Genomic DNA, 114,300 nt, shown 5'->3' with positions numbered 1-114,300 from the left:
CCGAGTCCGCCCCCGAGCAGGCCGCGTCTCCGGCCGCGGCACCGGCGACGGGCACCGACACCGCGGCCCCGGCCGCCGACGTGACCGCCGCGTCCGACGCCGTGCCCGGCGCGGAGGCGGCCGCGAGCGCGGCCGTGACCAGCGAGAACGGCTCCGGGTCGGCCGGTGCGAGCACCGACACGACGACGGGCGGAGACGCGCCGTCCTCGTCGCGCCGCGGTCGCCGGGGCGCCCGCCGCGACGCGGGCCCGGGCGTCGAGGCCGCGGCCGCCGCCGACACCGCCGGCACCGACACGGCGACCGACACCACGAGCGACGCGGCGACCGACTCCGCCCCCGCCACCGACACCGCGCCGGCCACCGAGCGCCCCGACACGACGCCCGACGGCGACGGGGGCCGCCAGGGTCAGGGTGGTCAGGGCCAGGGCGGCCAGGGCGACGGCTCCGGCGGCCCCTCCCGCCGTCAGCGTGAGCGCGACCGCCAGCAGCGGCCCGACCAGAACGGTCAGGGCGGCCAGCAGGGCGGCGGCCGTGACGGCGGTGGCCAGGGTGGCCGTGACGGCGGTGGCCAGGGCGGCCGTGACAACGGCGGTCAGGGCGGCCGTGACAACGGCGGTCCGGGCGGCCAGGGCGGCGGCCAGCAGCAGACCAACCAGCGGGGCGGCGAGGACGACGACGACGAGGAGGGCGGTGGCCGCCGGCGCGGCCGGCGCTTCCGCGACCGTCGGCGCAACCGCAACGACCGGGGCGACCGCGGCGAGCGCCAGGGCGGCGGCGAGCCGGAGGTCCGCGAGGACGACGTCCTCATCCCGGTCGCCGGCATCCTCGACGTGCTGGACAACTACGCGTTCGTCCGCACCTCGGGCTACGCCTCCGGCCCGAACGACGTCTACGTGTCCATGTCGCTCGTCCGCAAGCACGGGCTGCGCCGCGGCGACGCCGTCACCGGCCAGGTGCGCCAGCAGCGCGAGGGCGAGCAGAACCGGCAGAAGTTCAACCCGCTGGTCCGCATCGACTCGATCAACGGGCTGGACCCCGAGCAGGCGCGCAAGCGCCCGGAGTTCACGAAGCTGACGCCGCTCTACCCCAACGAGCGGCTGCGCCTCGAGACCGACTCGCACCTGCTGACGACGCGCGTCATCGACCTGGTGATGCCGGTCGGTAAGGGCCAGCGCGCGCTGATCGTCTCGCCGCCGAAGGCCGGCAAGACGATGGTGCTGCAGGCGATCGCCAACGCGATCACCACGAACAACCCCGAGGTCCACCTCATGGTCGTGCTCGTCGACGAGCGGCCGGAGGAGGTCACCGACATGCAGCGCTCGGTGAAGGGCGAGGTCATCGCCTCGACCTTCGACCGGCCGCCGTCGGACCACACCTCGCTCTCGGAGCTGGCCATCGAGCGGGCGAAGCGCCTGGTCGAGATGGGTCACGACGTCGTGGTGCTGCTCGACTCGATCACCCGCCTCGGCCGCGCGTACAACCTCGCGGCTCCGGCGTCCGGGCGCATCCTGTCCGGCGGTGTCGACTCGACCGCCCTCTACCCGCCGAAGCGCTTCCTCGGCGCCGCGCGGAACATCGAGGACGGCGGCTCGCTGACGATCTTCGCGACGGCGCTGGTCGAGACCGGGTCGACGATGGACACGGTGATCTTCGAGGAGTTCAAGGGCACCGGCAACGCCGAGCTCAAGCTCGACCGCAAGCTCGCCGACAAGCGCATCTTCCCCGCGATCGACCCCGACCCGTCGGGCACCCGCAAGGAGGAGCTGCTGCTCTCGCCGGACGAGATGGCGGTGACCCACCGCCTCCGCCGGGTCCTGGCTGCACTGGACTCCCAGCAGGCCATCGAGCTGGTGCTCGACCGGCTGCGCAAGTCGCGCACGAACATCGAGTTCCTGATGCAGGTGGCCAAGACGACCCCCGGCAAGGACGACGACTAGCGCCTCCGTGCGAGAGCGCTGGGCCGACCGCGCGCCCGTCCGACGAACGAACGGCGCTTTCGCTGCTTCCGAAGCAGTGAGAGCGCCGTTCGTTCGCGGGGGCCGGGCGGCCAGGGCGGCAGGGAACAACGGCCGGCCCGACCTGGTTGAGGAGATCAGCGGGCGGTCCTGCGAGAATGGCCCGCAACAGCAGGTTCCGGTTCACCCCAGACGACACGGCCCGGTACGACACGAAGGCCGCGGGGACCCGGCGCCACGACGCGAGAGGACCCACCACCGTGAAGAGCGGCATCCACCCCGAGTACCACGAGACGCAGGTGCTCTGCGGCTGCGGCAACTCGTTCACCACCCGCAGCACCAAGCCGGGCGGCAACATCACCGTCGAGGTCTGCTCCGCGTGCCACCCGTTCTACACGGGCAAGCAGCGGATCATGGACACCGGCGGCCGCGTGGCCCGCTTCGAGGCCCGCTACGGCAAGCGCGCCGGCCGCAAGTAGCTCCTCCGACGCCCGTCGTCCCCGCGCCGTCACGGCCGGGGGCGGCGGGCGTCGTGCATGTCAGGGGTCAGGACCAGGAGAGGGGAGGGCAGAGGGTGTCGAGCGAAGCCATGACGTCCTCGCCCGGCGTCACCGCGCTGCTCGAGGAGCACGCGGGGCTCGAGGCGCGCCTCGCCGACCCCGACGTGCACGCCGACGCGGGCCTGGCCCGCTCGCTGGGCCGTCGCTACGCCGCGCTCTCGCCGGTCGTCGCCACCGTCGGTGAGCTGACCTCCGCCGAGGCCGACCTCGCCGACGCCCGCGAGCTCGCCGGCGAGGATCCCGCGTTCGCCGCCGAGGCCGACGAGCTGGCCGAGCGCGTCGAGACGCTGCGGGCGCGCCTGGCCGAGCAGCTCGTGCCGCGCGACCCCGCCGACGCGAACGACGTGGTCGTGGAGGTCAAGTCGGGGGAGGGCGGCGAGGAGTCGGCGCTCTTCGCGGGCGACCTGCTGCGCATGTACTCCCGCTACGCCGAGCGCCGCGGCTGGAAGGTCGAGGTGCTCTCCGCGACCGAGTCCGACCTCGGCGGCTACAAGGACGTGACCGTCACGGTGACCGCCCCCGGCAACGACCCGGAGGGCGTCTGGGCCTGGCTGAAGTACGAGGGCGGGGTGCACCGCGTGCAGCGCGTGCCCGTCACCGAGTCGCAGGGCCGCATCCACACCTCCGCGGCCGGGGTGCTCGTCTACCCCGAGGCCGAGGCGGCCTCGGCGATCGAGATCGACGAGAAGGACCTGCGCATCGACGTGTTCCGCTCGTCGGGCAAGGGCGGGCAGGGCGTCAACACCACCGACTCCGCGGTCCGGATCACGCACCTGCCCACCGGCGTCGTCGTGTCCTGCCAGAACGAGCGCTCGCAGCTGCAGAACAAGGCCCGCGCGCTCGAGGTCCTGCGCAGCCGCCTGCAGGCGATCGCCGACGAGGCCGAGCAGGCGCAGGCCTCGGCCGACCGCCGCAGCCAGGTGCGCACCGTGGACCGCTCGGAGCGGGTGCGGACCTACAACTTCCCCGAGAACCGGATCTCCGACCACCGGATCGGGTACAAGTCGCACGACCTCGACCGGGTGCTCGACGGCGACCTCGACGGCGTGCTCGACGCCCTGCGCGCGGCCGACCGTTCCGAGCGGATGGCACGCGCCGCGGACGAGGCGACGCACTCCTGAGCACGGTGCGTGCCCTCCTCGCGCGGGTCACGGCCCGGCTGGCCGAGGCCGGCGTCGACTCGCCGCGGGTGGACGCCGAGCTGCTCGTCGCCCACGCCCTCGGGGTCCCCCGCAGCCGGCTGCTCCTCGCCGACCCGCCGGCCGACGAGCGCGCCGTGGACGACCTGGTCGCGCGGCGCGCCGCGCGCGAGCCCCTGCAGCACGTCCTCGGCACCGCCGTCCTCGGCCCGGTCGAGGTGGCGGTCGGCCCGGGGGTGTTCGTGCCGCGCCCGGAGACCGAGGTGCTGCTGGCCTGGGTGCTCGATCACCCCGCCGGCGTCGTCGTCGACCTGTGCACGGGCTCCGGTGCCCTCGCCATGGCCGTCGCCCACGACCGCCCGGACGCCGTGGTGCACGCCGTCGAGGCCGATCCCGAGGCGCTGACCTGGGCGCGGCGCAACCTCGCCGGCTCGGGCGTCGTCCTCCACGAGGCTGACGTGACCGCGCCCGGCGTCCTCGCGGACCTCGCCGGCACGGTCGACCTCGTCGTGAGCAACCCGCCCTACGTCCCCGACGGGGTCGCCGTGTCCCCGGAGGTCGCGGCCGACCCGCACGACGCGGTGTTCGCCGGCCCCGACGGGCTCGCCGTGATCCGGCCCCTCGCGACGCTGGCCCACCGGCTGCTGCGGCCCGGGGGGGCGGTGGGCATCGAGCACGACGAGTCCCACCCGGCCGCGGTCCGCGAGGTGCTCACGGCCGCCGGGTTCGCCGAGGTCACGACGCTGGCCGACCTCGCGGGACGCGCCCGCGTGGCCACGGCGCGCCGGTTCTAGGCTGGCGCCCCGTGGCGATGGTCTACGACTGCGAGGACCCGGCGACGCGACCCACCGGGCTGGCCGCGGCGGCCGCGGCGGTGCGCGCGGGACGGCTGGTCGTCACCCCCACCGACACCCTGTACGGGATCGTCGCGGACGCGTTCGACGCGCAGGCGGTGGCCGACCTGCTCGCCGCGAAGCACCGCGGGCCGGACATGCCGCTGGGCGTGCTGGTCGGCAGCTGGTCGACGATCGACGGGCTGGTGGGCACCGTGCCGCCGGTGGCGCGCGACCTCGTCGAGGCCTTCTGGCCCGGCGGGCTCTCGATCGTCCTGCCGCACGCGCCCAGCCTGGCCTGGGACCTCGGCACCACGCGCGGCACGGTGATGCTGCGCATGCCCCTGCACCCGGTGGCTCTCGAGCTGCTGCGTGAGGTCGGGCCCCTGGCCCAGAGCAGCGCGAACGTGTCCGGACAGCCGCCCGCGACGACGGCCCAGGAGGCCCGCGACCAGCTCGGCGACAGCGTCGAGGTCTACCTCGACGGCGGGGTGTGCGCGTCCGGCGTGGGCTCCACGATCGTCGACCTCACCGGCGAGACCCCCCGCCTGCGCCGCGAGGGCGCCGTCAGCGCCGACGACGTCTCCCGCGTGGTCGGCGTCCCCGTCTCCATGTGAGCAGTTGGCGCCCCGATCGGGGCGCCAACTGCTCACATATCCACTGTGACCCTGCTACCACCGGGGCCGCGCGAGGCCGACATGCGCCGGTAACGTGAGGCGTCATGGCAGCCGACTCGCAGCACTTCTGGGGCCCGGACTACGACGCACTCGCGGCCGTCGATCCCGAGATCGCCCAGGTCGTCGACGACGAGCTCACCCGGCTGCGCGGCGGTCTCCAGCTCATCGCCAGCGAGAACCTCACCAGCCCCGCCGTGCTCGCCGCGCTGGGCTCGACGCTGTCGAACAAGTACGCCGAGGGCTACCCGGGCCGGCGCTACTACGGCGGCTGCGAGGTCGTCGACCGCGCCGAGGAGATCGGCATCGAGCGCGCCAAGGCCCTGTTCGGCGCGGAGCACGCCAACCTGCAGCCGCACTCGGGCGCCAACGCGAACCTCGCGGTCTACGCCGCGTTCTGCCAGCCCGGGGACAAGGTGCTGGCCATGAGCCTGCCCCACGGCGGGCACCTCACCCACGGCGCCAAGGTCAGCTTCTCGGGCAAGTGGTTCGAGCCGGTGCCCTACACCGTGCGCGAGGACGACGGGCTCATCGACTACGACCAGGTCCGCGACCTGGCGCTCGAGCACCGCCCGAAGATGATCGTCGCCGGTGCCACCGCCTACCCGCGCCTGATCGACTTCGCGAAGTTCCGGGCGATCGCCGACGAGGTCGGCGCGATCCTGTGGGTCGACGCCGCGCACTTCATCGGCCTGGTCGCCGGCCAGGCGATCCCCAGCCCGGTGCCCCACGCCGACGTCGTCACCTTCACCACGCACAAGGTCCTGCGCGGGCCCCGCGGCGGCATGCTCGTCTCGAAGGCCGAGCACGCCAAGGCGCTGGACAAGGCCGTGTTCCCGTTCCTGCAGGGCGGACCGCTGATGCACGCGGTGGCCGCGAAGGCGACCGCGCTGGCCGAGGCCGCGACGCCGGGCTACCAGCAGTACGCCCGCACCGTCATCGCCAACGCCCAGGCCATGACCTCGGCGCTGGAGTCGCACGGCATGCGCGCGATCTCCGGCGGCACCGACACCCACCTCGCGCTGCTCGACCTGCAGCCGCTCGGGGTCACGGGCAAGGAGGCCGAGGCGCGCAGCGGGCTGGCCGGGATCACGCTGAACAAGAACGCGATCCCCTACGACCCGCAGCCCCCGATGACGGCCTCGGGCATCCGGGTCGGGTCGCCCTCGGTCACCACGCAGGGCATGACCCCGACCGAGATGCCCGAGGTGGCGCGGCTGATCGCCGGTGCGGTCACCGCGGACGAGACCACCGAGGACGGCAAGCGCAAGCTCGCCGACGTGCGCGACGAGGTCGGCGCGCTCGTGTCGCGGTTCCCCGCGTACCCGCGGTAGAGCAGGTCGGGTCTACGCTCGGGGCCCGTGGGCCCGTCACCGGACTTCGCCCCGATGGGGCTCCCGATCCGGGAGTACCTGCTGGTCGGGCTCACGGCGGCGGTCGCGACCTACCTGCTCACGGGCCTGGTGCGGCGCCTCGCGCTGCGGTGGGGCGCCATCGCCGTCCCCCGCGGGCGTGACGTCCACACGATCCCGATCCCGCGTCTCGGCGGGGTCGGGATCTACCTGGGTGTGCTCGCCGGGGTGTTCGTCGCGAGCCAGCTGCCCGTGCTGCGCCGGGCCTTCGACTACTCGAACGAGACCGTCGCCGTGCTCGTGGCGGGCGGGCTCATCGTCGTCGTCGGGGCGCTGGACGACCGGTTCGGCCTCGACGCGCTGACGAAGCTGGCCGGCCAGGCCACGGCCGCCGGCGTGCTCGTGCTCATGGGTGTGCAGTGGACCGCGGTGTACCTGCCGTGGGGCGGCACCGGCGGCAGCACCGGCTCGGTGCTGCTGCTCGGCCAGGACCAGGGCGTGCTCATCACGGTGTTCCTCTGCGTCCTGCTCGTGAACGCGATGAACTTCGTCGACGGGCTCGACGGGCTCGCCGCGGGCATCGGCACGATCGCGGCCACCGCGACCGCCGCGTTCGCGCTCGGCCTGCTCGGACAGCAGAACGGCGACGTCAACGCCTACCCGCCCGCGCTGATCGCCGCGGTGCTCGCCGGGGCCTGCGCCGGCTTCCTGCCGCACAACTTCCAGCCCGCGCGCCTGTTCATGGGCGACTCGGGCTCGATGTTCATCGGCCTGACGCTCGCCGCGGCCACCACCACCGCCTCCGGGCGCACCAACTACTCGACCACCGGCGCCACCGGCGCGCTCGCGCTGGTGACGCCCCTGATCGTCGTCGCGGCGGTCGTCTTCGTGCCGCTGCTCGACCTGCTGATGGCCGTCGTCCGGCGCACCCGCGCGGGCACGAGCCCGTTCGCGCCGGACAAGATGCACCTGCACCACCGGCTGCTCGAGATCGGGCACTCGCAGCGACGCGCCGTGCTGTTGATCTATCTCTGGGCAGGCGTGCTGTCGTTCGGTGCCGTCGCGCTGGCCCTGGTCGACAACGCCTTCGTGGTCGTCTGGCTGGTCACGGTCGGAGTACTGGTCGCCGTCCTCGCGTCGGCGGTCCCACGCCTCCGAACGCGCTGAATCCGCAGGCAGGAGCCGTGTCGTGATCACGAACCGGCTCGCCGTGCGCCTCCTACACGCTGTGATAGGTTCCTCCTCGCCCGGAGAGAACAGGGCATTCCAGGTGGTCCCGGGCAGCACGAGGGGTCACCGTGTCGGGGTCACGTTCTTTCCGCGCCCCACGTCAACACGTTCGAAACTTCCCGTGTATGAGACAGCCAGCACCAGGGACCGACGCGAGGAGCGCCAGACCGATGTGGCCACGGCCCGGATGGGCGGACCGGTGACCAGAGATGGGCGGTTCCACACCGAGCGGGTGGGCCCTCGCGGGCATGGGCACGACGATCGCCGCGATCCTGCTCGTCCCCATGGCGCTCGGTTGGCTCCTGGACCGCGCCATCGGCACGTTGCCGATCTTCGTGATGGTGGGACTGGTGCTCGGCCTGGCCTCGGCGGCCCGGTACACGTACGTGGAAGTGCGCAGAACCTTCGGGAGCGGGCATGACTGACACCCCCGAGCAGACCCCCGAGCACGCCCCCGTGGTCACGGTCCCCGGCTCGACACGCACGGCGTACCGCAACTCGCTGATCGTCGCCGTCGCCCTCGGGGTCGTCGCGCTCGCGTGCGGCTACCTCTTCGGCTTCGCCGCGGCCGCCGCGTTCGGCTGCCTCGGCCTCGTCCTCGGCGCCGCCAACAACCTGCTCGTCCAGCGGGCCGTGCTGCACCAGGCGGCCTCGGACATGCCCAGCAAGGCCGCCCTCGTGCGCGGGGTCGGGGCGCGACTGGCCGTGATCACCGGCATCGCCGTCGTGCTGGCCCTGACCTTCTTCCCCGACGGCCTGGGGACCTTCCTCGGTCTCGCCGTCTTCCAGTGCATCAACACGATCGCCGGGTCCGTGCCCGCGCTCAAGGAGCTCCGTCAGTGACGACCCAACTCCTCGCCGCCGAGGGCTCGATCTCGCCGAGCGAGCACGCCGGGCAGTTCGAGCTGTTCGGGATGACGTTCAACGGCGACACGATGTGGAACTCCGTGCTCGCGGCGGCCATCGTGCTGGCGCTCGGGTTCTTCGTGCGCTCGCGGGTCACCTCCGAGGTGCCCAACAAGGTGCAGCTGGCCTACGAGGCGCTGACCAACTACATGATCGAGCAGGTCCAGGGCCGGATGGGGCGCCGCCCGGCCGAGTTCCTCATGCCGCTGTGCGTGGCGCTGTTCGCGTTCATCCTGATCTGCAACAGCTTCGTGCTGCTCGAGGTCGGCTCGCCGGCCCCGATCCGCCCGCCGACATCGGACGTGAACCTGGCCTACGCGATGGCGATCTTCGTCTTCGTGGCGGCGTGGGTCTTCGGTGTCCGCGAACTGGGCGCCGGGACGCTGAAGCGTTTCGTGCAGCCCTATCCGGTGCTCCTCCCGCTCAACATCATCGAGGAGATCGCGAAGCCGCTGTCGCTCTCGCTGCGACTCTTCGGCAACATCCTCTCCGGCTCGATCATGGTCGCGGTCATCGCGCTGATCCCCTGGTGGGGCCTGTGGCTGCCGAACGTCGCGTGGAAGCTGTTCGACCTGTTCATCGGCGTGATCCAGGCGCTGATCTTCTCGCTGCTGACCATCATGCAGTTCTTCAGCCCGGCCGTGAGCGAGGAAGGCCACTAGGCCCGCCTCGAACGGACCCAGCACGACCCTTCAGACCCCTCACGACCCCCGATCAAGGAGTGTCATGTCGGTTGTTTCCAGCGTCCTCGCGCAGGGCGGCGACCCCACCACGGGGCTGCGGTCCGGCGGCGCGTTCATCGGCGGTGGCATCGCCCTCGCCGGTGGCGCCATCGGTGCGGCCATCGGTGACGGTCTCGTCGGTGCGCAGACCATCGCCGGCGTCGCCCGGCAGCCGGAGGCCCAGAGCCGCCTGTTCAACATCTTCTTCCTGACCGTCGGTCTGGTCGAGGCCATGTACTTCATCAACCTGGCCTTCATGGCCCTGTTCGTCTTCGTCCTCGGCTCCGGGTGATCGACGTGTCCGGGACGACGGAGATGCTGGCCGGGGGCGGAGGGAACCAGAACTTCCTCCTGCCCAACGGCACGTTCATCTTCGAACTCCTCCTGTTCGTGCTGGTCTTCTTCCTGATCAGCCGCTTCATCGTTCCGCCGATCCGCCGCGCCCTCGAGGAGCGCGCCGAGCGGGTCCGCCGGACGCAGCGGGAGAAGGAGGAGGCCGAGGAGCAGTACGCCGCGGCGGAGCGTCGTCACGAGGAGACGCTCCACGAGGCGCGCGGCTCGGCGTCCCAGATCCGCGACGAGGCCCGCGCATCCGCGCGGGGCACCGCCGAGGAGCTGCGGGGACAGGCGGAGTCCGAGGTCGCGGAAGTGCGTCAGCGCGGTGAGCGCGAGCTCGCCGACCAGCGCACCCGCGTGCGGCAGGACCTGCAGGGCCAGCTTCCCCAGCTGGCCACGGGCCTGGCCGAGAAGATCCTGGGCAGGCCGCTGTCCGGCGACCACAGCCGGACGGTCGACGAGTACGTCACCTCGATCGACGCCGACTCGAACGGCCGGTCCGGCGCGTCGTCGTCCGGTGGGCGGGAGACGGCCGGCACGGCGGCGTCCGGGTCCGGCGCCGTCACCGGAGCGGAGGACGGCTAGTGCACACGACCAGTCGGGACGCCTTCGGGCGCGCGAGCGAGCAGCTCGACAGCGTGGTGCGGGAGTCCGACGCCGCGACGCTGCGGACCGTCGGTGACGAGCTGCTGTCGGTGGCCAACGCCCTCGCCGACCACCTCGACCTGCGACGTCACCTGGTGGACCCGGCCGTGTCCGAGGACGGGCGCGTGCAGGTCCTCCAGGGCGTCCTGCGGGACAAGGTGGGCGGGTCGACCCTCGACGTGCTCACCACCTTGGTGCGGTCGCGCGTGTCCACCTCGACCGACCTCGTGGAGGCGGTCGAGGAGCTCGGGCGCGACGCCCTGCTCTCGAGCGCGGAGAAGGCCGACACGCTGTCCGAGGTCGAGGACGAGCTGTTCCGGTTCGGACGGCTGCTCGACCGCGAGCAGCGGCTGCTGGAGCTCCTGACCAACACCACGGAGCCGGCGTCCGGTCGCGTCGGGCTGCTCGACCAGGTCCTGTCGGACCGCGTCGACCCCATCACCGCGCGGCTGCTGGCCCAGGCCGTGGCACGGCCCCAGGCGCGGCCCCTCGACCGCACGGCCGAGGTCCTCGCGGAGGCCGCCGCGGCCCGCCGCGACCGGTCCATCGCCCGCGTGGTCTCGCCGGTGGTGCTCGGCGAGCGGCAGGAGAGCCGTCTCGCCGAGTCGCTCTCCTCGCTCTACGGGCGCCGGATCTCGGTGCACGTCGACGTGGACCCCGAGATCCTCGGCGGTCTCGTCGTGCGCGTGGGTGGCGAGGTCATCGACGGCAGCGTCCTGGGTCGCCTGCGCAGCGCGGCGACCGCGCGACCGAACTGACCTTCGAAGCCCCTTTGAGCCATTTCAGCATTTCGACACAGGTAGGCAGGGAGCCATGGCGGAGCTGACGATCTCGTCCGACGAGATCCGTAATGCCATTGAGAACTACGTCTCGTCCTTCTCGGCGGAGTCGTCGCGCGAAGAGGTCGGCACCGTCGTCGACGCGGGTGACGGGATCGCGCACGTCGAAGGTCTCCCGTCGGCCATGACCAACGAGCTGCTGCAGTTCCCGAGCGGCTCGGTGGGCATCGCCCTCAACCTCGACGAGCGCGAGATCGGCGTCGTCGTCCTCGGCGACTTCGACAAGATCGAGGAAGGCCAGGAGGTCAAGCGCACCGGCGAGGTGCTCTCGGTCCCCGTCGGCGACAAGTTCCTCGGCCGCGTCGTCAACCCGCTGGGCGAGCCCATCGACGGCCTCGGCGACATCGAGTCCGAGGAACGCCGCGTACTCGAGCTGCAGGCGCCCTCGGTGGTCCAGCGCCAGTCGGTCAGCGAGCCGCTGCAGACCGGCATCAAGGCGATCGACTCGCAGACGCCGATCGGCCGCGGCCAGCGCCAGCTGATCATCGGTGACCGCAAGACCGGCAAGACCGCGGTCTGCACCGACACGATCATCAACCAGCGTGAGAACTGGGAGAGCGGCGACCCGGACAAGCAGGTCCGCTGCATCTACGTCGCGATCGGCCAGAAGGGCTCGACCATCGCGGCGGTCAAGCAGGGCCTCGAGGACGCCGGGGCGATGGAGTACACCACCATCGTCGCCGCGCCCGCCTCCGACCCGGCCGGCTACAAGTACATCGCGCCCTACGCCGGGTCCGCGATCGGCCAGCACTGGATGTACCAGGGCAAGCACGTCCTGATCGTCTTCGACGACCTGTCGAAGCAGGCCGAGGCCTACCGCGCGATCTCCCTGCTGCTGCGCCGCCCGCCGGGCCGCGAGGCCTACCCGGGCGACGTCTTCTACCTGCACTCGCGGCTGCTCGAGCGCTGCGCGAAGCTCTCCGACGAGCTCGGTGCGGGGTCGATGACCGGTCTGCCGATCATCGAGACGAAGGCCAACGACATCTCGGCCTACATCCCGACCAACGTCATCTCGATCACCGACGGGCAGTGCTTCCTCGAGTCGGACCTGTTCAACCAGGGCCAGCGCCCCGCCATCAACGTCGGTGTGTCGGTGTCCCGGGTCGGCGGCGACGCGCAGATCAAGGCCATGAAGTCGGTGGCCGGGTCGCTGCGCGTGGAGCTCGCGCAGTACCGCGAGCTCGAGTCGTTCGCGGCGTTCGCGTCCGACCTCGACGCGGCCAGCAAGGCCCAGCTCGACCGCGGCGCGCGCCTGATGGAGGTCCTCAAGCAGGGCCAGGGCGAGCCGTACCCGGTCGAGCTCGAGGTCGCGGCGATCTTCCTCGGCACCCGCGGCTACCTCGACTCGGTGCCCACCGAGGACGTCCGCCGCTTCGAGCAGGAGTTCCTGGACTACCTGCAGCGCAACGGCGACGAGGTGCTCTCGAACATCCGCGAGTCGGGCAAGCTCGACGACGACGGCGAGAAGCGTCTGGGCGGGCTCGTCGACGACTTCAAGAACAGCTTCGAGGCCGGCGACGGCTCCTCGGTGGTCGACGACTCGTCGTCCGGCTCCTCGTCCGGCTCGTCGCAGTCGTCGTCGCAGTCGCAGTCCGAGTCGTCGTCGGAGTCGTCGTCGGAGTCGTCGGAGTCCTCGTCCGAGTCGTCCGACTCCTCCTCCGAGAGCTGACGGGTCGCCGATGGCTGCACAGCTCCGCGTCCTGCGCCGGCGGATCCGTTCGTCGCGCAACATCGCCCAGATCACCAAGGCCCAGGAGACCGTCGCGACGTCGCGGATCTCCAAGGCGCAGGCCCGGGTGGAGAACTCCCGGCCCTACGCCGAGGAGTTCACCAACGTGCTCGCGCAGGCGGCCAAGGCCGCGGCCACCGACCACCCGCTGCTGGTGGCCCGCGAGGAGGTCTCGCGGGTCGCCGTGCTGGTGATCACCAGCGACCGCGGCCTCTGTGGCGGCTACAACGCCAACATCCTGCGGACGGCCCAGCGACGCATGGCCGAGATCCAGGAGGCGGGCCAGGAGCCCGTGCTCTACGTCATCGGCCGCAAGGGTCGCGACTACTTCGCCTTCCGCGGGACGGAGCCGGCCCAGAGCTGGACCGGTTTCTCCGAGCTCCCGTTCTACGAGAACGCCGTCGAGGTCGCCGACGCGCTGGCGGCCGCCTTCATGACCGGCGGCCAGGACACCGTGTCGCGTCCCGATGACGACGACGACGCGGGCCTGCGCGTGCCGGAGGGCGCCGAGGGCCTGGGCGGGGTGGACGAGGTCCACCTCATCTACACCCAGTTCACCAACATGCTCAGCCAGACCGTGACGTCGCGACAGATCGCGCCGCTCTCGCTGGAGGAGCTCGAGGAGGGCCGGGAGGAGTCGGACTCCGACTCCGGCTCGGAGTCCTCGGGGCAGGGCGGCGAGTACCTGTTCGAGCCGGAGGCCGAGCAGCTCTTCGACGTGCTGCTGCCCAAGTACCTCCGGACCCGGGTCTTCGCGGCGCTGCTCGACGCCGCGGCATCCGAGTCCGCGGCGCGTCGACGGGCGATGAAGGCCGCCACCGACAACGCCAACGAGCTCATCGACGATCTGACGCGCGAGGCGAACCAGGCCCGCCAGGCCCAGATCACGCAGGAAATCAGCGAGATCGTCGGCGGCGCCAACGCGCTCGCCGGAAGCGGGGAGTGACCCAATGACGCAGGCACCCGAGAAGACCACCGGCACGACCGGGCGCATCGCCCGCGTGCTCGGTCCCGTCATCGACGTCGAGTTCCCGCGTGACGCGGTGCCCGACCTGTTCAACGCCCTCACGTTCGACGTCGAGCTGGGCGGTGAGTCGAAGAAGATCACCCTGGAGGTGGCGCAGCACCTGGGCGACAACCAGGTGCGCACCATCGCCATGCAGCCGACCGACGGCGTGGTCCGGGGCACGGAGGTCACCGACACCGGGTCGGCGATCTCGGTGCCCGTCGGCCAGAAGGTCAAGGGGCACGTGTTCAACGCGCTCGGCGACTGCCTGGACGAGCCGGGTTACGGCGACGACCTCGAGCGCTGGAGCATCCACCGCGACCCGCCGCCCTTCGACCAGCTCGAGGGCCGCACCGAGGTGCTGCAGACCGGCCTCAAGGTCGTCGACCTGCTGACCCCCTACGTGCAGGGCGGCAAGATCGGTCTGTTCGGCGGCGCCGGCGTCGGCAAGACGGTGCTCATCCAGGAGATGATCCAGCGCATCGCCCGTAACTTCGGTGGCACCTCGGTGTTCGCCGGCGTGGGCGAGCGCACCCGTGAGGGCAACGACCTCTGGGTCGAGCTCGCGGACGCCGACGTCCTCAAGGACACGGCGCTCGTGTTCGGGCAGATGGACGAGCCGCCGGGCACCCGCATGCGGGTCGGCCTGTCGGGTCTGACGATGGCGGAGTACTTCCGTGACCAGGAGGGTCAGGACGTCCTCCTGTTCATCGACAACATCTTCCGCTTCACCCAGGCCGGCCAGGAGGTCTCGACCCTCCTCGGCCGCATGCCCTCGGCCGTGGGCTACCAGCCGACGCTCGCCGACGAGATGGGCGAGCTCCAGGAGCGGATCACGTCGACCAAGGGTCGCTCGATCACCTCGATGCAGGCGATCTACGTGCCCGCCGACGACTACACCGACCCGGCGCCGGCCACCACGTTCGCCCACCTGGACGCGACCACGGAGCTCTCGCGCGGGGTGTTCGCCAAGGGCATCTTCCCCGCGGTGGACCCGCTGACGTCGACCTCGACGATCCTCGCCCCCGAGTACGTCGGCGAGGACCACTACCGCGTGGCGCGCGAGGTCATCCGCATCCTGCAGAAGTACAACGACCTGCAGGACATCATCGCCATCCTCGGCATCGACGAGCTCTCCGAGGAGGACAAGCTCACCGTCGCCCGCGCGCGGCGCATCGAGCGCTTCCTCGGCCAGAACATGTACGCCGCCGAGCAGTTCACCGGGGAGCCGGGCTCCAACGTGGACGTCAAGGACACGGTCGAGGCGTTCGACAAGATCGCCAAGGGCGAGTACGACGACTACGCCGAGCAGGCCTTCCAGATGTGCGGTGACCTCGACGACGTCGAGGAGAACCAGAAGAAGTACTCCGAGTGAGAGACCGCGCGGCCGGGCCCGACGGCCCGGCCGCGTGGTGTGTCACCCCCAGCGACAGACAAGGATGACGACGCGTGGCCGAGATGCAGGTCGAGCTCGTGGCCGTGGAGCGCAAGGTCTGGTCGGGCACGGCGGAGTTCGTCTTCGCGCGGACGGCGGTCGGTGAGATCGGCATCCTGCCTCGCCACGAGCCGCTGATCGCCCAGCTCGTCGAGGCGGGCATGGTGCGGATCGACCCGACCGACGGCGAGTCGGTACGGGCCGCCGTCTTCGGGGGGTTCCTCTCGATGGACGGCGAGAAGCTCACGATCCTCGCCGAGGAGGCCGAGCTCGCCGACGAGATCGACGTCTCCGCCGCCCAGCAGGCCCGGGACTCCGCGAACGAGGAGGACGCCGAGGGCCGAGCGTCGAAGGCACGGGCCGAGGCCCGGCTCGCGGCGGCAGGCCAGGACTGAGAGCACCGAGGCTCCGTTGACCACCGGCATGATCGTCGAGATCGTTCTCGCGGTCGTGCTGCTGGTCATCCTCGTGGTCTCGCTGCTGGCGCTGCGTCGCATCCAACAGCTGCGGCGGGGCGGGGTCGACGTGGCCCTGCGCCCGTCGCCCCCGCTCGACACGGCCACCGGGCGCCCCTCCGACCGGGGGTGGCGCACCGGGGTCGGCCGCTACCGGGGCAACCAGTTCCGCCTGTTCCATGTCGGCGGTCTGCGGACCGCGCCCCGCGTGGTGCTCGACCGCACCGAGCTCGAGATCGTCGACCGCCGCCCGCCCCGCGACGGCGAGATGCACGCCGCCACCGCGACGGTGCTGTCCCTGCGCACCCGCGGCGGCACCTGGGAGATCGCGATGGCCCCCGACGTGCTCACCGGCTTCTCGTCCTGGCTCGAGTCGATCCCGCCGGGGCGCTCGACGGGCTACCGCCAGGCGAGCTGAGCCCTCACACGTCGAACCTCGGCCGCGCCGCGTCGACGGCGGCCGTCAGCGCAGCGCGGAACGCGCGGACGTCGGGCCCGGTGCCCACGCGGACGTAGCGCGTCGTGCGCCGGTCGCCGCCCAGCGGCGTGCTGGTGACCGGCAGCCGGTCGTCCGGCACGTCCACGGGCATCCCGGTCACCTTCGCCAGCAGCTCGGCGGGTGCGGCGGAGAACTCGACCTGGCGCAGCGGGTGCAGGGCCACCTCGTCGGCATCGGCGGCGTGGTCGACCACGACCAGCAGCGCGGGACTCAGCAGCAGCTCCACCTCGGAGCGCGCGGTCCGCGGCGTGCGGAACAGGCGCTTCGTCGTGGCCTCCTCGTCGACGCGCAGACCGTCGGTGACGTCGGGCAGCGGATCGCCCAGGTCGTGCTGCGCGGCCTGCTCGCGGACGCGCGCCGCCGCGGCCGGCGTCAGGTCGTCGGCGGCGATGGCGCGGGACGTGATCGTGCGGGCGGTGGGCACGGCGCCACGGTGGTGGAGCGCGCGCGAGGGGTCAACGTCCCGCGCCCGACCGGAGAGATCACCAGCGCGTCGTCCACCCGGGCCGGCCGGTCGCGGTCGATGAGGTGCCCGTGATCTCGGGTCGCCCCGGCGACGGACGTGCCCCGGCTCGTCCCTGCGGAGATCAGGGGCACCTCATCGACGTCCCGCTCCCCATCGGGGTGGACCAGGCGCTCCTGATCTCGTGTCGATCAGGTCCAGAAGCCGTCGCGCTCGTAGAGCCGGCGCAGCTCGACGATGTGGTCGCGCATGGACTCCTCGGCCTCGCCCGCCCGGCCCTCGGCGATGTGCTCGGCGATCTCGCGGTGGCAGGCGTCGACCTTGTCCCACTCGCCGGCCTCGACGCCGGCGCGCCGCAGGCGGGTGCGCAGGACGTCGTTCACCGGCTGGCCCATGAGCGTGAGCATGAGGTTGCCGGTGGCCATGAGCAGCGTGGTGTGGAAGTCGAGGTGGCCGACGAAGCCGCTGGGGTCGCGGTCGTCCCGGGGCGCGGCCGCCGCGGCGCGCACGGCCTCGACGGTCTCGGCGTCGGCGCGCTGCGCGGCCAGCCGGGCGGCGGCGGGCTCGAGAAGCAGCCGCGCCTCCAGCAGGTCGCTGACGTGCAGCTGCGGGGTCATGACGAGGACGCCGAGGGCGCTACCCACGTCCTCGACGACCCGCGCCGGGTCGGGCTCGCTGACGAACGTGCCGCCCTGGACGCCGCGGAGGGTCTCGACGAGGTGCTGGCTGGAGAGCACGCGCAGGGCCTCGCGGGCGGTGCTGCGGCTGACGCCGAAGGCGCGGCCGAGCTCGGCCTCGTTGGGCAGCCGGGTGCCGGCGGGCAGGGTGCCCGCGAGGATCTGGGTGCGGAGCTCGTCGGCGACCTGCCGATATGCCGGGCGCACGCGCTGGACCCGCAGGTGGGCGACGGGCGTCGAGGGCCCGGCCGTGCCGGAGGCGGGCGGCTGCGGGGGCACGGTCGCAGCGTAGACGGTCCGTCGGCGCTTGTGGAGCAATACGTCAGACGTTTAGCGTCGGCGCCATGGCCGTCGTGGCGGGGTGGCAGGGGCGCTTCTTCGAGGACTTCGTGGTCGGCGACGTCTACCAGCACCCGCTGGGCCGCACGATCACCGAGACCGACAACACCTGGTTCACGCTGCTGACGATGAACACCAACCAGGCGCACTTCAACGCGCAGGTCGGCGCGGACTCGGAGTTCGGCCGGATGATCGTCGCGTCGCCCCTGACGATCTCGATCGTGCTCGGGCAGTCGGTGTCGGACACGAGCCAGAACGCGTTCGCGAACCTCGGCATCGACGAGCTGCGCCTGACGACCCCGGTGTTCGCGGGCGACACCCTGTGGTCGGAGTCCCTGGTGCTGGAGACGCGTGCGTCGTCGAGCCGTCCGGAGGCAGGCATCGTCCGGGTGCGCAGCCGCGGGCTCAACCAGGACGGCGTCGAGGTGCTGACGCTCAAGCGCGCGTTCTACGTCCACCGGCGCGACGCCCCGCGGGCCGCATCGCACTTCCCGCAGGCGGCGACACCGCTGTCCCTGGAGAACGAGGCATGAGGCCGCTCGAGGACGTCCGCATCATCTCGCTCGAGCAGTACGGCGCGGGGCCGTTCGGGTCGATGCACCTCGCCGAGCTGGGCGCCGACGTCGTCAAGATCGAGGACCCGACGTCGGGGGGCGACGTCGGGCGCCACGTCCCGCCCTACGCGGGCGACGGGGACTCGCTGTTCTTCGAGTCGTTCAACAAGAACAAGTCCTCGGTGCTGCTCGACATCCGGACCGAGGCCGGGCGGGCGGTGTTCCACGACCTCGTCCGCTCGGCCGACGCGGTGTACTCGAACCTGCGTGGGGACGTCCCGGCGAAGCTCGGGATCCGGTACGAGGATCTGAAGGACGTCAACCCGCGGATCGTCTGCTGCTCGCTGACCGGCTTCGGCATGACCGGGCCGCGGTCGCGGGAGCCGGGCTACGACTACGTCCTGCAGGCGCTCGGCGGCTGGATGTCGCTGACCGGCGAGCCCGGCGGCGCGCCGCAGAAGGCGGGCCTGTCCCTGGTGGACTACAGCGGCGGCTTCGTCGCGGCGATCGCAGTGCTCGCGGGCATCCACGCGGCCCGGCGCGACGGGGTCGGCACCGACTGCGACCTGTCCCTCTACGACACCGCGGTCAGCCTGCTCACCTACCCGGCGACGTGGCACATGACCGCGGGCTACGAGCCGGTGCGCACGCGGCACTCGGCGCACCCGTCGTTGGTGCCGTTCCAGGCGTTCGAGGCCGCCGACGGCTGGCTCGTCGTGGGGTGCGCCAAGGAGAAGTTCTGGCAGCGGCTGACGGTGGTGCTCGAGCGTCCCGACCTGGCCGAGGACGCGCGCTTCGCGACCTTCGCCGACCGCGACCGCCACCGCGACGTGCTGCTGCCGGTGCTCGAGGATCTCTTCCGCGGCCGGGACGTCGCCACCTGGATCGCCGTGATGGGCGCCGCCGGCATCCCGTGCGCCCCGATCCACGAGGTCGACGAGGCCCTCACCGACGAGCACACCCTCGCCCGTGGCCTCGTCGCCGAGACCGAGCACCCGACGTGGGGCACCGCGCGGTCGTTGCGCTCACCGGTGCGGGTCGGGCCGCCGGGCGACGACACGACGCCGGCCCGCCGCGGACCCGCGATGGGCGAGCACACCGAGACCGTGCTGCGCGGGATCGGCTACGACGACGAGCGTCTGGCCGCCGCACGGGCGGCCGGCGCCTTCGGCCCGAGGGAGGGGACCGCCTGATGGACTTCCGCCTGTCCGACGAGCAGCGGCTGTTCCGCGAGACGCTGCGCTCGTTCGTCGACCGCGAGATCGTGCCCGTCGCCCGCGACTGGGAGCACGAGGGCCGCTACCCGACCGAGATCGTCGAGGGGATGCGGAAGCTGGGCCTGTTCGGGCTGGCCGTGCCCGAGTCCTACGGCGGGCTCGACGCGGACACCGTCTCGTTCGCGCTGACCTTCGAGGAGATCTCGCGGGGCTGGATGGGCATCGCGGGCATCCTCGGCAGCCACTCGGTGTCCTGCTGGATGATCGCCCGGCACGGCACCGAGGAGCAGAAGCAGCGCTACCTCCCGGAGCTGGCGACGGGGGAGCGGCGCACCGCGATCGCGCTCACCGAGCCCGGGGCCGGGACCGATCTGCAGGGCATCACCACGACGGCACGGCGCGACGGCGACGACTACGTCGTCCGCGGCACCAAGATGTGGATCACCAACGCCCGGCACGCCGACCCGCTGCCGGTGCTGGTCAAGACCGACCCGACCGCCTCGCCGGCCCACCGCGGCATGAGCATGCTGCTGGTGGAGGCCGGGTCGCCCGGCCTCGAGATCACCAAGGACATGGGCAAGCTGGGCTACAAGGGCACCGAGTCGTGCGAGGTGGTGCTCGACGACGTGCGGGTGCCGGCGACCCAGCTGCTCGGCGGGGTCGAGGGCCGCGGGCTGCAGCAGGCGCTGTCGTCCCTGGAGACCGGGCGCGTGAACATCGCCGCCCGCTCGGTGGGCATCGCCCAGCGCGCCTACGAGGAGTCCCTGGCCTACGCCCGCGACCGCAGCGCGTTCGGGCACCCGATCGGCGACTTCCAGGCGGTGCAGCTGCGGCTCTCGGCGATCGCCGTGCGCCTCCAGGCGGCCCGCCTCATGACCTACTGGGCGGCGTCGCGGATGGACGAGGGCGTGCGCATGGACACCGAGTCGGGGATGGCGAAGATCTTCGCGTCGGACGCGGCCCTGGAGTGCGCGACCGACGCGATGCGCATCCACGGCGGCTACGGCTACTCCACCGAGTTCGAGGTGGAACGGCTGTACCGCGACGCCCCGCTGATGTCGATCGGCGAGGGGACGAACGACATGCTCGGCACGGTCGTCGCGTCGTCGCTGCTGGCCGGGAAGACGGTCCTGTGAGCGTCCCGGAGCGCGCGGAGCTCGCCGCGCTCGCGGCCCGCCTCGGCTTCGCGGTCGACGACGAGATCGTCGACGTGATGCGGGCCGCGGTCGAGGCCGCCGAACCCGCGGCCGCCCGGCTGCGCGCGCGACCGCTGCCGGCCGACGGCGCGGCCGACCCGGCGCACGGGGACCGCTGGTCGCGGCCGTGAACGACGCCACCGACCTCCTCGCCGCCTACGCGGCCGGCGACACCGACCCGGTCGAGGAGATCGACGCGGCTCTCGGCAGGCTGGCGGCCGCCCACGAGGCGCTGAACTGCACGATCGCGGTGCTCGGCGAGCGGGCCCGGGCCGCCGCGCGGGACTCGGCGCGCCGCTGGGCCGAGGGCACCGCGCGGCCGCTGGAGGGCGTCCCGTTCGGGGTCAAGGACGTCATCGACGTCGCCGGGGTGCCGACGACCAACGGGTCGTGGAACCACGGCCGCGACGGTGATCCGCCCGCGGCCGCCTCGGCGACCGTCGTGCGCCGCCTCGAGGAGGCCGGGGCGATCGCGGTCAGCAAGGACGCCACCACCGAGTTCGCCGTCGGCGGGCCGCACCCGCCGCGTTTCGGGGCCGTGCGCAACCCGTGGGACCCGCGGCGCTGGGCCGGCGGGTCGTCGACGGGTTCGGCGGCGGCGGTCGCGGCGCGGGCGGTGCCGTGCGCGGTCGGGACGGACGTCGGCGGCTCGGTGCGCCTGCCCTCGGCGTGGTGCGGGCTCACCGGGCTCAAGCCGACGGCCGGCGCGATCCCGCGCACCGGGGTGTTCCCGCTGTCGTGGACCACCGAGACCGTCGGGCCGCTCGCCCGCAGCGCCCGGGACGTCGCGACGCTCTTCGGGGTCCTGCGGGGACCCGACGGCGCCGATCCGCGCAGCCTCGCCCTGCCCGAGCTCGATGTCCCGGCCCGCGACGACCTCACCGGCCTGCGCATCGCCGTCCCCGGCGGCGCGTTCACCGAGCTCTGCGACGCCGCGGTGGCCGCCGGGGTCGCGCACCTGGTCGACGAGCTGGTGGCCGCCGGCGCCGAGGTCGTGCCGGGCGAGGTGCCGTCGGCGGGCGACGCGCTGCCGATCGGCTACCAGGTGGTGTTCACCGAGGCCGCGACGCTGCACCGTGTCGACGCCGACCGCTGGGACACCTACGACCCCGTCGTCGTCCGGCGGATCAGCCAGGGCATCGTCACGCCCGCCGTCGACTACCTGCGCGCCCTGCAGTTCCGCACCGAGCTGCAGCGCGAGCTCGACGCGGTGTTCGCCGGCGCCGACCTGGTGGTGGTCCCGACCTGCCCGTCCACGGCGCCCCGCCTGCCGGACGGCACGGTGGTCGTCGACGGGCAGGACTACCCGCTCTACGCGGCGCAGTCGCGCTCGACGATGCTCGGCAACCTCACCGGCGCCCCCGGCCTCGCGGTGCCGACGGGCGTGGCCCCGGACGGCTGTCCGGTCTCCGCCCAGCTCGTCGCCCCGCCGCACCGGGAGGCGACGGCGCTGTGGGCGGCGCGCGTGTTCCAGCAGCGCACCGCCCACCACCTCGCGGTCGCCCCTTCCGCCGTCTAAACGTCTGACGTATGGTCCGGTGAGCCCGGTCACCCGGGCGTCCGCCTCCGGCGCGGCGGCTCCGCCGCGCTGCGTGCCGCAAGGGAGCCGCCCGCGTGTCGCTCGAGAGCCCCGCCCGGACCGCCCTGGCGGGCCGTGTCGCCGAGTTCGCGGCCGGCCTCGACGCCGCCGACGTGCCGGACGAGGTCCTCGAACGGGCTCGGTACCTCGTGCTCGACGCCGTCGGCCTGGCCTTCGCGTCCACCGCCTACCGGTTCCCCGGCATCGCCCGCGACGCGCTGGCGACCTTCGGCGGCGGCAGCCACCCGGTGCTCGGCATGCCCGACCGGCTCTCCCCGCGCGATGCGGCCGTGCTCAACGGCGTGCTGGTGCACGGAATGGACTTCGACGACACGCACATCCCGGCCGTCACGCACGTCTCGGCCGCCGCGCTCCCGGCGGCGATCTCCGCGGCCACGGTGGCCGGCGCGAGCACGCGGGACCTGCTCGCGGCGTACGTCCTGGGGGTCGAGGTGTCGGCCCGGGTCGGCCTCGGCGGGGCGGGCGGCTTCCACGACGTCGGCTACCACCCCACCGCCGTCGCTGGCGCGTTCGGCGCCGCGGTCGCGGCCGGCAGGCTCTCCGGGCTCGACGCCGCGGGGCTCGCGACGGCGCAGGGTGTCGTCGGCTCGATGGCCGCGGGCCTGCTGGAGTTCCTCGAGGACGGGGCGTGGACCAAGCGCCTGCACCCGGGCTGGGCGGCGATGTCCGGGCTCACGGCCGCGGCGTTCGCGAAGGCCGGCTGGACCGGGCCCGGCGCGGTGTACGAGGGCCGCTTCGGCCTCTACGCCACCCACCTCACCGGGCGGGAGACCCGTCCCGAGGCGGTCGCGGAGGGCCTCGGCACCCAGTGGGAGCTGATGCGCACGGCGGTCAAGCCCTACCCGATCTGCCACTTCAACCACGCGTTCGCCGACGCCGCCCTGCTCCTGCGCGCCGAGCACGGCATCGCGGCCGCCGACGTGCGCGCGATCCGCTGCGCGATCCACCCCGTGCCCGGCAAGGTCGTCTGCCAGCCGCCGGAGAACAAGTGGGCGCCGCGCGACGAGTACGACGCCAAGTTCAGCCTGCCGTTCACCGTCGCGGCGTCGCTGCAGCGCGGGCGGTTCACGCTCGCCGAGCTCTCCGACGACGCGCTGGGCGACCCGGGGATCCTCGCGCTGGCCCGGCGCGTCGAGGTCGTCGACGACCACGAGGGCCTGTTCCCCGACGCCTACTCCGGTCGTGTCGAGATCGAGCTCGCCGACGGCCGGGTGGTCGCCCACCGCGAGCAGGTCAACCGGGGCCACGACCGGCGCCCGCTGACCAACGCGGAGATCGACGAGAAGTTCGCCGGCACCATCGGGCGCGTCGCCGACACCGCGAGGGCCGACCGCGTGCGCGACGCCGTGCTCGCCCTCGGCGACGAGCGTCCCGCCGCCGAGTTCGCCGAGGCCTGCCGTGGGGTCTGAGCAGGGGATCCGCGCCGGGGTCTTCCTCACCCACCAGCAGCCGCCGGACCGCGATCCGCTGGTGGCGCTGGAGGAGCAGCTCTCCCTCGTGCGCACCGCCCGCGACGGCGGCATGGACTCCGTGTTCGCCGGCCAGCACCACCTCGCCGACGCGCTGGCGCACATCCAGCCGCTCCCGTGGCTCGCGCGGGTGGCCGCCGAGGCCGGGGAGATGACGGTCGGCACGGGCGTGCACCTGCTGGCCCTGCACCACCCCGTCGACACGGCGGAGGCGTACGCGGGCCTCGACGTGGTCTGCGGCGGCCGTTCGGTGTTCGGGATCGGGCTCGGCTACCGGCAGGTGGAGTACGACGCGTTCGGGGTCCCGCCGGAGGAGAAGGTGCGGCGGTTCACCGAGAACCTGCGCATCGTCGAGGCCTTGTGGCGCGGCGAGGCCGTCACGGCCGACCTGCCGTGGACCCGGCTCGACGGCGTGCGCGCCACCTTCCGCCCCGTGGCGCGCCCCGACGGGGAGACCCGGCCCCCGATCTGGATGGCCGCCAACGCGGACGCCGCCGTCCGCCGTGCGGCGCGGCTCGCCGACACCTGGATGATCAACCCGCACGCCACCCGGGCCACCGTCGCCCGGCAGCTCGAGATCTTCCGTGCCGAGCGGGCGGCGGCCGGGCGCGGACCGGTCACCGAGCTGCCGCTGATCCGCGAGGTGTTCTGCGCCCCCACCCGGGAGCAGGCCCTCGAGCTGGCCATGCCGCACCTGGCCCGGAAGTACGAGGTCTACGCGGACTGGGGCCAGGACCGTGTCATGCCCGGAACCGAGTCGTTCCGGGTCGGTTACGACGACCTCTCCCGCGACCGGTTCGTGGTGGGGTCTCCGGAGGACTGCACCGCCGCACTCCTCCCGTGGCGCGACGAGCTCGGTGTCGACCACTTCGTGTTCCGCACCGACTGGGCCGGCATGCCGGTCGAGGCGGCGCGGACCTCCCTCGACCTCCTCGCCCGTGAGGTGGTCCCGGCGCTGCGTGCGCTCCCCGTCCCCGTTCCCTGACCCTCCAAGGATTGGCGGCCCCCCGTGGACTTCGGCGTCTTCATCCCGATCGGCAACAACGGCTGGCTCATCTCCGAGAACTCCCCCCAGTACATGCCGACGTGGGATCTCAACCGCAACGTCGTGCAGGAGGCGGAGCGCCAGGGCTTCGCGTTCGCGCTCTCGATGATCAAGTTGCGCGGGTTCGGCGGGAAGACCGAGTTCTGGGACCACAATCTCGAGTCGTTCACGCTGATGGCCGGCCTCGCCGCCGTCACCGACAGGATCAAGCTCTACGCCTCGACCGCGGTGCTCACGCTCCCGCCCGCGCTCGTCGCGCGGATGGCGACCACGATCGACCAGATCGCCCCGGGCCGCTTCGGCGTCAACATCGTCTCCGGCTGGGCGAAGAACGAGTACGACCAGATGGGCCTCTGGCCCGGTGACGAGTACTTCGGCTACCGCTACGACTACTCGACGGAGTACGTGAAGGTCCTGCGCGACCTGTGGGAGACGGGACGCTGCGACCTCGACGGGCAGTACTTCCACATGGACGACTGCGTCCTCTCGCCGCGGCCGACGGGCAAGGTCGACATCGTCTGCGCGGGCCAGTCGGAGCGCGGGATGCGCTTCTGCGCCGAGTACGGCGACTACAACTTCATCCTCTCGCCCGGCGTGAACGACCCCGAGGTCTACCGCCAGCCCACCGAGCGGCTCGCGTCGTTCGCCAAGGAGACCGGCCGTGACGTGAAGTCCCTGCCGCTGTTCATGGCGATCATGGCGGAGACCGACGAGGAGGCCCAGGCGAAGTGGCGCTCCTACAACGAGGGTGCCGACGCCGCCGCGCTCGGCTACATGTCCGACGAGGGCAGCCAGGACCAGACCGCGGACGGGTCCGGCACCGCGCGGACGATCAACCTGCCCGAGGGCGCGGTCAACTTCAACATGGCCACGCTCGTCGGCTCCTACGAGACGGTCGCGCGGCAGGTCGACGAGGTCGCCAAGATGCCCGGCGTGCAGGGGATGATGTTCACCTTCGACGACTTCGAGCAGGGCGTGCACGACTTCGGGACGCGCGTGAAGCCCCTGCTCGGCTGATGCCCCGGTGACGGACCCCGGGCCCCTCGCGGGGTCCGTCACCGGCGCTCGGTTCACCGGATTGCCGTAGTGACGTGAACCGTGCTGCAGTATGTGACTGGAGTCACCGAAGCTCTACGCTCTTGGTGTGAAGGTCTTGCTCCTGGAGAACATCCATCCGGTCGCGGTGGAAGCGTTTCGTGCCGAAGGCATCGAGGTCGACGCGCGGTCGGGGTCGTTGTCGGGCGCGGAGCTGGCCGAGGCCCTGCCCGGGGTGTCGTTGTTGGGGATCCGGTCGAACACGACGGTCACCGCGGAGGTCCTCGACGCGGGCAAGGATCTGCTGGCGGTGGGGTGTTTCTGCATCGGCACCAACCAGGTCGATCTGCCCGCTGCCGCGGAGCGGGGGGTGGCGGTGTTCAACGCCCCGTTCTCCAACACCCGCAGTGTGGTGGAGCTGGTGCTCGGGGAGATCATCGCGTTGGTGCGGCGGTTGCCGGAGAAGACCGCGCGGATGCACGAGGGGGTGTGGGACAAGTCGGCGCGCGGTAGCCACGAGTTCCGGGGCCGGACGTTGGGGATCGTGGGTTACGGCAACATCGGCACCCAGTTGTCGAACATCGCCGAGGCGGTGGGGCTGCGGGTGATCTTCTATGACACCCAGGACCGGTTGGCGCACGGCAATGCCCGCAAGGTGGGGTCGTTGGAGGCGTTGCTGGCCGAGGCCGATGTGGTGAGCCTGCATGTGGACGGCCGTCCGGGGAACGCGGGGTTGTTCGGGGCGGAGCAGTTCGCTGCGATGAAGCCGCGGTCGATCTTCATCAACGCGTCGCGGGGGATGGTGATCGATGACGAGGCGTTGCGGGAGAACATCCTGTCCGGGCATCTGGCGGGGGCGGCGATCGATGTGTTCCCGATCGAGCCCAAGGCGCAGGGCGACACCTTCTCCTCGCCCCTGCGCGGGTTGGACAACGTGATCCTGACTCCGCACGTGGGCGGGTCGACCCAGGAGGCCCAGGAGGAGATCGGCGGCTTCGTCTCCACCAAGTTGCTGGCGTTCCTGGCGACGGGGCGGACCGCGTTGTCGGTGAACCTCCCGGAGGTGTCGTTGCCGGTCGCGCCGAGCGTGTTCCGCACGGGCTACCTGCACGAGAACACCCCGGGCGTGCTGGCGGGGATCAACCAGATCCTGCTCGACAGCGGGGTGAACGTGGTCAGCCAGGCGCTGTCGACCCGCGGCGAGCGTGGCTATGTGCTCACCGACACCGAGGCCGCCGTCCCCGAGCAGGCGCTGGCCGAGCTGCGCCGCTCCCCGCACACCGTGTGGCTACGAACCTGGACCCCCGAGACGCCGTGAGGCCTTGACGCCGGCCGCGGGGCCGGCGTCAGGGCTGGTCGGTCAGGGCTGGTCGGTCAGGGCTGGTCGGTCACGGCCGGGCGTCACTCGCCCTCGTCCGCGGAGCCGGTCTGGTCCGTGTCGCCCTGCTGGGCGGGCGCCTCCTCTTCGGAGGACTCGTCCGACTGGCCGACCTCGGGCGCGTCCCCAGGGGCGTCCTCGACGGCGGAGTCGGGCCCGTCGACCTCCTCGCTCGTGGAGGTCGCGTCGGACGCGTCGTCGGCCCGGCCCGCACCGGCGGCGAACGCGCCGCCGACGATGATCGCGAGTACCACCAGGGCGACGAGGCCCGCCCGCCACGGACGGGACGCCGCGGGGCGACCGGCCGACGAGCGCGGAGCGGGGGCGGCGACGTCGGTGAGCGTGCTGACCCCGGTCTCGAGGGGACCGCGCCCGACGTAGCGCTGCCAGAGCAGGCCGACGGCCAGGGCGACGACGACCTGGGCGAGGTAGAGCGCCCACGGGTCGGCCCCCGTCGCGAGGCCCGCGACGACGACGTGCAGGGAGTAGAAGGTCAGCGTCATCGCGCCGGCCGCGGCCAGCGGGGCCCGCGCGGCGTCGACGATCCGGGCCCACGGGGACGTGCCACCGTGGGCGACGGCGCGGTCCAGGAGCAGCATGGCGCCGAGCACCGCCAGCGACGTCCCGACCGTGCGGACCAGGTCGAGCGGGGTCGACGAGTGGGCGGTGTCGACCGCGAGCCACCACCACGTGGAGGCCGGGGTGACGCCGTTGGGGCCCTCGGTGAGCGCGGCCTGCAGCTCCTCGGCGGGCAGGCCCGGGTTCGCGAGGATCTGTCCGAGGCCACCGAAGGTCACCAGCGCCAGCCGGGAGACGACGGCGGCGGCCACGACGAGCACCACACCGGTGCCGGCGAGCAGGGCGGCGGTGCGGGTGCGGGAGAGCGTGCAGCGTCCGACGGCCATGCCGACGCAGAGGTAGGTCAGCCAGGGCCAGATCGGGTACGCGCCGGTGAGGAACAGCGTGCCGAGCATGCCGGCGGGGTCGGTCACGAACGCGGTGAACGACGGGTCGAGCAGCTCGGGCGCCGGCGGCATGCCCTGCCGCACGAGGAAGCTCGTGACCGGGGCGACCACCGCGAGCACGGCACCGAGCGCGAACAGGACGCGCGTCGGGAGCAGGATCAGCGGGACGGCCAGCAGGAACATCACCCCGTAGTAGGTCAGGATGATGTCGACGTCGCCGAGGGCCGCCTGGCCGAGCGCCAGGCCGAGCACGCCCACCGCGAGGCCCCGCACCGCCAGCCGGACGGCGTGGGTCCCGAACGTCCCGGCCCCGAGCGTGACCTGCCGGCGTCCGGTGAGCAGCGAGACCGACACCCCGACGAGGAGGCCGAACAGGGCCGCCGAGGTCCCGCCGGCGAGGAGGCCGACAGTGGTGAGCGCGCCGTTCTCGGCCGTGGGGAACGTGTGGACCGCGATCATGCCGAGCAGGGCGAGCCCGCGGGCCATGTCGATCCCGCGGACGCGCGCCCCCGGACCCTTCGCCGCCGCGTCGCGGACCAGGGGCAGGCGGACGGTGGGCGCGTCCGCGACGCCGCCGGTCGGCGGGACGGTCGGGCGGTGCAGCCGTGCCGTCCCGGGTGCCGCGGGTCCCGACGGCGCCAGGCGCGGGTCACGCGGCAGTACGGCGGTCCTGGTCATCGGAGGACTCCTCGGAGCTCGGCGAGCGGTGTGAGGAACAGCCTCCTGGGCACGACCGGCGGCGGACATCGCCGCGGCGTCACGCTTACCGCCGGTCGGGGCCACAGTTCTGTCACCTTGGAGCAAGGCGGCCACGGTGAGGCGGCGGCGAGGTCACGTCACGGCCTCGATGACAGAGGGTGCCCAGATCGGGCCGTATCGCCGTCGCCAGGAGGAAATCTGCGATCGACATTAGCTCATTCGAGTGAAAGTAGGCGCGACGACGACGCCGGTACGTGACGATGTCGTGGTCTCGCGCACACCCGCGCGGGGAACGTCATGCCAGGAACGTGGGGTCGCCATGGTCGCCGGTGCCACGCACGGCGTCGCCATGGCGCAGCCGGTGCCGCCGGCAACGCGTCGCCGGTGGACCGCGTCGCGACGCCGGTACGGCCCCGGCCTGGGCTCCGGCTCCGGCCCGCCGCCCGCGCCCGCCGACGAGCGGATCGACCGGGTCGTCGAACGGACCTGCGACGAGCTCCGCCGCCACGGCCGGGCGACCGCGGTCGCCGCCGAGACCGCCGACGGCCCGATGTCCTACGTGGAGCTCGAGACCCGGGCCGCGCGGCTGGCGCGCTACCTGCGGCGGCGCCGGATCGCCGCCGGCGACCGGGTGGCGCTGCTGCTCGACCGGCCCGACGACACCCTGGTCGCCCAGCTCGCGACCGCCCGGATCGGCGCCGTCTGGGTCCCGCTCGACGTCCGGCTCCCCGACGAGGCGCTCGCCGCCGTGCTCGAGGCGGCCGGTGCGGGCATCGTGCTGACCACGACCGGCGTCGCGTCCCGGCTCGACCGGTCCGACGTCGACGCCGTCTACCTCGACCGCGTCCGGACCCGGGTCGACGAGGAGGACGCCCAGCGCCTGACCGACGCCGAGCGCGGCTCGGTCGCCGGGACGCCGGCCTACGTCGTGGTCCACGCCGCCGACCGCTCCGCCGGCGTCCAGGGCGGCCTGCGCGCGACGGCCGTCGGGCACGACGCGGCCGTCGCGTTCCTCCGCGGCGCGGGGGGACTGCTCCAGATCGGGCCCCAGGACCGGGTCCACCACGATCCCCGGGCCGGCTCCGACCTCGCGGTCCTCGAGACGTGGCTGGCCTGGTCGGGCGGGGCCACCGTCGTCACCGCGCCCGCGGGGCCGCCCCTGCGCGGCGCCGAGCTGGGCCGCCACCTGCGCGACCAGCGCGTGACCGTCCTGCGGGCGACGGCCGAGGAGCTGGACGGCGTGGACGAGACGCTGCCCGACCTCCGCCTGCTCGTGCTGTCCGGCACCGAGCGGCCGCGGGACCTCGTCGCCCGCTGGCAGCGACCCGGGCGCCGCATCGTCGGCATGCACGGCGCGCCCGAGACCACGGTCGCCGCCCTGTGGACCGAGCTCGGTCCCGACGGCCCGGCGACGTTCGGACGCCCCCTGCCCGGTTACGGGGTCGTCGTCACCGACCCCGCCGACCCGCGCCGCGTCCTGCCCGCGGGGGGGATCGGCGAGATCGGCATCACCGGTCCCGGGGTGGCGCGCGGGTACGTCGGCCGCCGCGAGCTCACGGCCGGGGCGTTCGTCTCCCCACCCGGCGGCGGGCCGGCCCTGATGTTCCGCACCGGCGACCTCGGCCGGGTCACGCCCGCGGGCGACGTCGAGCGGATCGCGCGTCTCGACGGGGCGGGCGGCCGCGGCGAGCGGATCGCGCCCTCGGCGGTGAAGCTGCCACCCCGGCCGGCACCCCGGCGGTCGCGGCGCACGACCGTCATGAGTCTCCCGTCGCCGTCGGTCGAGGAGCCGCTGCCGGTCGAGGAGCCGCCGGACGACCAGGCCGGGCCGGGCGAGGACGCGCCGCCGGCGAGCGGCGCGGACGCCACCCAGGGCACGATGCCGCACCCGGCGCCGACGCCCGAGGAGCCCCCGGAGACGCCCGAGACGCCCGAGACGCCCGAGGCGCCCGAGGCCCCGCGGCCCGGGAAGCCACGGAACGCGGTCGACGCGCCGACCACGGCGGTCCGGGCGACGCCGCCCGTGGCCGCGCCCCCGACGCCGGCGCGCCCGACTCCGGCCCCCTCGAGACCGGCCCCCCCGACGCCGGCCGGTCACGCACCGGCCGCTCCGCCGCCCGCACCGCCCGGCCGGCGCCCCACGACGCCCGGTCCCGCGACGCCCGGTCCGGGCACACCCCGCCCCGGTGGCCCCGGTCAGGGCACCCCCGGCCCCGGGACCCCCGGTCCGGGCATGCCCGCCGCCCGTGGGCCGGCCGCGCCGGCGCGGCCGGGACCTCCCGGCCGGCCCGGTCCGCCCGTCCGGCCGGGTGCGCCGCCCGCGCCGGGTGCGCCCGGCCGACCCGGTGCACCTGGTCGACCGGGCGGGCAGGGACGGCCGGCCCCGGCCGGAGCGGCCGCCGGGCCGCCGGCGGCGACGCGGGTGCCGGCGGCCGCGGTCGGGGCGGCCGCGGCGAGCGCACCGGCGGCCCCCGCGGCAGGCGCGGCTGCGCCGGCCGCCGCGCCCGGGGCCACCGAGGCGCTCCTGCGGGAGATCCTCGTCGAGATCCTGGGCGGCGCCGACGTCTCGCGGGACGGCCACTTCTTCGACGACCTGGGCGCGGACTCCCTGCTCATGGCGCGCTTCTGCGCGCGGATCCGCAAGCACCCCGACCTGCCGTCGGCCGCCATGCAGGACATCTACCAGCACCCGACGCTCGCGAAGCTCTCCGTGGCCCTCGCGCCCGCCGCGAAGCCGGCGGGCGCCGGCAGCGGCACCGCGCAGGCGACCGCGGGCCTCGGCGCCATCCTCGCCGAGGTCCTCGAGCGGCCCGACGTGCCGCCCCACGCGAACTTCTTCGACGAGCTCGGCGCCGACTCGCTGCTCATGGCGCGCTTCTGCGCCCGCACGCGCAAGCGCGACGACCTCCCGTCGGTGGGGATGCCGGACGTGTACCGGAACCCGACCATCGCGAGCCTCTCCGCCGCGCTCGACGGCGGCGCCGAGCGCGACCGGGAGCGGTCCGCGCCCGCCGGCCCGTCGGTGACCGGGACCGACGAGCCCAGCGGTCCGCGCGCGGGCACGACGTCGTTCGTCCTGTGCGGCGCGGCGCAGCTCGTCTGCGTCCTGGCCTACAGCTACATCGCCGCCTCCATCCTCGTGTGGGGCTTCGAGGCGGTCACGACGTCGACCGGGATCGTGAACGGGTACCTGGGTGCCCTCCTCGCCGGCGTCGCCGGGTTCGTCGTGCTCAGCGTGCTGCCCATCGTCGCGAAGTGGGCGCTGATCGGGCGGTGGCGGCCCGGGTCGATCCGCGTGTGGAGCCCCGCCTACCTGCGGTTCTGGGTGGTCAAGACGCTGGTGCGCACCAGCCCGATGGTGCTGTTCAACGGCACGCCGGCGTTCGCGCTCTACCTCCGCGCGCTGGGGGCGAAGGTCGGGCGCGACGTCGTCTACCTCGGCGGGCAGGTGCCGGTATGCACCGACCTGTTCAGCATCGGCGACGGCAGCCTCGTGCGGAAGGAAGCGGTCATCGCGTGCTACCGCGCGCACGACGGCAAGATCGAGATCGGCGGGGTCAGCATCGGCGCGAACGCCTTCGTCGGCGAGGCGACGGTGCTCGACGTCAACACGGCGGTCGGCGACGGGGCGTCGCTCGCCCACAGCTCCTCGCTGCACGCGGGGCAGGCGATCCCGGCGGGCGAGGTCTGGCACGGCTCGCCCGGCCGCCGCGCTGAGGGCCCGCTGCCCGCGGTGCCGCCCGCCCCGGGGAGCCGGCTGCGCCGCATCCTCTACTCGACGGTGCTCTTCGTGGTCGCCCTGGTCATCGCCTCGCCCGCCGCCCTCGTGGTCGCCGGTGTCCTGTTCTCCCTCGTCCCGCTGTTCGCCACGCTGTTCGCGCCCCCGCCCGGGGTGCTGGCCTCGGTGGGGTTCCACCTGCAGCTGCTCGCGCTCAGCGGCCTGCTCTACTTCGGCGCGCTGGTCCTGGGCCTGGCCGTGGCCACGACCGTGCCGCGGCTGCTCGCGATCTGGGTCCGCCCCGACGTCGTCTACCCCCTCTACGGGGTCCGCTACTGGCTGCACCGCACGATCGGGGCGCTCACCAACCTCAAGCCGTTCGTCGAGCTGTTCGGCGACAGCTCCGCGATCGCTCACTACCTCGTGTTCATCGGCTACAAGCTCCGTCCGCTGGAACAGACCGGCTCCAATTTCGGGATGGCGGTCCAGCACGAGAACCCCTTCCTCACCAGCGTGGGCCGCGGCACCGTCGTCGCCGACGGGCTCTCGGTGATGAACGCCGAGTACTCCGCCACGTCGTTCCGCGTCTCGCGCACGGCGATCGGGGCGAACAACTTCCTCGGCAACAAGATCGCCTACCCACCGCAGGGCCGGACCGGCGACGACTGCCTGCTCGCCACGAAGGTGCAGATCCCGCTCCACGGCCCGGTCCGTCAGGGCGTCGGTCTGCTCGGCTCACCGAGCTTCGAGATCCCGCGGACGGTCGCGCGGGACAGCGCGCTCGACGTGGCCGATCCCCGGGAGCTGGCCCGGTCGCTGCGCCGCAAGAACCGGCACAACGCCGTCTCCATGGCGATCCACCTGCTCGTGCGGTGGATCTTCAGCTACCTGACGATCGTGAGCCTCGTGGCGGTCGCGTCGCTGCCGATCGCGGCCGGTCCCGGCGAGGTCGTCCTCGTCGAGCTGGTCGGCATCGTCCTGCTGGTCGTGTGGTTCTCGCTGGTCCAGCGCTGCGTCGCGCCGCTGAAGGCGCTCATGCCCGGCGGTGCGTCGATCTACGACCCCGTCTTCTGGCGCCACGAGCGGTACTGGAAGGTGCCCGCCCCCGACTGGGTGCAGGCGTTCAACGGCACCCCCTTCAAGCCGCTCGTGTGGCGGATGCTCGGCGTCCACGTCGGCGCGCGGGTGTTCGACGACGGCGCCAACCTCACCGAGAAGGCGTTCACGACCATCGGTGACGACGCCACCCTCGGCGAGGGCTGCGTGATCCAGTGCCACTCGCAGGAGGACGGCGGCTTCAAGTCCGACCGCGTGGTGATCGGGGCCCGGGTCACGCTCGGCGTCTCCTCCTTCGTGCACTACGGCACGACGATCGGCGACGACGCGAAGCTCGCCCCCGACACCTTCCTCATGAAGGGCGAGGAGGTGCCGCCCGGCGAGTCCTGGGGCGGCAACCCCGCCCGTGGCCTCGACTGACGTGACCGACCCGAACCCCGAGGACGGACCCATGACCCAGCCCACCACCTGCGCGGTCACCGACGACACCCGGTGGCGCGCCGTCCTCGCGAGCGGCGCCACCGCCGTCCCGCGGTGGAGCCGCACGCCCGGTGCGCCCGGCGAGGACGCCGTCACGACCACGGTCGCCGTGCCGGCCGACCTGGCCGCCGCCGTGTCCGCGCAGGCGGGTCGCCTCGGGGCCGTCCCCGAGGCGCTCCTCCTCGCGGCGCACGCCCGGGTGCTGGCCGCGCTCACCGCCGAGCCCGAGGTCCTGGCCGCCGTCGCGACGGCCGGCCGGACGATGCCCGCCCGCCTCGACACCGAGCTCGGGTCGTGGCGGGCGCTGGTCACCGCCGCGTCCGCGGCCCTGACCGGCCTCGCGGCCGCGGACCAGGTCGCCGACGAGGTGGGCCTGGCGCAGGCGCGACGCGACCTGGCCGGGCTCTGGCCCGAGACGGTCCTCGGGGTGGGGGCCGGGGACGGGGCCGTGCTCGAGGACGGCACCGTGTTCGTGGTCGACCGCCCGGCGGACGACGTGCTGCGCGTCGTCCACCGGACCGGCGACCTCGACGTCCCGGCCGCCGAGCGGATCGCGGGCTACCACCTCACGGCCCTGGGACAGCTGTGCGCCGACCCGGACGCGGCGCCGGGCGCGGCCGGACTCGTCGGTCCCGAGGAGCTGGCCTTCCAGGTCGACGGCCTCGCGGGCCCGGTGCGCGAGCGTCCCGACCTCCCCGCGCACGAGATCATCCGGGCGCGGGCCGCCGCCGACCCGGACCGCGTCGCCGTGCGGCACGGCGACCGCTCCTGGACCTACCGCGAGCTCGACGAGGTCACCGACCGCGTCGCCCGGGCGATCCTGGCCCGCGGCCTGCCGCCCGAGGGGATCGTCGCTGTGGTCGCCGAGCGGACCCTCGACTGGGCCGCCTCGGTCCTCGGCATCCTCAAGGCGGGCGCCGCGTACCTGCCGCTGGAGCCGCACTTCCCCGCCGACCGCATCGCCACGGTGCTCACCCGCGCCGACGCGCGCCTCGTGCTGGGCGAGCGCGGCAGCACGACCACGCTCGACGAGGCCCTGGCCGGCCTCGGCGCCGCGGCCCCCGAGCGCCTCCTCGTCGACGACGCGGTCGCCGAGGAGCACGGCGAGGAGGTCCCGCGGGTCGAGATCGCCGGCGACCGCCTCGCCTACCTGTACTTCACCTCCGGCTCCACCGGCGAGCCGAAGGGCGCCATGTGCGAGCACGCGGGCATGGTCAACCACCTGTACGCCAAGATCGAGGACCTCGGGATCACCGAGGGCACGGTGGTCACCGAGACCGCCCCGCAGTGCTTCGACATCTCGCTGTGGCAGCTCGTCGCGCCATGGCTCGTGGGCGGCACCACCGTCCTCGTCGAGCAGGAGACCATCCTCGACGTCCCGTCGTTCGTCGACCTCCTGGCCCGCCGCCGGGTCGAGGTCGCCCAGCTCGTCCCGTCCTACCTCGACGTCGTCGTGTCCTACCTCGAGCAGCTGGACGTCCCGGCGTCCGAGGCGCTGCCCGCGCTGCGGCGCATCGCGGTCACCGGCGAGGCGGTCAAGAAGGAGCTGGTGGCGCGCTGGTTCTCGGTGCGGCCCGACGTCGCGGTGGTCAACGCGTACGGCCTGACCGAGACCTGCGACGACACCAACCACGAGATCCTCACCGAGGTGCCCACCGGCGAGCGCGTGCCGCTCGGGCCGGCCGTCCCCAACGTCCGGGTCTACGTCGTGGACGAGGCGCTGAACCCGGTCCCGCTCGGCGCGCCCGGCGAGATCGTGTTCTCCGGGGTCTGCGTCGGCCGCGGGTACGTCAACGACCCCGAGCGCACCGCGAAGGCCTTCGTGGCCGACCCGCTGCGCCCGGGGGAGCGGCTCTACCGCAGCGGCGACCACGGCCGCTGGCTGCCCGACGGCAAGCTCGACTTCCTGGGGCGCCGCGACCACCAGGTGAAGATCTCCGGCTTCCGCATCGAGATCGGCGAGGTCGAGAACACCCTGCTGCGCGCGCCCGGCGTGCGGGACGCGTCGGTGGTCGTCGCCGAGCGGCCCGGGCGCGGCAAGCAGCTGGTCGGCTTCTACGGCGCGGCCGCGCCGGTGGAGACCGAGGTGCTGCGCGCGACCCTCGGCGCGTCGCTGCCGGCGTACATGGTCCCACCGGTGCTTCACCACCAGGAGACCCTGCCGCTCACCCCGAACGGCAAGATCGACCGCAAGGCGCTGACGGCCCTCGCGCTCGCCCTCGACGAGCCCGAGACCGCCGACGCCGGCGCGGACGCGACTCCGCTGACGCCCACCGAGGCCCGGGTGGCCGCGGTCTGGGCGCCGCTGCTGGGCGTCGACGAGTCGGCGATCGGGCGCGACACCCACTTCTTCGACCGCGGCGGCTCCTCGCTGCTCGCGGTGAAGATGGCGGTCGGGCTGAAGAAGGCCGTGAGCCTGCCCGAGATCGTCAAGCACCCCGTCCTCGCCGACCTCGCGGCGCTCATCGACGGCAAGGCCGCGCCCGCCCAGGCCGCCCCGGCCGAGGAGGACGAACCGACGGTGCGCCTCCAGCCCTCCGACCTCGCCCCGTCCTCGTGACCACCTCGAAGGAGCCTGACATGTCCGGAGACGGAGCGCAGCGGAGCTCGACCGTCGGTGCCGTGACGGTGCCGCCGTTCGCGGTGATCCCGGGCGCGCAGGTCGGGGAGGCGGTGCGCGGGCGCGAGCGCGACGTCGTCGCCCTCATGGAGGACACCTACCGGCTCCACGACGCCGGCCGGACCCACAACCCGCCGTCGTACTTCCTCACCTTCGACGACCGCCCCACGTCGCGGATCATCGCGCTGCCCGCGTCGGTGGGCGGGGACGTCAACGTCGACGGGATCAAGTGGGTCTCGAGCTTCCCGGAGAACGTGGCGGCCGGGGTGCCCCGCGCGTCGGCGGTGCTGATCCTCAACGACCACGACACGGGCTACCCCTTCGCCTGTCTCGAGGCGTCGATCATCAACGCGTGCCGCACCTCGGCCTCCGCCGCGCTGGCCGCCGACCGGCTGACCCGGGGACGCGAGCGGCCACGGCGCGTCGGCTTCTTCGGGGTGGGGCTCATCGCCCGGTACCTGCACACCTATCTCGCGGGGACCGGGTGGACCTTCGACGAGACCGGCGTGTTCGACCTGAAGCCGGAGAGCGCCGAGGGCTTCCGTGGCTACCTCTCCACGCAGGACGGCACCGGGGAGATCACGGTCCACGACGACGCCGAGTCGCTGATCCGCAACAGCGACCTCGTCGTCTTCGCCACGGTGGCGGGCACGCCGCACGTGCACGACCCGGCGTGGTTCGACCACCACCCGCTGGTCCTGCACGTGTCCCTGCGCGACCTCGGGCCCGAGGTGATCACGGCGTCGACGAACATCGTCGACGACGTCGACCACTGCCTGCGCGCGAACACCTCGGTGCACCTGGTGGAGCAGCAGACCGGCAACCGCGACCACGTCGACGGGACGCTGGGCGACGTCCTCGCCGAGCGGATCACGCTGCCGACCGACCGGACCGTCGTGTTCTCGCCGTTCGGGCTCGGCATCCTCGACCTCGCGCTGGGCAAGAACGTCTACGACCACGTCACGGCGACCGGCGGCCTGCACGTGGTCGACGACTTCTTCCACGAGCTGAAGCGCTACGGCTGAATGTCAGGTGAGGTCGGCGGGGGTGACCGCGCCCCGCTGCAGCGCCGCGTTGGCGAGCTCGACGCGGCGCCGCGTGCTCGCCGGGTCGAGCTCGAACTTGTCGTAGAGGCGCAGCAGGTGCTGCTTGACCGCGGCCTCGGAGACGACGAGCTCGGCGGCGACGGCGCGGGCCGTGGCGGGTTCGGTGAACACCGCGCCCGAGAACAGGGGCCGGCAGAGCGCGAGGAGGACGTCGCGTTCGCGGCGGGTGAGCTCCGGGGGCTTCCGCGGCGCCGTCGTGGGCGCCGCCCGGCCCGCGGCACCGCGGAAGACCATCCGCGTCGCCCCGACCTGGATCGCGTCCCCGTGGCGCAGCGCGCGCTCGGCGATGAGCCGCTCGCCCGCCACGACGGTGCCGTTGGTGCTGCCGAGGTCGCGGATCGCCCAGCTCGCCCCGTAGGACTGCAGCACCGCGTGCAGGGACGACACCTGACCGTCGTGGTCGAGCACGACCCCGTTGCCCTCGTCCCGACCGATCGTCATCGACGGCCCGGCGAGGAGGACCACCTCGACACCCCCAGGCCGCCACACCTCGAGGAAGCTCGTCGCGCGCCCGGCGTCGCTGGTCACGCCTGTCCTCCTCGACACCGGGTGACGATCACCGACCGTCACATTCGAGTGAGAGTACGCCATACGGTCTATCACGTTCGAGGGCCTGTGCGACATAGTGTCATCAGCGACGACCAGCCGGAGGGGGGTGCCTCGGGTGACCGAACGTTTCGGGCCCTATGAGCTACTCCGCGTGGTCGGTCGCGGCGGCATGGGTGAGGTGTTCGAGGCCCACGACACCGAGCACGACCGCATCGTCGCGCTCAAGCGTCTCGTGGCCGAGGCGGCCGGCGACGACGAGTACCAGCGGCGCTTCCGCCGCGAGGCGCGGCTCGTCGCGCGGCTGAACAGCCCGCACGTCATCCCGATCCACTCCTACGGCGAGATCGACGGGCGGCTCTTCCTCGACATGCGTCTCGTCGGTGGTGCCGACCTCGAGTCGGTCCTCGAGAGGGAGCGCCGGCTCCCGCCAGCCCGCGCGGTGGCGGTCGTGGAGCAGGTCGCGTCCGCGCTGGACGCCGCCCACCACGCCGGGCTCATCCACCGCGACGTGAAGCCGTCGAACGTCCTCATCGACGACGCGGTGGGCGCGCACGACTTCGTCTACCTCGTCGACTTCGGGATCACGCGCTCCGTGGCGGGCGACGAGAGCGCGCCGCTGACCGGGACCCGCATCCTGATCGGCAGCCTCGACTACATGGCGCCGGAGCGCTTCTCGGGCGAGGGCGACCTGGGGATCGACGTCTACGCGCTGGGCTGCCTGCTGTTCGAGTGCCTCACCGGGAGCAGGCCGTTCCCGATCGAGGAGCCCACCGAGCTCATGACCGCGCACCTGACCTGGACGCCCCCGACGCCGTCGCGCTCGGTCCCGGGTCTGGACCCGGCGTTCGACGCTCTGGTCGCCGCGAGCCTGGCCAAGGACCCGGCCGAGCGGCCCGCGAGCGCGGGCGCCCTCGCCGCGGCGGCCCGGGCGGCGCTCGACGCCGGGGCCGGGCGGGTCGTGCCGTCGACCCCGACCACGGCGCAGTGGCGCCGGGAGGCGGGCGACGCCGAGAAGGCCGCCCCCCGCCGTGGCGGCACCCAGGCCTCCGGCGCTCCCGCCCCGGCCGCTCCCGCGCCTGCTCCCGCGGCGGACCAGGCCGACGCCGACGTCCCGACCACGGTCGTGCCCGCCACACAGGTGGACGACCCGGTCAACGCCACCGCGGTCATGCGACGCGGCGCGCGCCCGTCGGCCCGCAGCGCCGCCCCCGCCCGGCGGCCCGGCGGCCCGGGAGGCCCGGGAGGCCCGGGAGGCCCGGGGGGTCCGGGGGGTCCCGGACCCCGCGGCGGTCCCGGCGCGCCGCCCCGGGAGGCGGTGCGTCCGGGGTGGGCCCCCGGCCCGCCGCGGGACACCGGGGTCCGGCGCCCGACCGGCGCCGCGCCCGTCGAGGCCCGGCCGGCCGGGGGCCCGCCACCGGTGCGGCCGTCGGCCCCCGACGACGACAGGACGTCCGCGCTGCGGGTCCGCGACCCGCGGGCCGCCGCGCCGGCGATCCTCGACCCGACCTCGGGCTGGTCCACCGACCCGGTCACGCCCGCCGACCCGGAGGAGCCGCCCGCCCGGCGGCCGGTGCGGACGGTGCTCCTGGTCGTCCTGGCCGTCCTGCTCGTGGCGGCGGTCGTCGCGGGCGCCGTGTACGGCGCCGTGCTCCTGACGCCCGCCGCGGGCTGAGCGGGAGGCCGCGAGGTGCACCACCACCCCTTACCTCCGGGTGACAGAACCCTGACCACGCACGACGGGAAGGCTGGCGCGGCGGCGATGTCGGCGCGAGGCGCCCCAGCGGATTCTTGGAGTCCCACCGGGACGACGACAGCGAAACCGAGGAGGTCGCCATGACCATCATCTCCGCCCCCCAGCAGTACAACACCGACGACCTCTTCGTGGATCTGCGAGCGATCGTCGAGCACAACCTCTTCCTCAAGGTCGAGGGCATGAACTTCGCGGGGTCCGTGAAGCTGAAAGCCGCGGCCTCGATGATCGGGGCCGCCCAGGCGCAGGGGCTGCTCAACCCCTGGTCGATCGTCGTCGAGTCGTCGTCGGGCAACCTCGGCGTCGCGCTGGCGATGGTCTGCGCGAACCACGGCTACCGCTTCATCTGCGTCACCGACGACCGCTGCAACATCCAGACCCGCCGGCTCATCGAGGCCTTCGGCGGCGAGGTCCACGTCGTCGACGTGCCCCACCCCGAGACCGGGCTGCTCGGCGCCCGCATCGAGCACCTCGCCTCGATCTGCGCGAAGAACCCCGACGCCGTCTGGCTCAACCAGTACGAGAACCCGGCCAACGCCGGCGCCCACTACGCCCAGACCGGGCCGGCGATCGCCCAGACCTTCCCCCACGTCAACGTCGTGTTCGTCGGCGCGGGCACCTGCGGCACGCTGATGGGCACCGCGCGCTGGTTCAAGCAGCACCGGCCGGACGTCACGATCGTCGCCATCGACGTCGAGGGGTCCGTGAGCTTCGGCGGCCCGGCCGCCACACGGCGCATCCCGGGGCTGGGCATGGGCATGACGCCACCGGCGCTCGACCGCACGCTGGTCGACGACGTCGTCATGGTCCCCGAGACCGAGACCCTGCGGATGTGCCAGCGCCTCGCGATGCGCGGGTTCCTCTTCGGCGGCTCCACCGGCACCGTGGTCGCGGGTGCCGCCGCGTGGATGAAGGAGCACGGCCGGCCCGGCATGACCGCCGTGACCCTGGCGCCCGACTCGGGCGAGCGCTACCTCGAGACCGTCTACGCCCCGGTCTGGCGCGAGGAGCACTACGGCGCCCGTGCGCGCCTGACCGGCCGCACCGTGCTGCCGGAGAACCTGCCGAAGCCGTCCACACCCACCGCGTGACCCCGCGCCACCCGCCTGAACCACGCCACAGCCCCAGGAGCCCGCGATGTCCTCGACCATGCAGCAGCCGGCCGCCGGCAACCTCGACCTGCGTCCCGGCAAACCGCCGATCCTGTGGGTGAGCGCGGGGCCGGACCCGGTCGGCTGGGCCGCGTACCACCGCAACGACGTCCGCCAGATCGTGGCCCGGCACGGCTCGGTCCTGATCCGGGGGCTCGGGGTCCGCGACCACGCGCAGACGGCCGCCGTGTTCGGGCGTCTCGCGGCGGTCGGCCTGCTGGCCGAGCGCGAGGCCTTCGCGGCGCGCACGGCGCTGGGGAACGGCCTGTACTCGGCCACGCCGTGGCCGGCCACCCAGCAGATGTGCCTGCACAACGAGCTGAGCTACCTGCCCGACCCGCCCGGCTTCATGTTCTTCGCCTGCCTCACCCCGGCGGCCTCCGGGGGCGCCACGCCGGTCGGCGACGCGTCGGCCGTCCTCCAGGCGCTCCCGCCGGCCCTGGTGTCGCGGCTCGAGAACGAGGGCTGGCTGCTGGTCCGCAACTACAACGACGAGATCGGCGCGTCGTGGGCCGAGGCCTTCGGGACGAACGACCGCGGCGCCGTCGAGCAGTACTGCCGCAACCAGGGCATCGAGTTCAGCTGGAACGGCGACGGCCTGAGCACCCGCCAGCGTCGCCGCGCCGTGGTGCGGCACCCCGTCGACGGCCGGCCGTGCTGGTTCAACCAGGTCGCGTTCCTCAACGAGTGGACGCTCGACCCCGACATCCGCGAGTACCTCGTCGAGTCCTACGGGCCCGACGGGCTGCCCTTCACCACGCGCTTCGGCAACGGCGAGCCGATCGGCGAGGACGTGGTCAACCTGATCAACAACGCCTACGCCGCGCACACGGTGAGCGAGCCGTGGCAGGCGGGCGACGTCATGGTCGTCGACAACATCCGGACCGCGCACGGCCGCGAGCCGTACCAGGGCGACCGCGAGGTCGTCGTCGGGATGGCCGACGCGATCCGCGTCTAGGGGGTCAGGTCCGCGCCCGTCCCGCGGCGTCGACCAGGGCGTTCCGGAAGGTCGTGGCCTCCGGGGCGTTGCCCGTCGGGATGTTCCGGGTGGTGCGTCGCGGGCCGCCGACCATCCGGCTCTCCACCGACAGCACCCCGAGGGTGGCCGTGCCCAGCGTCCGATGGGGCCGGTCGGGGACCGGCGTCACGACCTCGAGCTGGTCGAGGCGGTGGAAGCTCACCCGCGCCGCCGCGTCGACCCGCTCGTAGGTGTCGTCGTGGCCCTGGCGGTAGGAGATGATCAGGAGCTGCGACGACAGGAGCATCTCCGTCGTGTGGTGCTCGGTGCGCGGGCCGGAGCTCAGCCGCTCCAGGCTGTCCTCGTCGGTCCGCAGCCCGTGGGTCACGCCGTCCAGCGGGTCGCCGTCCAGCCCCTTCGCGGCGGCCTGCTTCCGGATGAACGCGGCGGTCGCAGCCGGGAGGTCCTCGACGGTGATCGCCCCGGTGAGCAGGTTGCGGGTCACACCGTCACGGTGCCACCGGGCCGAGGACGCGGTCCAGGTGCGGGTTGGTGAACAGGCCCCCGGGGTCGACGTCGCGGCGCACGCGCCGCACGTCGTCGAAGCGGGGATACCGCTCGCGCAGGGCCGCGGCGTCGAGGGGGTGGACCTTGCCCCAGTGCGGGCGCCCGCCGGCGGCCGCGGCGATCTCGGCGAACCCGGTGAAGTACTCCTCGCGCGGCGCCCCGACGTACTGGTGGATCGCGACGTAGGCGGTGTCGCGGCCGTACGCGGTGGAGAGCCACACGTCGTCGGCGGCGGCGACACGGACCTCGACCGGGAAGAGCACCGGGTGCTCGAGGCGGGGGACCAGCGCGCGCAGGTCGTCGAGCACGCCGGCGAGCCGGTCGCGCGGGAACGCCCACTCGGACTCGACGAACCGCACCCGGCGCCGGGTCGTGAACACGCGGTGGGAGCGGTCGCCGTACTCGCGCGCCGAGAGCACCGACCCGGCGACGCGGCCCAGGGGCACGGCGGTGCGCGGGAGGGCGCGCGCGACCCGGCACAGCGCCCCGAACGCGGCGTTCTCGACGACGTCGTACTCGAGGAACCGCCGCACCGGGTGCAGCGGCGGCGGCGCGTCCGCGGGGTCGACGCGGGTGTTCCGCTTGACGAGAGCCTGGCTGCCGTACGGGAACCAGTAGAACTCGACGTGATCGGCCCCGTCGTCGTCGCCGGTGAGCAGCGCGTCGAGGCCGGTCAGGACGTCGTCGAGGGGCTCCGGGCGCTCGACCGCGCGCAGCGTGAACGCCGGCACGCACTGCAGGGTGAGTCCGGTGACGACGCCGAACGCGCCGAGCCCGATCCGCGCCGCCTCGAAGAGCTCGTCGCCCGCCGAGCAGTGCACGACCGAGCCGTCGGCGAGCACCAGGTCGAGCGCGACCACCTGCGTCGCCACGCCGCCGAGCCGCGCGCCGGTGCCGTGGGTGCCGGTGGCGACGGCTCCCGAGATCGTCTGGGCGTCGATGTCACCGAGGTTCGCCATCGCGAGCCCGTGCGCGTCGAGCGCCGTGTTGAGCGCGCGCAGCGTCGTCCCGGCGCGGACCCGCACGCGCCCGGTCGTCGTGTCCAGCGTGTCGACGCCCGCCCAGTGCCGCAGGTCGATCGCGTGCGCGTCGGTCGCGGCGAGCGGGGTGAACGAGTGCCCGCTGCCGCGGGGGCGCAGGTGCGAGCCGCGGGCCGCGCGCACGGCCGCGACGACGTCGTCGACCGAGCGGGGGAGGTGTACCCGTGCCGGGGTGGCGGTGACCGTGCCGGCCCAGTTCCGCCAGGTGCCGCGACTCACGCCGAGCACCGTAACCTCCGGCGGGTGATCAGCAGCTGGGATCGCGCCACCGCCGAGCTCGACCCGCCGTTCGCGATCGTCGACCTCGACGCCTTCGACGCCAACCTCGACGACCTGCTCGCCCGCGCGGCCGGGCTCCCGATCCGCCTGGCCACCAAGTCGGTGCGGTGCCGCGGCCTGATCGAGTACGTCGTCGACCGGCCGCCGGGCATCGGGCGGCTGATGTGCTATTCGCTGCGCGAGGCGCTCTGGCACCAGGAGAACAGCACCAGCAGCGACATTCTCGTCGGCTACCCGACGGTCGACCGTGCGGCGCTCTGCGGCTTCGACGACGGCGCGCGGGCGGAGATCACGCTGATGGTCGACTCCGTCGCGCACCTCGACCTGATCGACGACGCCGTGGGCGCCCGGCACCCGGAGCTGCGCGTGTGCCTCGACCTCGACGCGGCGTGGCGTCCCGTGCCGGGCCTGCACATCGGCGCCCGGCGCTCCCCGGTGCGCACGGTCGACGCGGCCGTGGCGCTCGCCCGCGCGATCGCCGACCGGCCGAACTTCCGCCTCGTCGGGCTGATGTCCTACGAGAGCCAGATCGCGGGCGTACCGGACGCCATCGGCTCCCGGGTTCGCGATCTGGCCGTCCGGTGGATGCAGCGGCACTCGGCCGCCGAGCTCGCCGAGCGCCGCGGCGCGGTCGTGGCGGCCGTGCGGGAGCTCGCCGACCTGGAGTTCGTCAACGGCGGCGGCAGCGGCAGCGTCGAGACCACCCGCGCGGACCCGTCGGTCACCGAGATCGCGGCCGGCTCGGCGCTCATGGGCTCGACGCTGTTCGACGGCTACACCCGCATGCGCCCGCGGCCCGCACTCGCCTACGCCCTGCCGGTCGTGCGCCGGCCCGACGACCGCACCGCCACCCTCGCCGGCGGCGGCTGGGTGGCCTCGGGGCCCGCCGCGGCGTCCCGGCTACCGAGCCCGATCCGCTCGGACCTCCGGTTGACCGGCACCGAGGGCGCCGGGGAGGTACAGACGCCGGTGCAGGGCGAGCACGTGCCCGGGCTCGGCGAGCGCGTGTGGATGCGTCCCGCCAAGGCCGGCGAGCTCGCCGAGCACGTCCGGCAGTACCACATGATCCGCGGCGACCGGATCGTCTGGACCACCGAGACCTACCGCGGCGAGGACCGTGCCTTCGGTTAGCGCTGCTCCTCGGGCCCGCCGGGCACCCAGAGGACGTCGCCACCCGGGTTGGCGACGCGGCCGAGGATGAACAGCAGGTCCGAGAGCCGGTTGAGGTAGTGCGCGGGGAGCCGGCTGGTGCGCTCCGGGTCGGCCGCGATCACCGCCCAGGTGCTGCGCTCCGCGCGGCGGGTGACGGTGCGGGCGACGTTGAGGTACGCCGCGGCCGGGGTGCCGCCGGGCAGGATGAACGAGTTGAGCTTGGGCAGGCCCTCGTTGAACGTGTCGCACCAGCCCTCGAGCCGCTCGACCTGGCGCTCGGTGACGCGCAGCGGCGGGTACTCCGGGTCCTCCACGATCGGCGTCGCGAGGTCGGCGCCGACGTCGAAGAGGTCGTTCTGGATCTGCTGCAGCGGGGCGACGATCGCCTCCGGCGGCGCCCCGACCGACAGCGCGACCCCGATGGCGGCGTTCGCCTCCTCGGAGTCGGCGTAGGCCGACAGCCGCGGGTCGGTCTTGGGTACCCGCGAGAAGTCCGAGAGACCTGTGGTCCCGTCGTCGCCGGTGCGCGTGTAGATCCGGGTCAGGTGAACGGCCACGGCGTCAGTCTAGGGACGGCGCGAGGTGGTCGGCGGCCGCGAGCACCGACGTGGTCCCGGGCGAGCGTGGCCGTTGCCCCCGCCGCCCCGTCCGTTCGGACGCACCGCGCTCCGCCGACGGGGCCTCGCCGGTGGGCGGGTAGCGTCCCCGCGCGATGAACGAGCACTTCGTGGTGCAGGGCTCCGGGCCGCTGGAGGGCGCGGTCGACGTCGTCGGCGCCAAGAACAGCGTGCTCAAGCTGATGGCGGCCGCGCTGCTGGCCGAGGGCCGGACGGTCATCACGAACTGCCCGGAGATCCTCGACGTCCCCCTCATGGCCGACGTGCTGCGCAGCCTCGGGTGCGCCGTGGCCGTGGCGGGCGACACGGTGACGATCGACGTGCCGCGCGAGCTGGCGCCCGAGGCCGACTACCGGTCGGTGTCGCGGCTGCGCGCCTCGGTGTGCGTGCTCGGTCCGCTGGTCGCCCGCTGCCGCCGCGCCGTCGTGCCGCTGCCCGGGGGCGACGCGATCGGCTCGCGTCCCCTGGACATGCACCAGGCCGGGCTGCGCCTGCTCGGTGCGTCGAGCGAGATCAACCACGGCTGCGTCGTCGCGGGCGCGGAGACCCTGCGCGGCGCCCAGATCTGGCTCGACTTCCCGAGCGTCGGGGCCACCGAGAACATCCTCATGGCGGCCGTGTTCGCCGAGGGCACGACGGTGATCGACAACGCGGCGCGCGAGCCCGAGATCGTCGACCTCGTGACGATGCTCCAGCAGATGGGCGCCAAGATCGAGGGCGGTGGCACCTCGACGCTCACGGTGCACGGCGGCGGCGCGCTCACGCCCACGACGCACCGCGTCATCGGCGACCGGATCGTCGGCGCGACCTGGGGTTTCGCGGCCGCGATGGCCGGCGGGGACGTCACCGTCCACGGCGTCGACCCCCACCACCTCGACCTCGTGCTCGACCGTCTGGGGCAGGCCGGCGCCGAGGTCTCGGCGAACCCCGACGGCTTCCGTGTGCTGATGGCCGGCCGGCCGCGCTCGGTGGACTGGGTGACGCTGCCCTACCCGGGCTTCGCCACCGACCTGCAGCCCATGGCCATCGCCCTCTCCGCCATCTCCGAGGGCACCTCGATGATCACCGAGAACGTGTTCGAGGGGCGCTTCAGGTTCGTCGAGGAGATGGTCCGCCTGGGCGCGGACGCCCGCACCGACGGGCACCACGCCGTCGTCCGCGGCGTGCGGCGCCTCTCGTCGGCGCCGGTGTGGGCCTCGGACATCCGGGCCGGGGCGGGCCTCGTGCTCGCGGGGCTGTGCGCGGACGGGGCCACCGAGGTCTGGGACGTCGCCCACATCGACCGCGGCTACCCGCTGTTCGTCGAGAACCTCGCCGCCCTCGGCGGCGCCATCGAGCGGATCGTGGCCCCGCCCGTCCGCTGACCCGTGTGAGCAGTTGGCGCCCCCATGGGGGCGCCAACTGCTCACATGCTGTGGAGGACCACGCGGGCGTCGGCGGCGTCGGCCGGGAAGGCGAGCAGGCGCCAGCCGTCCTCGCCGCGGCTCACCGTCACCCGCACCTTCTCGCGCGCCAGCTTCGCGACGAGGACGTCGGCGGCCTCGCGGGTGGGGACGGTGGCGACGGTCTCGAGCAGGCCGAGGTCGCCGTTCTCGTCGGGCAGGGCGCCGGTGGGGCCGCGGCCGAACGTGTAGCGCAGGACGCCGGCGAGCAGGATGAGCAGCGAGATCGCCAGGAGAATCGGGGTGATGTCGCCGACCATCCCGTCAGTGTGACCGGTCCGGCTCCGCTCCGCGCGGGCGCTGACGGATGGTCCAGCTCCGCTCCGCTGCGCGTCCCACCTGACCGATCCTGTGGCTGACGGCATCCCACACCGCGACCCCACACCCCGACCCGTCGGTAACATCAGCGGGTCACCCGCGGAGGTGACGACACGCAGCGGAGGTGCTCACTCGTGCCGTACCCCAGCGACGACTCCCGCGACCGGCCGTGGGTCATGCGGACCTACGCCGGCCACTCGTCGGCGCGGGCCTCGAACGAGCTCTACCGGCGCAACCTGGAGAAGGGCCAGACCGGGCTCTCGGTCGCCTTCGACCTGCCCACGCAGACCGGCTACGACCCCGACGCCGAGCTGGCGAAGGGCGAGGTCGGCAAGGTCGGCGTGCCGGTGTCGCACATCGGCGACATGCGGGCGCTCTTCGACGGGATCCCGCTCGACGAGGCCAACACCTCGATGACGATCAACGCGACGGCGATGTGGATGCTCGCGCTCTACGTCACCGTCGCCGACGAGCAGGGCGCCGACCGCGCGAAGCTGGCGGGCACCACGCAGAACGACATCGTCAAGGAGTACCTCTCGCGCGGGACCTACGCCTTCCCGCCCGCGCCGAGCGTCCGGCTGATCACCGACATGATCGCCTGGACCTACACGAACGTCCCCAAGTGGAACCCGATCAACATCTGCAGCTACCACCTGCAGGAGGCGGGGGCGACGCCGACGCAGGAGGTCGCCTACACGCTCTCGACCGCGATCGCCGTGCTCGACGCGGTCCGCGACTCCGGCCAGGTGCCCGAGGAGGACTTCGGCACCGTCGTCGGGCGCATCTCGTTCTTCGTCAACGCCGGGCTCCACTTCATCGAGGAGATCGCGAAGCTCCGCGCCTTCGCCCAGCTCTGGGACGAGCTCTGCCGGGAGCGCTACGGGGTGACCGACGCCAAGATGCGGCGGTTCCGCTACGGCGTGCAGGTCAACTCGCTGGGCCTCACCGAGGCGCAGCCCGAGAACAACGTGCAGCGCATCGTCCTCGAGATGCTCGCGGTGACGCTGTCCAAGGACGCCCGCGCCCGCGCGGTCCAGCTGCCGGCGTGGAACGAGGCCCTCGGCCTGCCGCGCCCGTGGGACCAGCAGTGGGCGCTGCGGATGCAGCAGGTGCTGGCCTACGAGACCGACCTGCTCGACCACGACGACATCTTTGCCGGCTCGCACGTCATGGAGGCCAAGACCGGCGCGATCGTCGAGGGCGCCCGCGCCGAGATGGCCAAGGTCGCCGAGATGGGCGGGGCCGTGCCGGCCGTCGACTCCGGCTACATGAAGTCCCAGCTCGTGTCGTCGCTCGCGGCGCGCCGCCAGCGGCTGGAGTCCGGCGAGGACGTCGTCGTCGGGGTCAACAGGTTCACCTCCACCGAGCCCAGCCCGCTGCAGGCCGAGGGCGCCGAGGCGATCTTCACCGTCGACAGGTCGGTGGAGGACGAGGCGTCCCGCGCGGTGCAGGAGTGGCGCTCGTCGCGCGACCAGGAGGCCGCCGACGCCGCCATGACGCGCCTGCAGGAGGCCACCCGCGGCGACGAGAACCTCATGGAGGCCACGCTCGAGTGCGCCCGCGCGGGCGTGACGACCGGCGAGTGGGCGGCCGCGCTGCGCGACGTGTTCGGGTCCTACCGGGCCCCGACGGGCGTGTCGGGCGCGACCTCGGGGGCCGGCGAGGCGCCCGAGGAGCTCGCCGACGTGCGGGCGCGCGTGCGACGCACCGCGGAGGAGATGGGCGTGTCGTCGCTGCGCATGCTCGTCGGCAAGCCCGGTCTCGACGGCCACTCCAACGGCGCCGAGCAGATCGCCGTCCGCGCGCGCGACGCCGGCTTCGAGGTGATCTACCAGGGCATCCGCCTGACCCCCGCCGAGATCGTCGCGGCGGCGGTGCAGGAGGGCGTGCACGTCGTGGGCCTGTCGGTGCTCTCGGGCTCGCACCTGCAGGTCGTCCCCGCGGTGCTCGACGGGCTCGCCCGCGCGGGCGCCGACGACATCCCGGTCGTCGTCGGCGGGATCATCCCGCCCAACGACGCCGACCAGCTGCAGCGCCTCGGTGTGCAGCGCGTCGTCACGCCGAAGACCTACTCGCTGACCGGGATCATGGGCGAGTTCGTCGACGTCGTGCGGGAGGCGAACGGGCTCGACTCGCCGTCGCCGGCACCCGTCGCGGGCGGCTGAGTCAGCTCGGCACCTTGTCGAGGAACCCGTGGACGGTGCGCAGGCGGCCGTCCTCGGCGATCTCCGCGACGTCGAACCCGACGACCACGGGCTCGGCACCGGCGGGTCCGAGGTGCCAGGTGAACCGGACGACGTCGTGGTGGGCGTCCACCAGCTCGCCGCGCGAGAACTCCAGGCCCGCGAACTGCTGCTGCGCGCCGGCGATGAGGGCGTCGACGCCGTCGTGCCCGGTGACGTCGGCCAGCGGGTCGACGTAGCGGGCGTCCGGGGTGAAGACGGCGGCGACCGCCTCCTGGCGGGCAGCGGGGTCGGTCGCGTTCCAGGCGGCGAGGTAGCGGTCGACGGTGGTCGTGGCGTCCATGGGGACCTCCCTGGTCGGTACGGGGTCGGTGGGTCCCTCGACACTGGCCCGGCCGCGGTAGCCGGGTCGATGACCTCGCAGGTCATGGACGATCAGCGCCGCGCGGGTCGACGCTGGAGCCCGTGACCCCCGACGAGCTCGTCGCCGCCATGCCCTTCGCCGTCGCCCTCGGGATGCGGATCGAGACCGCCGACGCCGACGAGACCGTCGCGGTCCTGCCCTGGTCGGACACGAACACGACCCTCGGCGGCCTGCTGCACGGCGGCGCGGTGATGACGCTCGCCGACACCGCCGGCGCGGTGTGCGCGTTCCTCGGCCTCCCGCCCGGCGCCCGCACGGCGACGACGCAGTCCGGCACCCACCTGCTGCGCGCGGTGTCGGGCTCCGACGTGCGGGCGACGGCGCGCCCCGTGCACCGTGGGCGCACCCAGGTCGTCGTGCAGACCGACCTCACCGACGACCGCGGCCGCCTCGTCGCCCGGACCACCCAGACGCAGGCCGTGATCCCGGGCTGACGGCTACTCGTCGTCGTCGCGGGCGCCCCGGCGCTTGAGGAACGAGAAGCCCGGGATGCCGTCGATGGCCTGGCGGAGGTCCTTGGTGACGTCGAGCAGCTCGTGGAGGTCCGGTCCGACGCGGTCGAGCGTCGCGAGGATCGGCATGATGTCGGTGACCATGTGCTCGGTGAACTGCGGCATCTGGTCGACCAGCTTGATCGCCGCGTCGACCTCCTCCGGGCTCAGCTCGTCCACGAACTTGCCGGCCAGCGGGGCGCCGCGCTCGAGCATCGGCCGGTAGAGGTCCAGCAGCTCCTGGGCCGAGCGGCTCGTGGCGCCGGCGCCCTCGACGATCTCCCGCGCGCCCTCGGTGATGCCCTTCGCGTCGCCGACGACGCCCTCGGCGCCGCTCGTGATGGACCGCGCGGAGTCGACGACCTCGCTCGCCCCGCCCGTGATCGCGCGCGCCGACGTCACGACCTCCTCGGCGCCGCTGGTGATCAGCCGGGCCGAGGCGACGACCTCGTCGGCGCCGCTGGTGATCGACCGCGCGGAGCCGACGACCTCCTCCGCCCCCAGGGTGATCTTCCGGGCGCTGCCGACGACCTCCTCCGCGCCGCTGGTGATCGTGCGGGCCGAGCCGACGACGTCGTTCGCGCCGTCGGTGATGCGCCCGGCCTCGGTGATGACGCCGTCGATCCGTCCGACGATCCCGTCGGCGCGGTCGACGAGGCCCTCGACGCGTCCGGCCAGGAGCCCCAGCACGCCGACCAGGCGCGTCACCTCGTCGAGCAGGGCGTCGACGCGCCCGGGCAGGCGCGCGCCGACGTCGACGACCTCGCCGACCCATCCCGCGAGCGCGCGGCCGTTCTCCACCACCTCACCCGGCGTGGGGACCGACAGCGGACCGAGACGCACCAGCGACATGTCCCCACTGTGCCCGTTCCCCTGTGCCCGTCAGTCGCCGCGGAGCATCAGCAGGGCGTAGGCGGCGAGGGTCTGGGCGTCGGTGATCTCGCCCGCCCGGGCACGGGCCTCGAACTCCGCGCGCGGCACCCAGGCGAAGCGCATGTCGGCCTCGGTGTCCTCGCGCTCGGGCTCGCCCGCCGTGAGGTCGGTCGCGAGGAACGCGCGGCCGCGCTGGGAGGACAGACCGGGAGCGACGTCGAGCAGGCCGAGGTAGGTGAACGTGCCCGCCCGCAGGCCCGTCTCCTCGCGGAGCTCGCGCGCCGCCAGCTCCTCGGGCGGCATCTCGGCGCGGTCGGGCGCGGTGCCCTGCGGGAACTCCCAGCGCCGCACGCCGAGCGGGTAGCGGTACTGCTCGACCATGGCGAGGTGGTCGTCGTCGAGGGCCAGGACCAGCGCGTAGTCGGGCTTGTCGACCACGGCGTAGATGCCGTCGGCGCCGTCGGGGCGCCGGATCGCGTCCTCGCGGAGCGTCATCCAGGGGTTGGCGTAGACCTGGCGGCTCGCGCGCGTCTCCACGGCCTGTAGATCGTGCCCGATCATCATCAGCGCCGGGTTGCTAGGGTGAGCCCGCACGAGCGCAGTGACGGGCACCGACGGGAGAGCGCGCCGCCATATGAGCACGATTATCGCCGAGATCGTCGGAATCCTGATCATCGGCTACCTGCTGTACCGCTACGTGCTGCCGCCGCTGCGCACGATGACGCAGAACCGCGAGGAGCAGATCCGCCAGCAGGTGGAGGACTCCAAGGCCGCCCGCGAGCGCCTCGAGGCCGCGCAGCAGAAGTATGCGCAGGCCATCAAGGACGCCGAGCACGACGCCTCCCGCATCCGCGACGACGCCCGCGCCGACGCCGACCGGATCATCGAGGAGATCCGGCAGAAGGCCGAGGAGGAGGCGGAGCGCACCCGCCGCCGCGGCGAGGAGGCCCTCGAGAACGCCCGCCTGCAGGTCGTCCGCGAGCTGAAGTCCGAGCTCGGCAGCCACTCGGTGGCGCTCTCGGACCGCCTCGTGAAGTCCGAGCTCGGCAGCGACGAGGCCAAGCACCAGTCCGTCGACACGTTCCTCGACGAGCTCGAGCGCTCGGCGAACCTGTCGTCCAGCGCGCCGTCGGGCACCCCCACCCAGCGCTCCTGACGCCTCCCGCCAGACTGACCGCGTGCGACTCGTCATCGCCCGCTGCACCGTCGACTACGACGGTCGCCTGACCGCGCACCTGCCCAGCGCGCTGCGCCTGCTGCTGGTGAAGGCCGACGGTTCGGTGAGCGTCCACGCCGACGACCGGGCCTACAAGCCGCTGAACTGGATGAGCCCGCCCTGCTGGCTCACCGAGGCTCCCGGCGTGTGGACGGTGCGCAACAAGGCCGACGAGACGCTGACGATCACCCTCGAGGAGATCGCGCACGACTCGTCCCACGAGCTGGGCGTCGACCCGGGGCTGGTCAAGGACGGCGTCGAGGCGCACCTGCAGGAGCTGCTCGCCGCGCACGTCACGACGCTCGGGGACGGCTGGACGCTCGTGCGCCGCGAGTACCCGACCGCGATCGGCCCGGTCGACCTGCTCTGCCGTGACGCCGGGGGCGCCTCGGTGGCCGTGGAGATCAAGCGCCGCGGCGAGATCGACGGCGTCGAGCAGCTGACCCGCTACCTCGAGCTGCTCAACCGCGACCCCCTGCTGACGCCGGTGGCCGGGGTGTTCGCCGCGCAGCAGATCAAGCCGCAGGCCCGGACGCTGGCCACCGACCGGGGCATCCGGTGCGTGACGCTCGACTACGACGCCCTGCGCGGCGCCGAGGTCGACGAGTTCCGGCTGTTCTGAGCGCGATGGCTCGGCTGGGTCGCGCGCTGGCCCGGCGCCTGGGGCGCGGTCGGCGTGTCCGCGAGCGCCTGCCCACCGAGGTCGACGGCGAGTGCGTGTTCTGCCGGATCGTCGACGGCCGGGGCGAGGCGAGCCGGGTGGCCGAGTCGGACGGGGCGGTGGCGTTCCTCGACCTGCAGCCGGTCACCCCCGGGCACGTGCTCGTCGTCCCGAAGGCGCACGCCGCGCACCTGGCCGACGTCGACGACGCCGACGGCGCGGCGGTGTGGTCGCTGGCGCGGCGCGTGGCGCAGGGGCTGCGCGACGTCGGCCTCGCCGACGGCGTGAACCTCCTGCTCGCCGACGGCGCCGTGGCCTGGCAGACGGTGTGGCACGTCCACCTCCACGTGATCCCGCGCCGGCGGGGTGACGGGCTGCGCCTGCTCGCCGCCTGGACGCGTCCGGGCCGGGCGAGCCTCGACGGCACCGCCGACCGGATCCGCGCCGTCCTCGGGTGATCCTCGGGTGATCGAAGTGCCGATACGGACGCTGAGTGTCTGCGAGGGCACTTCGCTGACCACCTCGCGGCAGTCGCGCCTGACGGCTACCGATGGGTAGATTCCGGGCATGACGAGCACCCGCGACGCGGTGTCGGTGCCCGCGGCTTCGGCGCAGGACACGTTCGACTCCCTCGACCCCCGCTCCGGCGAGGTGATCGCGTCCTACCCGCGGCACACGCCCGAGCAGGTCGAGGCGACGGTCGCCCGGGCGCGGCGCGCGGCGCGGTGGTGGGCCGACCTCGGGTTCGACGGCCGGGCGCGCAAGCTCGCGGCGTGGCGCCAGCTGATCGACCGCCGCCGCGAGGAGCTGGCCGCGGTGGTCAGCCGCGAGACCGGCAAGCCGATGGACGACGCGCGGATCGAGGGCATCCTCGCGCTCGACCACCTGCACTGGGCCGCGACGTACGCGGCGAAGGTCCTCGGCCCGCGCAACGCCGCCGCCGGCCTGCTGATGATCAACCACAGGGCCACCGTCGAGTACCCCCCGCTGGGCGTCATCGGGGTGCTCGGGCCGTGGAACTACCCGGTGTTCACGCCGATGGGCTCGATCGTCTACGCCCTGTCGGCCGGCAACACCGTGGTGTTCAAGCCCAGTGAGCTTACGCCCGGCGTCGGGAAGTGGCTGGTCGACAGCTTCGCCGAGGCGGTCGGCGACGGCGGCGACCAGGTGTTCCAGCTCGTCACGGGCGAGGGCGAGACGGGCGCGGCGCTGTGCCGCGCCGGGGTCGACAAGGTCGCGTTCACCGGGTCGACGGCCACGGCGAAGAAGGTCATGGCCACGTGCGCCGAGCGCCTGACGCCGGTGCTCGTCGAGTGCGGCGGCAAGGACGCGCTGCTCGTGGACGCCGACGCCGACCTCGACGACGCGGCGGCGGCCGTGGTGTGGGGCGCCATGTCCAACGCCGGCCAGACCTGTGTCGGCGTCGAGCGCGTCTACGTCGTCGACGAGGTGGCCGAGGACCTGCTCGACCGGGTCGCGCGCCGCGCCGCCACCGTCGCGCCGAGCGGGGCCGCGGACGCCCAGTACGGGCCGATCACGATGCCCTCGCAGCTCGGGGTCATCTCCGGCCAGATCGACGACGCGCTCGCCCGCGGCGGACGCGCCGTGGTGGGCGGCCGCGACTCGGTGCGCGCGCCCTACGTCGAGCCCGTCGTGCTCGCCGACGTGCCCGAGGACTCCACGGCCGTCACCGACGAGACCTTCGGCCCGACCGTCGTGGTCAACCGCGTCCGCGACATCGACGAGGCCGTCGAGCGGGCCAACGCCTCGCGCTACGGGCTCGGGGCCTCGGTGTTCGCGAAGAAGCGCGGCCACGACGTCGCACGCCGCCTGCGCGCCGGGATGGTGTCGGTCAACGGCGTCATCGCCTTCGCCGGCATCCCGTCGCTGCCCTTCGGCGGCGTCGGCGACTCCGGTTTCGGGCGCATCCACGGCGTCGACGGGCTGCGCGAGTTCACGCGCCCGCTCGCGATCTCCGAGCGCCGCTTCCGCAGCGTCAACATCATGACGTTCGACCGCCCGGGCTGGATCGTGAAGATCCTCGCCGGGCTGGTCAGCGTGCTCTACGGTCGGAGGCGCTGATCACCTGACGCGCGGTCCCTGCGGGGGAGGCCGACCGGCGGCGTCCCGGCGAGAGGACCGCCATGCCCCTCGGTGACACCGTCCGGGTCGACGACCGGACGCTCCTGGTGACCGGCCAGGAGCTCGACATCGCGCACGACCAGCCCGACGTCGGCAACGCGCTGGTCCACCGGACGGGCGAGCACCTGGTGCTCGTCGACACCGGCGTCACCACGGGGTTCCGGGACGCCCTGCGCCGCGCCGTCGAGCAGGTCGGGCCGTGGTCGCGCCTGCTGCTGATCACCACCCACGGGCACACCGACCACGTCGGCAACAACGACCTGGTCGACGAGCTCGCCGCCGAGCGCGGGGTGACCGCCGAGCACTGGGTCTCCGCTCGCGACGTCGAGCAGATGCGCGACCCGGTGTCCTACTGGGAGCACGCGTTCGACCGGCTCACCGGCGTCGCCCCGATGCCCGCGCCCCCGGACCTGTCGGCGAAGAAGGTCGTCTCGCTGTTCCAGCCCCTGCACCCGTTCGGGGCGACGACGCGGGTCCTCGAGGAGCGCCCGCTCGAGCGGCTGTCGCTCGGCCCGGTGCGGATGACGGGGTGGTCCTTCGCCGACGGCGCGGTCCGGGTGCTGCGCAGCCAGGGCCACTGCGCGGGCCACGTGATCGTCCACCTCCGCGACGCGGGTCTCGTCCACCTCGGCGACGAGGTCAACGGACCGTGCGGCGCGATGCGGGACGCCGACCAGCTCAAGCTGGCGACGGTCTTCGGCGCGGTCGCCACGGCGGCTGCCGACGGCGCGGTCTCGGTGATCACCGAGGGCCACGACGACACCGTCCGGCGCGGGCCCGACGCGGTCGCGCACCTGGACGGCGTCCTCGACCAGGTCGTGGCGCTGCAGGAGGCCGCCCTGGAGATCACGCGCGGGCACGACACCGTGGCCCCCGGCGAGTTCACGACCGACCTCGGTCGCCGGGTCGCCGAGCTGGGCGGCGGCGGCGGCCCGAACCCGAACCCCGTGTTCAGCGGGATGATGGCGGTCAACATGCTCGGCGAGCTCGGGCTGCGGCCGCCGCACGGCCACACCGACCAGCCCTGGTCGCGGCCGGTGCCGGAGAACCCGGCACCGGTCGCCGGGATGCCGCACGGCCTCGCCGTCGTGCCCGCCGCCGCGGCGATGGTCGGCTGGAAGCTGCGCGGGCGCGACAGGTGAGCACCGCACCGGAGGACACCGTCGTGGACCCGAAGCGGTGGCTCGTGCTGGTCGCCATGACCGGCTCGCTGTCCATGATCATGCTCGACCAGACGGTCGTGTCGGTGGCGCTGCCGACGATGGGCCGCGAGCTCTCGTTGAGCCCCGGAGCGCAGCAGTGGGTGGTCAACGCCTACGTGCTGGCCCTCGCCGCCCTGGTCGCCCTCGGGGGCAAGGCCGCGGACCTGCTCGGACCGCGGCGGGCGTTCCGCTCCGGGGTGACCCTGTTCTTCCTGGCCTCGGTGGGCTGCGGGCTGGCCCCGGCCGGAGCGCTGGGCGAGGCGACGATCATCGCCTTCCGGGCCCTGCAGGGCGCGGGCGCGGCGCTGATGGTGCCGGTGTCGGCGGCGATCGTCATCGCGGCGTTCGGGCCCAGCGAGCGCGGCCGCGCCATGGCGATCTTCGCCGGCATCAGCCAGGTGTTCGTGGCGCTCGGCCCGCTGATCGGCGGGCTGCTCACCGAGTACGTGACCTGGCGCGCGGTGTTCTTCCTCAACGTGCCCGTCGGCATCGCGACGCTCGTGCTCGTGGCGATCGCCCCGGTGCCCGCCGAGCGGGTCCCCGGCACGGTCGTGCGGCCCCTCGACGTCGCGCTGGTCGTCGCGGGCCTCGCCGCGACCACGTTCGCGATCCAGGCCGCGGGCGCCGTCGGTCTCTCCCCGGGCGTCCTGGCCCTGCTCGCCGCCGGGGTCGGGGCGACGGCCTGGTTCGTCGTGCGGCAGATCCGGTCGAGCGATCCCCTCATCCACGTGCGGCTGTTCACCGACCGGGGCTTCACCGGCGCTGCCGTCGTCATGGGTTTCGTCCAGTTCGGGCTGCTCGGGCTCGTGCTCTACAGCTCGATCTACCTGCAGGAGCTGCTGGCGTTCGGGCCGATGCAGGCCGGGCTCGCGGTGCTGCCGCTGATCCTGCCGCTGACGCTGGCCGCCCAGATCGGCGGCCGGTGGTACGACCGGGCCGGCGTGCGGGGCCCGGTGCTCACGGGCCTCGCTCTCTGCGCGGTCGGCACGGTGGTCTGGCTGCTCGCCCTGCCCGGTCTCGACTACGCGACCCAGACCCCGGGGATGGCCCTGGTCGGCGTCGGTCTCGGGCTCACGCTGTCGCCGACGAACACCGACGCCCTGTCGCGGGTGGCGAACGCCGAGCGCACCCAGGCCTCCGGGGTCGTCCAGACGGTCCGCCAGCTCGGCGGCACGCTCGGCATCGCGGTGATCGGCGCCGTCGTGATCGCGGCCGACGGGGAGCAGCCGGGCCGCACCGCGGCGCCCGGGGGGATCGCCGCGGGGTTCTGGGTGGCGGCCGGCGCGTTCGCCCTCGCGGCGCTGGTCGGGGCCGCGCTCCTGTCGCGTCGGGCGCCGCGCCCTACCGGAACGGTCAAGTTACCCGCTGGTACGAACCCGTCCGTCGGGCCCGGGTGAGACGCCGCCCTCCATGGCAGGATCGCGCCCCGGGGCAGGTGAGAGCGTGTCCCGTGCAGCGGTACTGACAACGGTCGTCGGCAGGAAGGTCTCGACGTGGCGCGCGAATTCGCCCGGGTCGGAGTGGTCGGTCTCGGCACGATGGGAGCCGGGATCGTCGAGGTGTTCGCCCGCGGCGGCATCGAGGTCGTCGCGGTGGAGATCGACGAGGCGTCGGCCACCAAGGGCCGCGAGACGCTCGAGGCGTCGACCCAGCGGGCGGTCGACCGCTCGAAGCTCGCCGCCGACGACCGCGAGGCGCTGCTCGGCCGCGTGCGCGTCTCCACCAACCTCGACGACCTCGGCGACGCCGACCTCGTGGTCGAGGCCGTCCCCGAGCGCCTCGAGCTCAAGGCCGACGTGTTCTCCAAGCTCGACAAGGTGTGCGGCCCGGACACGATCTTCGCGTCGAACACCTCGTCGCTCTCGATCACCGAGCTCTCGGTGCGCACCGAGCGTCCGCACCAGGTCGTCGGCATGCACTTCTTCAACCCGGCGCCGGTCCAGGCGCTCGTCGAGGTCGTGCGCACCGTCGTCACCGACCCCGAGGTGCTCTCCGACGTCACCGGACTCGCCGTGCAGCTCGGCAAGAGCCCGGTGGTGTGCGGCGACCGCGCCGGCTTCATCGCCAACAACCTGCTCTTCACCTACCTCAACCAGGCCGTCGGGATGTTCGAGTCCCACTACGCCGGGCGCGAGGACCTCGACGCCGCCATGCGCTTCGGCTGCGGCTACCCGATGGGCCCGCTGGCGCTGATGGACCTCATCGGGCTCGACACCGCCTACGAGATCCTCGACACGATGTACCGACAGTCGCGCAACCAGCGCCACGCGCCGGCCCCCATCCTCAAGCAGATGATCACCGCGGGGTTGCTGGGCCGGAAGTCCGGGCGCGGCTTCTACACCTACGCGGCCCCGGGCTCGCCCGAGGTCGTCGCCGACTCCCTCACCCCGCCGCCCCCGGGGCAGGAGGCCGGCGACCAGCGCACCGTCGCCACGGTCGGCGTCGTCGGCACCGGCACGATGGCCACGGGCATCGCCGAGGTGTTCGCCAGGTCCGGCTACGAGGTGATCGTGCGGGCGCGCACCGAGGCCAAGGGCGAGGGCGTCGTCGCCGGCATCCGCAAGTCGCTGGAGAAGGCCGTCGTCAAGGGCAAGCTCTCCGAGCAGGCCCGGGACGAGACGCTCGCCCGCGTCCGCCCGACGACCACGTTCGACGACCTCGCGGGCTGCGACCTGGTCGTCGAGGCCGTCGCCGAGGACCTCGAGGTCAAGCAGGCCGTGTTCGGCGCGCTCGACGACGTCGTCAAGCCCGGCGCCATCCTCGCGACCACGACCTCGTCGCTGCCGGTCGTCGAGTGCGCCGCCGCCACGCAGCGCCCCGACGACGTCGTCGGCATGCACTTCTTCAACCCCGCCTCGGTGATGAAGCTGGTCGAGATCGTCAGCCCGATCACCACCGCGCCGGACGTGACGTCGACGGTGCGGGCGGTGACCGCGAAGGTCGGCAAGCACCCGGTGCTCTGCGGCGACCGCGCGGGCTTCATCGTCAACGCGCTGCTCTTCCCGTACCTCAACGACGCGACGGCGATGCTCGAGGCGAACTACGCCACGGCCGACGACATCGACTCGGCGATGAAGAACGGCTGCGGGCTCCCGATGGGGCCGTTCGCGCTGCTCGACGTCGTCGGCCTCGACGTGTCGCTCGCGATCGAGCGCTCCCTCTACCAGGAGTTCCGGGTGCCCGGCTTCGCCCCGGCGCCGCTGCTGGAGCACCTGGTCACCGCGGGCCGGCTGGGCCGCAAGACCGGCCAGGGGTTCCGGGACTACCAGAAGAAGTAGGCCAGGAAGGTCAGGGATGCCCCGCAGGTCCCGTCGCCCCGCCCGCCCCGCACCGGCACCCCCGCCGCTGCGGGGCGGCTGGGTGCGCGAGGAGGACGGGTGGATGGTGCGCTCGATCAGCGGGACCGCGGCCACGAAGACGTACCGCTGCCCGGGCTGCCAGCAGGAGATCCCGCCGGGGACGTCGCACGTGGTGGCGTGGCCCGCCGACGAGGTCCAGGAGGACACCGACCGGCGGCACTGGCACACCGGCTGCTGGCGCCAGGGGCGCCGCTAGCGGCTCGTCGTCGCGCTCCGCTGCTCGGGCGCGCTGGCGCCACCGAGGTCGCCGTCCTCGTCCGGGGTCCGCGACTCGCCGTTGGGCGAGGGCCGGGAGCCCGCGGCCGGCGGGTCGGGCAGGACCGGCCCGGCGGGGGCGTCCTCGTCGGGGAACGCGTCGACGGTGGGCAGCGCCCCGAGCGCCGAGCGCAGGGTGGCGAGCTGCTGGCCGACGCGGTCGCGCAGGCGGCGCATCTCGGCGACCTCGGCGTCCGCCTCGCGCAGCCGGCGCCGGGCCTCGTCGGAGGCGTCCTTGACGTACTTCTCCGCCCGCTCCTTGGACGCCTGCTCGTCGGCCTCGAGCTGGCGCATGGCCTCGCGCCGGCGGGCGGCCATGGCGACGGTGAAGTCGTTCTCGACCTGGTCGCGGCGCTCGCGGCCCTCCGTGTCGAGACGGTCGCGCTCGTGCTCGGCGTCCTGGCGCAGGCGCGTGACGTCGGCGCGGGCGGTGTCCATCACCCCGCGGTGCTCGTCCTCCATCGCGCGGCGGCGGCGGTCGTTGTCGGCGAGGCCCTCGTCGTAGCGGGTGCGGGCCTCCTCGGCCTCGGCCTCGGCGCGCTCGTGGATCTCGCGGGCCTGACGGTGCGCCTCGTCGACGGTGGCGCGGGCCTGCTCCTCGCCGTGCTCGGCGGTCCGGCGGGCGTGGTCGTCGGCCTCGGCGATCTTCGCGCGGGCGTGCTCGTCGGCCTGGTTGGCGGTCCGTCGTGCGTAGTCGTCGGCCTCCTCGCGCACGCGGCGGGCGGCCTCGCCGGCCTCCTCGCGCATCGAGCGCGTCTCGTCCTGGGCCAGCCGCAGCATGCGCTGGAGGCGCTCGGAGAGCCCCTCCATGGTGTCCGGGGGCGCCGAGAGACGGTCGACCTGGGCGCGGAGGTCCTCCACGTGCGCGCGATGGTGGTCGAGGGCGCGCGCGAGCTCGGTCGCCTGCGACACGGCGGCGTCGCGGTCCGCCGTGAGGATGCGCAGGTCGGCCTCGACGCGGTCGAGGTGCTCCTCGACCTGTCCGCGGTCGTACCCGCGGCGCACGACGTCGAAGCCGGTCCCCAGCGGCAACAGTTCGTGCTCGTCAGAGGCCATGCGGCTCACGGTACCGGCGTCGCGGGGATCGCATCACGGACGGGTGAGAGACACGCCCCCACCCGTCCGGACGACACGCCGACGATCCCTCAGACGCCACGGAAGCGGTTGATGCCCTCGAGGTGCTGCTCGCGCTTCTCGGTGTTGGTGACGCCGAGACCCTCCTCGGGGGCGAGACCGAGGACGCCGACCTTGCCCTGGTGGCTGTTGTGGTGGACGTCGTTGGCGGCCTCGCCGGTCTCGTGCAGCGGGTAGACGCGCGAGACCGTCGGGTGGATCTGGCCCTTCGCCACGAGGCGGTTGGCCAGGTAGGCCTCCTTGTAGTTGGCGAAGTGCGACCCGATGATCCGCTTGAGGTTCATCCACAGGTACCGGTTGTCGTACTGGTGCATGAAGCCCGACGTCGACGCGCAGGTCACGATCGTGCCGCCGCGCTTGGCGACGTACACGCTCGCGCCGAAGGTCTCGCGGCCCGGGTGCTCGAAGACGATGTCCGGGTCGTCGCCCCCGGTGAGCTCCCGGATCCGCTGCCCGAACCGCTTCCACTCGCGGGGGTCCTGGGTCTCGGGGTCGGACCAGAACTTGTAGCCCTCCTCCGAGCGGTCGATGATCAGCTCGGCGCCCATCTTGCGGCAGATCTCGGCCTTCTCGGGGCTGGAGACCACGCACACCGGGGTGGCTCCGCCGTTGAGCGCGAACTGGGTGGCGTAGGAGCCCAGCCCGCCCGAGGCGCCCCAGATGAGGACGACGTCGCCCTGGGTCATGTTCGCGCCGTGCGGGCTGACCAGCTGGCGGTAGGCCGTGGAGTTGACCAGACCGGGCGAGGCGGCCTCCTCCCAGGTCAGGTGGTCCGGCTTGGGCATGAGCTGGTTGGTCTTGACCAGGGCCAGCTCGGCGAGGCCGCCGAAGTTGGTCTCGAAGCCCCAGATGCGCTGCTCCGGGTCCATCATCGTGTCGTCGTGCCCGGCGGGGGCCTCGAGCTCGACCGAGAGGCAGTGCGCGACGACCTTGTCGCCGGCCTTCCACATCTGGACGCCCTCGCCGGTCTTGAGCACGACGCCGGCGAGGTCGGAGCCGACCACGTGGTAGGGCAGGTCGTGCCGCTTGGCCAGCGGCGAGATCTTGCCGTAGCGCCGCAGGAAGCTGAACGTCGAGACCGGCTCGAAGATCGACGTCCACACGGTGTTGTAGTTGATGGCGCTGGCCATGACGGCGACCAGCGCCTCACCGGGGGCGACCGCCGGGGTGGGGACGTCGTCGAGGTGCAGGGACTTGCGGGGGTCCTTCTCCCGCGAGGCCATCCCCTCGAACATGTCGGCCTCGTCGGCGTGGACGGTGATGCCTCGATAGGACTCCGGGACCTGGATTCCGTTCAGGGCGGCGGTGTCGTCGGCGAGGATGGCGTCGCGGATGTCCTGCACGTTCTTGCCTCCGGGTGTGGTGCGGTGGCGCGAGGCTACCGACCGGTAACAGTCCTGGGGACCGGGGTGTGAGCGGGTCGGTCCTAGTGGTCGGTGGCCGGCTCGACGAGCTCGACGAGCACGCCGCCGGCGTCCTTCGGGTGCACGAAGTTGACGCGCGAGCCCGCCGTCCCTCGCCGGGGGGCGTCGTAGAGCAGGCGCAGGCCCTTCTCCCGCAGGGTCGCCGTGCTCTTCTCGATGTCGGTCACCCGGTAGGCCACCTGCTGGAGGCCGGGCCCGTTGCGGTCGATGAACTTGGCGATCGTCGATGAATCGTCGAGCGGCGCCAGCAGCTGGACCGCGGGGCCGGCGTCATCACCGGGTGCGTGCAGCATCGCCTCACGCACTCCCTGATCGCCGTTCGTCTCCTGGTGGGTGGCCACCAGGCCGAGGTTCTCGGCGTACCAGGCGATGGCCGCATCGAGGTCGGGTACGGCGATCCCCACGTGGTCGATCGTGGTGATGCCGCTGTCGGCCAGGAGCTCGGTTGCCATGGCGGGCAGGGTAACCATCTGAATCGAAGTGTCCGCTCCGTGACGCAGCGCACGCTCGATTTACCAAGCACGGGCGATCGGGGCCGGCATCGGTAGCCTGCCGCGCCGTGGAGGACCTGGAGCGGCTCGTCGCCGACGCCCGCGAGGGCGTGCCCCGCGCGGTGGGCAAGCTCGTCTCGCTGGTGGAGGACGCGAGCCCGCGCCTGCGCGAGCTCGCGGCGGCGCTGGCCCCCTACACCGGCCACGCCCGGGTCGTGGGACTCACGGGCTCGCCCGGCGTCGGCAAGTCGACGACGACGTCGGCACTGGTCACGGCCCTGCGCGCCGACGGGAGACGCGTCGGCGTGCTCGCCGTCGACCCCAGCTCGCCCTTCTCCGGCGGCGCCCTGCTGGGTGACCGGGTGCGGATGAGCGAGCACGCGACCGACCCGGGCGTGTTCATCCGGTCGATGGCCACCCGCGGGCACCTCGGGGGCCTCGCGGCCGCCACCCCGCAGGCGCTGCGGGTGCTCGACGCGGCCGGCTGCGACGTCGTGCTGGTCGAGACGGTGGGGGTCGGGCAGTCGGAGGTCGAGGTCGTCGCCCTGTCCGACACGACGGTCGTGCTCCTGGCCCCCGGGATGGGTGACGGCGTGCAGGCGGCGAAGGCCGGGATCCTCGAGGTCGCCGACGTCTTCGCCGTCAACAAGGCCGACCGGGACGGCGCCGACGCCACCGTGCGCGAGCTGCAGCACATGATGCGGCTCAACCGCGTGGAGAAGGGCCCGTCGTGGCGCGTGCCGGTCGTGCGCACCGTCGCGTCGTCCGGGCAGGGGATCGACGACCTCGTCGCCGCGCTCGACGACCACCACACCTTCCTCGCCGACCACGACCGCCTCGGCGAGGGCCCCCGCCGCCGCGCCCGCGCCGAGATCGAGGCGATCGCCCTCGCCGACCTGCGCGCCCGCATCCGGTCCCTGGCCGGCTCGACCGCCCTCGACGCCCTGGCCGAGCGGGTCGTCGACGGCGCGCTGGACCCCTTCGCCGCCGCCGACGAGGTCGTGGCCTCGGTGCGGGGCTGACGTCACTGGTCGCAGCGAACGTGCTGCTCGCTGCTTCTACGCGCGCGAAGTCCCCGTTCGCGGCGGGTCAGCGCAGGAGGCCGGCCGCCGGCAGGGCCGCGGAGAGCCAGGGGATGACGACGGCGACCGTCGGGACGACGACGACCGCGGCGGCGACGAGGTAGGTGCCCGTGGCCAGGGCGCGGCCGCCGCAGCGCCGGGCCCGGACGCGTTCGAGGCGGGCGGCGACCTCGGTGTCCCCGGTGGCCACGAACGCCTCGAGCGCCCCGGCCATGGCGGCGTCCGAGCATCGCGCCCGGCCGGCGTCGTCGGCGAGCATCTCGAGCAGCAGACCCACGGCGTCGCGGGCCTGGCGGCTGCGCACGAGCACGGGGAAGGCCTGGTGCAGGGCGACGAAGCCCTCGCGGACGAGGTCGTGGCGGGCGTCGAGGTGTGCCTGCTCGTGGGCGAGGACGGCGCGCAGCTCCTCGTCGTCGAGGGTGTCGAGCGCGCCGTCGGTGACGACCACCCGGGGCGCCCGCCCGGGCAGGCAGTAGGCGAACGGGACCGCGCCGTCGAGGACGCGCAGGACGGTCTTCGCCCCGATCCCGCCGACCGCGGCGCTGCGCTCGGCGCGGTCGAGCAGGTCGACCATGTCCCGGTGCCGGGAGCGGCGCCGGCGGGTGCGCACGGCGAGCATCACGAGCACGCCGAGCAGGCGCAGCACGATGAGGCCGGCGAGGGTCGCGGCGACCGCCACGGCGACGACCATCGGGGTCCCGCGGCGTTCCTCGGGCCCCAGGGCACGCAGCAGCTCCTCGGGCGCGGCGAGCGCGCTGCCCACGGCGGCGAGCACGGCGGCGAGGGCGATCGCCTGCCACAGGACGATGGCGGCCCGGGGGACGCGCTGCGGCCAGTGGGCGCGCGCCAGTACCGAGGGGACGGGGCCGGCCAGCACGAGCGCCAGCACGGCCAGCCACACCGAGGCCATGACCGATCAGTCTGGTCCCGATGCGGCCGAGATCACGACTCGGGGCCGCGATCCTCGCCGTCGTGACGCGGTTCGGGGACCTCGGGGATCACGGCGGGTGGGGGAGGCCCGGTCTGCAGGGCCGCCCGCAGGGCCGCGGCCTCCTCGGGACCCACGCGGTCGACGAACGCCACCAGCGCGGCGGTGCGGTCCTCGCCGACGTCGCCGAGCGCGTCGAGCATGAGCGAGGCCGCCATCTGCTCGCGCGTCGAGGCCGCGACGTAGCGGTAGGCCTTGCCGTCCCGCTCCTGGCGCACGACGCCCTTCTTGGCCAGCCGGCCGAGCACCGTCATCACCGTCGTGTACGCGAGCTCCCGCTCGAGGCCCTCGTGCACCTCGCGGACCGTCAACGGGCCGGGAGCGGCCCACAGCTGCGCCATCACCGCGCGCTCCAGCTCACCCAGGGCCACGTCACGCATCCTAGCCGTGGATCCCCTTGCCAACGCAAGTCGTCGTACTACGCTTGGTCGTACATACGACGCAGCGTCGTAGGTACGGGAGGTCGTCGTGACCGCACTGGAGCTGTCCCGACTGCAGTTCGCCGTCGTGACCGTGTACCACTACCTGTTCGTCCCGCTGTCGATCTCGCTGTCGACCTTGACGGCGCTGCTCGCGACCCTGTCCCATCGGACCGGCGACGCGCGGTGGCAGCGGCTGACCCTGCTCGTGGGCAAGCTCCTCATGATCACGTTCGCGGTCGGTGTCGTGACCGGGCTCGTGCAGGAGTTCCAGTTCGGGCTCTCCTGGTCGGCCTTCGCCCGGTTCTACGGCGACGTCTTCGGGCCGACGCTGGCGATCGAGGGGATGCTCGCCTTCTTCCTGGAGGCCACGTTCCTGGGCCTCTGGTGGTTCGGCGCGGGACGGCTGCGCCCCGCGCTGCACCTGGCGACCATCTGGATCGTCGCGGTCGGCACGCTCCTCTCGGCCTACGTCATCCTCGCGGCGAACGCGTTCATGCAGAACCCGGTGGCCTACACGCTCGACCCCGCCACCGGCCGCGCGCGCCTCGGCAGCTTCGCCGACCTGCTGACCAACGAGGTCGTGCTCGCCGCCTTCCCGCACACCGTCGCCGGGGCGTTCGCCGGCGGGGGTGCGCTGCTGCTGGCGATCGGGGCGTACCGGATGCGGCGGGGGGACACCGCGGGGCAGTGGGTGCGCCTGACCCGGGTCGGGGCGTGGACGACGCTCGTGTCCGGCGCCGCGGTGGCCCTGACCGGCGACCTGCTGGGCAAGGTCATGACCGCGGTCCAGCCGATGAAGATGGCCGCGGCCGAGGCCCTGTACGCGACGCAGTCCGGGGCGCCGTTCTCGCTGTTCGCGGTCGGCGCACCGGGCGCGAAGGAGCCGTTCTTCAGCCTCGACGTGCCGTGGCTGCTCTCGTTCGTGGCCACCGGCACCTTCACCGGCACGGTCCAGGGCATCGACGACCTGCAGGCGCAGTACGTCGCGCAGTTCGGCCCGGGCGACTACGTCCCGGTGGTGCCGATGGCCTACTGGAGCTTCCGCTTCATGATCGGCTTCGGGGTGCTGGCGACGGTCGTGGCCGCGTGGGTCCTGTGGCGGCTGCGGCGCGGCGGGGAGCTGTCCGCGGGCCACGTCGTCGACCGGTGGCTCCTCCGGCTGCTCTGGACCGTCCCGGTGCTGCCCGCGCTCGCCGCCACCGCCGGGTGGCTGTTCACCGAGACAGCCCGCCAGCCGTGGCTGGTCTTCGGGCTCTTCCGCACCGCCGACGGCGTCTCGCCGGGGCTCACGCCGGTCGAGATCGTCGCCTCCCTGGCCGGTTTCGCGCTGGTCTACGGCGTGCTCGCGGTCGTCTGGGTGCGCCTGGTGCTCCGGGTCGCGCGGACGGCGGAGGACGAACCGGCCGTCGCGGAGCCCGAGCCGTCCGACCGCCCCCTCGTCCCTGCGTACTGAGGAGATCGACGTGGACCTCCCGACCCTCTGGTTCGCGCTGGCGATCACCTGCTGGGTGCTGTTCTTCGCGCTCGAGGGCTTCGACTTCGGCGTCGGGGTGCTCGCGGGCGTGCTCGGGCGCGACGACCACGAGCGGTCCGCGGGCGTCACGACCATCGGCCCGGTCTGGGACGGCAACGAGGTGTGGCTCGTGGCCGCCGTCGGCGTCACGTTCGCCGCGTTCCCGGACTGGTACGCGGCCCTGATGAGCGGGCTCTACCTGCCGTTCGTGCTGATCCTGCTCGCGCTGGCCGCTCGCGGGGTGGCGATCGAGTTCCGCGGTAAGGGCGGGACGGCGCGATGGCGCGCGGTGTGCGACGCCGTGCTCGCGACGTCGTCGGTGCTGGTCGCGGCGCTGTGGGGTGCGGTGCTGGGCGTCCTCGCGACCGGCCTCGCGCTCGGCGCGGACGGGGAGGTCGCCGGTGCCGGCCTGGCGCGGTCGCTGGCGCCGCTGGTGTCGGGGCCTGCGCTGCTCGGCGCCGTGCTCGGGGTCGCCGTCGCCCTCGTGCAGGGGGCGACGTTCCTCGGGCTGCGCACGACCGGCCCGCTGCGCGCGCGGGCCCGGATCGCAGCGCTGGGGGCGCTGGTGCCCGCGGCGCTGGTCGTGGCGTTCCTGGAGCCGTGGTGGCTGGTGGGCGTGGCGGTGGTCGCCGCCCTGGTGGCCCTGCGTCGTGAGGTGCTCGCGTTCGCCGCGGCGTCGGTCGCCGTGGCCGGCGGGGCCGTCGCCGTCCTGGCGTCACACCTCCCGGTCGTGCTGCCGAGCACGCTGGATCCGGCGTTCTCGCTGACCGTCGACGGGGCGGCCGCGAGCCCCGGCGCGCTGCGGCTGATCACGGTCGCCGCGGTGGTCGTCCTGCCCGGTGTCGTCGCGTACCAGGCGTTCTCGTACTGGGTGTTCCGGCGCCGGGTGGCGAGCGAGCGGGTGGCGACGTGACCTCGGGCGACGAAGCAGGGCGGAGCCCCACCCGGGGGCCGGTGGACCCCCGGCTGCTCGCGCTGTCCCGCGGCGCGTGGCCCGGGGTGCTCGGGCTGGTGCTCGTCGGCGTCGCGCAGGCCGCGGGCACGGTGGCGGCGGCGCTGGCGGCGGCGTCGGTCGTGACCGCGCTGGTGACCGGGCCCGGGGTGGTGCCGCACGCGGCGATCGCGGTGCTGGCCCTCGTCGTGGTCCTCCGGGCGGGGCTCGCCTGGCTCGGGCCGTGGCTCGCGGCGCGCACCGGCGAGCAGGTGGTGGAACGGGAGCGCGAGCGGCTGCTCGGTCACCTCGCCCACGCCGACGCGCCCGCCGTGGTGCCGCTCGCCGCGCACGGGGTCGACGCGCTGCGGGGCTGGTTCACCGCGACCCTGCCCGCGCTCGTGCTGGCGGTCGTGCTGCCACCGGCGGTGCTCGTGGTGCTGGCGCTCGCCGACCCGACCTCCGCGCTGGTCGTGGCCGTCACGCTGCCGCTGGTGCCGGTGTTCGCGGTGCTGCTCGGCTGGGCGGCCCGTGCCCGCGCACGCCGGGAGTGGGCGGCCGGAGAGCGCCTCGCCGGTCACTTCCTCGACACCGTCGCCGGCCTGGCGACGCTGCGGCTGTTCGGGCGCGCCCACCGGGCGGTCGACACCGTCACCGACCTCGGCGAGCGGCACCGCGCGGCGTCCGTCCGGGTCCTGCGCGTGGCGTTCCTGTCCTCGACGGCGCTGGAACTGCTCGGGACGCTCTCGGTCGGGCTCGTCGCGGTCGGCGCCGGGGTGCGCCTGGTGGAGGGCGCGATGGCGCTGTGGCCCGCGCTGGTCGCGATCCTCCTGGCCGGCGAGGCCCACCGTCCGCTGCGCGAGGCCGGGGCCCGGTTCCACGACACCGCGCGGGCGACCGCGGTGCTCGACGAGCGGGACGCGTTGCTGGCGCCGGCCGTCCCCTCGGGGCTCGTGCGTGCCGTCGCCGACGGGCGGGCGCACGTCCGGGTGCGCGACCTCGCCGTCCGGCATCCCGGCCGTCTCTCCGCAACCCCGGCGGTGCCGGCCCTGGACGCCGAGGGCGGGGAGCTGCTCGTCGTCGCCGGGCCGTCCGGGGCGGGCAAGACGACGCTGCTGCGCGCGTTGTCCGGGACGCTCGACGATGCGGCCGACGCCACGGGCTCGGTCGACGTGCACGGGCGGCTCCTCGTGCTCGGCCAGGACCCGCAGCTGCCGCACGCCGCGACGGTGGGCGAGGCGCTGGAGGAGGCGCCGCCGTCGCTCCTGGGTCGTCTCGGCCTTCCGCTCGACCCGTCGACACCCCTCGCCGAGGCCGGCCGCTCCCTGTCGTCCGGCCAGCGCCGCCGCCTCGCCCTCGCCGCCGTGCTCGGCGACGCCGCCCGCGACCCCGTCGGCGCCGTCGTCCTGCTCGACGAGCCCACGGCGCACCTCGACACCGACACCGAGCGTGCGGTCGTGGCCGAGCTCCGGGAGCTCGCGGGTCGCGGCGCCCTCGTCCTCGCCGTCGCCCACCGCTCCGCCCTGCGCGCCGCCGCCGACCGTGTGGTGGACCTCGCGGCGTCGGGCGTGGATGCAGCGAACGCGCTGTTCGCTGCCTCTATGCGTCGGAACTCCGCGTCCGCGGCGACGGCGGGCGAGGTCCCGGTCGGCGCGAGGGACGCCCTCGCTGCCTCGGACGCAGCGAAGGACGCCCTCGCTCCGCCACCCCGAGCGGACGACGTCGCGGCGCCGAGCTCCGCCGCGAACGGGGACTTTGCGCGCATAGAAGCAGCGAACCGCCCGTTCGCTGCACCATCACGCGAACCCCGGACGCGGCGCGGGCTCCCGATCGCGGTGCTGCTGGGCGCGGGGGCGGCGGTGGCGGGCGTCGCGCTGACCGCCGCGGCGGCGTGGCTCATCGCCCGCGCCGCGGCGCAGCCGCCGATCCTCGTCCTCTCGATCGCCGTGGTCGCGGTGCGCGGGTTCGCGATCGCGCGGCCGGTGCTGCGGCACCTCGAGCGCGTCGCGGCGCACGCCGACGGGCTCGCGCGGGTGGTGCGGTGGCGCCGGCGGGTCGTCGCGGCGCTCGTGCCGCGGGTGCCGGGTGCGGTCGCGGGCCGGCGGGGTCACCTGCTGGCGCGGGTGGTCGACGACGTCGACGTCCGCCTCGACGGCCTGGTCCGCGGGGTGCTGCCGCTGGCCGTCGCGGCGCTCGCGCTGCCGGTGCTGCTCGGCGCCGCCGCGCTGGCGAGCCCGGCCCTCGCGGGCGCGCTGCTGCCCGGGCTGGCGGTCACGGTGGTCGTCGCGCCACTGGTCGCCGCGGTGGCCGCGCGTCGGGCGGCGCCCGCGGTCGAGGAGGGCACCGACGCCCTGCGCGCCGCGGTGGTCGAGACCCACGCCGCCCGCGACGAGCTCGCGGCGCGGGATGCCCTGCACGCCGTCCCCCGGGCGCGGGCCGCTGCCCTCGCCCGCGCCCGGCGGCGGGACGCAGCCGGCGGGGCGTTCGCCGGCATGCTCGCCCAGCTCGGGCTCGGCGCCGCCGCGGTCGCCGCGGCCCTGGCGGCGCCCGCGAGCGCGTCGCCGGAGCTCGCCGCCGTCGCCGTGCTCGCGCCGCTCGCGCTCGGCGAGACCGTCCTCGGGCTGCCCGCGGCGGCCGCCGCCGTGGTGCGGGGCCGGCGGGCGCGTGCCCGCCTCGCGGCCCTCGAGGACCCGGCGCCGCCCGCCACCGAGCCGGCGCGGGCCCGCGGCGTCCGGCGCGGCGACCTCCGCGTCCGCGACCTCACCGCCGGCTGGGGCGCGACGCCCGCGCTGCGCGGCCTGGACCTCGACCTCCCCGCCGGCCGGCGGCTCGGAGTCACCGGGGCCTCGGGGTCGGGCAAGTCGACGCTCGCCGCGGTCCTGCTGCGCCTGCTCGACCCGCGCCACGGCACCGTGAGCCTCGGCGGCGTCGACGCGGCCACGGTCCCGGGCGACGCCTGGCGCCGCGCGGTGGCCCTCGTCGGCGAGCACGACCACGTCTTCGCCACGACCGTCCGCGAGAACCTGCGCTTCGCCGCCCCCGACGCCGACGACGCCGCGCTCGTCGCCGTCCTGCGCCGCGTCCGGCTCGGGATCTGGTTCGACGGGCTGCCCGACGGCCTCGACACCTGGCTGGACGCCGGGTCGGTGTCGGGCGGCGAGCGCCGGCGCCTGGCCACGGCCCGCGCGCTGCTCGCCGATCCGGCGGTGCTCGTGCTCGACGAACCGACCGAGGGACTCGACCCGGCCACCGCGCGCGAGCTGATCGCCGACCTGCTCGACGCGGGGACCGGCCGGACCGTCGTGCTGCTGGCCCACCGTGGCGAGGGGCTCGACCTCGTCGACGAGGTCCGGCACCTCGAGGCCGGGGTGCTGCGGTCGGCTCAGGCGAAGTCGCCCGCAGCGTGACGCACGCGCGAGAGCAGGCCCGTGAGCGTCTCGGTCTGTTCCTCGTCGAGCCCGACGAGGCCGAAGTCGATCGCCGTGACCGCGGCGGTGGCCGCCGCGCACAGCTCGCGGCCGGCGTCGGTGATCTCCACGAGCGTCGTCCGCCCGTCGGTGGGGTGCGGACGGCGGGCGACGAGGCCGGAGCCCTGCAGGCGGTCGACGATGTTGGTGATCGAGGTGGGGTGCAGCTGGAGCCGCTCGCCCATGATCCGCATCGGCAGCGACCCCGCCCGCGAGAACCGCAGCAGCACCAGCGCCTCGTACCGGGCGAACGTCAGCCCGTGCGCGCGCAGCGCCCCGTCGACCGCCTGCTGGAGGATCTGCTGGACGCGCATGACGCTGGTGACGGCGGCCATCGCGCGGGGCTCGCCGATCCGCTCGCCCCAGATCGACGCGGCCCGTGCGATCGGGTCGAACGGCAGCGGCGTGGACGCGGTCATGACGGGCCCGAACCTAGCAGTGGATCCGTGGCAGGCTGGCGGCCGTGATCGTGGCGTTCAGCGTGTCCCCGTCCGGCGTCGGGGTCGACGGGGCACCGGCCGAGGACGGGTCGGTCTCCGAGGCGGTGGCCGCCGCGGTCCGCGTCGTGCGCGCGTCCGGCCTGCCGCACGAGACCTCCTCGATGTTCACCTCGGTCGAGGGCGAGTGGGACGAGGTCATGGACGTCGTGCGCCGCGCGACCGAGGCCGCCGGACGGTACGGCTCGCGGGTCTCGCTCGTGCTCAAGGCCGACATCCGGCCCGGCCACACGGGCCAGATGGAGGCCAAGGTCGCGCGCGTCGAGGAGCGCCTGCGGGGCTGAGTCCGGGCTGGGTCCGGGCCTGAGTCGCCCGCCACCCCCAGGTGGCAGACTTGGCTCCGTGGCACGTCCCGATTCACGCCAGGCGGCCCAGGCCGCAGCTCTGTCCTCGGCGATGGCCGGGGCTGTCGACCTGTCCGGCCTGAAGGCCCGCGCCGAGGCCCGGACGTCGGGCGCCGCGCAGCAGCGGCCCGCCGGCCCCGTCGACCCCGCCGCGGGCGGACCGCCCGCCGGTGGCGCCGGCGGCGGTGCCCCGGTCACCGTCATCGACGTCGACGAGGCCTCCTTCCAGGCCGAGGTGATCGACCGCTCCAACGAGGTCCCGGTCGTCGTCGACCTGTGGGCCGACTGGTGCCAGCCGTGCAAGCAGCTCTCGCCGGTGCTGGAGAAGCTCGCCGCCGAGGGCGGCGGCGCGTGGGTGCTCGCGAAGATCGACGTCGACGCCAACCCGCGCATCGCGCAGGCGTTCCAGGCGCAGTCGATCCCGATGGTCGTCGTCGTCGCCGGCGGCCAGCCCGTGACCCAGTTCCAGGGCGCCCAGCCCGAGCCGCAGCTGCGCCAGTGGATCGCCCAGCTGCTCGACGCGCTGCGCGACCAGATGCCCGGCATCGCCGAGGCCGAGGCGCGCGGTGGGGGCGCCGGTGTGGTCGAGGAACCGGTCGAGGAGCCCGACGACCCGCGCATCGTCGCCGCCGAGGAGGCCCTCGAGCGCGGCGACTACGCCGCGGCGACCCAGGCCTACGAGACGATCCTCGCGAGCGAGCCCGACCACGCCGAGGCGCAGGCGGCGCTCGCGCAGGTGAAGTTCCTCCAGCGCGCCGAGTCCGCCGACCCGTCGGCGATCGCCCGCGCCGACGCCGCGCCGGACGACGTCGACGCCCAGATCGCCGCCGCGGACGCGCAGCTGGCGACCTCGGATGTCGCCGGGGCCTTCGACCGGCTCGTGCAGACCGTGTCGCGCACCGCGGGCGACGACCGCGACCGCGCCCGCACCCACCTCGTCGAGCTGTTCGAGCTCTTCGGCACCGAGGACGAGCGCGTCACCACGGCCCGCCGCGCCCTGGCCCGCGCGCTGTACTGATCGCCCGCCGGCCGTGGCCGGTGAGTGATCGAAGTACCGATACGGACGCTCAGTGTCCGTGACGGCACTTCGCTGACAAACCTCAGACGCCTCGCAGGCACGCGTCGGCGCCCTGGTCGACGCCGGCGCGGAAGACGCGGATGCGTTCGTAGCCGGTGCCCGCGGCCGCGACGCCGTCGGTGCCGCGGGAGGCGGTGTCCTCGCGCAGCAGCAGGGTCACGGCCTCGTCGAGGTCGCCGGGGGAGAGGGCGAAGCCGCTGCCGCCCGTGCCCACCGCGGCGCTGTAGGCCCCGGCGAGGCACAGGGCGGCGCGCCCGCCCTCGGCGCCCGTGGTCGGCTTCCCCATCGCGGCGAGGGCGGCGGTGCCGTAGCGGGAGGCCAGCAGGGTGCCGGTGGCGTAGTCGCCGATGCGGGCGTGGTCGGCGGCGAGGGTGCCGGAGGTGTCGATGTGCACCGCCGACGGTGTTGCGCACCAGGCGACCGGGCCCTGCACCTCGTCGTCGCCGCTGTCACCGCACGTCGCGCGCCCCCGCTCGGAGCCGGGCGTCGCCCACTGCCCGCCGCGCTGGCGCACGAGCCCGCCGAAGAAGCGGTCGAGGTCGGGCTGCATGGACCGGATCAGCGGGTCGAGCCCGAGGTTGCCGCCGGAGTTCTCGTCGTCGGCGGACCGGAAGGACTGCTGGGTGAAGGTGCGGTCCTGGGTGATGCCCGCGCAGGTGGCGGGCGCGCCGTCGAACCCGTCCTGGAACGACGTGACCCGGTCGAACGCGTTCCCGTGGGCGTCGGCGTTGCGCGGGGACGTGCCCACCGGGTCGCGGAAGGTGATCAGCGCGCCCATCGCGCCGTCGATGCCGTCGACACCGGTGCGCAGGTCGGGCAGGGAGCCGTCGCGGACGCGCCGCAGGAAGACACCTGCGTAGCAGTCGGCCTGGGCCTCCAGCACGATCGTCGGCGCCGAGCGCAGCGTGCCGTCGCGGTCGAGGCGCTGCTGGACGCTGTGCCCGAACTCGTGAGAGATCACGACGACGACCGCCGCGTCGCCGAACTCACGCCGCAGCTGCGGCAGCAGGCCCGCCCGGTCCCACGCGATGATGTCGGAGTCCGGGCAGTAGAAGGCGGTGCCCTCGACCTCGCGCGGGTTGCGCAGGCACGGCACCGCCGGGGCGCGCCCGCTGCGTCCCGAGGGGTCGACCGAGTAGTAGCCCTTCAACGGGGCGAACGGCTGGCCGCCCGGGAGCGTCGGGAACGTCTGGCCCCAGTAGCCCTCGAGGTCGCGCAGCACGGCGGCGGCGAGCCGGTCCTGGTCGCTGCCGTCGGTGCCCTGGACGAAGGAGGGGTCGATGCCCGCCGTGACCTCCGGCCCGGCGACGGCCCGCCCGTCCTGCGGGAACGCGCAGGCCGACGTGACCAGGGCGGCGAGGACGGCACAGATCACGATCGACGCCCGCAGCGATCCCCGCACGCGCGACATCATGCCCGCGACGTGCCCCGCGTGGGTGACGATCGGCGAATCACAGGAGCCACATCCGTCACGCCGGCGCGAGCCACAGCACGCCCGACGACGGCAGCGTCACCTCGGCCGAGGCGGGCCGGCCGTGCCACGGCGACGAGGTCGCGATGACCGCACCGTAGTTGCCGACCCCGCGCCCGCCGTAGATCTCGGCGTCGGTGTTGACCACCTCGCGCCAGCGGCCCGCCGACGGCAGCCCGACGCGGTAGTTCGGATGGTCGACCCCGGAGAAGTTGACCAGGCAGGCGACGGCGTTGCCTGCCTGGTCGAAGCGCAGGAACGACAGGACGTTGCCGGTCGCGTCGTTGGCGTCGATCCACGAGAAGCCGGCCGGGTCGATGTCGAGCTCGTACATCGGCGGCAGCGAGCGGTAGGCGGCGTTGAGGTCGCCCATGAGCCGGCGGAGGCCCCCGTGGCGCGGGTCGTCGAGCAGCTCCCAGTCCAGCGAGCGCTCCTCGGACCACTCGCGGACCTGGCCGAACTCGCCGCCCATGAACACCAGCTGCTTGCCCGGGTGCGCCCACATGAAGCCGAACAGCGCGCGCACGCCCGCGGCCTTGCGCTCGTCGTCGCCGGGCTGGCGCGTCCACAGCGAGCCCTTGCCGTGCACCACCTCGTCGTGCGAGAGCGGCAGCACGTAGTTCTCGCTGTACGCGTAGGTCATCGAGAACGTCATCTGGTTGTGGTGGTAGCCGCGGTGCACCGGGTCGCGCCCGACGTAGTCGAGCGTGTCGTGCATCCAGCCCATGTTCCACTTGAAGCCGAACCCGAGCCCGCCGAGGTGCGTCGGGCGCGTGACGCCGGGCCAGGCCGTCGACTCCTCGGCGATCGTCACCGCGCTCGGGTGGTTCTTGTAGACGGTGGCGTTGACCTCCTGGAGGAACGACACCGCCTCGAGGTTCTCCCGGCCGCCGTAGCGGTTGGGCGTCCAGCCGCCGTCGGGCCGCGAGTAGTCGAGGTAGAGCATCGAGGCGACGGCGTCGACGCGCAGCCCGTCGATGTGGAACTCGTCGAGCCAGTACAGCGCGTTGGCGACGAGGAAGTTGCGCACCTGCGAGCGCCCGAAGTCGAACACGAGCGTGCCCCAGTCGAGCTGCTCGCCGCGGCGCGGGTCGCCGTGCTCGTAGCAGGGGGTGCCGTCGAAGCGCGCGAGCGCCCACTCGTCCTTGGGGAAGTGCGCCGGCACCCAGTCGACGAGCACGCCGATGCCCGCGCGGTGCAGGCGGTCGACGAAGTAGCGGAAGTCGTCCGGGCTGCCGAAGCGCGAGGTCGGCGCGTAGTACGAGCTGACCTGGTAGCCCCACGAGCCGCCGAAGGGGTGCTCGGCGACGGGCAGCAGCTCGACGTGGGTGAAACCGGAGACGGTGAGGTACTCGGCGAGCTCGTCGGCCAGCTCCCGGTAGGTCAGACCCTGGCGCCACGAGCCCAGGTGGAGCTCGTAGATGCTCATGGGCTCGGCGTGCGGTCGCGACGCGTCCCGCCGGGTCATCCACTCCTGGTCGGCCCACTCGTGGGTCGACGTGGTGACGACCGACGCCGGCGTGGGCGGCAGGTCGGCGGCGAACGCCATCGGGTCGGCCTTGTCCAGCCAGTGCCCGTCCGGCGAGAGGATCCGGAACCCGTAGCGGGTGCCGTCGCCCAGGCCCGGCACGAACAGCTCCCAGACCCCGGAGCCCAGCGCGCGCATCGGCGTCGCCGTGCCGTCCCAGCCGTCCCAGTCGCCGCACACGCGCACCCCGCGGGCGTGGGGAGCCCACACCGCGAACGAGGTGCCCTCGACGGGCCCGGACGGCGTCGGCCAGCGACGGAAGTGGGCGCCGAGCGCGTCCCACAGCCGCTCGTGGCGGCCCTCGCCGATGAGGTGCAGGTCGACCGGCCCGAGCACCGGGGAGAACCGGTAGGGGTCGTCGGTGATCGTCTCGACGGTCTCGCCGGTGACCGGGTCGGTGCGGCGCGTCGCGAGGCGGTAGCGCGGCAGGGGGCCGGGCACGCCGGCGGCGAACACCCCCGCGGCGTGCACCTCGGCGAGCGGGTAGCGACCGGCGGTGGGGCCGTCGTCGACCACGACGTCGACGGCGTCGGCGCCGGGACGCAGGGCCCGCACGACGACCGTGCCCGGGGACTGCGGGTCGCGGTGCGGCCCCAGCACCCCGTGGGGGTCGCGGTGCGAGCCCTCCATCAGCAGGTGGACGTCGAGGTCGGACGGCGCGACGGTGACGCTCCGGTGGGCGGGGACGGCGGGCACGCTCACGGGCTCCTCGAGGTCGGAAGAAGTATCGGGCGGACTACCCCTGGCGGCGGGGTCCCACGCCCGCCGGTCAGGGGGTCAGCGGCGGGCCGCTCCGGTGTCGGTCAGCAGGCGGCGCATGGACCGCAGCGGGATCGACACCCAGGTCGGGCGGTTGCGGGTCTCGTAGAGCACCTCGTACACCGCCTTGTCGAGCTCGTAGGCCCGCAGCAGGGCCGGGTTGTCGCGCGGGTCGGTGCCGGTGACCTCGGCGTAGCCGTCGCAGAACGCGGACCGGTTGCGGTCGGCCCACTCCTGCGCCCGGCGCTCGAGCTGCGGGTCCGCCTCGTCGGCGGACTGCTCCCAGTCCGAGAGCTGGTGGAACGCGGCGTAGTCGAACGAGCGCAGCATCGCCGCGACGTCGCGCATCGGGGAGTCGGGACGCGTGCGGTCGGCGAGCGACTTCGAGGGCTCGCCCTCGAAGTCGATGACGAGCCAGCCGGTCGGGGTGCGCAGCTCCTGGCCCAGGTGCAGGTCGCCGTGGATGCGCTGCACCGTCGACGGGCCCGCCGTGGCGACCCCGCGCAGCACGGCCGCGATGGCGTCGCGCTGCTCGCGGACGCCCTCGGTCGCCTCCGCGGCGTGGTCGAGGCGCGCGAGCATCCACGCCTCGATCTCCGCCGCCCCGTCGCCGTCGAGGGGGCCCGAGCCCAGGGCGGCGGCGAGCTCGCGGTGGACCGAGCCGACGGTCTTGCCGATGCGGCGGGCCTCGCCGGCGAAGTCGCCGCCGACCTCGTCGGGCCGCAGATCGGCCTCGGCGAGCAGGTCGCGCACGCTGGTCAGGGCCATCGACCAGCCGTCCGCGGAGTTCGCCGCGTACGACTGCAGCATCGCCACGACCATCGGCTCGCCGTCCAGCTCGCCCTCGACCGCGCCGAGCAGCGGCGCGACCTCGACGCTGCCCTGGCGCCCGAGCGCCCGGTGCAGCTCGAGGTCCGGGTTGAGCCCGGCCGTGGCGCGCCGGAAGAGCTTCATGATCGCGCGCTCGCCGTAGATCACCGAGCTGTTCGACTGCTCCCCGAGCAAGGGACGTCCCGGGCCGACGATCGGCATCTCGGTGCCCGGCTCGGGCACGAAGTGCAGGGTGCCGCGCGTGGCGTCGGAGGTGATCAGCGCCAGGAACAGCCGGCTGATCCGCCCGTCGGCCAGGCCGTCGTAGACGACCTCGTCGCCGCCGTCCGGCGTGCGCCGCCGCCCGATGACCGCGTACTCGACGTCGCCCGGCGGGCTCGCCGCCACCCCCAGGACGAGCTGGTAGCGCTCCTCGGCGCTGCCGGTCCCGTCGGTGAAGGACACGCCGACGACCGCGTGCTCGACCGTGGGCAGCTCGCCCGGGGTGGAGACCACCGTGTGGGCCACCGTGCGCAGGCCCGCGATCTCGCGGCCCTTCGCCGGGAACCAGCGCTGCGTGGGCAGCCAGGCGAGCAGGTCGTCGTGCAGTCCGACGAGCGGGTCGCCAGGGTTCGGCGGGGCCCCGTCGGGGCTCGTGGCGGGCATCAGCGCTCCTGGGCCGGATGGATGGCGAACCAGTAGAACCCGTGACCCGGAAGGGTCAACAGATAGGGCAGTTCCCCGATCGCCGGGAACGGCACACCGCCCGTGAGCTCGGTGGGGACCTCGCCCTTCCACGCGATGAGGTCGAGCTCCACCGGCTGGGGGAAGCGCGACATGTTGTTGACGCAGAGCACGACGTCGCGGGCCCCGTCGGCGCCCGCGTGCTCGCGGACGTAGGCGAGCACGCTCGAGTTGGAGCCGCCGAGCTCGTGGAAGCTCCCGAGCGCGAACGCGGGGTGCTGCTTGCGGATGTCGATCATGCGGCGGTTCCAGTGCAGCAGGCTCGCCGTCGAGTTCGACTGCGCCTCGACGTTCACCGCCTGGTAGCCGTAGACCGGGTCCATGATCACGGGGAGGTTGAGCCGCCCCGGGTCGCAGGTGGAGAAGCCGGCGTTGCGGTCCGGCGTCCACTGCATCGGGCTGCGGACGCCGTCGCGGTCGCCGAGCCAGATGTTGTCGCCCATCCCGATCTCGTCGCCGTAGTAGAGGACGGGGCTGCCGGGCAGCGAGAGCAGCAGGGCCGTGAACAGCTCGAGCTGGTTGCGGTCGTTGTCGAGCAGCGGGGCCAGGCGCCGGCGGATGCCGATGTTGGCCTTCATCCGCGGATCCTTGGCGTACTCCGCGTACATGTAGTCGCGCTCGTCGTCGGTGACCATCTCGAGCGTCAGCTCGTCGTGGTTGCGCAGGAAGATGCCCCACTGCGCGTTGTGGGGGATCGCCGGTGTCTGCGCGAGGATCTCCGAGATCGGGAAGCGCGACTCGCGCCGCACCGCCATGAAGATGCGCGGCATCAGCGGGAAGTGGAACGCCATGTGGCACTCGTCGCCGCCCGCGTCGGCGTCGCCGAAGTACTCCACGACGTCGGCGGGCCACTGGTTCGCCTCGGCGAGCAGCACCCGGCCGGGGTACTCGTCGTCGACGACCTTGCGGACCCGGCGCAGGAACGCGTGGGTCTCCGGGAGGTTCTCGCCGTTGGTGCCGTCGCGCTCGTAGAGGTAGGGCACGGCGTCGAGGCGGAACCCGTCGATGCCGAGGTCGAGCCAGAACCGCAGCGCGTCGATCATCGCCTCGCACACGGCCGGGTTGTCGAAGTTGAGGTCCGGCTGGTGGGAGAAGAAGCGGTGCCAGTAGAACTGCCCGCGCACCGAGTCGTAGGTCCAGTTCGACGACTCGGTGTCGACGAAGATGATCCGCGCCTCGGGCCAGCGGGTGTCGTCGTCGGACCACACGTAGAAGTCGCCGTAGGGCCCCTCCGGGTCGCGCCGCGACTCCTGGAACCAGAAGTGCTGGTCCGACGTGTGGTTCATGACGAGGTCGGTGATGACGCGGATGCCGCGCGCGTGGGCCTGGTCGACGAACTCGACGAAGTCCTCGACGGTGCCGAACTCGCCGAGCACCTTGCGGTAGTCGCGGATGTCGTACCCGCCGTCCCGCAGCGGGGAGTCGTAGAACGGTGGCAGCCACAGGCAGTCGACGCCGAGCCAGGCGAGGTAGTCGAGCTTGTCCGTGAGCCCGGGGAGATCGCCGAAACCGTCACGATTGGAGTCGGCGAACGCGCGGACCAGCACCTCGTAGAAGACCGCGCGCTTGTACCAGCCGTCCTCGACCGGCAGCGTGCGCGCGTGCCGGAAGTCGGCGGCACTCGGGGCGTCGTAGGTGCTGGTGTCGTGTGTCGTGTCGTCCGCCACGAGCTCGTCGCCCGGTGCGCTGACTCCCTCGTTCATCAGGCGTCACGCTAGTGGTCGAACCGGGCGGCGCGCCGCACCGGTCCGGGGCCCGACGGTGTGGATCAGGAGCCCTCGCCGCTCTCGATGACCCGGCCCTCGATCACGGTGCCGCGATACGGCGCGCGGCCCGGCCCCGCGTCGGGTCCCGCGCCCCACCCGGCGGGCCCGCCGGTGCCGACGACCGTGACCGCCGGGCCCATCCGGGCGCTCCCGGCGCGCACCGCCCGGTCGGCGGCGCGGCGGGCGAGGGCCCGGCGCACCCCCGGCACCAGCAGCACGAGCGCCGCGACCGTCGACAGCAGGCCGGGCACGACGAGCAGCACGCCCGCGAGCGCGACGTACATGCCGTCGGCGACCTCGGCCTCGGCCGGGCGTCCCGAGCGCGCGGCCGTGGCCAGCTCGCTCATCGACCGGCGGCCCTCCCGCCTGATCGCCCAGGCGCCGACGACCGCGGAGAGGACGAGGACCCCGAGCAGGCCCCAGAACCCGATGGCCTGGCCGACCAGGACCAGCACGGTGATCTCGACGGCCAGGTAGACCGCGAGGGCGATGAGGATGCGCACTTCAGACCTCCCGATGGCTCTCACCGTGTCCAACGGCGCGCGGCCCCCGATCGTGCCCGATGCGCCCGGTTTCTCAGCGGGCGCACAGGGTCGCTACCGGCGCACCACCGAGATGATGTGCGCGACGTCGCGCCAGGGCTCGATGCGCACGTAGTTCGCCTCGCCCCACTCGAACGTCTGCCCGCTGACCTCGTCGAACGCCCCGAACCGCTCGTGCCAGTCCAGGCCCAGCGCCGGCATGTCGACGTGGACGGTGCCCTCCTCGACGCCGAACGGGTTCAGCGTCACGACGCAGAGCACCGTGTCCCCGGTGAGGGGGTCGGTCTTCGAGTACGCGAGCAGCGCGTCGTTGTCGGTGTCGTGGAACCGCAGCGTCCGCAGCTGGCGCAGCGCCGGGTGCGCCTGGCGCAGCTGGTTCAGCCGCGTGATCCAGGGCTCCAGGCTGCGGCCCTCGGCCAGCGCGCCGGCGAAGTCCCGCGGGCGCAGCTGGTACTTCTCCGAGTCCAGGTACTCCTCGCTGCCCGGGCGCACCGGCTGGTGCTCGAACAGCTCGAAGCCCGAGTACACCCCCCAGCTCGGCGACAGCGTCGCCGCGAGCGCCGCCCGGATCGCGAACATGCCCGGGCCACCCACCTGCAGCGACTCGTGGAGGATGTCCGGGGTGTTGACGAAGCAGTTCGGTCGGCACTCGTCGAGCCGGTCGCGGTGCAGCTCGAAGAACTCCCGCAGCTCGTCGCGCCCGGTCCGCCACGTGAAGTACGTGTACGACTGGCTGAACCCGGCCTTCGCCAGCCCGAACAGCCGCGCGGGACGGGTGAACGCCTCGGCGAGGAACACGACGCCCGGGTCGCGGCGGTGCACCTCGGCGATCAGCCAGTTCCAGAAGTTCGGCGGCTTGGTGTGCGGGTTGTCCACCCGGAACACGCGGACGCCGTGGTCCATCCAGTACAGGACGACGCGCAGGACCTCGGCGTAGATCCCCTCGGGATCGGTGTCGAAGTTGACCGGGTAGATGTCCTGGTACTTCTTCGGCGGGTTCTCGGCGTACGCGATCGTCCCGTCGGGCCGGATCGTGAACCACTCCGGGTGCTCCGCGGCCCACGGGTGGTCCGGGGCGCACTGCAGCGCGAGGTCCAGCGCCACCTCGAGCCCGAGGTCGTGGGCGTGGGCGACGAACGCGTCGAAGTCCTCGATCGTGCCGAGGTTCGGGTCGATCGCGTCGTGCCCGCCCGCGGCCGAACCGATCGCCCAGGGCGAGCCGACGTCGTCCGGCCCCGGCGTCAGCGTGTTGTTCGGGCCCTTGCGGTTGACCGTGCCCACCGGGTGGATCGGGGGCAGGTAGGCGATGTCGAAGCCCATCGCCGCGGCGCGGTCGAGCTCGCGGGTCGCGGTGGCGAACGTGCCGTGCACCGGGTGCCCGTCCTCGTCCCACCCGCCGGTCGAGCGGGGGAAGAACTCGTACCAGGCCCCGGCCAGCGCCACCGAGCGCTCGACCTGGACGTGGTGCGTGCGGCCCTCCGTGACCAGCTCCCGCACCGGGTGCTCGGTCATCGTGCGGTGCACCGGCGCGGTCATCGCCGGTCCGATGCGGCTGGCGAGGTCCTTGTCGGTGTCGCGCAGCGAGGCGGCGGCGCGGGTGAGCGTGCGCGCCAGCTCGAGCGCGGGCGGCATCGCGATGCCCCCGGTCCTCTCGCTGCCCCCCGCCGCCGTCGAACCGGCTTGGCGGGCCAGATCGACCGGGTCGTCCTCGGCGAGGCGCGGGGTGTCGCGCAGGCGCTGCTGGATGCCCTCGGCGCCGCGCTCGAGCAGCCGGGCGCCGGACTCCAGGTCGTTGGCCAGCTCGGCGCTGCCCTGACCGGCGCGGGTCTTGACGTCGACGGCGTGCCGCCACGTCGCCCAGGGGTCGCTCCACGCGTCGACGCGGAAGCTCCACAGGCCCTCGGCGTCCGGGACCACCTGGCCGGCGAATCGGTCGGTCAGCGGCCCGGTCGGCACCATCCGCGTGCTGCGCGGGGCCTGGTCGCCGCAAGAGCCCGAAGAATGTTGCTGTGTCGCGTCGGGGTCCTGCCCGTGGCTCGCTCCGCACTTCTGCCACACGACGGTTGCCGCGACCGCGTCGTGGCCCTCGCGCCACACCGTCGCCTCGACCGGGACGACCTCGCCGACCACGGCCTTCGACGGGAACCGCCCGCCCGAGACCTCCGGCGTCACCTCGTCGATCCCGATCCGGCCCTCGGGCAGCCGGTGCCGGTCGACGGCGTCGGCGGGGATGCCCGCAGCGGGGGTCGACGGCCGGCGGGTCGGTGTCACCGGCGGCGGCGGGGCCGTGGTGCCGGGCGTGGCTGCGTCGCGCGAGGCCGTGTCGGGGGTGGCCGTGTCGGGGGTGGCCGTGTCGGGCGTGGCCGTCGCCGCGGCGGCTCCGAGGGCGGTGGCGCCGACGGCGGTGGCCCCCACGGCGGTGGCCCCCACGGCGGCTGCCGCCGCGGTCGGTGAGACCTCGCTCGGGTCGGTGGACGGCGCCCCGGCCGGCTCCTCCGCGGGGACGTCGGCGCCGGTCGGGTCGGGCGCCGTCAGGTCGCCCGGCGCGTCCTCGTCGACCGTCGGCCGGGAAGCGGGCGCGCTGTCGGCGTCGGAGTCGGGGACGTCGTCCCGTGGGCGCTCCGGCGCGAGGCTCGGGACGTCGTCGCCGGCGTCGGCGTCCACCGGTCCCACCCCGAGCGGGTCGTCGTCGTCGGACCCGCCGGACGAGGTGCCGGTGGCCGAGCCGGTCGTGGTCGATCCCGGGAGCCCGTGTCCCGGGGACACGGTCGTGGTGGCGTGCTCCTCGTCGGGGTCCGCACCGTGGTCCGAGGACACGGGTGCTGCGTCGGCGTCGTCACCCAGCCCGTGCCGCGGCGCCCTCGCCGTCCCGGCGTCGGGGCCGGTCGTCGTCCCGGGGTCGTCGGCGGCGGCGGGCGGGCCGGGGACCGGACGGCGCGTCCACGGCCCACCGGACCCCGAGGACGACGGGCCCGGCGACATCGAGGAGCCCGGCGACGCGGCGGACCCGGCGGAGCTCCAGCCACCGGGCCGCGACGAGCTCGACGGGGCGGACACGTCGGTGCCGTCGGACGGGTCGGCGTCGTCGGTGCCGCGGGCGTGGGCGGCCGCACCGAGCCCGGCGGCGCCCAGGCCGACGGCACCGATCCCGGCGGCGGTGCGCCATCCGGTGTCGCGGTCCGGGGCGGGGCGCTCGTCAGCCGGATCGGTTTCCGGGGGCGCGGCGTCGGGGGCGTCCGAGGCCGCGGATCCGTCGGACGCCGAGGACTCCTCGGCGGCCACCGCGAAGGCCGCGTCGTCGGCGGGCGGGCTCCCGGTGTCCGAGGACGGGGTGTCGTCGGCGGAAGCGGTGTCGCCGGCGGAAGCGGTGTCGCCGGAGGGCGCGGTGTCGCCAGAGGGCCGCTCATCCGGGGTCGCGGCGTCGGCAGCGACCGGGGCGGGCGTCTCGTCCGCTCCCTGCTCGCCGGTGGTGTGGCGGGGCGGCACCGGCGCGTAGGGCGTCCGCGGCGTGAACCACGACGCCTCGTCGGCCCGGGACGGGCGGCCGGCCACACCGTCGGTCCCGGGGCGCGGGGTGGGCCGGTCCGGGGTCCGGTCCGGGGCGGGCGGCGGGGACGCCGGCCGGTCCGGTGACCGGTCGGGTTCGCGGTCCGACGGCGAGCTCATGTCGCGTCCGCTACCCGGATCCGCCGGGTTCGATGCGGCCGGGCCGCGCGGGGTCGGCGAGGGACCGCGCGAGGGACGACCGGTGGCGATGCCCCACGGCGGGGTGGCCGGCCGCCGCCACGGCGGGAGCGTCGGCGCCGGTGAGGAGCCGCCGTCGAGGCCCGGCATGTCGGCGCCGACCGCCCGGAACCCGTGACCCGGCGTCGGCTCGCCGCGGGGCGGACCACCCGGCCGCGGGGAGCCGTTCGCGGGGAACGGGCGCGGCGCGGGTTGGTCGGCGGGATCGGGCGACGCGAAGGGGCCCGAGGGTCCGGCGGCGTGGGGCGACGGGAACGGTCCGGAGCGGGGACCCGCCTCGCCGGGCGAGCGGAAGGACCCGGACGCGGGATCGGCGGAGCCGCCGGGGACCGGGAAGGGACCCGTCGTCGGGCGCGCGTCCGGCGGCGGGGGCGGGCCGATCTCGACGTCGTCGGCGGAGCCCCACCCGCGGCGACGCCGCAGCCAGCCCGCGGACGGCGGCCCGGTGGTGATCTCGGTGTGCCCCGGGTCGTGTGTGGGGGTCCGCCGGTCGTCGTAGCGCGGGTCGTACCGCGGCGGGTACTCCGACGTCGGCTCGTGCTCGAACGCCGGTGCGCTGGCACCGTCCGACCCGACGACCGGCTGCTCGCCGGTGGCGTCGCGCGGCGCCGTCATCTCCTGCTCAGGACCGTGGTCGGCGTCGTGCTCGGGGGGCTTCCCCGCGTCGTTCGCCCGTCGTCCGGACCGCCACCATCTCCCCAACGCGCTCACGCGACGCAGCGTAGTCAAGGGATCGATCCAGGACAGGTGGGCCCGCACGGCGCGTCGGTGGCCGCGCCGTAGTCTCCTCCCGCGTGAAGGCTCTGCGTCGCTTCTCCGTCCGCGCCCAGCTCCCGGCCGCCCTCGCGCCCCTCCAGGAGCTGGCGACGAACCTCCGCTGGACGTGGCACGGGCCCACGCAGGACCTGTTCGCGAGCGTCGACGAGGCGAGCTGGCGGGCCAGCGGCGGCGACCCCGTCCGGTTGCTCGGCGAGGTGCGCCCGCAGCGGCTGGCCGAGCTCGCGGAGGACGCCGCGTTCGTGGGCCGCGTGCAGGAGCGGGCGGACGACCTGCGCGCCTACCTGTCCGAGCCGCGCTGGTACCAGCAGCGGGGCGCCGCCGGCTTCCCCTCGGCGGTCGGCTACTTCTCGATGGAGTTCGGGGTCAGCGAGGTGCTGCCGAACTACTCGGGCGGGCTCGGCATCCTCGCCGGCGACCACCTCAAGGCCGCGAGCGATCTCGGGGTCCCCCTGGTCGCCGTCGGCCTTCTGTATCGATCCGGGTACTTCCGCCAGTCGCTGTCGCTCGACGGCTGGCAGCAGGAGCAGTACCCGGCGCTCGACCCGCAGGGCCTGCCCCTGCACCTGCTCACCGAGGCGTCGGGCGCCCCGGTGCTGATCGGCGTGGCGATGCCCGGCGGGCGGACGCTGCGCGCCCGCGTCTGGCAGGCGTCCGTGGGCCGGGTGCCGCTGCTGCTGCTCGACGCGGACATCGAGGAGAACGACCCCGACCTGCGCCAGATCACCGACCGGCTCTACGGCGGCGACGCCGAGCACCGGATTCGCCAGGAGATCCTCGTCGGGATCGGCGGCGTGCGGGCGGTGCGCGCGTTCTGCGCGCTGAGCGGCCACCCGGCGCCCGAGGTGTTCCACACCAACGAGGGGCACGCGGGCTTCCTCGGCCTCGAGCGCATCCGCGAGCTGGTGGCCGACGCGGGCCTCGACTTCGACCAGGCGCTGGCGACCGTGCGCGCCGGCACCGTCTTCACCACCCACACGCCGGTGCCGGCGGGCATCGACCGGTTCCCGATCGGGCTCGTCGAGCACTACTTCACCGCCGACATGCTGCCGGGCATCGAGCCGACCCGTGTGCTCACGCTGGGCCGGGAACCGGCCGGCGACATGTTCAACATGGCCCACATGGGCCTGCGCCTCGCGCAGCGCTCCAACGGCGTCTCGCAGCTGCACGGCGAGGTGTCGCGGGGAATGTTCCAGTCGCTGTGGGGCGGGTTCGACGCCCCCGAGGTGCCGATCGGGTCGGTGACCAACGGCGTCCACGGCCCCACCTGGACCGCCCGCGAGATCGCCGGGCTGACCGCGGGCGCCGAGGCGGCGGGCAGCCCCGAGCTGTTCGGGGTCTCCGACGCCCTGCTCTGGGAGATGCGCGGGACGCTGCGCAAGCGGCTCGTGGAGGAGGTCCGCCGCCGGGTCCGCGCGTCGTGGCTGCAGCGCGGCGCGTCCGAGCCCGAGCTCGCGTGGACCGAGCGCGTCTTCGACCCGGACGTGCTGACGATCGGCTTCGCCCGTCGCGTGCCGACCTACAAGCGCCTGACGCTGATGCTGCGCGACCAGGAGCGGCTGCGCTCGATCCTGCTCGACCCCGAGCGCCCGGTGCAGCTGGTGATCGCGGGCAAGTCGCACCCCGCCGACGAGGCGGGCAAGGGCCTCATCCAGCAGATGGTCCGGTTCGCCGACGACAACGCGGTGCGCCACCGCATCGCGTTCCTCCCCGACTACGACATGTCGATGGCCCGCTATCTCTACTGGGGCTGCGACGTGTGGCTGAACAACCCGCTGCGCCCGCTCGAGGCCTGCGGGACGTCGGGCATGAAGTCGGCGCTCAACGGGGGGCTGAACCTCTCGGTGCGCGACGGCTGGTGGGACGAGCTCTACGACGGCCGCAACGGCTGGGCGATCCCGACCGCCGACGGCGTCGACGACCCGGACCGCCGCGACGACATCGAGGCCAACGCCCTCTACGACCTGCTCGGCACCCAGGTCGCGCCGCTGTTCTACGACCGCGGCGCCGACGGCGTGCCCGACCGCTGGACCGCGCTCGTGCGGCACACGCTCGCGACGCTCTCGCCGAAGGTGCAGGCGACGCGGATGGTCACCGACTACGTCGAGCAGTGGTACGCGCCGGCGGCCCGCTCGGCGGCGCGCGTGGTGGCCGAGGGCTTCGCGGGCGCCAAGGAGCTCGCCACCTACCGCGCCCGCCTCGACGCGGCGTGGCAGTCGGTGGCCGTCGCCGAGGTCGACGCCTCCGGCGGAGCCGACACCCCGGTGCTCGGCGCGCCGATGACCGTGCGCGCCGAGGTCGCCCTCGGCGGGCTCGACCCCGACGAGGTCCTCGTCCAGGCCGTGGTGGGCCGCGCGGACGACGCCGACGAGCTCTCGGAGTCCGTCGTCGAGCCGATGACCCCGATCGGCCCGGGCCACGACGGCTCGCACCGCTTCGAGGTCGTCGTCCCGCTGCCCCACGCGGGCGTCCTGGGCTACACCGTGCGCGTCCTGCCCCGCCACGACCTGCTCGCCGCACCCGCCGAGCTCGGCCGCGTGGTCCTGCCGGCGTAGGAGACGGGCCGGGAGATCCGCGCGGGTGGAGCGCGCGTTCAGCTGAGCAGAATGCGCGCTCCACTCGTCAGGATCTCGTCCGCAGCGTCGCCCGGAGGCGGGCGAGGAAGACGTCGGGGTGCTCGCGCAGCTCGTACCAGTGTGTCCGGAGCACCAGCCAGCCCGCGGCGGCGAGGGCGGACTGGCGTGGCCCGTCGCCCAGGAACGCGCGCAGGTCGCGGTGGTAGGCCCACCCGTCGACCTCGACGATCACCTTCTCGCTGTCGAACACCACGTCGCCGACGGCGCGCCCGTACCCGGGCAGCGCGATCGCCGTGTTGGCCGCCCACCCGGTGAGGCCCCCGGACCGCAGCCGGGCGTGGAGTTCCCGCTCTGCCCACGACCGGGCACCGCCCGCGGCGAGGGCGACGATCTCGGCGCCGATCACGGCCCCGCGCCGGCAGGCGGCGCGCGTGTGCGCGTCGCGCAAGCTCTCGACGGTCACCGAACCCTTCTGCAGGGCGGTGTCGGCGACCCGCGCGCCGTCGGTGAGCCCGAGGTGCGCGGCGGCGTCGAGGACGGTGAGCGCGCGCCCGGTCACGGCGATGCCCGAGACCCTCGTCCGGTCGCACGGCGCGATCACCCGGCGCACGATGTCGACGCCGTCCCGCGGACGGGGGCGCCGGTGCGGCGCGACGGCGATCTGCGTCCGGGTCGGCGTGGTGGCGTGGAAGCCCCACCACCACGCGGCCGACGTGCCGACGAGCGTGGCGTCCGGGCCCAGCGAGAGCAGGGCCGCCACGGTCCGGGAATGGGGCGTCTTCCGGTGCTCACCCACCTGGTAGACGCGCGGGCCCGCCGGGAACCACGCTTTCGTCGCGACCTTGTACGCCACCATCTGGCGCGAGTACCCGGCGGCCTTCGCCTGCTCCAGGCTGACGATCCCGTGCTGGCGCCGGATCAGCCGCCGGAGCTCGATGCCTTGCCCGTCGTTGCTGCTCATACCGGGTTCGACGCGGCGTCGACGTCCCCGGATCCATGCCGGTGAGCGTCGAGATCCGGACGAGTGGAGCGATCGTCCGGCTGGCGTGGACGCGCGCTCCGGTCGCCGAGATCTCGCTGATCAGCTCCCTGGCGCCGCCCGCAGGACGAGGGCGGAGTGCGCCGGGACCGCGAGCGTCCCGCCGGCGGCGAGGGGCCCGGTCGACGGCGGCGCGCCGGTGGGCGTGCCGGGGTCGAGCACGGGCGTCCAGGCGGTGTCGCCGAAGGCGTCGGGCAGCAGCACGTCCACCGCCGCGGCACCGGAGTGCAGGACGAGCAGCAGCGCGGGCGCGCCACCGACCCCGGGGTCGACGCGGACGACGAGGGTGCGGCCGTGCTCGGGGAAGTCCGGCTCGGTGAACTCGCGGCCGTCGGGGTGCAGCCACGCGATGTCCGGGGCGGCGCCGTCGGGGTCGGTGTCCTCGCGGCCGTAGAAGAAGTCGGTGCGCCGCAGGGCCGGGGTGGCGCGGCGCAGGGCGAGGGCCCGGGCGACGAAGTCCACCAGGTCCGGCGAGGACCACGACCGCCACGAGGTCTCGTCGTCGAGCGAGTAGACGTTGTTGTTGCCGTGCTGGGTGTGCCCCAGCTCGTCGCCGCCGAGCAGCATCGGGGTGCCCGCGGCGAGCAGCAGCGTGGTGAGCAGGTTGCGGGACTGGCGGGCGCGCAGGGCCAGGACCGCGGGGTCGGCGGTGGGGCCCTCGACGCCGTGGTTGGCCGAGCGGTTGTCGTCGGTGCCGTCGCGGCCCTGCTCGCCGTTGGCCTCGTTGTGCTTGCGCTCGTAGGCGACGAGGTCGGCGAGGGTGAAGCCGTCGTGCGCGGTGACGAAGTTGACCGACGCGGCGGGCGTACGCGCGGGCCAGTAGAGGTCCGAGGATCCGGCGAGGCGCGTGACGATCGCCGAGATCGGGCCGTGCCCCCGCCAGAAGTCGCGGACGTCGTCGCGGAAGCGCCCGTTCCACTCCGCCCAGGCCGGCGGGAAGCCGCCCACCTGGTAGCCCTCGCCCGTGGCGTCCCAGGGCTCGGCGACGAGCTTGACCTGCGCGAGCACGGGGTCGGCGGCGATGTCGGCGAGCAGCGGCGCGGCCGGGTCGAAGGCGCCGCCGTGGGGGCGCCCGAGGGTCGAGGCGAGGTCGAAGCGGAAGCCGTCGACACCCATCGTCGTCACCCAGTACCGCAGAGAGTCCAGCGTGAGCGCGCGCACGAGCGGCGAGGCGGGGTCGAGGGTGTTGCCGCAGCCGGTGAGGTCGACGTCGCGGCCGCGGGCGTCGAGGGCGTACCAGCCGGCGGCGTCGAGGCCGCGCCACGACAGCGACGGCCCGTCGGCGCCGCCCTCGCAGGTGTGGTTGAACACGACGTCGAGCACGACCTCGAGACCGGCGGTGTGCAGCGTCGCGACCATCGCCCGGAACTCCTCGACCTCGCGGCCCGGGGTCGAGGCGTAGCGCGGGTGCGGGGCCAGGTAGGCGAGCGTCGAGTAGCCCCAGTGGTTGCGGCGCCCGCGCGCGAGCAGGGACGGCTCGTCGGCGTTCGCGAACACCGGCAGCAGCTCGACGGTGGTGACGCCGAGCCCGACGAGGTGGTCGACGACGGCGGGGTGCGCGAGCCCGGCGTAGGTGCCGCGCAGGTGCTCGGGGACGTCGGGGTGGCGCATCGTGAGATCCCGCACATGGGTCTCGTAGATCACCGTGTCCGACCAGGGCACGGCCGGCCGCGCGCCCGGCGCGTCGCTCACGGGAGCCGTGACGACCCCGTGCGGCACCGAACCCGCGGAGTCCTGGTCGCCGGGGCGGGCCGAGAACGGGTCGTCGCCCGCGAACGGGCGCGCGGCCGCCAGCGAGGTGACCTGCCCCGTCACGCGGCGGACCCAGGGGTCGACGAGCAGCTTCGCCGGATTCGTGCGCACCCCCCGCGCGGGGACCCACGGGCCGTGGACGCGCAGGCCGTAGGGGGTGCCGGCCTCGACCGCGCCGACCTCGCCGCGCCACCACCCGTCGCCGGCCCGGACGAGCTCGACGCGGCGCTCGGTGTCGCCGCCCAGCAGGCAGAGCTCCACGGCCTCCGCGCTCGGCGCGGCGGGGACGCACGCGCGCAGCACCTCGCCGTCGAGATGCGTACCGCGTGCAGCGGGTAGGTCAGTGGGGGAGCTCGACATCGTGGGGTGATCGTGCCCGATCGGCGGCGGGCCCGTCGCCCGGCGCGGGGCGTGATCCGTCAGGATGGCGGCCGTGACGCAGCCGGACGCGGAGCGCAGGACGGCCGCCGGACCCGCAGACCCCGACACCGTCATCCGCATGGAGGGCGTCGGGGTGCGGCGCAGCGGCTCGGACCTGCTGGCCGACCTCGACTGGACCGTCGAGCTCGACGAGCGCTGGGTCGTCCTGGGACCCAACGGCGCGGGCAAGACGACGCTGCTGCGGCTCGCGGCCGCCGAGATGCACCCCACGACGGGCACCGTCGAGCTGCTCGGCGAGCGGCTCGGGCGCGTCGACGTCTTCGACCTGCGCCCCCGCATCGGGCTGGCCAGCGCGAACCTCGCCGGGCGCGTGCCCGCGGACGAGGCCGCGCACGACGTCGTGCGCAGCGCCGGCTACGGCGTCGTCGGCACCTGGCGGGAGCACTACGACCCCGAGGACGACCGCCGGGCCTCGGGGCTCATGGAGATGATGGGCGTGCTGGACCTCGCCGACCGGCGGTACGCGACGCTCTCGACCGGCGAGCGCCAGCGGGTGCTGCTCGCCCGCGCGCTGATGACCGACCCGGAGATCCTCCTGCTCGACGAGCCGGCCGCCGGGCTCGACCTGGGCGCCCGGGAGGACCTCGTCGAGCTGCTCAGCGAGCTGGCCGCCGACCCGGACGGGCCGGCGACGGTGATGGTGACCCACCACGTCGAGGAGATCCCGCCCAACTGCAGCCACGCGATGCTGATGCGCGACGGCCGCGTGGTGGCGCAGGGGCTGCTCGACGACGTGATGACCTCGGAGAACCTGTCGGCCACGTTCGACCAGCCGCTGGAGCTCTCCAGCCGGCGGCGGCGCTTCACGGCGGTGCGGCGATAGGGTCCCCGCCGACGCAGAACCTGATCGAGGAGGCCCATCGGTGACGGAGTTCGTGCGGCTCGAGGTGGACGGCGGGGTGGGCACGATCCGCCTCGACCGGCCCCCGATGAACGCGGTGAACCGCCAGGTCAACGTCGAGCTGGCCGAGGTCGCCGCGGAGGCGACCAGCCGCGCCGACGTGCGCGCCGTGGTCGTCTACGGCGGCGAGAAGACGCTGGCCGCGGGCGCCGACGTCAAGGAGATGGCCGAGCTCTCGTACGCCGAGATGGCCGAGCGGACCCACGAGCTCTCGCGCGGGTTCGGCGCCGTCTCGGAGATCCCGAAGCCCGTGGTCGCCGCGATCACCGGCTACGCGCTCGGCGGCGGCTTCGAGATCGCGCTGTCCTGCGACCGCCGGATCGCCGGCGACAACGCCACGGTCGGCCAGCCCGAGATCCTGCTCGGGATCATCCCGGGCGGCGGCGGGACGCAGCGGCTCGCGCGCCTCGTCGGCCCGGCGAAGGCCAAGGACATCATCTTCAGCGGCCGCTTCGTCAAGGCCGCCGAGGCCCTGGAGCTGGGCCTGGTCGACGAGGTCGTCGCGCCCGACGAGGTCTACACGCGCGCCCACGCCTGGGCCGCCCAGTTCGCGAACGGCCCCACGCGCGCCCTCGCCGCCGCGAAGCAGGCGATCGACCGCGGGCTGGACATGGACCTGCGTGACGGCCTGACGTTCGAGTCCGAGGTGTTCGCCGCGCTCTTCGGCACCGAGGACCAGACGATCGGGATGCGCTCGTTCGTCGAGAACGGGCCGGGCAAGGCCCAGTTCCTGGGCCGATGACCGCGTCGCAGCAGGACGTCGAGGCCGCGCTCACGGACCCGAAGCTCGCGAACGTCCTCTACCACGACTGGGAGTCGGCCTCGTACGACGAGAAGTGGTCGATCTCGTTCGACGAGCGATGCACGACGTTCGCGGTCGACCGGTTCCGGGCGGTGAGTCCCGGCTCCGAGACGTACGATCACGCCCTCGAGCTCGGTTGCGGTACCGGGTTCTTCCTGCTCAACCTCATGCAGGGCGGCGTCGCGCGCCGCGGCACGGTCACCGACCTCTCTCCCGGCATGGTCGAGGTCGCGACGCGCAACGCGTCGCACCTGGGGCTGGACGTCTCCGGTCGCGTCGCGGACGCCGAGACGATCCCGGTGGAGGACGCGAGCGTCGACCTCGTGGTCGGGCACGCCGTGCTGCACCACATCCCCGACCTCGACACGGCGTTCCGCGAGATCCTGCGGGTGCTGAAGCCCGGCGGGCGGTTCGTGTTCGCCGGGGAGCCGACGCGCCTCGGTGACCTCTACGCCCGCAAGCTGGGGCAGGCGACGTGGTGGGCGACGACCCGGTTCGCCCCGTCGTCCTGGCTGCGCCCGCGGACCGAGCTCGACGAGTCCTCGCGCGCGGCGGCCCTGGAGTCGGTGGTGGACCAGCACGTCTTCGACCCGGACCGCCTGGAGCGCTTCGCGCACGCCGCGGGTGCGGTCGACGTCCGCGTCGTCACCGAGGAGCTCACCGCCGCCGTGTTCGGGTGGCCGGTGCGGACGTTCGAGGCCGCGGTGCCGCCGGAGCGGCTCGGCATGGGCTGGGCGATGTTCGCGTACCGCACCTGGCAGCGGCTGTCGTGGGTGGACGCGCACGTGATGTCCCGCGTCGTCCCGCGCTCGCTGTTCTACAACGCGCTGGTCACGGGCGTGCGGCCGCCGGAGCCGGTGCAGCTCTGACGTACGGGTTCACCCTCGACGACGTCGCGTACCTGGCCTCGGACGGGGGGCGCGAGGCGGTGGCGTCGGTGCCGACCGGGGGTGACCGGCTGAAGCTGGTGGCGGCGCTGCGCGAGCGTCTCGGCGACCGGGCCGCGCCCGTGCTAGAGACCGCGCTGCTCCAGGAACGCGCCCGCGGGCGGATCCCGGAGGGCTGGTTGTTGACCGGCGACGCGGCGGAGCAGGCCACGGCGGCACCGGTGGCGGCGCACCGGGCGCGCCGGCTCGCGGGCCGCGACGTCCACGACGTGACGTGCTCGGTGGGCGCGGAGCTGGCGGCCCTGCGGGGTGTGGCGGGGCGGGTGCTCGGCTCCGACCTGGATCCCGTGCGGCTGGCCATGGCGCGGGTGAACGTCCCGGGCGTGCCGCTCGTGCGGGCGGACGCCCTGGCGCCGTGCTCGCGGGACACGGTGCTCGTCGCCGACCCGGCCCGCCGCACCGCCGCGGGCCGCCGCACCTGGCGCCCCGCCGACTTCGCGCCGCCGTTGGACGATCTCGCGGCCGTGGCGCTCGGTGATCGAAGTGCCGATACGGACGCTGAGTGTCTGCGACGGCACTTCGCTGACACCCCGGACCACGATCTGGTCGTATCGACCGCGCCCGGGCTCGATCCGGCGCTGGTGCCGTGGGCGCAAGAGGTCGAGATCGTCAGCCTCGACGGCCGCGTGCGGGAGGCGGCGCTGTGGTCGGCGGGCCTCGCGAGGACCTCCCGTCGCGCCACGGTGCTGTCGAGTCGCGGCGCGGATGTCGAGGTCACCGACGCCGAGGACGACGCCTGCCCCGTCGCCCCGGCGGGGGAGTGGATCGTCGACCCGGACGGCGCCGTCGTCCGGGCCGGGCTCGTCCGCCAGTACGGCGCGCGGCACGGGCTCTGGCGCCTCGACGAGCACCTCGCCTACCTCTCCGGCGACGCCCCGCCGCCGGGCATCCGGGCCTTCCGGGTGCTCGAGCACGGCCGCTACGGCGAGAAGACGCTGCGCCGGACGTTGGCCGCGCGCGGGGTCGGCCGCCTCGAGATCCTCGTCCGCGGCCTCGACGTCGACCCGAACGCCCTGCGCCCCCGGCTCAAGCTCGCCGGACCGCACGAGGCCACCGTCGTCCTCGCCCGCCTCGCGTCCGGGCCGGAGGCCTATGTCTGCGAGGCCGCGGCGCCCGGCCGGTCCTGAAGGCGCCGGAGCAGCTCGCCGCGCACCGTGTCGACGTCCGTCCCCTCGGGCAGCGCGACGTCCACGGCCCGGCCCCCGGGCGCCCGCCCCCGGCGGTCGGCGTGCACGGTGCCACGGCTCGGGCCGAGCGTCGTGTCGACCTCGAGCTCGAGCGGCACCGTCGCCAGGGTCCCGGGCGCGACGGCCTCGAGCAGCGCGACCGCGTCGTGGATCGGCACGCGGTCCACGCCGAGCGCCTCGCCGCGGCCGTAGACGTCGCGTGTCGCCGCCAGCGCCTCGCCGAGGGGGCCGGACGCGGCGAGCGCCTCCAGCCACGCGCGGTCGACCGTCACGACGTGCGTGAGGTCCAGCGGGACCAGCGTCGTCGGGACCCGCTCCTCGACGAGCACGCGGCGGGCGGCCTCGGGGTCGGACCACACGTTGAACTCGGCGGCGGCGCTGACGTTGCCTCCGATGCCGATCGAGCCGCCCATGACGACGAGGCGCCCGATGCGCCTGGCCAGGTCCGGGCGGGTCGCGAGCAGCAGCGCCACGTTGGTGAGGGGGCCGATCGCGGCGAGGACGACGGGCTCGGCGGCCGCCTCGAGCACGCGGGTGATCACGTCGAGCGCGCGTCCGACGGGCTCCGGGCCGAGCGGGCCGAAGCGCTCGGCGACGCCGCCGAGCCCGTCGTCCCCGTGGACGTCGGCCGCCCGCTGCGTCGTGGGGTGGATGAGCGGGCGCTCGGCGCCGACCCCGAGCGGGACGTCGCTGCGCCCGAGCATCCCGAGCAGCCGGCGGGCGTTCGTCGTGGTCGTCGGCAGGTCGACGTTGCCGAACACGGCGGTCACCGCGCGCAGGTCGGCCTCCGGGGCGCGGGCGGCGAGGGCGATCGCGTAGGCGTCGTCGACGCCCGGGTCGGTGTCGATGACCAGCGGGATCACGGGACGTCGATCTCGCCGAGGGTCGGCAGCGACGGCTGGGCGCCGGCGCGGGTGGCGGCGAGCGCCCCGGCGCGGCAGGCGCGGCGCAGCGCGGTGACGTCGTCGACCTCCGTCGCCAGCGCCAGGGCCAGCGCCGCGGTGAACGCGTCCCCGGCCGCGGTGCCGTCGACGGCGTCGATCGGCGGCGGTTCGGCGCGGGCGACGATCCGTCCCCGCCGGCGGAGCTCCGCGCCCGCCTCGCCGTGGGTGACGGCGACGGCGCGCAGGGCGTCGAGGTCGGCGTGCGCGGCGAGGACGCCGTGCTCGGCAGCGTTCACGCACAGCAGGTCGACGCCGGCGAGGACGTCCCCGGGGACGGCCCGCGCGGGGGCCGCGTTGAGCACGCAGTAGCCCGGGGAGGCCATGGCGGTGGCGACTGCCTCGTCGGGCACCTCGAGCACGGTGAGCACGACGTCGGCGCGGAGGTCGCCGGGGTGCACGACGAGGGCGTCGTTGGCGCCGGGGTCGATGACGATCGTGGTGTCGCCGTCGTCGTCGACCTGGATCATCGCGGTGCCGGTGGGCCGGTCGACGATGGTGATGGCGGAGAGGTCGACGCCGCCGTCACGGAGCAGGGCCAGGGCCTCGCCGGCGAGCGGGTCGTCGCCGACCGCGGCGTGCAGCCGGACCCGGGCGCCCAGGCGCGCGGCGGCGAGGGCCTGGTTCGCGCCCTTGCCGCCGGGTACGCGCGTCACCCCGTGGGCGGACAGCGTCTCCCCGGGCGCGGGCAGGCGTTCGACGCGCGCGACGAGGTCGAGGTTGACGCTGCCGACGACGCTGACCGACGGGGCGGCCGTCGAGCCGGGGCGGGACACCGGGCGATCGTAGGGGGGTCACCGATCGTAGGGTCTGGCACCGTGAGGTCGGACCCGCGCCAGCCGCGACTGCTCACCGGGGATTCGCTGCGCTGGATCGTGCGCCATCGCGCGTGGACGCCCTATCACCTCCGGTGCTACTGGCGGATGATCAAGGTGCGGATCCGGCAGCCGCACATCCTGCTTCACGGGCTCGTGTTCCTCGGCAAGGGCGTGCAGCTCGAGGCGCGGGAGGGCTTCGGGCGCCTGGAGATCGGCCGGTTCGTGCACATCGGCGACCACACGCGCCTGCGCTGCCACGAGGGCTCGCTGCGCATCGGGGACAAGTCGGTGTTCGGCAACGAGAACACGGTCAACTGCTACCTGGACATCGAGTTCGGCGAGGCGACGCTGCTCTCGGACTGGATCTACGTCTGCGACTTCGACCACCGCTACGCCGACGTCCACGTGCCGATCAAGGACCAGGGCATCGTCAAGACCCCGGTGCGCATCGGGCCGGAGACGTGGATCGGGACGAAGGTGAGCGTGCTGCGGGGCGCGCGGGTCGGGCGCGGGTGCGTGCTCGGCGCCCACGCCGTGGTGCGCGGCGACGTGCCCGACCACGCCGTGGCCGTGGGCGCGCCGGCGCGGGTCGTCCGCGACCGCATGGCGGACTACGAGGCCGCGGCGGCGGAGCGCGAGGCCCTCGCCGACATCGCGCGCAAGACGGCCCTCGCGGCGGGGCAGGCGGCCTCGGAGGACGGCGCGCCGGGCACCTCGGCAGGCGAGCCGGCCCGCCCCGTGTGAGCAGTTGGCGCCCCTCCCGGGGCGCCAACTGCTCACGTGAGGCCGAAGACGTTCCCTGACGGGATCTTGGGGCGGCCGAGGGCCAGGGGCGGCCCGGGTGTCGCGGCGGCGTAGACGGCCGCGGTCTCGGCGGCGATGCGCGGCCAGGCGAAGTCGGTGTCGAGGCGGGCCCGGGCGGCGCGAGCGCGCTCCTGCGCGGCCGCCGGGTCGTCGAGGCAGCGGATCACCGCGGCGGCGAGACCCGGGACGTCACCGGGATCGAAGGACAGACCGGTGACCCCGTCGACGACCACCTCGCCCAGCCCGCCGGCCCGCGACGCGACCAGCGGCGCCCCGGCGGCCGCCGCCTCGAGCGCGGTGATGCCGAACGGCTCGTAGCGGCTCGGGAGCACGGCGGCGTCGGCGGTCGCGAGGAGGTCGCGGAGCACGGCGTCGTCGACGTGCCCGAGCAGCTGCACCGACCGGCGGACGCGGGCGGCGCGGGCGCGCTCGGCGAGCCAGTCGCCGCACGATCCGGTGCCGGCCACCAGCAGCCGCGTGCCGGGATGCGCCCGGCGGATCGCGGGGAGGGCGGCGACGAGGTCGTGCACGCCCTTCTCCCACTCGAGGCGGCCGAGGTAGAGCAGCGTCGGGGGTCCGTCCGGCCGGGTCGGCGCACCGGGGTGCGCCTCCGGCGCGGCAGCTCCGCGGCGCTGCGTGCCGCGGACCCAGCCGGCGGGGTCGATGCCGTTGTGGATCACCGTGACGTCATCGGGGTCGAGGTCGAACAGGCCCGCCACCTCGGCGCGCATCGACTCCGAACACGTGACGACGCGGTCTGCGCGGCGGGCGAGCCACCACTCCACCGAGTGCACCTGCTGGTTGAGGGGCTGGGAGAGCCAGCCGCCGTGGCGCCCGGCCTCGGTCGCGTGCACCGTCGCGACCAGCGGGACGCCGGCGAGCTCGGCCAGCGCGACGGCGGCGTGGGCGACCAGCCAGTCGTGGGCGTGGACGACGTCGGGGGTCCACTCCCGGAGCAGCGGCGCCGTCCCGCGGACCATCGCGTGGCCGAGCCCGAGGGTCCAGGCGACGAGGTCGCGCACGAACTCCAGGTGCGGCGGGTCCTCGCCGACCCGCAGCACGCGCACGCCGTCGGCGCGCTCGAGCGTCGTCGGGTGCGTCTCGGCGTCGGTGCCGGCCGGGTGGCGGGCGACGACGACGACGTCGTGCCCGGCGTCGGCGAGTGATGTCGCGAGCGCGTGCACGTGCCGGCCGAGCCCGCCGACCACGACCGGCGGATATTCCCAGGACAGCATCAGCACCCGCACCGGCGGCCCCTTCCCGACCCATGATCGAAGTACCGTTACGGACGCTCTGAGTGTCGATGAGGGGAGCACGCCGATAGGGGCGCTTCGCTGACCAGTCAGGCGAGCGACCCTACTCCCGAGTAGGGAGGGGTGGCGCGGCGGCGGTCACCGGGGTCGCGGCGGCGCAGCGCGCGGGCGTCGACGCGCCCGAACAGGTCGTCCTGGGCCGCGAACTCGGCCGCGCGGGCGGCTGCCTCGGCGTGACGGCCGGCGGGCAGGAGGTCGGTGAGCTCGCGGACGCGGTCGCGGTGCTCGGCGGCGCGGCGGCGGGCGTAGTGCGCGGCCGAGTCCTTGGTGACCATGAACGCCCAGTCGCTCGAGAGGGCCAGCGCGGCCTGGGTCGCCAGCGCGTCGAGGGTCGCGTCGCGGCCCGCGGTCGGCGCCGCACCGTCGACGGCGGCGAGCAGGCGGTCGGCGACCTCGGCGTTGTCGGCCACGAGGTCGCGCACGCCGGACCCGTCCCACACGCGCCAGTCCTTGCCCGACCCCCACGACGACGCGGGCAGCACGACCGGCTCCTCGACGTGCCCGGCCTCGACCGCGCCGCGCAGCGTGGTGACGCGGATGCCCGCCTCCGGCAGGGCGGTCAGGACGGCCTCGAGCCACGCCGGGCCCTCGTGCCACCAGTGCCCGAACAGCTCGGTGTCGAACGCGGACACCACGAGCCCCGGGCGCCCGCGGCCGTCCCGCAGGTCCTCCAGGCGGCGCCGCACCACGCCGACGAAGTCCGCGGCGTCGCGGGCGACCGCCGCCGCGGCCCGCGCCGGGTCGTACGGCTTTTTGTCCCCGGGCGCCACCCGCCGGCCCGTGACCCGGGCGGGCTTGAGCCCGGTGGCGTGGTCGAAGGTGTGGAAGTCGCGGTAGTCCGGGCCGCCCGGGTAGCTCGCGCGCGGGGACCACACGCGGTAGGTCACCTCGAGATCCCGCCCGAACGCCACGACGTCGGTGCCGTCGACCGGGTGCGCGGCCGCGGTGTCGCCGCGCAGCGCCGGGCCGTCGACGAGGAAGCGCTCGACGCCGGCGGCGGCGTAGTCGTGCTCCAGGCCGGGCGCGTAGCCGCACTCCGGCGCCCAGATGCCCGCGGGGCGCCGACCCAGGCGCAGCGACGCGTCGCGCAGCCCGGCGTCGAGCAGGAAGCGGCGCACGCGCCCGGGCAGCAGGGGGGCGAAGGGGTGGGTGGCCGGTCCGCCGAGGAGCTCGACGACCCCGGCGTCCGCCAGGCGCCGGAAGACCGGTGACGCCCCGTGCCGCCAGTCGCGCTCGAAGACCTCCAGCGCGTGGGCGGCCGCCCGGTGCTCGCGGGTGGCCAGCGCCGGGTCCGTCCGGTGTGCTTCGTGCGCCCGCAGCTGCCAGTCGGCGAGCCACGTGTGCATCGCGCGCAGCGCCGCGGGGTGGTCGAGCTGCGCGGCGAGCACCGGGGTCACGCCGAGCGTCAGGACGTCGCGGTGGCCCCGGGACGCGAGCCGCTCGAGGGTCTCGACGACGGGGAGGTACGCGTGCGCCCACGCCTGGTAGAGCCAGTCCTCGCCGACGGGCCAGGCGCCGTGGCGCATCAGCCACGGCAGGTGCGAGTGCAGGACGAGGCAGAAGGTGCCCACCGGTTCCCTGCTCAACCACGCTCCCTCTCGTCGCCCCCTGCCGGGGCGCCGAGTCTCGCACGGGCCCCGGGCGGCGGTTCCGAGCGAAGGGGCCCTCCGGTCGCTCAGGAGGGCGGGAGGCGCCGGTCGCCGGCGCCGCGGGCTCCGGCGGCAAGGGACACGTTCCGCATGATCATCGGGCCTCGCGAGCTGCGGAAGGTGCTTCTCGCGTGTGGGTGCGGGTCCGGGTGCGCCCCGGCGCGGCGGCGAGGGGCACCTTTCGCATGATCATCGAGGGTCTCGCCCTGCGGAACGTGCTGCTCGCGGCGCGCGCCCAGGTCCCGGCTCGCCCCGGTCCCGGCCCGCCTCGGCGTGTCGCGCCGGCGAGCATGTGGCGATCCTGGCGTCACACGCCAGCAAAGCCGCATCGCTCGAACACCCGCCCCGACCTCAGCCGGGCCGCACCGCCGTGACGAGCAGGTCCAGCGAGGTGTCGAGGTCGTCGGCGCGCAGGTCGAAGTCGGCGGCGGTCACCGCGGCGACGTCGGCCGCCAGCGACTCCGGCCACACCTCGCCGGACAGCGCCAGCGCCACCTGCGCGTCGACCAGCGACCCCCCGTGGCGCGCGTCGAGGACGCGCAGGGCCGGGCCGTGGTGCAGCCCGAGCAGCGACTCCACGGCGAGCCCGGCGGACGTCACCAGCGACGCCAGCTCGGACCCGGTCAGCTCCCGGGTGTGGAACGGGTTGAGCGGGCGGTCCTCGGGGCCGGCGCCCGGCGAGAAGGTCAGGCGGTTGGGCGTCGCGCAGTACAGCCGCCCGCCGGGCCGCAGGACCCGCGCGCACTCGGCGAGGAAGCCGGGCTGGTCCCACAGGTGCTCGATCACCTGCAGCGTCACGACGGCGTCGACGCTGCGGTCGGCCAGCGGCAGCACCTGGAGGTCCGCGCGGGCGACGGCCACCGACCGGTACCGCGACCGCACGTACGCCGCCACCGCCGCGTCCAGCTCGAGGGCGACGACCCGCCGCGCCGACGAGGCGAGCAGCGCCGCCCCGTATCCCTCACCCACCCCGGCGTCGAGGACGACGAGGTCCGCGCACCGGGCCGCCAGCGCGAGGTAGACCGCCTCGTGGCGCCGGAACCAGTAGTTCTCGTGACAGACATCGGGCACGGTGCGCTCTCCAGTCAACGGCAAGCTAGCCGCTTGACCTGCGGCGATGTTCGCCATCGGCGGACCTCCTCTCGGATCGACGGTTCCGCACAGCGCTCCGTGTGACGGTAACCTACACCCGTGCGCGACGAGCTGGCCGATCTTGCTGACGAGTGGTCCCTGACCCTGACCGAGGTGTCCGAGGAGACCCGTCGCGTGTACCGCCGCGGCGTCGACCAGTTCGCCACCTACCTCGCGGCGTCGCATCCCGAGCTGACCGACCCGAGCGAGATCACCGCCCGCCACGTGCAGGGCTGGTCGCGCCAGCTGGTCGAGCAGGGCCGCAGCAAGGCCACCCGGCGCGTGCGGCTGATCAGCCTGCGGCTGTTCCTGAGCTACCTCGCCGACGAGGGCGTGATCGAGGGCAACCCGGCGGCGAAGGTCGAGCTGCCCGCGGTCGAGCCGCCGATCGTGCCGGTTGTCCATGACGACGATCTCGCGTCACTGCTGCGTGCCTGCGAGGGCCGCGCGTTCGTCGACCTGCGGGACACGGCGCTGATTCGCGTCCTGCTCGACACCGGCGCCCGCCGGGCCGAGGTCGTCGGCATCGACGTCGCCGACGTCGACCTCCGCGCGCAAGAGATCACGCTGCGCCGGACCAAGGGCTCCCGGCCGCGGATCGTCCCCTTCGGCGGCAAGACCGCGCTGGCACTACGGCGCTACCTGCGTGCTCGCGCGAAGCACTCCGGGACCGAGAGCCCGGCGCTGTTCGTGACCACGCGGCGCGGGCCGAGCGGGTGGCGGCTCTCCGGCGGCGGGCTTGCCGAGATGATCCGGCGCCGCTGCGCGCTGGCCGGGCTCTCCCCACTGCACCCCCACCAGTTCCGGCACACCTTCGCCCACGACCTGCTCGCCCACGGCGCGAACGAGGGCGACGTGGAGCGGCTGGCCGGGTGGCGCTCGCCGACGATGGTCCGCCGCTACGGGGCCAGCGCCGCCGACGAGCGCGCCCGCGATTCCGCCCGGCGACTCGGCCGCGGAGACCGCGTGTAAACGATTCTGTCAGTTAGTCACTCAGTCACTAACAGACAATTCCGGAGATTACAGCGCAGAATTGAAAAGCGCTGTGCTTCGTGATCTAATCGGGGCAGTCCTCGCGGAGAGCAGCGAGCGCCAGCAGTGAGACGGGCGAGGGCGATCACCGTCCACACCCCGCCGAAGGACTCGCTGCTATGGCCTCCACCGAGGAGCGTCGCCTGATCGCCCAGGTCGCTGCTCACACCAGCTGGTCGAACACGCCCGACCGTTCCGCGCGTACCGCGCCTGCTCGCGACGCGCTCATGGCCAGCTTCGAGCGCCAGGTCGACCCCGAGGGCACCTTGCCCGCCGCCGAGCGCGCTCAGCGCGCCGAGCACCTGCGCAAGGCCCACTTCGCTCGACTCGCGCTGAGGTCGGCCGCCGTGCGGCGCAAGGCCCGCGACGAGCGCGAGGCCGCCGCCGCCGAGAGCGCCTGATCACTCACCCGGATACGCGAAAGACCGGGCAGCTCCCCAGCCGGACCCGGTCTCTCTCGCGCTGACCCCTAGATCGGAGGGGCCATGCTTACAGAATCGCACGACGCTCCGACAATTGCCACAACGTCACCGCGTGATCGGGTCGTGACCCGATGAACGTCACGCCGCTGCGCAGCGTCTCCGACGGCGACGGCTACGACGACGACGAGCAGTCCTCTGCGGATGAGCTGGCCTTCGAGACCCGTGCCAAGCAGGCCGCGCTCGACAAGATGATCAACCGCCGGGCAGACCAGATCGTCGCGGCGCTCAGCGCGCCGCCGCTGGCGTGGCTCGACGCCGAGCAGTTCGCGACGCAGCCCCGGCCGGAGTACCTGATCCCCGGTCTGCTGCACGTCGACTCCCGCGCAGTGATGTTCGGCCCGAGCCGGGCCGGAAAGTCGTTCGTCGCGATGGACGCCGCGCTGTGCGTCGCCACCGGCACGGACTGGCGCGGCCAGAAGGTCAAGCGGGCCGCCGTGGTCTATCTGATGGCCGAGGGCCAGCGGGTCAACGTCCCGCGCGTCGAGGCGTGGCTGAACCACCACGGTCGCCGCTGGGCGGACCTCCAGGGCTACTTCTTCGCGGTGACCGAGCGCGTGCCGATGGTCAAGGAGGCCACCGACGGGCTGGCCGCGAAGGTCCGCGAGGTCGGGGCCAAGCTGATCGTGCTGGACACGAAGAACCTGCTGATGGTCGGCGAGGAGAACAGCCCCTCCGACAACGCCGCGCTGGGCGAGGCGATGGACGTCCTGCGCGACGCGGGCGACGACGCCTGCGTGCTGCTCATCGACCACGTCGGTCTCGCCGACGGGACCAGGCCGCGGGGCTCGACGGCGCTGCTCGCCGGGATGGACGACGCCGTGGTGTGTCACCGCCCGCGCCGCAACGGGCCGATCGTCGCGGAGATCGCCAAGGACAAGGCGAACGCCGAGGACGGCCGTCGCTGGTCGTGGGACCTCATCCCGGTCGCGCCCAACGCGGTCGTGGTGCCCGCGGAAGTCCCGCCCGAGGCGATGCGCGACGACGAGGACGACGCGCTGGGGCCGATCTGGCGGCGCGCTCTGCGCACGCTGCCCGAGCAGGTGGAGCGGCTGGCCGAGGCCGGAGACGGCAAGACCAGCGTGCGCGACCTCGCCCTGCTGATGTCCTACGCAGCCTCGCCGACGCAGGCCGACCCCGGCTGGGTGGGGCTCACCCTGGCCGAGGCCATCGCCGCGCTGGCGCCGGAGAACGCCGGGAAGCACCACAAGTCGTCGGTGCGCCGGGCGTGGTCGCGGCTGATCTCCGAGAAGTTGATCGACGTCGCGCCCGACACCGGCAGCGCCACCGCGCGGCACGTCTGGACCGGGCCGGACGTCCCGGTCACCCGCACCCTGGGAGCGCTGGCCGAATGACCGCTATGCCCGGTTCAGTAACCGTTCCAACAAGATCAACTGAAACGTCCCTGACACGTTCGCAAGGGAGCCTTCTGAAACGCACTGACACGCCCATGACCTGCACTGACACGCGCTGAAACGCTGGTGAAACGATCTTGCCCCTCAACTGAACCAACTGACACACCCCTAGCGAAGCGGGGTGTCGGTTCAGGGGTGACCAGAGACCAGAGGATCGGAGGACCAAGGCGATGACCAACAACAACCCCCGATCCCTCGGCGAGCTGATGCGCGCGGCGCGCGAGGACGTCGCCGCAGTGCCCCCCGTCGGCGAGGGTGAGCAGCGCTCCCCGGCCCAGTGGCTCGTCGAGCTGCTGGGCGCGGCCAAGCTGGCGCACTCCGGCGGGAAGTGGCAGTGCCCGGCGCACGGGCGCACCGGCGAGCACTCCGCGGCGCTGAGCGTTCAGCAGACGACCAAGACGCGCCGCGCGATGATCCACTGCCACTACGGGTGCACGGTCGACGAGGTGCTGGGCGCGCTGGCGCTTCACCGTCGCGACCTCACCCACACCCCCACGGTCCCGCCCGCGGGGCACGCCCACCGCGAGGGACTGGACAAGATCGCGTGGCCGCCGCTGCGCGCACCGGTCGGCGGCGAGGGCTCGCTGGGCGAGCGTGGCTTCCGCTTCGAGGCGTTCCACGACTACGGCCCCGATCACCGCAAGGCGCGCTACCGCCACCCCTCCGGCGCGAAGGAGCTGCGCTGGGAGACCCGCCAGGGCGGCGACGCGTGGATGCCGGGACTGATCGGCATCCGCGAGGATCAGCTGCCGCTCTACCGCGAGCCCGACATCGCCATCGGGGTAGCGGCTGGCGAGAGGATCCTGCTCGTCGAGTCCGAGTCGTCGGTCGACGCGCTGGCCGGTTGGTACGCCACGACCTGGGCCGGTGGCGCGTCGAGCCCGGCGCTGGAGCGGCTGCGCCGCGTGCTCGGCGACGCCCAAGGCCGGCTCGTGATCATCCCGGACGCCGACGACGCCGGGCGCGCCGCGGTGGCGAAGCTGACCGGGGCGCTGCCGCAGGCTCGCGTGCTCTGGCCCGATGACGGCGAGGACGCCCGCGATTTGCTCGCGCGCATCGGTGGCCGCGCGTTCCTCAAGCGCGTCACCGCCGTGCTGGCCGAGCAGCCTGCGGTCGCACCCGACGAGGCCGCCGCCGACGAGGTCACCGCCGACGACGAGCTGACGGCCGCCATCGCGGCCATCGGCGAGGATCACGACGACGAGCCCGACGACGAGCCCGAGCCCATCGAGACCGCCGCGCCGCCGCCCCCGGTCACGCCGACGACGGTCCCGAGCTGGCGCGAGTGCCCCGAGTGCCGCCGCGTCGCCGCTGCCGCCGACGAGCCGATGCAGTGCGAGGCGTGCGCGCAGGCGTCGGTGATCGTCTTCGAGCGGGCCAACCGGTGCACCAACGACGCCGTGACCGCGTACGCCGCCGCCGGAGAGCTGGAGCTGATCGACGTCCGGCGCTGCCCCACGCCGCGCTGCGGCCACCCGACCCGCCACGGAGCCGACGCGGGACTGTGCCAGTGCTGCTACGACAACCCGCGGGCCGGTCAGCCGCTCGACGGCCGGGGCGCCCGCAACCTTTCGCCGCGTGACGCGCTGGCGGTGACCCGATGAGCACTCCCGGCGAGCACGACGACGAGTTACGATCCGGTCACGGCCCGGTCGACGGGCACGGCGAGCCTGACGGCTCCGAGCACGACCCCACGCCTCCGGGCGGTGCCCCACTGGGCGAGGACGACCCGACGCTCCGCGAGCGGACAACGGTCCCGGTCGGCCCCCAGCACGGCGATATGGACGCTGACGACGACGAGATCGTCTGGGGCGTCCTGCACTCGTTCCCTGCCGTCACCGATGGCGAGGAGGGCGCGGCGCTGGTCCCCTGCTGGCACCTGATCGGGCTGTCTCGATCGGAGCTGCTGGCCCTGGAAGCGGTCGGCCCGACTCCCTCGCTCACCGAGTGCGGCGCGCACTTCCACGCCGACCTGGAGTCGCCATGACCGTGAACATCATCGACCGCACCGACGCCCTCGCGGACGTGCCCCAGCAGGTCGCCCAGGCGATCGTGGGCGAGGTCGAGACCACCTCCACCGTGATGCGCCTGGGCAAGCGCGTCCCCGTGTCGACCAAGGAAGCCAACGTCCCGGTGCTGACCTCGGTCCCCGACGCCGCGTGGCTGACCGGCGACACCGGCTGGAAGCCGACCACGCAGGCCACCTGGGAGAACGTCACGCTGCTCGCCGAAGAGATCGCCTGCGTGGTCCCGGTGCCCGACGCGGTGCTCGACGACGCCAGCTTCGACGTCTGGGAGATGATCAAGCCGCTGGTGTCCCGCGCCTTCGCCCGCAAGATCGACGCCGCGGTGATGTTCGGCCACGGCGGACCGGCGAGCTTCGGCCCCGGCATGGTCGCCCGCGCGACCACCGCCACGCACGTGGTCGCTCCGACGTCGGACTACGCCGCCGATCTCCTCTCCGCGGCCGAGGCCGTGTCACTCACCGAGCACTCGGTGACCGGCGCGGTCGTGCGGCCGGGCTGGCAGTGGACCGCGGCCCGCCAGCGCACCGGCGAGCTGGTGGCCAACCCCGTCGGTGGGGACGCCTTCCCGCTGCGCCTGCTCGGCATGGGCGTGGCCACCGATCCGGTCTACTTCGACGCGACGCAGGCCACCGCGATCGTCGCCGACTGGACCTCGGTCCTCTACGGGGTCCGGCAGGACATGACGTTCCAGGTCTTCGACTCCGGCGTGATCCAGGACGAGGACGGGTCGATCGCCTACAACCTGATCCAGCAGGACGTCTCTGCCCTCCGCTGCGTGATGCGGATCGGCCACGTGCTCGCGACGCCGGTCAACGCGGCCGGGGTGGCGGGCGTGCCGGTCGCGATCGTGGACAACGCGTGAGCGACGACAGCGGCATGGACATGAGCGAGGCGATCCGCGCCGTCGCGGGCCGCCGCCGGGTGGCGCCGCCGGAGGCCGAGGAACCACCCGCCGAGGTCTACAGCGAGTACGTCCGGTCGGTGATCGCCGAGATCGAGGCCATGCCCGACCCGGACTGAGAGGCCGTCGGGTGCGCTTCTGGGTTGTTGTCGCACCCGATGTGCGCGAGCTGGAATCGCCTACCCGCTCGCGCCCCGGCCGCGGAGCGTGCCGTCGTTGACGCGCTCCGCGGCCGGACCCCTACCGACCCGAGAGAGGTCGTCATGATCAGCATCGACGGCACCGCGCCGCCGCTCGCCGCCACCGACAACGCCACGACGCCGCTGGGCACCGTGACCGTGGGCGGCGTGGTGACCGCGGTCGACTTCCTGCCCGCCGCGACGATCACCGGCAACGGCGGCCGGACGCTGACGCTGGTGAAGGGCACGACCGTCATCGTCGCGCGGCTGGTGCTCGCTGCCGCGGTCGATCTCGACGACCTCGCGCCGGGCATGGACGCCTCGCCCGGCTCCGACCCCGGTCCCGGCGAAGTGCTGGCCGCGGGCGTGTACGAGCGCGTCCCGCTCACCGGCGACGTGCGCGTGGCGCCGGGCGACCTCCTGTCGTGGCAGAGCACGCACGCGGGCAGCGGGCTCGCCGACCCGGGCGGCTACGTGTGGGTCGGAGTGCAGTAGCAGCGAGCTCGCTACCTGCGACCCAAGTGCTCCGAAGTGCTATCTGATCAAGAGGGGTGTGAGCGCATGACCACCACGCTGATCGAGGACGTCGAGGTGGACCACGGCCCCCTCAGCGTCGAGGACACAGCACGCGTCCTGGTGCTGATCGAACGCGCAGAGGCGCAGATAGCACTTCGTGTGCCTGACCTCGCAGCACGCATCAGCGCAGGGCGCACGAGCACAGCACTGCTGCGCCAGGTCGTCGCAGAGCTAGTCACTGCCAAGCTGCGCAACCCTCACGACTACGTCAGCTCGACGCGCTCGATCACGAACGGGCCGTTCAGCTCGACCGAGTCAGGCACGCGGCCGACCGGCTCGACGTCGGGACTCACCCTGACGCGTCGACACATGCGACTGCTCGGCGAGGTCCGCGGCTGCCAGTCCATCCCGGTCGGCGACCCGGCGCTCTCGTCACTCTCCGCGCAGCCGGCCGTCGCGCAGCGTGATCGAGGGGGTGACTCCCGCCCCGGCACCCCGCCCCAGGCGAGGAGGTGCTGCGGCTGCCGGTCGGTGACCCCTGAACGCATCGGACCTGAACCGAACGGAGATCATCGTGAGTGAGGCAAGCAAGCGCCCGCCGCGCGGCATCGGCCCCGCGGGACGTCGCTGGTGGGACGCCGTGGCCGGTCGCTTCGACCTGGAAGCCCACGAGGACGCCCTGCTGCGCCGCGTCGTCGCCGTCGCCGACCGGATCACCGCGCTGGAGGCGATCACCTCGGCCGAGGGGCTGATGCTCGACGGCAAGGTGCACCCGGCCGCGGTCGAGACCCGCCAGTGCGAGGCTCTGCTGGGCAAGCTGGCCGCGCAGCTGCGCATCCCCGACGAGCACGGCGAGCGCGCGCAGATCAGAGGTGGCGGGCGCGGCTACTACTCGCGCCGTCGTGGCTTCCAGGTCGTCTCGTGAAGCCGCTCAAGCCCCGCGGCGACGGGACCGCGCTGCCCGAGCACCTGGCCCGCTTCGACCCGGCGCGCCACGGGCTGCCCGAGGTCGCGCCGCGCTCCGGCGACGTCGATCGTGCCTTCGAGGTCTACGACGCGGTGTGCGAGCACTACCGCGCCCGCGCCGACTGGGCGCGCGCTCACCTCGGCCTCGGCGACGCCGCCTCGCTGCGCTGGGCGCGCGAGGATCGGTCCGGCTCGGAGTACCTGACGACCGGGCGCGTCGGCGAGCAGCCGTGCTGATCGAGGGCCGCGGCGAGCTGGTCGACGGTGGTCGATCGCTGGTCGACGGAGCGCCCGAGCTGGTCGACATCGACCAAGGTCTGGTCGACGGCGGCGCGGCTGGTCGATCGTCGATCGGGCACAGCTGCGAGCGCTGCGGTGCGCCGCTGCCGCTGCGCGCGTCGCGCTGGTGCGACCGGTGCCGCCCGGCGCGAGCCAACCGGCTGCACAAGCGACGGCGCGTGCCGTGTCCGACGTGCGGGCAGCTGATGTCGCACACCGCGGAGCGGTGCTGGGCGTGCTTCGCCGACGAGCGGCGCGCGAGACGCCCGCTGCGCTACGTCAGCCCCCGCTTCCGGTAGCCCGAGGGCGCCAGCGGCCACACACGGCCCGCTGTGTGCCCCGGAGAGACGCCGATCAGCCCTTGCCCGGCACCAGGAGCCCGGCAGCGCGCCCGGCGGCGTCGTAGACGATGCGCTCGACCCGCGCCGCGAGGGCGTCGAGCCGGAGCCGGGCGATGGTCAGCTCGTCGGCCGCGCCGTGGCGGCCCGTCGTGTCGCTCATGGTCACCGAGTACCCGCGGCTGGTGTAAACGGATCTTCCCGGCGCATCATCGTGATCCGTGCACGACGTCATCGCGTTCCTGGTCATGGCGCTGGTCATGTGGGCCACGTCCGGCGACGAGCCGGTCTATGGCGGCGGGCCGCGTCGACTGGACCTCTCGCCGACCGCGGTCTACGAACGCCACCGTGCCGCGGTCGATCGCGCCGCCGCCGCGATGGGCATCGACCGGTCGACCGGCTGGGCGCTGCTCGCCGAGCGCCGCCAGGCCGCGGCTGATCGAGCTGCCGCCGCGGAAGCCGCCGAGCAGGCGCATGCGCGTGGTCTTCCCGCCCCGGGTCTCGCTGGCCGAGGCCGTCGAGCTGGGCGTGGTCAACCGCTCGCTGATCGCCGTGCGCCGGGCCGCCCAGCGTCACCGCGACGACGGGCAGTTCCCGCCCGCGATCGGCGAGCGGCTGCGCGAGGACGGCCGGACCACCGAGCTGGTCTACCTCGCGGCGCAGCTCTGGGCGTGGCGCTGCGGTCGCTGGGTCGGCGACGACGCAAGGTGCGACACCTGAATCCTGATCAGCTGTTATGCCAGGTCGGGATAGGTGCCCCCTATATATGTGAGTCGCGTGCTCGCCGTCGCGGCCATGTTCTGTGTTCCGACATGCCGTGATTCGGTATGCACGGTTCTGCGGTGCAACGTGGTCTATCGTGGCAACACACCACGGTGTAGTGCCGAACGTGCTACACCGTGGGAGAGGGACGGGCCGTGCCCCGCTGCAACGGGACACGCACCCTTCCTCCCTCCTAGCAGTTCCAGTGGTCCGTCAGGGTGTGCAGGCCCCACGCCGTGAGCACCCTGGCGATCCAGCTGATCGTCGGCCTGGCCCACCACCAGGTGGGCCGGTCGGCGTTCCTCCTGCAATGACGACCCGCCACGGGGCCATCACCTCCTGCGCCGCCGTCGGCGACGGGTAGGGGACAGTTCCATGCGACGTCGATATCCGGCGCCGCCGAACGCAGCCGGGGTGGATGCTCCGACCCGGCACGCTCGGCGACGTCGGTGCACGAGGTCGGGGAAATGCCCCTCCGCACACCAGTGGCGCGAGATCAGCCTATTGGGCGATCCCCGTAATTCCGGCGCTACACGCGCGGAGTGCGACGTCTGGCCAGGTCAGCCCTAGTGCCCCGGCGTGTCGCCGACCTCGCTCGTCATCGCCGCCACGGCCCCAGACACACCACGGCCCCGCCACCGGAGACGTGTGACGGGGCCGTGATGCCGTGCTGCGCGGGGAAGCGCCTGGTCTGTTGCGGCCAGGCTACCGGCGGCGCCGACCGCGCACGCAGGCCGCGAGGTACCGAGCCCAGTCGCCGACGGTCAGGCGGTCGTAGGTGGCGCGGGTGATGGTCTCCACGAAGCGATCCTGCTCCGCGGCGCTCATCGCCGCCCAGTCCTTCGGGAGTCGGAACACGCGGCGCCTCATGCGGGCAGCACCAGCACGGCGCCGTCGTGGGTCAGCGTCACGGTCACGCCGGTCGGGCCGACGAGGGTCACGCCCTCGCTGGGCCGCCCGGCGGCGCCGGAGGGCCGCCAGCGGTATCCGTCGGCGAGGTCCCGCCAGCCGCGCGCGGCGTGGTCGGGGGATCGGTCAGAGGTGTCGGGCACTGCGGTGTCTCCCTGATCAGACGAGAGGTCTCGTCTGCCACGGAAACTGGCGGCACAGCGCTCGCTCGCGACCTGCGTTTTCGCAGGTCAGCATAGCGCTTAGGTGCCTGGTAACCAGTAGTTCTCCACGTCCAGCCCCGGGACCGTGCGCTCGCCGGTCAGCGGCAGGCCGTCGGCGGGGGACACGTCCGCATCCTGGCAGGCGCGGACCCGCCACGACCCGGGCCCGACCGGGATGCCGCGCACCGTCGCCCGCCGGTGACGATGTCGACAACGCCGGGCGTTGGCCACCCCGCCGCCCATATGCTTAGCCTGTGCAACTATCCGGTGCCGGCGCGACGATGCGCGAGTGGTGGCACCGCCTGGTGGCCTCCGACCCGGGCCTCGTCCGCCTGACCTCGGCCGGGCGGGCCACCGTCGGGGTCGGGTCGGCGCTGCTCGTCGAGCTCGCCGTCGTCCGCCTCCTCGGCCTGCCCTCGGCGCTCGTGCCGATGATGCTCGGCGGGGTCATCGCGATGATGGCCGCGTTCGGCGTCTCGGACCCGACGCGGGCCGGGCGGGCGGCGACGCTCGGCGTGATGTCGCTGTTCCTGCTCGGCGGCATGGGCACCGCCCTGCTCGTCGACCGTGTCCGTGTCCTGTCGCTGGTGACGTTCGTGCTGGTCATGATGCTCGCGGTCGTCATCCGGCGGTTCGGGCCGCGGTACTTCATCGGCGGCATGGTCACGTTCATGGGCTATTTCTTCGCCCTCTTCCTGGGCCTGCGTCCCGAGCAGGTGCCGGGGATCCTGCTGGCTGTCGCGGTCGGGTTCGCGTGGGCGACGTTCCTGTCGCTGGTGGTGCTCCCGGTGCGGCACGACCGGGTGCTGCGCCGGACGGTGCGCGCCTTCTCGGCGCGGGTCCAGCGCGCCGTCGCGGCGACGGGGGAGATGCTCGACGCGCCCGGCGACGAGCGGCGGCGCGACCGGGTCCACGACCGCCTCGTCGCCGTCACCGAGGCGGCGCTGATGCTGGACGGCCAGCTGGGGATCGCGGTCGCGGCCGACGCCCATGCGCGGGCCGTGCGCCACGCGGTGATCGACGGGGAGCTGGCGACGCGGGCGGTGGTGGACGCCGCCCACCGCCTCGCGGAGCGGCCCGGCGGCGGCACGGAGGTCCGGGACCTCCTCGGTCTCGTCGGTGCGGGCCGGTGGGAGGAGGCGCGCGCGGCGGCGGACGGCGCTCGCGCGACCCACGCCGACGGCGAGGCGGCCGTGGCGGCCGTCGGGGCGCTGGTGGCCGTGCGGGACGCGTGGTCGGCGGCGGTCGCGGGCGAGCGCGGGACGGCAGAGTCAGCCGAGACGGGTGACTTCCCCGAGTTCGCCCCCGCCGTCGAGCTCTTCGGCGGGTTCCTGCCAGGCTCGGGCGTGACCGTGATGGCGATGCGCGACGCCGTCGTCGACGGCAGCGCGTCACCCCGCTCGTGGGCGTCCCATCTCGCCCTGCCGACGCGCCAGGCGCTGCAGGTCGGCCTCGCCACGGCCCTGGCGGTCGCCCTCGGGGACGTCGTCTCCGGTCAGCGCTGGTACTGGGCCGTGCTCGCCGCGTTCCTCGCCTTCACCGGGACCGCGACCGCGGCCGAGACCGTCCGCAAGGCCGGGCACCGCATCGTCGGCACGATGGTCGGCCTCGTCGGCGCCATCCCGCTGGTGGCGCTGACCGGCGGCTCGCCCGCCGTCGCCGTGCCGGTGATGCTGCTGAGCGTCTTCCTCGGCTTCTACCTGTTCAAGGTCTCGTACGCGCTGATGATCTTCTTCATCACGCTGCTCGTCGGCGAGCTCTACGCCCTGCTCGGGAGCTTCACGCCGTCGCTGATGCTGCTGCGCCTCGGGGAGACGGTGCTGGGCGGGGTCATCGGCGCGGCGGTCGCGTTCCTCGTCGTGCCGACGCACGCGCGGGACGCTGTGTCGGGTGCCCGCCGGGTGCTGCTCGAGCGCCTGA

106 protein-coding genes (2 of these 106 running past the window's edge) are annotated in these 114,300 nt (G+C 74.1%); 71 read left to right on the top strand and 35 right to left on the bottom strand.

Annotated elements, in window-relative coordinates; genetic code table 11:
• From rho to QSK03_RS21175, 18 genes are all read left to right on the top strand, one after another.
• Positions 1 to 1,937, top strand: partial view of a transcription termination factor Rho gene (rho, locus tag QSK03_RS21260; RefSeq protein WP_502872204.1) — the 3' portion only. The gene continues 403 nt to the left of window position 1, outside the view; the window shows 1,937 of its 2,340 coding nt (coding positions 404-2,340); the start codon falls outside the window, past its left edge; the stop codon is at positions 1,935 to 1,937.
• A gap of 278 nt (positions 1,938 to 2,215) precedes the next feature.
• Positions 2,216 to 2,434: a 50S ribosomal protein L31 gene (rpmE, locus tag QSK03_RS21255; protein ID WP_285656314.1), complete on the top strand. Its 219-nt coding sequence runs from the start codon at positions 2,216 to 2,218 to the stop codon at positions 2,432 to 2,434.
• Between the two features lie 110 nt (positions 2,435 to 2,544).
• Positions 2,545 to 3,636, top strand: a complete 1,092-nt coding sequence (prfA, locus tag QSK03_RS21250; RefSeq protein WP_285656398.1) for a peptide chain release factor 1 — start codon at positions 2,545 to 2,547, stop codon at positions 3,634 to 3,636.
• A 5-nt stretch (positions 3,637 to 3,641) separates the two neighbouring features.
• A complete protein-coding gene (gene prmC / locus QSK03_RS21245; RefSeq protein ID WP_285656312.1) occupies positions 3,642 to 4,448 on the top strand; it encodes a peptide chain release factor N(5)-glutamine methyltransferase in 807 nt (268 codons plus the stop codon).
• Positions 4,449 to 4,459: 11 nt separating this feature from the next.
• Complete coding sequence (locus QSK03_RS21240; protein WP_285656310.1) at positions 4,460 to 5,104, top strand: L-threonylcarbamoyladenylate synthase; 645 nt, start codon at positions 4,460 to 4,462, stop codon at positions 5,102 to 5,104.
• Between the two features lie 104 nt (positions 5,105 to 5,208).
• Positions 5,209 to 6,495 (top strand): serine hydroxymethyltransferase, encoded by a 1,287-nt coding sequence (glyA, locus tag QSK03_RS21235; RefSeq protein ID WP_285656309.1) that lies wholly within the window; start codon positions 5,209 to 5,211, stop codon positions 6,493 to 6,495.
• Between the two features lie 54 nt (positions 6,496 to 6,549).
• Positions 6,550 to 7,680 carry a glycosyltransferase family 4 protein gene (locus QSK03_RS21230; RefSeq protein WP_285656396.1) on the top strand — a complete coding sequence of 377 codons (1,131 nt, stop codon included), beginning with the start codon at positions 6,550 to 6,552 and terminating at the stop codon, positions 7,678 to 7,680.
• Between the two features lie 311 nt (positions 7,681 to 7,991).
• Positions 7,992 to 8,168, top strand: coding sequence for an AtpZ/AtpI family protein (locus tag QSK03_RS21225; RefSeq protein ID WP_285656308.1), 177 nt, complete (start codon positions 7,992 to 7,994; stop codon positions 8,166 to 8,168).
• Positions 8,161 to 8,586 (top strand): ATP synthase subunit I, encoded by a 426-nt coding sequence (locus tag QSK03_RS21220; protein WP_285656305.1) that lies wholly within the window; start codon positions 8,161 to 8,163, stop codon positions 8,584 to 8,586. The genes QSK03_RS21225 and QSK03_RS21220 overlap by 8 nt, the downstream gene beginning before the upstream one ends.
• A complete protein-coding gene (gene atpB / locus QSK03_RS21215) occupies positions 8,583 to 9,311 on the top strand; it encodes a F0F1 ATP synthase subunit A (RefSeq protein WP_285656303.1) in 729 nt (242 codons plus the stop codon). The genes QSK03_RS21220 and atpB overlap by 4 nt, the downstream gene beginning before the upstream one ends.
• A 64-nt stretch (positions 9,312 to 9,375) precedes the next feature.
• Positions 9,376 to 9,663, top strand: coding sequence for a F0F1 ATP synthase subunit C (locus tag QSK03_RS21210; protein WP_285656301.1), 288 nt, complete (start codon positions 9,376 to 9,378; stop codon positions 9,661 to 9,663).
• Positions 9,664 to 9,668: 5 nt separating this feature from the next.
• The gene (locus QSK03_RS21205) at positions 9,669 to 10,292 is read left to right on the top strand and encodes a F0F1 ATP synthase subunit B (protein WP_285656298.1); all 624 of its coding nucleotides are present in this window, start codon (positions 9,669 to 9,671) and stop codon (positions 10,290 to 10,292) included.
• Positions 10,292 to 11,110 (top strand): F0F1 ATP synthase subunit delta, encoded by an 819-nt coding sequence (locus QSK03_RS21200; protein ID WP_285656296.1) that lies wholly within the window; start codon positions 10,292 to 10,294, stop codon positions 11,108 to 11,110. Before QSK03_RS21205 ends, QSK03_RS21200 begins: the two co-directional genes overlap by 1 nt.
• 55 nt (positions 11,111 to 11,165) lie before the next feature.
• The gene (gene atpA, locus QSK03_RS21195; protein ID WP_285656293.1) at positions 11,166 to 12,860 is read left to right on the top strand and encodes a F0F1 ATP synthase subunit alpha; all 1,695 of its coding nucleotides are present in this window, start codon (positions 11,166 to 11,168) and stop codon (positions 12,858 to 12,860) included.
• A 10-nt stretch (positions 12,861 to 12,870) separates the two neighbouring features.
• Entirely contained in the window at positions 12,871 to 13,866 is a 996-nt protein-coding gene (locus tag QSK03_RS21190) for a F0F1 ATP synthase subunit gamma (RefSeq protein ID WP_285656290.1), read from the top strand.
• 4 nt (positions 13,867 to 13,870) lie between these two features.
• A complete protein-coding gene (gene atpD, locus QSK03_RS21185) occupies positions 13,871 to 15,301 on the top strand; it encodes a F0F1 ATP synthase subunit beta (RefSeq protein ID WP_285656288.1) in 1,431 nt (476 codons plus the stop codon).
• A 74-nt stretch (positions 15,302 to 15,375) separates the two neighbouring features.
• Positions 15,376 to 15,756, top strand: a complete 381-nt coding sequence (locus QSK03_RS21180) for a F0F1 ATP synthase subunit epsilon (RefSeq protein WP_285656285.1) — start codon at positions 15,376 to 15,378, stop codon at positions 15,754 to 15,756.
• Between the two features lie 16 nt (positions 15,757 to 15,772).
• Positions 15,773 to 16,234 carry a DUF2550 domain-containing protein gene (locus QSK03_RS21175; protein WP_285656282.1) on the top strand — a complete coding sequence of 154 codons (462 nt, stop codon included), beginning with the start codon at positions 15,773 to 15,775 and terminating at the stop codon, positions 16,232 to 16,234.
• 4 nt (positions 16,235 to 16,238) lie between these two features.
• Here the strand turns inward: QSK03_RS21175 and QSK03_RS21170 are convergent, their stop codons facing one another.
• Both QSK03_RS21170 and QSK03_RS21165 read right to left on the bottom strand, forming a co-directional pair.
• Positions 16,239 to 16,739 carry a DUF2057 domain-containing protein gene (locus QSK03_RS21170; protein WP_285656279.1) on the bottom strand — a complete coding sequence of 167 codons (501 nt, stop codon included), beginning with the start codon at positions 16,737 to 16,739 and terminating at the stop codon, positions 16,239 to 16,241.
• A 230-nt stretch (positions 16,740 to 16,969) separates the two neighbouring features.
• The gene (locus QSK03_RS21165) at positions 16,970 to 17,734 is read right to left on the bottom strand and encodes a FadR/GntR family transcriptional regulator (RefSeq protein WP_285656276.1); all 765 of its coding nucleotides are present in this window, start codon (positions 17,732 to 17,734) and stop codon (positions 16,970 to 16,972) included.
• Positions 17,735 to 17,799: 65 nt separating this feature from the next.
• Here QSK03_RS21165 and QSK03_RS21160 point away from each other — a divergent pair, with 65 nt between their 5' ends.
• The 9 genes from QSK03_RS21160 (at position 17,800) to serA (ending at position 27,228) form a co-directional block, all read left to right on the top strand.
• Positions 17,800 to 18,327, top strand: a complete 528-nt coding sequence (locus tag QSK03_RS21160) for a MaoC family dehydratase (RefSeq protein WP_285656274.1) — start codon at positions 17,800 to 17,802, stop codon at positions 18,325 to 18,327.
• A complete protein-coding gene (locus tag QSK03_RS21155) occupies positions 18,324 to 19,541 on the top strand; it encodes a CaiB/BaiF CoA transferase family protein (protein WP_285656272.1) in 1,218 nt (405 codons plus the stop codon). Before QSK03_RS21160 ends, QSK03_RS21155 begins: the two co-directional genes overlap by 4 nt.
• On the top strand, positions 19,541 to 20,701 hold the full coding sequence (locus QSK03_RS21150; RefSeq protein ID WP_285656269.1) for an acyl-CoA dehydrogenase family protein: 1,161 nt from the start codon (positions 19,541 to 19,543) through the stop codon (positions 20,699 to 20,701). Before QSK03_RS21155 ends, QSK03_RS21150 begins: the two co-directional genes overlap by 1 nt.
• Entirely contained in the window at positions 20,698 to 20,892 is a 195-nt protein-coding gene (locus QSK03_RS21145; RefSeq protein ID WP_285656267.1) for a hypothetical protein, read from the top strand. The genes QSK03_RS21150 and QSK03_RS21145 overlap by 4 nt, the downstream gene beginning before the upstream one ends.
• A complete protein-coding gene (locus QSK03_RS21140; protein WP_285656265.1) occupies positions 20,889 to 22,280 on the top strand; it encodes an amidase in 1,392 nt (463 codons plus the stop codon). The genes QSK03_RS21145 and QSK03_RS21140 overlap by 4 nt, the downstream gene beginning before the upstream one ends.
• A gap of 95 nt (positions 22,281 to 22,375) precedes the next feature.
• Positions 22,376 to 23,770, top strand: a complete 1,395-nt coding sequence (locus QSK03_RS21135; RefSeq protein WP_285656263.1) for an MmgE/PrpD family protein — start codon at positions 22,376 to 22,378, stop codon at positions 23,768 to 23,770.
• Complete coding sequence (locus QSK03_RS21130) at positions 23,760 to 24,815, top strand: LLM class flavin-dependent oxidoreductase (RefSeq protein ID WP_285656261.1); 1,056 nt, start codon at positions 23,760 to 23,762, stop codon at positions 24,813 to 24,815. The genes QSK03_RS21135 and QSK03_RS21130 overlap by 11 nt, the downstream gene beginning before the upstream one ends.
• Positions 24,816 to 24,839: 24 nt before the next feature.
• Complete coding sequence (gene rutA, locus QSK03_RS21125) at positions 24,840 to 25,892, top strand: pyrimidine utilization protein A (RefSeq protein ID WP_285656260.1); 1,053 nt, start codon at positions 24,840 to 24,842, stop codon at positions 25,890 to 25,892.
• Positions 25,893 to 26,019: 127 nt separating this feature from the next.
• Positions 26,020 to 27,228 (top strand): phosphoglycerate dehydrogenase, encoded by a 1,209-nt coding sequence (gene serA, locus QSK03_RS21120; protein ID WP_285656256.1) that lies wholly within the window; start codon positions 26,020 to 26,022, stop codon positions 27,226 to 27,228.
• Positions 27,229 to 27,311: 83 nt separating this feature from the next.
• On the opposite strand, the gene QSK03_RS21115 is transcribed toward serA, so the two are convergent.
• Positions 27,312 to 28,931, bottom strand: a complete 1,620-nt coding sequence (locus QSK03_RS21115) for a heparan-alpha-glucosaminide N-acetyltransferase domain-containing protein (protein WP_285656253.1) — start codon at positions 28,929 to 28,931, stop codon at positions 27,312 to 27,314.
• A gap of 340 nt (positions 28,932 to 29,271) precedes the next feature.
• On the opposite strand from QSK03_RS21115, the gene QSK03_RS21110 reads away from it, so the two are divergent.
• The 3 genes from QSK03_RS21110 to sbnB are packed head-to-tail and all read left to right on the top strand — an operon-like array spanning position 29,272 to position 37,851.
• Positions 29,272 to 34,146, top strand: coding sequence for a Pls/PosA family non-ribosomal peptide synthetase (locus tag QSK03_RS21110; protein WP_285656251.1), 4,875 nt, complete (start codon positions 29,272 to 29,274; stop codon positions 34,144 to 34,146).
• A gap of 31 nt (positions 34,147 to 34,177) precedes the next feature.
• A complete protein-coding gene (locus tag QSK03_RS21105) occupies positions 34,178 to 36,766 on the top strand; it encodes an amino acid adenylation domain-containing protein (RefSeq protein WP_285656248.1) in 2,589 nt (862 codons plus the stop codon).
• 20 nt (positions 36,767 to 36,786) lie between these two features.
• Positions 36,787 to 37,851, top strand: a complete 1,065-nt coding sequence (gene sbnB, locus QSK03_RS21100; protein WP_285656245.1) for a 2,3-diaminopropionate biosynthesis protein SbnB — start codon at positions 36,787 to 36,789, stop codon at positions 37,849 to 37,851.
• Between the two features lie 3 nt (positions 37,852 to 37,854).
• Here sbnB and QSK03_RS21095 read toward each other — a convergent pair whose 3' ends face one another.
• Positions 37,855 to 38,460 (bottom strand): FHA domain-containing protein, encoded by a 606-nt coding sequence (locus QSK03_RS21095; protein ID WP_285656242.1) that lies wholly within the window; start codon positions 38,458 to 38,460, stop codon positions 37,855 to 37,857.
• Between the two features lie 136 nt (positions 38,461 to 38,596).
• Between QSK03_RS21095 and QSK03_RS21090 the strand changes: the two genes are divergently transcribed.
• The 3 genes from QSK03_RS21090 (at position 38,597) to QSK03_RS21080 (ending at position 42,340) form a co-directional block, all read left to right on the top strand.
• Entirely contained in the window at positions 38,597 to 40,153 is a 1,557-nt protein-coding gene (locus tag QSK03_RS21090; protein ID WP_285656239.1) for a serine/threonine-protein kinase, read from the top strand.
• Between the two features lie 161 nt (positions 40,154 to 40,314).
• Positions 40,315 to 41,322: a 2,3-diaminopropionate biosynthesis protein SbnA gene (sbnA, locus tag QSK03_RS21085; RefSeq protein WP_285656236.1), complete on the top strand. Its 1,008-nt coding sequence runs from the start codon at positions 40,315 to 40,317 to the stop codon at positions 41,320 to 41,322.
• A gap of 46 nt (positions 41,323 to 41,368) precedes the next feature.
• Entirely contained in the window at positions 41,369 to 42,340 is a 972-nt protein-coding gene (locus QSK03_RS21080; protein WP_285656233.1) for a TauD/TfdA family dioxygenase, read from the top strand.
• 4 nt (positions 42,341 to 42,344) lie between these two features.
• Here QSK03_RS21080 and QSK03_RS21075 read toward each other — a convergent pair whose 3' ends face one another.
• Both QSK03_RS21075 and QSK03_RS21070 read right to left on the bottom strand, forming a co-directional pair.
• Entirely contained in the window at positions 42,345 to 42,845 is a 501-nt protein-coding gene (locus tag QSK03_RS21075; RefSeq protein ID WP_285656230.1) for a hypothetical protein, read from the bottom strand.
• Between the two features lie 4 nt (positions 42,846 to 42,849).
• Entirely contained in the window at positions 42,850 to 44,166 is a 1,317-nt protein-coding gene (locus QSK03_RS21070) for a D-arabinono-1,4-lactone oxidase (RefSeq protein WP_285656227.1), read from the bottom strand.
• 24 nt (positions 44,167 to 44,190) lie between these two features.
• Here QSK03_RS21070 and QSK03_RS21065 point away from each other — a divergent pair, with 24 nt between their 5' ends.
• The gene (locus QSK03_RS21065; RefSeq protein ID WP_285656224.1) at positions 44,191 to 45,357 is read left to right on the top strand and encodes an alanine racemase; all 1,167 of its coding nucleotides are present in this window, start codon (positions 44,191 to 44,193) and stop codon (positions 45,355 to 45,357) included.
• On the opposite strand, the gene QSK03_RS21060 is transcribed toward QSK03_RS21065, so the two are convergent.
• On the bottom strand, positions 45,354 to 45,935 hold the full coding sequence (locus QSK03_RS21060; RefSeq protein ID WP_285656221.1) for a cob(I)yrinic acid a,c-diamide adenosyltransferase: 582 nt from the start codon (positions 45,933 to 45,935) through the stop codon (positions 45,354 to 45,356). The two genes, QSK03_RS21065 and QSK03_RS21060, sit on opposite strands and share 4 nt — an antisense overlap.
• A gap of 155 nt (positions 45,936 to 46,090) precedes the next feature.
• Between QSK03_RS21060 and murA the strand changes: the two genes are divergently transcribed.
• A complete protein-coding gene (gene murA, locus QSK03_RS21055; protein ID WP_285656218.1) occupies positions 46,091 to 47,359 on the top strand; it encodes a UDP-N-acetylglucosamine 1-carboxyvinyltransferase in 1,269 nt (422 codons plus the stop codon).
• A 41-nt stretch (positions 47,360 to 47,400) separates the two neighbouring features.
• Here murA and QSK03_RS21050 read toward each other — a convergent pair whose 3' ends face one another.
• Positions 47,401 to 47,697, bottom strand: a complete 297-nt coding sequence (locus tag QSK03_RS21050) for a hypothetical protein (protein ID WP_285656216.1) — start codon at positions 47,695 to 47,697, stop codon at positions 47,401 to 47,403.
• Positions 47,698 to 47,889: 192 nt separating this feature from the next.
• Here QSK03_RS21050 and QSK03_RS21045 point away from each other — a divergent pair, with 192 nt between their 5' ends.
• On the top strand, positions 47,890 to 49,920 hold the full coding sequence (locus QSK03_RS21045; RefSeq protein ID WP_285656213.1) for an ethylmalonyl-CoA mutase: 2,031 nt from the start codon (positions 47,890 to 47,892) through the stop codon (positions 49,918 to 49,920).
• Between the two features lies 1 nt (position 49,921).
• Here QSK03_RS21045 and QSK03_RS21040 read toward each other — a convergent pair whose 3' ends face one another.
• Positions 49,922 to 50,281: a nuclear transport factor 2 family protein gene (locus QSK03_RS21040; RefSeq protein ID WP_285656210.1), complete on the bottom strand. Its 360-nt coding sequence runs from the start codon at positions 50,279 to 50,281 to the stop codon at positions 49,922 to 49,924.
• Between the two features lie 122 nt (positions 50,282 to 50,403).
• Between QSK03_RS21040 and QSK03_RS21035 the strand changes: the two genes are divergently transcribed.
• Positions 50,404 to 50,796, top strand: a complete 393-nt coding sequence (locus QSK03_RS21035; protein ID WP_285656207.1) for a PaaI family thioesterase — start codon at positions 50,404 to 50,406, stop codon at positions 50,794 to 50,796.
• A 3-nt stretch (positions 50,797 to 50,799) separates the two neighbouring features.
• Here QSK03_RS21035 and QSK03_RS21030 read toward each other — a convergent pair whose 3' ends face one another.
• Together QSK03_RS21030 and QSK03_RS21025 are read right to left on the bottom strand one after the other, a co-directional pair.
• Complete coding sequence (locus QSK03_RS21030; RefSeq protein WP_285656204.1) at positions 50,800 to 51,705, bottom strand: methyl-accepting chemotaxis protein; 906 nt, start codon at positions 51,703 to 51,705, stop codon at positions 50,800 to 50,802.
• Between the two features lie 30 nt (positions 51,706 to 51,735).
• Positions 51,736 to 52,263: an NUDIX domain-containing protein gene (locus tag QSK03_RS21025; RefSeq protein ID WP_285656201.1), complete on the bottom strand. Its 528-nt coding sequence runs from the start codon at positions 52,261 to 52,263 to the stop codon at positions 51,736 to 51,738.
• A gap of 97 nt (positions 52,264 to 52,360) precedes the next feature.
• Between QSK03_RS21025 and atpF the strand changes: the two genes are divergently transcribed.
• From atpF to QSK03_RS20985, 8 genes are all read left to right on the top strand, one after another.
• Positions 52,361 to 52,882 carry a F0F1 ATP synthase subunit B gene (atpF, locus tag QSK03_RS21020; RefSeq protein WP_285656198.1) on the top strand — a complete coding sequence of 174 codons (522 nt, stop codon included), beginning with the start codon at positions 52,361 to 52,363 and terminating at the stop codon, positions 52,880 to 52,882.
• Positions 52,883 to 52,904: 22 nt separating this feature from the next.
• Entirely contained in the window at positions 52,905 to 53,564 is a 660-nt protein-coding gene (nucS, locus tag QSK03_RS21015) for an endonuclease NucS (protein WP_285656195.1), read from the top strand.
• Positions 53,565 to 53,569: 5 nt separating this feature from the next.
• Entirely contained in the window at positions 53,570 to 54,061 is a 492-nt protein-coding gene (locus QSK03_RS21010) for an HIT family protein (protein ID WP_285656193.1), read from the top strand.
• Between the two features lie 109 nt (positions 54,062 to 54,170).
• Complete coding sequence (locus tag QSK03_RS21005) at positions 54,171 to 55,685, top strand: aldehyde dehydrogenase family protein (protein WP_285656191.1); 1,515 nt, start codon at positions 54,171 to 54,173, stop codon at positions 55,683 to 55,685.
• A gap of 62 nt (positions 55,686 to 55,747) precedes the next feature.
• Complete coding sequence (locus QSK03_RS21000) at positions 55,748 to 56,887, top strand: MBL fold metallo-hydrolase (protein WP_285656188.1); 1,140 nt, start codon at positions 55,748 to 55,750, stop codon at positions 56,885 to 56,887.
• Complete coding sequence (locus QSK03_RS20995; RefSeq protein ID WP_285656185.1) at positions 56,884 to 58,344, top strand: DHA2 family efflux MFS transporter permease subunit; 1,461 nt, start codon at positions 56,884 to 56,886, stop codon at positions 58,342 to 58,344. Before QSK03_RS21000 ends, QSK03_RS20995 begins: the two co-directional genes overlap by 4 nt.
• A 96-nt stretch (positions 58,345 to 58,440) precedes the next feature.
• Positions 58,441 to 60,225, top strand: coding sequence for a 3-hydroxyacyl-CoA dehydrogenase family protein (locus QSK03_RS20990; RefSeq protein WP_285656182.1), 1,785 nt, complete (start codon positions 58,441 to 58,443; stop codon positions 60,223 to 60,225).
• A 16-nt stretch (positions 60,226 to 60,241) separates the two neighbouring features.
• Positions 60,242 to 60,502 (top strand): Rv1322 family protein, encoded by a 261-nt coding sequence (locus tag QSK03_RS20985; protein WP_285656179.1) that lies wholly within the window; start codon positions 60,242 to 60,244, stop codon positions 60,500 to 60,502.
• On the opposite strand, the gene QSK03_RS20980 is transcribed toward QSK03_RS20985, so the two are convergent.
• The 3 genes from QSK03_RS20980 to mce form a co-directional block, all read right to left on the bottom strand.
• Positions 60,499 to 61,617 carry a DivIVA domain-containing protein gene (locus QSK03_RS20980; protein ID WP_285656177.1) on the bottom strand — a complete coding sequence of 373 codons (1,119 nt, stop codon included), beginning with the start codon at positions 61,615 to 61,617 and terminating at the stop codon, positions 60,499 to 60,501. The two genes, QSK03_RS20985 and QSK03_RS20980, sit on opposite strands and share 4 nt — an antisense overlap.
• An 89-nt stretch (positions 61,618 to 61,706) precedes the next feature.
• Positions 61,707 to 63,038, bottom strand: a complete 1,332-nt coding sequence (ccrA, locus tag QSK03_RS20975; RefSeq protein ID WP_285656175.1) for a crotonyl-CoA carboxylase/reductase — start codon at positions 63,036 to 63,038, stop codon at positions 61,707 to 61,709.
• An 83-nt stretch (positions 63,039 to 63,121) separates the two neighbouring features.
• Complete coding sequence (gene mce / locus QSK03_RS20970) at positions 63,122 to 63,571, bottom strand: methylmalonyl-CoA epimerase (protein WP_285656173.1); 450 nt, start codon at positions 63,569 to 63,571, stop codon at positions 63,122 to 63,124.
• A 107-nt stretch (positions 63,572 to 63,678) separates the two neighbouring features.
• On the opposite strand from mce, the gene meaB reads away from it, so the two are divergent.
• A complete protein-coding gene (gene meaB / locus QSK03_RS20965; RefSeq protein WP_285656171.1) occupies positions 63,679 to 64,632 on the top strand; it encodes a methylmalonyl Co-A mutase-associated GTPase MeaB in 954 nt (317 codons plus the stop codon).
• Positions 64,633 to 64,699: 67 nt separating this feature from the next.
• Here the strand turns inward: meaB and QSK03_RS20960 are convergent, their stop codons facing one another.
• Together QSK03_RS20960 and QSK03_RS20955 are read right to left on the bottom strand one after the other, a co-directional pair.
• Positions 64,700 to 65,602 (bottom strand): M56 family metallopeptidase, encoded by a 903-nt coding sequence (locus tag QSK03_RS20960; protein ID WP_285656168.1) that lies wholly within the window; start codon positions 65,600 to 65,602, stop codon positions 64,700 to 64,702.
• 32 nt (positions 65,603 to 65,634) lie between these two features.
• Positions 65,635 to 66,060, bottom strand: a complete 426-nt coding sequence (locus QSK03_RS20955; RefSeq protein WP_285656166.1) for a BlaI/MecI/CopY family transcriptional regulator — start codon at positions 66,058 to 66,060, stop codon at positions 65,635 to 65,637.
• 88 nt (positions 66,061 to 66,148) lie between these two features.
• On the opposite strand from QSK03_RS20955, the gene QSK03_RS20950 reads away from it, so the two are divergent.
• Genes QSK03_RS20950 through cydC form a run of 3 tightly spaced genes read left to right on the top strand, consistent with a single transcriptional unit; the run spans position 66,149 to position 71,953 of the window.
• Positions 66,149 to 67,555: a cytochrome ubiquinol oxidase subunit I gene (locus QSK03_RS20950; protein WP_285656164.1), complete on the top strand. Its 1,407-nt coding sequence runs from the start codon at positions 66,149 to 66,151 to the stop codon at positions 67,553 to 67,555.
• A gap of 10 nt (positions 67,556 to 67,565) precedes the next feature.
• Positions 67,566 to 68,528: a cytochrome d ubiquinol oxidase subunit II gene (gene cydB / locus QSK03_RS20945; protein WP_285656161.1), complete on the top strand. Its 963-nt coding sequence runs from the start codon at positions 67,566 to 67,568 to the stop codon at positions 68,526 to 68,528.
• Positions 68,525 to 71,953: a thiol reductant ABC exporter subunit CydC gene (gene cydC, locus QSK03_RS20940; protein ID WP_285656158.1), complete on the top strand. Its 3,429-nt coding sequence runs from the start codon at positions 68,525 to 68,527 to the stop codon at positions 71,951 to 71,953. Before cydB ends, cydC begins: the two co-directional genes overlap by 4 nt.
• Here the strand turns inward: cydC and QSK03_RS20935 are convergent.
• The gene (locus QSK03_RS20935; protein ID WP_285656155.1) at positions 71,929 to 72,432 is read right to left on the bottom strand and encodes a MarR family winged helix-turn-helix transcriptional regulator; all 504 of its coding nucleotides are present in this window, start codon (positions 72,430 to 72,432) and stop codon (positions 71,929 to 71,931) included. The genes cydC and QSK03_RS20935 overlap by 25 nt on opposite strands.
• Before the next feature lie 44 nt (positions 72,433 to 72,476).
• Here QSK03_RS20935 and QSK03_RS20930 point away from each other — a divergent pair, with 44 nt between their 5' ends.
• Both QSK03_RS20930 and QSK03_RS20925 read left to right on the top strand, forming a co-directional pair.
• Positions 72,477 to 72,794: a thiamine-binding protein gene (locus tag QSK03_RS20930; RefSeq protein WP_285656152.1), complete on the top strand. Its 318-nt coding sequence runs from the start codon at positions 72,477 to 72,479 to the stop codon at positions 72,792 to 72,794.
• Between the two features lie 112 nt (positions 72,795 to 72,906).
• Entirely contained in the window at positions 72,907 to 73,872 is a 966-nt protein-coding gene (locus tag QSK03_RS20925) for a tetratricopeptide repeat protein (RefSeq protein ID WP_285656393.1), read from the top strand.
• Between the two features lie 82 nt (positions 73,873 to 73,954).
• Here the strand turns inward: QSK03_RS20925 and QSK03_RS20920 are convergent, their stop codons facing one another.
• The 6 genes from QSK03_RS20920 to QSK03_RS20895 all read right to left on the bottom strand — a co-directional run bounded on the left by QSK03_RS20920 (position 73,955) and on the right by QSK03_RS20895 (position 84,534).
• Positions 73,955 to 75,334 carry a neutral zinc metallopeptidase gene (locus QSK03_RS20920; protein WP_502872203.1) on the bottom strand — a complete coding sequence of 460 codons (1,380 nt, stop codon included), beginning with the start codon at positions 75,332 to 75,334 and terminating at the stop codon, positions 73,955 to 73,957.
• A 67-nt stretch (positions 75,335 to 75,401) separates the two neighbouring features.
• Positions 75,402 to 77,627, bottom strand: coding sequence for a 1,4-alpha-glucan branching protein GlgB (gene glgB, locus QSK03_RS20915; RefSeq protein ID WP_502872206.1), 2,226 nt, complete (start codon positions 77,625 to 77,627; stop codon positions 75,402 to 75,404).
• An 81-nt stretch (positions 77,628 to 77,708) separates the two neighbouring features.
• A complete protein-coding gene (locus QSK03_RS20910) occupies positions 77,709 to 79,166 on the bottom strand; it encodes a maltokinase N-terminal cap-like domain-containing protein (RefSeq protein WP_285656149.1) in 1,458 nt (485 codons plus the stop codon).
• Positions 79,166 to 80,947: a maltose alpha-D-glucosyltransferase gene (gene treS / locus QSK03_RS20905; protein ID WP_285656146.1), complete on the bottom strand. Its 1,782-nt coding sequence runs from the start codon at positions 80,945 to 80,947 to the stop codon at positions 79,166 to 79,168. The genes QSK03_RS20910 and treS overlap by 1 nt, the downstream gene beginning before the upstream one ends.
• Before the next feature lie 65 nt (positions 80,948 to 81,012).
• Positions 81,013 to 81,513 carry an FxsA family protein gene (locus QSK03_RS20900; protein ID WP_285656143.1) on the bottom strand — a complete coding sequence of 167 codons (501 nt, stop codon included), beginning with the start codon at positions 81,511 to 81,513 and terminating at the stop codon, positions 81,013 to 81,015.
• A 93-nt stretch (positions 81,514 to 81,606) separates the two neighbouring features.
• Positions 81,607 to 84,534 (bottom strand): alpha-1,4-glucan--maltose-1-phosphate maltosyltransferase, encoded by a 2,928-nt coding sequence (locus tag QSK03_RS20895; RefSeq protein ID WP_502872205.1) that lies wholly within the window; start codon positions 84,532 to 84,534, stop codon positions 81,607 to 81,609.
• 1,556 nt (positions 84,535 to 86,090) lie between these two features.
• Between QSK03_RS20895 and glgP the strand changes: the two genes are divergently transcribed.
• Positions 86,091 to 88,628 carry an alpha-glucan family phosphorylase gene (glgP, locus tag QSK03_RS20890; protein WP_285656140.1) on the top strand — a complete coding sequence of 846 codons (2,538 nt, stop codon included), beginning with the start codon at positions 86,091 to 86,093 and terminating at the stop codon, positions 88,626 to 88,628.
• Between the two features lie 67 nt (positions 88,629 to 88,695).
• Here the strand turns inward: glgP and QSK03_RS20885 are convergent, their stop codons facing one another.
• Both QSK03_RS20885 and glgX read right to left on the bottom strand, forming a co-directional pair.
• Positions 88,696 to 89,610 (bottom strand): DUF559 domain-containing protein, encoded by a 915-nt coding sequence (locus QSK03_RS20885; protein WP_285656137.1) that lies wholly within the window; start codon positions 89,608 to 89,610, stop codon positions 88,696 to 88,698.
• Between the two features lie 120 nt (positions 89,611 to 89,730).
• On the bottom strand, positions 89,731 to 91,800 hold the full coding sequence (glgX, locus tag QSK03_RS20880; protein WP_285656133.1) for a glycogen debranching protein GlgX: 2,070 nt from the start codon (positions 91,798 to 91,800) through the stop codon (positions 89,731 to 89,733).
• Between the two features lie 64 nt (positions 91,801 to 91,864).
• On the opposite strand from glgX, the gene QSK03_RS20875 reads away from it, so the two are divergent.
• From QSK03_RS20875 to QSK03_RS20860, 4 genes are read left to right on the top strand one after another with little or no spacing between them, the layout of a single operon-like run.
• Positions 91,865 to 92,704 carry an ABC transporter ATP-binding protein gene (locus QSK03_RS20875; protein WP_502872202.1) on the top strand — a complete coding sequence of 280 codons (840 nt, stop codon included), beginning with the start codon at positions 91,865 to 91,867 and terminating at the stop codon, positions 92,702 to 92,704.
• 40 nt (positions 92,705 to 92,744) lie between these two features.
• Complete coding sequence (locus tag QSK03_RS20870) at positions 92,745 to 93,524, top strand: enoyl-CoA hydratase/isomerase family protein (protein ID WP_285656132.1); 780 nt, start codon at positions 92,745 to 92,747, stop codon at positions 93,522 to 93,524.
• Positions 93,521 to 94,453 (top strand): class I SAM-dependent methyltransferase, encoded by a 933-nt coding sequence (locus QSK03_RS20865; RefSeq protein WP_285656130.1) that lies wholly within the window; start codon positions 93,521 to 93,523, stop codon positions 94,451 to 94,453. The genes QSK03_RS20870 and QSK03_RS20865 overlap by 4 nt, the downstream gene beginning before the upstream one ends.
• Positions 94,450 to 95,658, top strand: coding sequence for a THUMP-like domain-containing protein (locus QSK03_RS20860; RefSeq protein WP_285656377.1), 1,209 nt, complete (start codon positions 94,450 to 94,452; stop codon positions 95,656 to 95,658). Before QSK03_RS20865 ends, QSK03_RS20860 begins: the two co-directional genes overlap by 4 nt.
• Here the strand turns inward: QSK03_RS20860 and QSK03_RS20855 are convergent.
• Together QSK03_RS20855 and QSK03_RS20850 are read right to left on the bottom strand one after the other, a co-directional pair.
• Positions 95,622 to 96,581 carry a nucleoside hydrolase gene (locus QSK03_RS20855; protein ID WP_285656126.1) on the bottom strand — a complete coding sequence of 320 codons (960 nt, stop codon included), beginning with the start codon at positions 96,579 to 96,581 and terminating at the stop codon, positions 95,622 to 95,624. The genes QSK03_RS20860 and QSK03_RS20855 overlap by 37 nt on opposite strands.
• Positions 96,578 to 97,435 (bottom strand): PfkB family carbohydrate kinase, encoded by an 858-nt coding sequence (locus tag QSK03_RS20850; RefSeq protein WP_285656123.1) that lies wholly within the window; start codon positions 97,433 to 97,435, stop codon positions 96,578 to 96,580. The genes QSK03_RS20855 and QSK03_RS20850 overlap by 4 nt, the downstream gene beginning before the upstream one ends.
• A 42-nt stretch (positions 97,436 to 97,477) precedes the next feature.
• Between QSK03_RS20850 and QSK03_RS20845 the strand changes: the two genes are divergently transcribed.
• Positions 97,478 to 98,221, top strand: a complete 744-nt coding sequence (locus QSK03_RS20845) for an acyltransferase (protein ID WP_285656120.1) — start codon at positions 97,478 to 97,480, stop codon at positions 98,219 to 98,221.
• Between the two features lie 32 nt (positions 98,222 to 98,253).
• Here QSK03_RS20845 and QSK03_RS20840 read toward each other — a convergent pair whose 3' ends face one another.
• The 3 genes from QSK03_RS20840 to QSK03_RS20830 all read right to left on the bottom strand — a co-directional run bounded on the left by QSK03_RS20840 (position 98,254) and on the right by QSK03_RS20830 (position 102,371).
• Positions 98,254 to 99,528 (bottom strand): glycosyltransferase family 4 protein, encoded by a 1,275-nt coding sequence (locus tag QSK03_RS20840; protein ID WP_285656118.1) that lies wholly within the window; start codon positions 99,526 to 99,528, stop codon positions 98,254 to 98,256.
• 95 nt (positions 99,529 to 99,623) lie between these two features.
• Entirely contained in the window at positions 99,624 to 101,180 is a 1,557-nt protein-coding gene (locus tag QSK03_RS20835) for a 1,4-alpha-glucan branching protein domain-containing protein (protein ID WP_285656115.1), read from the bottom strand.
• A 414-nt stretch (positions 101,181 to 101,594) separates the two neighbouring features.
• Entirely contained in the window at positions 101,595 to 102,371 is a 777-nt protein-coding gene (locus QSK03_RS20830) for a class I SAM-dependent methyltransferase (RefSeq protein ID WP_285656112.1), read from the bottom strand.
• 63 nt (positions 102,372 to 102,434) lie between these two features.
• On the opposite strand from QSK03_RS20830, the gene QSK03_RS20825 reads away from it, so the two are divergent.
• From QSK03_RS20825 to QSK03_RS20770, 12 genes are all read left to right on the top strand, one after another.
• Positions 102,435 to 103,346, top strand: coding sequence for a tyrosine-type recombinase/integrase (locus QSK03_RS20825; RefSeq protein WP_285656109.1), 912 nt, complete (start codon positions 102,435 to 102,437; stop codon positions 103,344 to 103,346).
• 179 nt (positions 103,347 to 103,525) lie between these two features.
• A complete protein-coding gene (locus QSK03_RS20820) occupies positions 103,526 to 103,807 on the top strand; it encodes a hypothetical protein (RefSeq protein WP_285656106.1) in 282 nt (93 codons plus the stop codon).
• Between the two features lie 152 nt (positions 103,808 to 103,959).
• On the top strand, positions 103,960 to 105,240 hold the full coding sequence (locus QSK03_RS20815; RefSeq protein WP_285656104.1) for an AAA family ATPase: 1,281 nt from the start codon (positions 103,960 to 103,962) through the stop codon (positions 105,238 to 105,240).
• Positions 105,241 to 105,470: 230 nt separating this feature from the next.
• On the top strand, positions 105,471 to 106,904 hold the full coding sequence (locus QSK03_RS20810; RefSeq protein WP_285656101.1) for a hypothetical protein: 1,434 nt from the start codon (positions 105,471 to 105,473) through the stop codon (positions 106,902 to 106,904).
• Positions 106,901 to 107,287, top strand: coding sequence for a hypothetical protein (locus QSK03_RS20805; RefSeq protein ID WP_285656098.1), 387 nt, complete (start codon positions 106,901 to 106,903; stop codon positions 107,285 to 107,287). Before QSK03_RS20810 ends, QSK03_RS20805 begins: the two co-directional genes overlap by 4 nt.
• A complete protein-coding gene (locus QSK03_RS20800) occupies positions 107,284 to 108,189 on the top strand; it encodes a phage major capsid protein (RefSeq protein ID WP_285656097.1) in 906 nt (301 codons plus the stop codon). The genes QSK03_RS20805 and QSK03_RS20800 overlap by 4 nt, the downstream gene beginning before the upstream one ends.
• Entirely contained in the window at positions 108,186 to 108,347 is a 162-nt protein-coding gene (locus QSK03_RS20795) for a hypothetical protein (protein ID WP_285656095.1), read from the top strand. Before QSK03_RS20800 ends, QSK03_RS20795 begins: the two co-directional genes overlap by 4 nt.
• 144 nt (positions 108,348 to 108,491) lie before the next feature.
• Positions 108,492 to 108,902, top strand: a complete 411-nt coding sequence (locus QSK03_RS20790) for a hypothetical protein (RefSeq protein WP_285656092.1) — start codon at positions 108,492 to 108,494, stop codon at positions 108,900 to 108,902.
• A 66-nt stretch (positions 108,903 to 108,968) separates the two neighbouring features.
• Positions 108,969 to 109,505, top strand: a complete 537-nt coding sequence (locus QSK03_RS20785) for a Gp19/Gp15/Gp42 family protein (protein WP_285656089.1) — start codon at positions 108,969 to 108,971, stop codon at positions 109,503 to 109,505.
• On the top strand, positions 109,498 to 109,848 hold the full coding sequence (locus tag QSK03_RS20780; protein ID WP_285656086.1) for a hypothetical protein: 351 nt from the start codon (positions 109,498 to 109,500) through the stop codon (positions 109,846 to 109,848). Before QSK03_RS20785 ends, QSK03_RS20780 begins: the two co-directional genes overlap by 8 nt.
• Positions 109,845 to 110,126 carry a hypothetical protein gene (locus QSK03_RS20775; RefSeq protein ID WP_285656083.1) on the top strand — a complete coding sequence of 94 codons (282 nt, stop codon included), beginning with the start codon at positions 109,845 to 109,847 and terminating at the stop codon, positions 110,124 to 110,126. Before QSK03_RS20780 ends, QSK03_RS20775 begins: the two co-directional genes overlap by 4 nt.
• Positions 110,120 to 110,467, top strand: a complete 348-nt coding sequence (locus QSK03_RS20770; protein ID WP_285656081.1) for a hypothetical protein — start codon at positions 110,120 to 110,122, stop codon at positions 110,465 to 110,467. The genes QSK03_RS20775 and QSK03_RS20770 overlap by 7 nt, the downstream gene beginning before the upstream one ends.
• 55 nt (positions 110,468 to 110,522) lie before the next feature.
• On the opposite strand, the gene QSK03_RS20765 is transcribed toward QSK03_RS20770, so the two are convergent.
• Positions 110,523 to 110,669, bottom strand: a complete 147-nt coding sequence (locus QSK03_RS20765) for a hypothetical protein (RefSeq protein ID WP_285656080.1) — start codon at positions 110,667 to 110,669, stop codon at positions 110,523 to 110,525.
• A 46-nt stretch (positions 110,670 to 110,715) separates the two neighbouring features.
• On the bottom strand, positions 110,716 to 110,982 hold the full coding sequence (locus QSK03_RS20760) for a hypothetical protein (RefSeq protein ID WP_285656077.1): 267 nt from the start codon (positions 110,980 to 110,982) through the stop codon (positions 110,716 to 110,718).
• Between QSK03_RS20760 and QSK03_RS20755 the strand changes: the two genes are divergently transcribed.
• On the top strand, positions 110,981 to 111,226 hold the full coding sequence (locus QSK03_RS20755; RefSeq protein ID WP_285656074.1) for a hypothetical protein: 246 nt from the start codon (positions 110,981 to 110,983) through the stop codon (positions 111,224 to 111,226). The two genes, QSK03_RS20760 and QSK03_RS20755, sit on opposite strands and share 2 nt — an antisense overlap.
• Before the next feature lie 747 nt (positions 111,227 to 111,973).
• Here QSK03_RS20755 and QSK03_RS20750 read toward each other — a convergent pair.
• From QSK03_RS20750 to QSK03_RS20740, 3 genes are all read right to left on the bottom strand, one after another.
• Positions 111,974 to 112,126 (bottom strand): hypothetical protein, encoded by a 153-nt coding sequence (locus tag QSK03_RS20750; RefSeq protein WP_285656069.1) that lies wholly within the window; start codon positions 112,124 to 112,126, stop codon positions 111,974 to 111,976.
• 8 nt (positions 112,127 to 112,134) lie between these two features.
• A complete protein-coding gene (locus QSK03_RS20745; RefSeq protein WP_285656067.1) occupies positions 112,135 to 112,320 on the bottom strand; it encodes a hypothetical protein in 186 nt (61 codons plus the stop codon).
• Positions 112,321 to 112,419: 99 nt separating this feature from the next.
• The gene (locus QSK03_RS20740) at positions 112,420 to 112,623 is read right to left on the bottom strand and encodes a hypothetical protein (RefSeq protein ID WP_285656064.1); all 204 of its coding nucleotides are present in this window, start codon (positions 112,621 to 112,623) and stop codon (positions 112,420 to 112,422) included.
• A gap of 11 nt (positions 112,624 to 112,634) precedes the next feature.
• Between QSK03_RS20740 and QSK03_RS20735 the strand changes: the two genes are divergently transcribed.
• Positions 112,635 to 114,300, top strand: the 5' portion of a protein-coding gene (locus QSK03_RS20735) for an FUSC family protein (RefSeq protein ID WP_285656061.1). The gene runs 776 nt beyond the window's last position; only the first 1,666 of its 2,442 coding nucleotides appear in the window; its start codon is at positions 112,635 to 112,637; the stop codon falls past the right edge of the window.

The organism is Actinomycetospora sp. NBRC 106375 (assembly GCF_030269665.1).
Lineage (GTDB): Bacteria > Actinomycetota > Actinomycetes > Mycobacteriales > Pseudonocardiaceae > Actinomycetospora.
The sequence above is the reverse complement of the archived record's forward strand: the minus strand, read 5'-3'. Positions and strand labels throughout refer to the sequence as shown.

Coding starts and splice junctions, on each gene's coding strand:
- prfA (WP_285656398.1), top strand. CDS start 2,545: ATGACGTCCTCGCCCGGCGTCACCGCGCTGCTCGAGGAGCACGCGGGG.
- glyA (WP_285656309.1), top strand. CDS start 5,209: ATGGCAGCCGACTCGCAGCACTTCTGGGGCCCGGACTACGACGCACTC.
- QSK03_RS21230 (WP_285656396.1), top strand. CDS start 6,550: ATGGGGCTCCCGATCCGGGAGTACCTGCTGGTCGGGCTCACGGCGGCG.
- QSK03_RS21225 (WP_285656308.1), top strand. CDS start 7,992: ATGGGCACGACGATCGCCGCGATCCTGCTCGTCCCCATGGCGCTCGGT.
- QSK03_RS21220 (WP_285656305.1), top strand. CDS start 8,161: ATGACTGACACCCCCGAGCAGACCCCCGAGCACGCCCCCGTGGTCACG.
- QSK03_RS21210 (WP_285656301.1), top strand. CDS start 9,376: ATGTCGGTTGTTTCCAGCGTCCTCGCGCAGGGCGGCGACCCCACCACG.
- atpA (WP_285656293.1), top strand. CDS start 11,166: ATGGCGGAGCTGACGATCTCGTCCGACGAGATCCGTAATGCCATTGAG.
- QSK03_RS21190 (WP_285656290.1), top strand. CDS start 12,871: ATGGCTGCACAGCTCCGCGTCCTGCGCCGGCGGATCCGTTCGTCGCGC.
- atpD (WP_285656288.1), top strand. CDS start 13,871: ATGACGCAGGCACCCGAGAAGACCACCGGCACGACCGGGCGCATCGCC.
- QSK03_RS21160 (WP_285656274.1), top strand. CDS start 17,800: ATGGCCGTCGTGGCGGGGTGGCAGGGGCGCTTCTTCGAGGACTTCGTG.
- QSK03_RS21155 (WP_285656272.1), top strand. CDS start 18,324: ATGAGGCCGCTCGAGGACGTCCGCATCATCTCGCTCGAGCAGTACGGC.
- QSK03_RS21150 (WP_285656269.1), top strand. CDS start 19,541: ATGGACTTCCGCCTGTCCGACGAGCAGCGGCTGTTCCGCGAGACGCTG.
- QSK03_RS21115 (WP_285656253.1), bottom strand. CDS start 28,931: ATGACCAGGACCGCCGTACTGCCGCGTGACCCGCGCCTGGCGCCGTCG.
- QSK03_RS21110 (WP_285656251.1), top strand. CDS start 29,272: ATGGTCGCCGGTGCCACGCACGGCGTCGCCATGGCGCAGCCGGTGCCG.
- QSK03_RS21105 (WP_285656248.1), top strand. CDS start 34,178: ATGACCCAGCCCACCACCTGCGCGGTCACCGACGACACCCGGTGGCGC.
- sbnB (WP_285656245.1), top strand. CDS start 36,787: ATGTCCGGAGACGGAGCGCAGCGGAGCTCGACCGTCGGTGCCGTGACG.
- sbnA (WP_285656236.1), top strand. CDS start 40,315: ATGACCATCATCTCCGCCCCCCAGCAGTACAACACCGACGACCTCTTC.
- QSK03_RS21080 (WP_285656233.1), top strand. CDS start 41,369: ATGTCCTCGACCATGCAGCAGCCGGCCGCCGGCAACCTCGACCTGCGT.
- murA (WP_285656218.1), top strand. CDS start 46,091: ATGAACGAGCACTTCGTGGTGCAGGGCTCCGGGCCGCTGGAGGGCGCG.
- QSK03_RS21050 (WP_285656216.1), bottom strand. CDS start 47,697: ATGGTCGGCGACATCACCCCGATTCTCCTGGCGATCTCGCTGCTCATC.
- QSK03_RS21040 (WP_285656210.1), bottom strand. CDS start 50,281: ATGGACGCCACGACCACCGTCGACCGCTACCTCGCCGCCTGGAACGCG.
- QSK03_RS21030 (WP_285656204.1), bottom strand. CDS start 51,705: ATGTCGCTGGTGCGTCTCGGTCCGCTGTCGGTCCCCACGCCGGGTGAG.
- atpF (WP_285656198.1), top strand. CDS start 52,361: ATGAGCACGATTATCGCCGAGATCGTCGGAATCCTGATCATCGGCTAC.
- QSK03_RS21010 (WP_285656193.1), top strand. CDS start 53,570: ATGGCTCGGCTGGGTCGCGCGCTGGCCCGGCGCCTGGGGCGCGGTCGG.
- QSK03_RS21005 (WP_285656191.1), top strand. CDS start 54,171: ATGACGAGCACCCGCGACGCGGTGTCGGTGCCCGCGGCTTCGGCGCAG.
- QSK03_RS21000 (WP_285656188.1), top strand. CDS start 55,748: ATGCCCCTCGGTGACACCGTCCGGGTCGACGACCGGACGCTCCTGGTG.
- QSK03_RS20985 (WP_285656179.1), top strand. CDS start 60,242: ATGCCCCGCAGGTCCCGTCGCCCCGCCCGCCCCGCACCGGCACCCCCG.
- QSK03_RS20980 (WP_285656177.1), bottom strand. CDS start 61,617: ATGGCCTCTGACGAGCACGAACTGTTGCCGCTGGGGACCGGCTTCGAC.
- mce (WP_285656173.1), bottom strand. CDS start 63,571: ATGGCAACCGAGCTCCTGGCCGACAGCGGCATCACCACGATCGACCAC.
- QSK03_RS20960 (WP_285656168.1), bottom strand. CDS start 65,602: ATGGCCTCGGTGTGGCTGGCCGTGCTGGCGCTCGTGCTGGCCGGCCCC.
- QSK03_RS20955 (WP_285656166.1), bottom strand. CDS start 66,060: ATGCGTGACGTGGCCCTGGGTGAGCTGGAGCGCGCGGTGATGGCGCAG.
- QSK03_RS20935 (WP_285656155.1), bottom strand. CDS start 72,432: ATGACCGCGTCCACGCCGCTGCCGTTCGACCCGATCGCACGGGCCGCG.
- QSK03_RS20925 (WP_285656393.1), top strand. CDS start 72,907: ATGGCCGGGGCTGTCGACCTGTCCGGCCTGAAGGCCCGCGCCGAGGCC.
- QSK03_RS20910 (WP_285656149.1), bottom strand. CDS start 79,166: ATGCCCGCCACGAGCCCCGACGGGGCCCCGCCGAACCCTGGCGACCCG.
- treS (WP_285656146.1), bottom strand. CDS start 80,947: ATGAACGAGGGAGTCAGCGCACCGGGCGACGAGCTCGTGGCGGACGAC.
- QSK03_RS20895 (WP_502872205.1), bottom strand. CDS start 84,534: ATGTCGCCGGGCCCGTCGTCCTCGGGGTCCGGTGGGCCGTGGACGCGC.
- QSK03_RS20885 (WP_285656137.1), bottom strand. CDS start 89,610: ATGAGCAGCAACGACGGGCAAGGCATCGAGCTCCGGCGGCTGATCCGG.
- glgX (WP_285656133.1), bottom strand. CDS start 91,800: ATGTCGAGCTCCCCCACTGACCTACCCGCTGCACGCGGTACGCATCTC.
- QSK03_RS20875 (WP_502872202.1), top strand. CDS start 91,865: ATGGCGGCCGTGACGCAGCCGGACGCGGAGCGCAGGACGGCCGCCGGA.
- QSK03_RS20865 (WP_285656130.1), top strand. CDS start 93,521: ATGACCGCGTCGCAGCAGGACGTCGAGGCCGCGCTCACGGACCCGAAG.
- QSK03_RS20830 (WP_285656112.1), bottom strand. CDS start 102,371: ATGGCGAACATCGCCGCAGGTCAAGCGGCTAGCTTGCCGTTGACTGGA.
- QSK03_RS20820 (WP_285656106.1), top strand. CDS start 103,526: ATGGCCTCCACCGAGGAGCGTCGCCTGATCGCCCAGGTCGCTGCTCAC.
- QSK03_RS20815 (WP_285656104.1), top strand. CDS start 103,960: ATGAACGTCACGCCGCTGCGCAGCGTCTCCGACGGCGACGGCTACGAC.
- QSK03_RS20810 (WP_285656101.1), top strand. CDS start 105,471: ATGACCAACAACAACCCCCGATCCCTCGGCGAGCTGATGCGCGCGGCG.
- QSK03_RS20805 (WP_285656098.1), top strand. CDS start 106,901: ATGAGCACTCCCGGCGAGCACGACGACGAGTTACGATCCGGTCACGGC.
- QSK03_RS20800 (WP_285656097.1), top strand. CDS start 107,284: ATGACCGTGAACATCATCGACCGCACCGACGCCCTCGCGGACGTGCCC.
- QSK03_RS20790 (WP_285656092.1), top strand. CDS start 108,492: ATGATCAGCATCGACGGCACCGCGCCGCCGCTCGCCGCCACCGACAAC.
- QSK03_RS20785 (WP_285656089.1), top strand. CDS start 108,969: ATGACCACCACGCTGATCGAGGACGTCGAGGTGGACCACGGCCCCCTC.
- QSK03_RS20765 (WP_285656080.1), bottom strand. CDS start 110,669: ATGAGCGACACGACGGGCCGCCACGGCGCGGCCGACGAGCTGACCATC.
- QSK03_RS20755 (WP_285656074.1), top strand. CDS start 110,981: ATGCGCGTGGTCTTCCCGCCCCGGGTCTCGCTGGCCGAGGCCGTCGAG.
- QSK03_RS20760 (WP_285656077.1), bottom strand. CDS start 110,982: ATGCGCCTGCTCGGCGGCTTCCGCGGCGGCAGCTCGATCAGCCGCGGC.
- QSK03_RS20740 (WP_285656064.1), bottom strand. CDS start 112,623: ATGGGCGGCGGGGTGGCCAACGCCCGGCGTTGTCGACATCGTCACCGG.